Source organism: Allobosea sp. BK604, assembly GCF_004341515.1.
GTDB lineage: Bacteria > Pseudomonadota > Alphaproteobacteria > Rhizobiales > Beijerinckiaceae > Allobosea.
On the sequence record NZ_SLZF01000005.1, the window covers coordinates 286,555 to 401,105 of the forward strand.

Genomic DNA, 114,551 nt, shown 5'->3' on the forward strand with positions numbered 1-114,551 from the left:
GTGCGCCTGTCTCCCAATGGCGAAACCTATGGCGTGGACGACAGTGATCCCACCCCCTTGTTCACGGCGGCGGCGGATCTGCTGAACACGATCGGCATCGCGTTCCTGGAATTGAAGGAGGCCAGCCCGGCCGGAACCTTCGTCTCGACCGAGGTTCCGCGCCAATCACCGATGATGCGCAAGTATTTCAAGGGGCCGCTGGTGCTCAACAGCGACTATGACCTTGCGCGTGCCCAGGCGGATCTCGACTCCGGGCTCGCCGATGCGATCAGCTTCGGGCGGCCCTTCCTCGCCAATCCCGATCTGGTTCGGCGGCTGCAGGACCGCGCCCCGCTGAACCCGGCCGAAGAGAGCACGCTCTATAGCCAGGGAGCGGAGGGCTATACCGACTACCCGACGCTGCCGGACATCAGGGCCGTTGCGTGATCGGCTTCTGATCGGCCGGCCATCGGGCCGGATGCCGAGCCTCTTCCCGACACTTCAGCTTCCCCGCCATGCCGGCGGATAATCAACGGAGTTCGACATGGACTGGAATGCCAATCGCGATCATTTGCTGGCTAATGTCGGCAAGCTGCAGCAGCTTTCACCCGATACCGTGAAGGGCTACCTGACCTCGTCCGGAGCTGGCCGCAAGACGGCTCATCTGGATGAGAAGATGCGCCAGCTGATTGCGCTCGCCGTGGCCGTGACCACGCGCTGCGACGGCTGCATCTCGATCCACGGCAACGAAGCCGTGAAAGCCGGCGCTACGCGCGAGCAAGTGGCCGAAGCTCTCGGCGTCGCGGTGGCGATGAATGCGGGCGCTGCCCTCGTCTACTCGACGCGGGCGCTGGAGGCCTTCGACGACGCGACCGGGACATAGGCGTTGCCAATGGCGGACAAGCCCGATTCCCATGGGCGCAATCTTTGCGTCGACGGCGACCGGCTCTGCGCCAGCCAGCGCCGCCGCCAAAGACGTCGGGACGAACAGGACTATCTCTCGCGCCACAACCCGAATTGCTCGCTCCTTGAGATCGGGCTGCTGATCATGCTGGCCATCCTGCTCGTCGGTGCGATCGGGACCAGCATGGCCCGGCCGAACCCGCCGCCTGGCCAGGCTGCCGCGGAGGTGGCCGAAGCGAACGTTCCCTCCGACGATCGGCAGGATTTCGGCGACGCGTTCGATCGGCGTCGCTGAGCCCGCCCACCGCTCGCGCTCCCTCGTTCGCACGCGTCCCACGCGAGGGTGCGGGTCGGCGGCGCCGCCTCGAGGCGGTGCCGCCGGTCTCGTTTCCTGGGTGAGGCTTTGGATACCTCGGCCCTACTCCGCGGTTTCGTGCAGGGCACTCCTCACCGATTCCGTCATGAATTTCACGAATGCGGATATTTTCGGCAGCGGAGCCTTGCTGCGGGGCCATAACAGCCGCATGGCGCGGCTATTCTTTTCTGCGGCTGGAAGCACCTCGCGCAGAGTTCCGGCCCGGATTCGATCGGCGACCGCGAAGCAGGGCAGCGAAGCGATCCCGCACCCCGACTCCGCCAGGCGGATGAGCGGTTCCAGCGAGGTGGCTGCAAGCGCCACCGGCAAGACCATGCCTCCGGGGACGGCCGGGCCCCAGTCCCTGAGCTTGCCGGTTTCGTAAAAGCGGTGATGCAGCAAGCGGTGGCTTGTCAGATCGGACGCGGTACGCGGTTCGCCTGCCCGGGCCAGGTAGCTCGGGGCAGCGACCAGGCGCGTCGAGAAGTCGCCGAGCTTCGCATGCATGAGGCGGCTGTCGCTGACCTCGCCCGAGCGTATGACCGCGTCGAAACCGTCCTCGATGACGTCGACGAGGCGATCATTATAGTCGAGGTCGAGCTCGATCTCCGGATAGCGCGTCAGGAATTCGCCGAAGAGCGGCGTGAGCAATTCGCCGACAAATGGAACGCCGACGCGAAGCCGGCCGCGCGGAGATGCCGTGGCGTAGGCGAGCTCCGCCTCCGCCGCCTCCAGCTCGCACAAAACCCGGCGGCAGCGATCGAGAAAGATCTCGCCTTCATGGGTCAAGCGGATGGCGCGGGTCGAGCGATGGAAGAGCCGGACACCCAGCTGATCCTCGAGTTTCGCTATGGTCTTGCCGATCGCCGAGGACGACAGCCCGAATTGCTGGCCCGCGAGCTTGAAGCTCCGCAAATCCGCTGCCTGCACGAATGCCGACATGGCGCTCAAGCTGTCGATCCGAGTGCCCATGAAGTCATCCTGGTCCGCAATGTTCGGAAAAGCGGCCTGTTTATCGGTTGTACGGCCTCCATTAGTCAACGGGCATCGCCTTGAACGTCGCGCCCCTGACGAAGGAGATCTTATGCCGACGCTTTTCGACCCTATCGCGCTTGGCGCGCTGACCGCCCCAAATCGCATCATCATGGCGCCTCTGACCCGCGCCCGATCGACCCACGACCATGTGCCGACCGCGATCATGGTCGATTATTATGCGCAGCGCGCCTCGGCCGGGCTCATCACCAGCGAAGCGATCGGCATCTCCCGGCAGGGCAACGGCTTTCCCTATGCGCCGGGAATCTGGTCCGCCGAGCAGGTGGCTGCGTGGAAGCCCGTGACGCAGGCCGTGCATCACAAGGGCGGGCGGATCGTTGCCCAGCTTGGGCATACGGGCCGTGCCGGCCATTCCGCCGTCATCGGCGAGCAGCCGGTCTCGTCCAGCGCGACGGCCGCACCGGTCGATGCCTGGACCTATGACGGCCCGAAATCGCCCGAAACCGCGCGCCCACTGGCAGCCGACGAAATTCCCGGTCTCGTCGCCGATTATGCCCACGCGGCCCGCAACGCGGTCGCGGCCGGCTTCGACGGCGTCCAGATCCACGCCGCCAACGGCATGCTGATCGACCAGTTCCTGCGCAATAACAGCAATCTGCGCGGCGATGACTATGGCGGCAGCATCGCGAACCGCATGCGGCTGCTGGAGCAGGTGGCAAGGGCGGTCGCCGGGGTCGTCGGCGCGGACCGCACCTCGGTTCGCCTGTCTCCCAATGGCGAGACCTGGGGGGTGGACGACAGCGATCCGACGCCGCTGTTCACGGCCGTTGCGGACATGCTCGCCACCATCGACATCGCGTTCCTGGAGCTGCGCGAACCCGCTCCGGGCGATGTCTTCGGTGGCACCGACGTGCCGCGCCAGTCGCCGATGATCCGCCAGCACTTCAAGGGCAAGCTGATCCTCAACAGCGATTACGATCTGGTGCGCGCACAGGCGGATATCGATAGCGGGCTCGCCGATGCGATCAGCTTCGGGCGCCCCTTCCTGGCCAATCCCGATCTGGTGCAGCGTCTGCAGGACGGCGCGCCACTAAATCCGGCGAAGCGGGAGACTTCTATAGCCAGGGGCCGGAAGGCTACACCGACTATCCGGCGCTGACGGACAGGAGAGCCTTCGCCTGATTGGCGAGAGCGCCCGGCAAGCCCTGCCCCGTCCGAGCGCTGTTCGTCACCCTTCACCCATCAGCCAAGCAGACCCGTTCGAGCATCTCCCATGCTCCGGGCTTTCAGGAGCGACACATGACCGACCCTTCCAAGAACCAGCCTTCGGGCTACGTGCCCGCGAAAGTCTGGAACAAGAAAGAGGCTTATGGTGGCCAGTTCGGCAGCATGAACCAGCCGGTATCGGGCGCCAGGTTCGAGCGGGACCTGCCGGTGGGCAAGCATCCTCTCCAGCTCTATTCACAAGGCACGCCGAACGGGCAGAAAGTCACGATCCTGCTCGAGGAATTGCTGGCCGCAGGGCATGCCGGCGCCGAGTATGATGCCTGGCTGATCGACATCTTCAAAGGCGACCAGTTCGGCAGCGGCTTCGTCGGGGTGAACCCAAACTCGAAAATCCCTGCACTGGTGGACCATTCGACCGATCCGATCACGAAGGTCTTCGAAAGCGGCTCGATCCTGGTCTACCTCGCCGAGCGGTTCGGCGCCTTCCTGCCGACCGAGCCGCGCGCACGGACCGCGACCTTCAACTGGCTGATGTGGCAAATGGGGACGGCACCGTTCGTCGGCGGCGGCCTGGGTCACTTCTACGCCTACGCGCCGTTCAAGATCGAGTATGCGATCGACCGTTACGCGATGGAGACAAAGCGCCAGCTCCACGTCCTGGATACCCATCTGGCGTCGCACGAATACCTTGCCGGCGACCAGTATACGATCGCCGACATGGCGGTCTGGCCGTGGCAGCCCGGCAGCCTCTATGGCGTCTACAACGCGCATGAGTTCCTCGCCGTCGAGCAGTACACGCATCTCCTGCGCTGGTACAAAGCGATCGGATCACGCCCTGCGGTCGCTCGCGGACGGATCGTCAACCGCACGTCAGGAGCGCCCGGCGAGTTCCTGCGCGAACGCCATGATGCGGCCGATTTCGACACCTTGCGGCGATAGCTCGGCGCGGCCCTCGATCCAGTCCTTCGCCCAACTTTCCAAGCTCATTCCCCCAGCCGCCGTGTCGAGGCGTGGACCCTGACCGACCTGCTTGCGCGGGCGGGTCCTCGTCAGGCGCCGCTGCGCTTAAACCATGGAGATACCCATGAAACTGTACTTTGCCACCGGCTCCTGCGGGCTTGCTTCGCAAATCACCTTGCGCGAGGCCGGGCAGGACTTCGAGCTGATCAAGGTCGACTTCAAGACGAAGACGACCGTCGAGGGCGACTATTACCAGGTCACTTCGAAAGGCCTCGTTCCGGCGTTGAAACTGGATGACGGCGACGTCATCACCGAGGGGGTCGTGATCCTCCAGTGGATCGCGGACAAGAATCCCGAGCGCGGCCTTCTCCCGGCATTCGGAACGAAGGACCGCTACAAGGCTCTGGAATGGCTGAACTTCGTCGCGACCGACCTGCACCGGGGCTTCGCGACATTGTTCTCGCCGTTCCTCGACGCGGAGTCGAAGGCGAGGTTCGCCACAGGCAGCCTGGGGAGCCGGTTCGGATATGTCAACGACCACCTGTCCAGGAGCGACTACCTTCTGGGCAACCAATTCTCGGCCGCGGATGCCTATCTGTACAATGTCCTGACATGGGCCGGGCGGGTGAAGGTCGACCTCTCCGGTTACACGTCGATCCAGGCCTTCATGGCACGGATGGACGGCCGGCCGAGCGTTCGCGCCTCCCTGGAGGCCGAAGGCCTGTCGCCGAGCTGAGCTTTGCCGCAACCGGTCAAGATCGTGAGCCGCGCCTGGAACAGCGTGCCCTGGAACAGCGAACCTGGGACCGCGCGGCCGGTTCCCGTGGAGAATGCGATCCTCAGCCGTCTTGCTCAAACCCGCCCGGCAGGCCCGGGACGGGAGGCGAGGTCCCGAGGCGCGCGACATGGTCGGGCCAGATCGCGGGATTCACGAGATTGGACGGCTTGCGACCGCTCAAGGCGTCCAGCACGTCTGCCGCGGCCTGCATCCCGGTCCGGACGAGGCTCTCTTCCGTACCGCCGGCCGTATGCGGCGTCAGGAAGAGGCGCGGCGCGCTTCTCAACGGGTGTTCGTCCGGCAAGGGCTCGGGATCGAACACGTCCAGCGCCGCGCCCGCCAGCCCGCCGCTCTCGAGGGCTGCGATCAGGGCCGCGTCCTCGATCAATTCGCCACGCGCGACATTGACGAGGAACGAGCCCGGCTTCATCAGCCCGAGCCTGCGCGCATCGACGATGCCGCGCGTCTCGGCGGTGGCGGCGATCGCGAGGCAGACCACATCGGCCTGGGCGAACACCTCGTCGAGCGCCGCCTGGGCGATGACGCCCTCCCCGATCGGGCTGCGATTATAGCCGATCACGCGCATCCCGAAGGCCGCATGCAGCGCCTCTGCGACACCGCGGCCGATCCGCCCGCAGCCGACGATGCCGAGCGTCTTGCCGGCAAGTTCGGTCGAGGGATGGCGGTCTCGCGCCGGCCAGCCGTTGCGCGCGAAATCCAGCGCCAGCCCGTGGAAATCCCGCGCCAGCAGGATGACGCTGCCGACGGCGTGCTCGATCACCGCCTGGGTATTGGCCGAGACCAGGTTGCCGACGACGATGCCCTTCTTCGTCGCGGCCTCGACCGGGATGAAATCGAGCCCGACGCCATGCCTGATGCAGACTTTCAGGCGCGGCGCATGCTCGAAAATATCGTCCGGCAGGCGCACGCGCACGATCAGGGCGTCGGCCCCGGCGATCTCGCGCTTCAGCGTCTGCGCCGAATTGTCCGGCGACACGGCAAAGTCGCAGCGCTCGCTCAGGAAGGCCTCCGCGGCCGGATGCAAGGACGAGGTTGCGAGAACCCGGAAGCGCTGCACTGAATCGTCTCCAATCGCCGGCGATCAGTCGTTGCGACTGCGCGTCGGGTCCAGCAAGGCCCTCAGCGACTCGCCGAGCGCGTTGAAGGCAAGCGCGGTGAACAGGATGGCGAGGCCGGGCGCATACATCTGCTCGGGCGCGATCTCCATGTAGGTATAGGCCCGCGCCAGCATCTGGCCCCAGCTCGGCTGGGGCGGCTGCACGCCGAGGCCGAGGAAGCTCAGGCTCGCTTCGGCCAGCAGCGCGGTGGCGAGCAGCAGCGTGACTTGCACGATCACCGGCTGGATGGCGTTGGGCAGGATGTGCCTGAAGATGACGCGCCAGGTGCTCGAGCCGAAGGTGCGGGCCGCATCGACGAAGAGATCGCCCTTGACGATCATGGTCTGCACCCGGATCAGCCGCGCAATGCCCGGCGAAAACACGATGCCGACCGCGATCATGCTGTTGGTCAGGCCGATGCCGAGCGCGCCGGTGACCGCGATGGCGAGCACGATGCTGGGGAAGGACAGCATGGTGTCGATGATGCGTCCGACGCCGGTATCGACCCAGCCGCCGAGATAGCCGGCCAGAACGCCGATCGGCAGGCCGATCGCGAGGCCGACGGAGACGGCGAGGAAGCTGGCATAGAGCGTCATCGGCCCGCCATGGAGCAGCCGGCTGAACACGTCGCGGCCGAGATCGTCGGTGCCGAGCCAATGCGCCGCGCTGGGCGGCGCGAGGATGTCCATGCTCTGCGCGACCGGCGAATAGGGCGCGATCACGCCGGCCAGCAGCGAGAGCGAGCCGAGCAGCAGCAGGAAGCTCAGGCTGATGGCGGCGCGCCTGTCGCCCGCGAGCCAGGTGCGGAGGCGCGAGCGGCGCTTCCGGCGTGACGCTTGCTGGACGGTAGCGCTCATCGGCGGCTCATCCGCGGGTCGAGCGCCGCATAGAGCAGGTCGATCAGCAAATTGCAGGCGATCACGATCAGCACGAGCACGAAGACGACGCCCTGCACGACCGGAAAATCCTTGTTGGTGGCCGAGGCGACCACCAGCGAGCCGGTGCCGGGAATGGCGAAGACCGCCTCGATCGCCACGGTCGCGCCCAGCGTGCGGTTGAAGACCAGGCCGACCACGGTGAGCAGCGTCAGCGAGACGTTCTTCAGCCCGTGCCGCCAGAGGATCTTCGACTGCGGCAGCCCCTTCGCATGCAAGGTCCGGACATATTGCGAGGACAGCACGTCGATCAGCGCGCTGCGCAGCTGGCGCGTGATCTCGGCGATGCCGCTCAGCGCCAGCGCGCAAGCGGGCAGCGTCGCGTGGTGAAGCGCACGCAGCGGTTCCTGTGTCAGGGACGCGGCGCCGGTGGTCGGAAACCAGCCGAGGCCGAGCGCGAAAAAGCCGACGAGGATCATGCCCATCCAGAAATTCGGGACCGCGACGCCGAGAGAGGCGGTGCTGGTGACCAGCCGGTCGATCCGGCCATCGACATTGGTCGCGGCCAGGATGCCGAGCGGCACGCCGATCGCGACCGAAAGCGCCAGCGCCATGAAGACGATCAGCAGCGTGTTGGGCAGGCGCCGCAGCACTTCCTCCAGCACGGGCACGCCGGTGATCAGGGAGGTGGAGAGATCGCCGCGCACCGCTCCCGAGAGCCAGTGCAGATATTGCTGCCAAACCGGCAGGTCGAGGCCAAGCATCTGGCGGATCTGGGCAATGCGCTCGGCCGTCGCGGTCTCGCCGGCAATGACCGCCGCCGGATCGCCCGGCACCAGTTGCAGCAGGCCGAAGATCGCGAGCGTCGCCAGGACGAGCACGGGAACGACCTGCACCAGCCGGGAGCCGACGAGAAGAAGCGTCCGCATGCTCATGGCTGCCGCTCCGCGACGTTGCGGTGCGGGTGCAGCTCCGCATTCGACATCAAGTGCAGCTCCCCGGCGAAATGGCAGGCGCTCCAATGGCCGGCGCCGCTCTCACGCCAGGGCGGCTCCTGCTCGGCGCAGAGCGGCTGGACGAAGCGGCAGCGCGTGCGGAAGCGGCAGCCGGAGGGCGGCGAAACCGGGCTCGGCAATTCGCCTTCGAGCACGATGCGCTTGTTCGGGCGCAGATCGGCGGGCAGAGCCACCGGCTCGGCCGAAAGCAGCGCTTCGGTATAGGGGTGAACGGGTCGCTCGATCACGTCCTCGGTGCGGCCGAGCTCGACGATGCGGCCGAGATACATCACCGCGATCCGGTCGCTGACATGGGCGACGACGCCGAGATTATGGGTGATGAAGACATAGGTCAGGCCGAATTCCTGCTGCAGCTCGGCGAGCAGGTTGAGGATGTCGGCCTGGATCGAGACATCCAGCGCCGAGACCGCCTCGTCGCAGACGATGACCGATGGGCGCAGCGTCAGCACGCGGGCGATGCAGACGCGCTGCTTCTGGCCGCCGGAGAGCTCGTGCGGGTAGCGCCGGGCGAAATCCGGGCTGAGACCGACGCGCTCCATCAGCGCGCGCGCCCGTTCCTCGCGCTCGGCGCGCGGCAGCTCGGCCGCGACATCCATCGGCTCGCGGATGGAATCGATGATCGACATGCGCGGGTTGAGCGCGGCGTTGGGGTCCTGGAAGACGATCTGGTACTGGCGCCGATGTCGCCTGAGCTCGCGCGACGAGAGGGCGTAAGGATCGGTGCCGGCGTGGCGGATGCGCCCTGCCGACGGCTTCTCCAGGCAGACCATGGCCCGGCCCAGGGTCGTCTTGCCCGAGCCGGATTCGCCGATGACGCCGAAGGTCTCGCCCTTCATCACAGCGAGCGAAACGCCGTCGACCGCCTTCAGCACGCGGCCGCGCCCCACGGGGAAGTGGATGCCGACCTCCTCGGCCGCGATCATCGGCTGGGGCGCGGGCCCGGTCACGAGAGCACCCCCGCCAGTGCGATCTGGTCATGGCGGCAGCAGCGGACCTGCCCCGCCGGAGGGATGGCGTGCAGCGGCTGCTCGGCCTCGCATGGCGGCTCGGCAAAGCCGCAACGCGGCCGGAAGCGGCAGCCGGGCGGGATCTCGCCGCGCGCCGGCACGCGCCCGGCGATCGCCGGCAGGCGCGACTTGCGCTCCGCCAGGGCCGGCAAGGAACGCAGCAGGCCGGAGGTATAGGGGTGGCGCGGCCGGCGCAGCACGTCGTCGATCGCGCCCTGCTCGATGACCTCGCCGGCATACATGGTGACGAGGCGCGAGCAGGTCTCGGCGACGAGCCCGAGATCGTGGGTGATGAACAGCATCGCCATGCCCAGCCGCGAACAGAGATCGCCGAGCACGTCGACGATCTGGGCCTGTACGGTGACGTCGAGCGCCGTCGTCGGCTCGTCGGCGATCAGCAGGCGCGGCTCGCAGACGATGGCGATGGCGATCATCGCGCGCTGGCGCATGCCGCCGGACAGCTGGTGCGGATAGGAATCGTAGCGCAGCGTCGGCTCGGGAATGCCGACCTTGGCCAGCGCCTCGATGCCGCGCTCGCGCGCCTCCTTGCGGCTGACGGGATGGTGCGTCCGCAGCGTCTCGCTGATCTGTTCGCCGATGGTGAAGACCGGGTCGAGCGCGCTCATCGGCTCCTGGAAGATCATGCTGATCTTCGAGCCGCGCCGGCGCCTGAAATCGCGCGGCGCCATGCCGACGAGGTTCTCGCCGTCGAGCAGCACCTGTCCCGAGACCGTGCTGGTGGCGCGTGGCAGCAGGCCCATCAGGGCGAGGCCCGTGACGGTCTTGCCGCAGCCGCTCTCCCCGACCAGGCCGACGGCCTCGCCCGGCGCGATCGAGAAGGAGACCTCGCGCGTGACCTGCACCATGCCGCCGCCGGTGCGGAAGGCGATGCCGAGGTCGCGGACGTCGAGAAGGGGCTCAGCCGCAGCCATCGCGATCTCAGCGCGGCGGATGGCGGCGCACGGCGGCCTCATCGACATCGGTCCCCCAGCCGGCACGCGTCGGCACCAGCATCTCGCCGTTCTCGATGACCGGCTGGTGCGTGACGAATTCGCCCTTCCAGGGCACGTCGTCGATGTCGATCTCCATGATCCGCAGATTGGGCACGAGAGCCGCAAAATGCGCGCTGATATGGTCGGCGAGATGGCCGTAGAAATTATGCGGCGCGACGTTGACCTCATAGGCATCGGCCATCGCCGCGACCTTCACCGCCTCGAGGAAGCCGTTCCAGAGCACGTCGACGATGGCGACGTCCATCGCATAGCCTTCGAGGAAGGGCCGGTAGCTGCGGCGGGTATAGAGGGATTCGCCGCTGGCGATCGGGAACGAGGCCTCCCGGCGCAGGAGCGCCAGGCTCGGCGCATCGTAGATGTCGAGCTCCAGCCAGGCCGGCTGGAAGGGCTGAAGCGCGCGCACGAGCTGCAGATAGCCCTCGGTGCGGAAATGGAAATTGGCGTCGAGCATGATCTCGGCATCGTCGCCGGCGCCGGCCCGCAAGGCCTCCATCTGGCGGGCGAGGTCCTTGAGGACCGCCGGCTGCGGATTGAGCGCCGGGAAGCCGGGCATCGAGCCGAAGCCGGGCCGGAAATTCGCCAGCTTGCCGCCTTCCATGAACATGATGTTGGTTTTCATGGCGCGGAAGCCGCGCCGCCGCGCCTCCTCGCCCAGCTTCATCACGTCGTCGAAATCGCGCAGCGGCGGCAGGTCGTACTGCCCGCCGAAGCGCACGCGATAGCTGCCGAAATGCGACCAGTAGACCGGCAGCCGGTCACGCACCGCCCCGCCGAACAGGGCGTGCACGGGCACGCCGAGCGCCTTGCCGGCGATATCCAGCAAGGCGTTGCAGATCGCGGCCATGGCGTGCTGGTTGATGCCGGACCAGGCCGGCACCGTCTGCGTATAGAGCACCGACATGATCCATTCGGGCCGGCGCGGATCGAGACCGATGATCCGCTCGCCAAGCGCGGCGATCGTCGCGGTGAGGCCGCGCGTGCCGACATCCTCGCTGTATTCCGACCAGCCGACGATGCCCTCGTCGGTCATGATCTTCAGGAAGGAGGTCGTGCGCCAGCCGGCGGCGGCGTGAAGGCTTTCGAGGCCAGTGATCTTCATCGTGATGCTCGGCCTCAGGCCTTCAGGGAGAGAGTGTTGAGTTTCGGCTTGCCGAGCAGGTTCGGGACATAGCCGACCACATTGGGCGAATAGGCCTCGATGCCCGGGACGAAGGCGAGCTCGCCCGAGAGCGCATGCTCGAGCGAGAGCCGTTCCAGCTTCGCGAAGGCCTTCTTGCGCGTCTCGGCATCGACGGCCGATTGCGAGTCGATCTGGGCCTGCGCCATTTCGGGCGGCGGCGGCACCTTGCCGACATTGTTGAAGCCGTTCTCGCCATAGACCAGCGCGAAGGGCTGGCTCGGGTCGGGGCGGCCCGACCAGAGCGCGAGCAGCATGTCGCCCTCCCCCTGCACCGTGAAGCGCTGATACATGTCGGCGCTGGAGCCGACGGTCATGGCGCAGCGGATGCCGGACTGGCGCAGCTGCTCGATGATGATCTCGTGGCGCTGCTGCGAGGCCTGGTCGGAATAGCCGTAGAAGCGCAGATCGACGCCGTTGGCGAAGCCTGCCTCCTTGAGGAGCGCGCGCGCCTTGTCCGGATCATGCTTGTAGAAGCCGTCGACCGACGGGTCATGGGCCCAATAGCCGGGCGGCAGCATCGTCTGGGCCGGCACGCCCAGCCCCATCAGGGCGGCGCGGTTGAACCCGTCCCGATCCAGCGCCCAGTTCACCGCCTGGCGCACCCTGACGTCGTTCAGCGGCGTGCGCTTGTAGTTGAACAGCAGATGGTAGTCCGCGATCGTCGGGGTCGAGCTGACGACGACCTTGCCGGCCATCCGGTCGGCGACGAGCTTCTGCTGCGGGTTGAGGCGGAAGACGAAATGGTTCTCGCCGGCGATGACCGAGCGCAGCGCCGTGTTGACGTCGGTGATGATGCGGAAGGTCAGCCCGTCCAGATGCGGCAGGCCCTTGTTCCAGTAATCCGGATTCCTGACCATCACGACGGTGTCGTTGTCGTTCCAGCGCTCCAGCTTGAACGGGCCGGTGCCGACCGATTCCCGATCGAACTGGCGGCCCCGTTCCGCGACCGCCTTCGGCGAGGTGATCATGCCGGCGCGGTCGGCCATGATCAGCGGCAGGGCGGTGTCGGGCCGGCTGAGCTTCAGCGCGACCTTGTTCGGCGCCAGCACCTCCACCGCCTCGATCGACTGCAGCTCGCCGCGCACGGCCGAGCGCGGATCGGTGCGGGCGCGGTCGATATGGGCCTTGACCGCCTGCGCATCCATCGGCTCGCCGTCATGGAAACGCACGCCCTCACGCAGCGTGAAGGTCAGCGTCTTCGGGTCGGGAAAATCCCAGGAGGTCGCCAGGCCGGGCTTCGGCGCAAGGGTCTGCGGCTCGAAATCGACCAATGTGTCGAAGAGCGGATAGAGCAGCATGTGGTCGGAGCCGAGCCCGCCCGTGATCGGATCGAGCGTCGAGGGGTTGAACGGCGCGGCGACCCGCAGCACCCCGCCCTTGGCTGGCGCCTGGGCCAGGGCTTCGCCGGCCATAGGCAAGCGCGAGAAGCCAACAATGGCGGCCCCACCGAGCCCGGCGAGCGCCTGACGGCGTGTCAGCATGGTCGTCTCCTCGTTCCTGACGCCGCGGATCTGTGTCCGCTGGTGCTCTCGATATAATATATAATCCAGGGCTGCAAGGATAATATATAATATCGAATTCCCATCGGGCTTGTGCTAGGGATGGGTCAGGCGATGGGAGGAGATGTGTTTGACGGAGCTCATCGAGCACGAAACGATGGCGGCGCGGGTTGAACGCGCGATCAAGCGCGACATTCTCGACGGCCTGCTCTCGCCGGGAGATCGCTTGCGCGTCGCGGAGCTGAGCACCCGTTACGGTGTCAGCCATATCCCGGTCCGGGAGGCGCTGCGCCAGCTCGAAGGCGACCGCCTCGTCGTCATAGACCCGCATAAGGGCGCCGTCCTGCGCGGCGTCACGCCAAAATTCGTGCGGGACATGCATGACACCCGCGCCGCCCTGGAACTGCTTCTCGTGCGGCAGGCGGCCGAGAACGTCACCGAACAGGCAGCCGCCCGGCTGAGCGAGCTCGCCCAGGCCTATGAGGCAGCCGCCGCCCGCAACGACGCCGCGGCCATGGTGATGGGCAATATCGAGTTGCACCGCGCCATCGCGGTGCTGGCCGACAACCCCGTCGCAGCCGATATCATGGAGCAAGGCTGGGAACTGGTCGTCAGCATCCGGCGTCGCTACGGCTTCGGCCCGTCACGCGTCGCCACCATCATCGAGCAGCACAGGGCGCTCGTCGCGGCCATCGGCGCGGGCGATGCGGCAGCCGCTGTCGAGATCGCAATGAAGCATTGCTGCGATGCGCGCGACGACCTGCTGATGCGAATGAGCGAAGAGATTGCCGGCAGCGAAGATCGCGGTGTCTAGAGCGTTTCCGCGTTTCTTCGAATCGCGAAAATGCTCTACTATTTGTCTTGACGCATTTTCTTTACCCGAACCGGTATCCACTTCGCTCGAAAATGCTCTAGCGCAGCCCGCGCGTTCCTCGAGCGGCGGCCGGGACCCAAGGAACTGTCTTTGAACCGTCCCCGGGAATCTCAGCCCTGACGAAGCCTCTGACGATCTCGGCGAAATCCTCGGCATTTCCCGATAGGGGTTCGCCGCGCCTGCGGATGATGCCGTAAGGCTCGAGCGGATTGTCGAGCACGAAGGGCAGCTGGACAAGTTCGCCCCGGTCGATCGCCTCGGCGATGATCGTATGCGGCAGGACGGAAATCATGCCGGCGCGGCGCACGAGTTGCAGGGTCGCGAAGATCGACGTCGTCTCGACGAGATTGTCGAGCGATGGCAGCCCGGCCTGGGCGAAGGACCGGTCGATCACCTGGCGCATCGGGCTGGTCTGTTGCTGCAGAACCCAGGGATAGGCCTCCATCTCCGCCAGGGACACCTCGGCGCGCCCGGCAAGCGGGTGGTCGAAGGCGGCGAAGACCCAGAGATTCTCGTTCGAAAGCGGCTCGACATCGAAGATCGCGTGATGGCGCGCTTCGGTCAGCCGCCCGATCACGAGGTCGATCTCGTTCTTTTCCAGGCCGCGCAGCAACTCGTCGCTGGTCGTGGTCGACAGCCGGATCGTCATCAGCGGCCGCCTGCGCTTGAGCTCGGCGATCGCGGCGGGAAGGATGTCGGGAGCGGTCGCCATGATCGCGCCGATCGAGAGCGCGCCATAGCCGCCACGCTTGAGATTGCTCAGGCCGCGCAGGAAGCGCTCCTGGTCGGCCAGGACCTGGCCGGCATAGCTCACCACGAAATCCCCGAGCTCGGTCGGCACCAGGCCGCGCGGCTGACGGTCGAAGATGCGCACGCCGAGCATGTCCTCGACATCCTGCAGCATCTTGCTCACCGCCGGCTGCGTGACATTCATCTCCTCCGCCGCCCGGTGCAGCGTGCCGACCCGGGCAACCGTCGAGACCAGAAGCAGATGGCGGACCCGCAGGCGCCAGAACATCTGCTGCGGAAGGGAGGCAATGAAACTCATTGCGATAACTTTCTGGAACTGATCCTGTCCAATTTTTCATTATTTGATTATCGCAGCCCCAGCTAGCGTCACGACCAAGACAAGGTTCCGGCCAGGCGACCCTCGATGGTCGAAGTCCGGCACGGAAACCTGTCAGGAGGACGCCGGGGCCACCGCAAGCGCGGCATCCACGTCTCATGTTGCAACGGATGGAGCCGGTTCGCGCCGGCCCGAACGAAGGATTGTCTTCGCGTGAACCGTCTCGACCTTCAGGATCGTATCGCAGTGATCACCGGCGGCGCCCGCGGAATAGGCTTCGCCGCCGCCGAACGCATGCCCCGGTCGGGAGCAGGCGTCGTTCTCTGGGACATCGACGAGAAGCGGTTGACCGAGGCGGCGGAGAGGCTTGCCCCCCTGGGCACGGTGTCGACCTCGGTCGTCGAGCTGACCGATGAGGAATCCGTCGCGAAGGCTGCGGCCGCGGCCATCGCTGCGCATGGCAAGGTCGATATCCTCGTCAACAACGCCGGCATCACCGGCGGAAACGGCAAGCTATGGGAGCTTGATCCCGCAACCTGGCGCCGCGTTCTCGACGTCAATCTCGTCGGCCCGTACCTGACCTGCCGCGCGCTCGTGCCCGGGATGATCGAGCGCGGCTATGGCCGCATCGTCAACATCGCCTCGATCGCGGGCAAGGACGGCAATCCCAACGCCTCGCATTATTCGGCCTCGAAAGCCGGTCTGATCGGGATGACCAAGTCCCTGGCCAAGGAACTCGCCCAGGCCGGCATCCTGGTGAACTGCGTCACGCCGGCCGCGGCGAAGACCGAGATCTTCGACCAGATGAAGCAGGAGCATATCGACTTCATGCTCTCGAAAATCCCGATGAACCGGTTCCTCGGGGTCGAGGAAGCAGCGGCGATGATCGGCTGGCTGGCCTCCGAGGACTGCGCCTTCTCGACCGGGGCGGTCTTCGACCTCTCCGGCGGCCGCGCGGTCTATTGAGGATGGCCACAATGACCATGCCGACGATCAAGCATATCCGCGCCTTCACCGTGCGCGGTGGCGGGGCCGATTATCACGACCAGAAGGGCGGGCACTGGATCGACGGGCAGATCGCCACGCCGATGTCGCGCTACCCGCAATATCGTCAGACGCGCTCGTCCTTCGGCCTCAACGTGCTCGGCACCCTCGTCATCGAGGCCGAGGCCAGCGACGGCACGATCGGCTTTGCCGTCACGACGGCGGGCGAAATCGGCGCCTTCATCGTCGAGAAGCATCTGGCCCGCTTCATCGAGGGGCGAAAGGTCACCGATATCGAGGTGATCTGGGACCAGATGTATTTCGCCACCCAATATTACGGCCGCAAGGGCGTGGTGCTGAACACGATCTCGGGCGTCGACCTGGCGCTCTGGGACCTGCTGGCAAAGGTCCGTGGCGAGCCGGTCTGCGCTCTGATCGGCGGACCGGTCCGGGACGAGCTCACCTTCTATGCCACGGGCCCTCGGCCCGATCTGGCCAAGGGGCTGGGGTTCATCGGCGGGAAGATGCCGCTGAAGCACGGGCCGGCGGAGCGGGACGAGGGGCTAAAAGCCAATATCGCTGCGTTCGCGGCGATGCGGGACAAGGTCGGCCCCGATTTCTGGCTGATGCTCGACTGCTGGATGGCGCTCGACCTCAACTACGCGACGAAGCTCGCCCAGGGCACGGCCGAGCACGGCCTGAAATGGATCGAAGAGGCGCTCTCGCCCGATGATTACTGGGGTTATGCGGCGCTCAGGAAAGCAGTGCCGCAGGGTATGCTGGTGACCACCGGCGAGCACGAAGCGACCCGCTGGGGCTTCCGCATGCTGCTGGAAATGGGCTGCTGCGACATCATCCAGCCGGATGTCGGCTGGTGCGGCGGGCTGACCGAGCTCCTGAAGATCACCGCGCTCGCCGATGCGCATGGCGTGATGACCATTCCCCACGGCTCCAGCGTCTACAGCTACCATTTCGTGGCGACCCGGCAGAACAGCCCCTTCGCCGAATTCCTGATGATGGCGCCCGAGGCCGATCGGGTCGTGCCGATGTTCTACCCGCTGCTGCTCGACGAACCGCTGCCGGAGAACGGCCGGATCAGGACCTCCGCCTTGGACAAGCCTGGCTTCGGTGTCCGTCTCAACCCGGACTGCGCGCTGCACCGCCCCTATCCGCGGCCTTGAATCCGACCTGAAGGAGTGCCCGGCGATGCGGGACCTCGAGAACAAGATTGCGTTGGTGACCGGCTCATCCTCGGGCATCGGCGAAGCCGTGGCCCTGGCCTTTGCCGATTACGGCGCCCATGTCGCCGTTCACTACCGCTCGCGCCGCGACGAGGCGGAAGCGGTGGCCGCACGCATCCGCGACAAGGGTTGCAAGAGCGCGGTCTTCCAGGCCGATGTCGCCGATACCGCCCAGCTGGCGCGGCTCGCGGCGGATGTCCTCGCCGAATTCGGGCGTATCGACGTCCTCGTGAACAATGCCGGCGGCTTCGTCCGGCGCGCCCGCCTGTCCGAGGCCTCCGACGCGCTCATCGACGAAATCTTCCATGTGAACGGCCGATCGATGCTCGCCCTCAGCCGCGAGGTCGTGCCGGCGATGCGGCGCCAGGGCGGCGGCGCGATCATCAACATGACCTCGCAGGCGGCGCGGACCGGCGCCAGCCCCGGTGCCGGCCTTTACGCGTCCACCAAGGCCTATGTCTCGACCTTTACCAGGGCGCTGGCGAAGGAGCTGGTTCCTGACGGCATCAGGGTCAACGCGGTCGCGCCCGGCGTGATCGCGACGCCCATCCATGACGGGCACACCTCCCCCGAACTGCTGAAAACGCTCGAGGCGGGCATCCCGATGAAGCGCCTCGGGCGCGCCGAGGAGTGCGCCGGGGCAGTGCTGTTCCTCGCGAGCGAGGAACTCGCCAGCTACGTCACCGGCCAGGTCATCGAAGTCAACGGCGGCAGCGTCATGCCGTGACCCGGCAGCGAGCCGGCCAAAATCGACAGAAGCAAGATCGACAAGAAGAAGCCGTTTCAGGGAGGTGGACCATGACAGCGATCGTCGATGATATCGGGACGGTGCCGGCCACTCGAACGCGCGCCATCGGCGCATCGGTCGGCGGCACTGCCCTGGAATGGTTCGAGGGCTGCGCGAAACCGCTCATGAGGACTTGCGCTAGCCGCTCGGGCCAGCCGCAGAACGACCAATGGCGCAGCCATAGCGTCAAGAACCGGAGGAAACCATCGTGAACGACACCTGCATGACCAATCGGCGCCGGCTGGTCGCATCCATCGGCGCCACCGCCGTGATGAGCGTGGCTGCACCCTCGCTCCTGCGGGCGCAGAGCAAGCGCACGATCCGCCTGGCGCATCATTTGCCGATCCAGTCGGAGCAGCACGCGGCCGCCGAGAACTTCGCCCGCAAGGTGGCCGGGGCCTCCAAGGGCGCGATCACGATCCAGATCCTGCCCGCCTCGCAAATGGGCGGTCAGCGCGAGATCATCGAGTCCGTTTCGATCGGCACGCTCGACATGGGCTTTGGCGAGTCAGGTCTCTACGCCAATTACGTCCCGGAATTCGGCGTCGTCGCCCTGCCCTATCTCTATCGCGATTTCGACCACTGGAAGAAGACGGTCGACGGCGAGGTCGGGGCTTCGCTCGCGGCCTCCCTGGAGAAGACGGCCAATATCAAGATCGTCAACTGGATGGTCACGGGCTATCGCTACACCTACCTGCGCGGCAAGCCCATCACCCAGCCCGGAGATTTCAAGGGCCTCAAGGTCAGGCTTCCGGAGGCGCCGGTCTTCGTGAAGACGTTCGCGGCCTTGGGCGCGATTCCCACGCCGATCCCCGCCCCCGAAATGTATGCCGCGCTCCAGACCGGGGTCGTCGATGCCATGGAGGGCACGGCCGAGGCGGCCTATACCTTCAAGATCTACGACGTCACCAAGTATCTTTCGATGACGCGCCACATCCTGCTCGACGGCTCGTTCGCGATCAGCAATTCGCTGTTCGCGAAGCTGACCAAGCCCGAGCAGGAACTGATCCTGAAGGCGGCCCAGGACGCGGCGGTCGAGCAGCGGGCCCAGCATTTCGAGCGCGAGAAGGCCGCGCTCGCGAAGCTGACCGGCGAAGGCAAGATGCAGGTCAACGAGCCGGATCTGAAGCCCTTCGTCGACGCGCTCGCCAGCGTGCAGAACGACTTCGCCACGGCCTCGAAGGGCATGGATGTGCTTGGGCGCATCCGGAAGCTGTGACGGAGCTGCCATGATCCGCAGCGTGGTCGGCGGGCTGATCGCCGTCGTCAAGGTCGTCGCGGCCGGGAGCTTCGCCGCGATGATCCTCCTGACCCTCGTCCAGGTCGTCAACCGCTATGCGCTCGGCCTGCCGATGTTCTGGACGGAGGAGCTGATCGTCCTGCTCCTGGTCTGGTCGATGCTGCTGGGACTGCCGGTGCAGCTCTGGCAGCACGAGGAGATCGTCGTCGACGTCCTGCCGACGCCGGACCCGCGTGCCCAGCGGCTCAAGGATGGCGCCAACCTCGTCTGTTCCGTCGCCTTCTGCGCGATCCTGGCCTGGGCCGGCTACGCCTTCATGCTGCGGGGCGCGAATGTGACATCGCCGGCGCTGGGCCTCTCGCGGCTGTGGTTCTTCCTGCCCATTCCGCTCTCCGCCGCCCTCTCCGTCATCGTGCTGCTCGTTCGCCCCAGAGGCCAGAGCGTCGGAGGATTCGACTGATGCTCTGGACGCTCGTCCTCAGCTTGATGCTGTTCATCGCCATCGGCATGCCGATCGCGTTCTCCATGGGGCTTGCCGCCGTCGCCGCCCTCCTGATCGACGGCTCCGTCCCTCTGATCGTCCTGCCGCAGAAGATGTATTCGTCGCTGGATTCGTTTCCGCTGCTGGCGATTCCGCTCTTCATCCTGGCGGGTTCGGTCATGAATGTCGGCGGCATCACCGGCAGCCTGATCGGGCTGGCGCGAGGGTTGGTCGGCCATCTGCGCGGCGGTCTCGGTCACGTCACCATCGTGACGAACGTGCTGTTCTCGACGATTTCGGGATCGGCCGCGGCATCCGCCGCCGCCGTCGGCTCGATGCTGATCCCGGAGATGAAGAAGGACGGGTACCGGCCCGAGGACGCAGCGGTGATCAACGCCGCAGGCGCGATCCTGGGCCCCGTCATCCCGCCCAGCGTCGTCATGGTGATCTATGGGGCGATGACCGGCCTGTCGATCGGCACCTTGCTGCTCGCCGGAATCGGGCCGGGCATCCTGATTGCGCTGATCATGATGGCGGCCGTCTATGTCATGGCAGGCCGCAGCACGCTGAAGAGCCATAAGCGGGCCTCGCTCGGCGAAATCGCCCGTGCCGCCCGTGATGCCATCCCTGCCCTGGTGATGCCTGCGATCATCGTCGGCGGCATCATGTCCGGCCTGTTCACGGCGACGGAAGCCGGCGTCATCGCGGTGGCCTACGGCATCGCCTATGCCCTGCTGACCCGCCGCAGCACCATCGGCCAGTTGATCAGCAACCTGACCGAGGCGACGATCGTGTCGTCGAGCATCATGGTCATCCTCGGCGGCGCCGCCCTGTTCGGCTGGATCGTCGCACGCGAGGGCGTGCCGGTGATGATCGCCGACTGGCTCCAGGCCATGACGAGCCAGCCCTGGATCGTCATGGTGCTGATCCTGGGCGTGCTGCTCGTCGTCGGCATCTTCATCGAGCCGATCCCGGCCATGGTGATGCTAGTGCCGGTGCTTCAGCCGATCGCGGAAAGCTACGGCTTCGACCCCTATCACTTCGCGATGGTGGTGGTGTTCGGCGTGCTGCTGGGTTCGCTCACGCCACCTGTCGCGGTCCTCGTGCTGATCACCTGCAAGATCGCCAAGGTCGATGTGAACAAGGCCAATGGCCCGCTCCTGCCGATGTTCCTGCTGCTGGTGCTGGCGCTATTCGTCATCGCCTTCGTGCCCTGGATTTCGCTGATAGCCCCAAGGCTGCTCGGGTGAAGCGTATGTCACGGGCGTCCGGGAAACGACCTGAGTGGAGACCGGTCGATCGCGCTCTACCCATGTCCGCTTCCCGGCAAGGGGCGCCGGCTGCTCGAAATCCGAACGGCGCTCTCTCCGACCTGTCGCGGATTTAATCGACGCTCAACCGGCTCGTATCCCTCCCCTCGCTAAACGCCACGCACTTGCGCGCCCGGTCCAGTTGCCAGGCGGCGAGTGCGGGTCGCAGCAACGTCTCCCCGCGCGGCGTCTGCTTCGTACCGTCAAACCCGGACGAGCGGATACCGGGAGCGGGCGTTGTGATTGGGAGGTCGCGACGCCCGCTCTGCCGCTCCTGCGGGATGCACTCGACCCCAAGGGCACAGTTCGGGCTGCGGCGGGATTCGCCGATGAACGCCATCAACGGCGATCGAGATAATACGGCATATAGTTGCCATCAGGCCCATAGATCGTCATCGCGACGTCGCAGAGGCGATCTCCGGTCTGTTCCATCTCCTGCCGCACCCGCGACATGGCCGCGGTGACGCCGCGCTTGATCTCGTCCGGCGACAGCCCGGCAGCCTTCGGCATCTCCTCTCGCGCCCATCCGGGCTTGAGGTCGGGGCAACGCTCGAGTGCGAGCTGGGTGCGGGCGAGGCTCAGGATGACCGCCTGTGCCAACGATGAGTCCTCCGCCCTCGCGCAGGGCACCGAACCGATCAGCAGCCACGCTCCCAGCGCGACGTAAAGCCGTTTCATGGTCGCCCGGACAGCAGCTTCGTCATGCTCGGGCGTGAGCCGCCACTGCCGGTTCGTGCGGCATCGGCCGGCTGCGCCCGGCGGTCAGGAAGGAGTGGATCTGTGCGATGACGGCGGCACCTTCGCCGACGGCGGCGGCGACCCGCTTGGTCGAGCCGGCACGGACGTCCCCGACGGCAAAGACACCAGGGCAGTTGGTTTCGAGCGGCAGGCGCTCGCCCTCGCCGGCGCGCTCGCCCGTGAGGACAAAGCCGTTTCCGTCGAGCGCCACACAATCATCGAGCCAGCGCGTATGAGGATCGGCACCGATGAACAGGAAAAGGTGGCGCGACGAGCACTCCCGGAGCGCACCGGTCCGGCTGTCCCGAAACGTCGCCCCGGTCAGGCCTGTCGTCCGGTCGCCGTGCAAACCGGCGATCTCGCTGCCCATATGCAATTCGACATTGGGCAACGCGGCGATCCGGTCGATCAGGTAGCGGGACATCGTCTGCTCGAGCGGCCGGCGCACCACCAGGTGCAACTGCCGGACCTGCGGCGCGAGATAGGCCACGGCCTGGCCGGCCGAGTTTCCGCCGCCGACGAGCACGACGTCCTGGCCGGCGCAAAGCCGCGCCTCGACGGGCGATGCCCAGTAGGACACGCCGGCCCCTTCCAGATCTGCAATGTTGGGAATGGCGGGCTGCCGGTAGCGCGCTCCCGAAGCGATGACGATGGTGCGCGAGCGCGCCGTGCCACCGTTGCTGAGTTCGAGGGTGAACGGGGCTTCCGCCTCCGCGCCGTTGCAGCGGAGCAATTCGACGGTCAGCGGAATGGCGAGCTCGGCGCCGAACTTGGCCGCCTGGTTGAAGGCCCGCCCTGCGAGTGCCTGTCCGGAGATGCCGGTCGGAAAGCCGAGATAGTTTTCGATCCGGGCGGATGCGCCGGCCTGGCCGCCGAAGGCTCGGCTGTCCAGGACCAGGACGGACAACCCTTCGGACGCGCCATACACGGCAGTGGCGAGCCCGGCCGGCCCGGCCCCGATGACCGCCACGTCATAGATCGTCTTCGCGTCGAGATCCGGTGTGATGCCGAGGCAGGAGGCGGCATCCGCATTGCTCGGGCTCCTCAGCACCGTGCCGTTCGGACAGATCATCAGGGGAAGATCTTCGTGGGCGACGCCGAGCCGCTCGACCAGTTCGCGCCCCTCGTCCTCGCAGGCGGCGATGACGGTGTGGGGGTAGCCGTTGCGGGTGAGGAATCCCGACAAGCCGACGATGGCCGGATCATCCCGGCGTCCGACCAGGATGGACCCGGCGCCGCCGGTCTGCCCCGCCTCGATCAGCATGACGCGCCGGAGGATGAAGGCGCGCATGATCGTTTCCCCGACATCGGCCGATCCGATGACGAGCGCGCGCAGATGCGGCGCATCGAAGGGGACCGCGGTCGCACCGTCGTCACCCGCCACGACCGACATGAGCGCTGGACGGCCGGAAAGCTGATTGGTCTCGCCGGTGAATTGGCCGGGACCGTAGGTGGTGACCACGGCCGCCTGGCCGGCTGCGCTGCGCCTGATCGCGTCGGCCGAGCCATCGAGGATCAACCAGGACGGCGCGTTGCGGTCGCCGATCTCGTAGAGGGTTTCGCGCGGGCCGAAGCTGCGCGGCGCAGCGCTCGCGAAGCGACGCGCCGTCGCGACCTGAAGGGCGGAGAGTGTCGGAAAAACCTGCTCTCGCCGAGCATCGCCGATTGGCATGTGGTGACCTCCGCGTCGACTATGCCACGTCTCGTGCATGCTATTCTGGTGCGTGCGCCATTCGATCAGATGGGGAGCCCGATCGCAATCACGCAGGCGCGAGCTGGGACGCCTTCGGCAAGGTCAGCGCGAAGATGAAAAGGCCCAGGAGCGTGAGCCCGAAGCCCGCCCATACGGCGGATAGCAGGCCATAGCCGGCTGCGATCGTCACGCTGCCCGCCCAGGCTCCGATGGCGTTGGCGACGTTGAGCGCCGCAAGGTTCATGGCGCCCATGAGCGTGGGCGCCTCCGGCGCGAGGCCGGTCAGGCGAACCTGGATCGTCGGGATAGCGACCATCATCGTCAGGCCGACGCCGAACAGCGCCGGCATCAGGATCCAGATCTGGCCGCCGCCGGCGGCCAGCACCGCGAGCACGATCAGGGCGCTGCCGAAGCCGACGACCAATCCGCGGGCGGGATAAGCGTCCGCCAGCCTTCCGCCGATCAGGTTGCCGGCGGTCATGCCGACCCCGAACAGCGCGAGCGCGATCGGAATCCAGACCTGATCGAGCCCGGCCGTATCGGTGACGAAGGGGCCGATGAAGGTGTAGACGGCGAAGATGCTGGCGACGCCGAGCGCCGCGACGAGCATCGTGGCCCAGACGGCCGGCTTGCGCAGCGACGCGAGCTCCTGCACCACGGGCCCGCCATGCAGCGCCTCGGTTCGCGGCACCCAGGCCCAAAGGGCAAGGAAGGCCAGCGCGCCAACCCCGGCGATGGTGACATAGGTGTTTCGCCATCCCACGCTCTGGCCGAGGAACGTCGCCAGCGGCGAGCCGATGATCGTCGCGACCGTCAACCCGGTCATGACCAGGGCAAACGCCTTTCCACCATGACCGGGCCCGACGATATAGGACGCGACCACGGCGCCGGCGCCGAAATACGCCCCTTGCGGCATGCCGCTGACGAAGCGCGCCAGTGCGAACATGCCAAGATCCGAGGCGACGGCCGACAGGACGTTGCCGATGATGAACAGACCCATCAGGCAGAGCAGAAGCGTCCGCCGGTTCAGCCGTGCCGCCACCAGCGTCACCAGGGGAGCGCCGACCACCACGCCAAAGGCATAGGCCGCGATCGCGTTCGTCGCCGTGGGGATATCGATGCCGAGGCTGGCCGAGAACAGCTGGAGGATGCCCATGCTCGCGAACTCGGACGTGCCGATGCAGAAGCTGCCGAGCGCGAGGGCAAACAGCGTGAAGCCGCGCCTGTGCCGCTCCGCTTCATCCGTGCAATGCACGGTCACGGCGGCACATTGGCCGCGATAGGCCTTGTCGAGCATCAGTGCCTCCATTCGCAGTGGCTATGCGGATCGTGCCGATCGATGCGGAGCAATCCGCGCAAGCATCCTGTCGGCGGACGGAGGCACCCTCGCCTTTGGTGCGTCCTCAGCCCGGACAGGGCTGCCCGGCAGCTCCCCACTGAGCCATGTCCCTGACATGATCCTCGAAGGTTCCGGGTGGCGTTGAGCGGCCTGCCCCGGGCTCCCATGCCCTCGGGATGAATCCGCTCAGAGATGCATCATGTCTCAGATGCTCGAGCAGGCCGACGGCGTTGCGGCCGCCGTTGCGCTTGGGATCCTTGAGCTGGGCACAGATTTCGGCGCCACTCTTGCCGTACCAGATGAAGTCGACCGGTGCGAGCTGCCAGTCGATGCCTGCCTGCAGGGGCGCCGGTGCGGGGGGATTGGGCAATGTCGACGTGATATGGCATGTCGAGCACGGAACGGTCTCGGCTCCGATGCGGCTTTGTCCGCCATGGATGTTCATGCCATGCACCCGCGATTTGCTTTCGCCGGCTGGCGTCCAGATCGGAACGGCCTTCGCATCGACATGGCAATTGGCGCAGCGCGGATGCGTCACCACCGCCTCGATTCTCGTCCAGGCCTGCAGCCCGTCGGCCCGGCTGACGCTGCCCGGCGGCAACGCATCCTTCGACTCCTCCTTGGCCAGGACGAAGCCCGTCAGGGCGACGATTGACGAACTGGCCAAGGTGAGCGCGATCAGAGTTGTCCTTCTCATGGTCCGCCCTCACACGAAATCGATGAACTTGTTGAAAGGCATTTCGCGGATGCGCTTGCCGGTCGCGGCGAAGATGGCATTGGCCAGCGCCGGTGCCGCAGGTGGGACGGGCGGCTCGCCGATGCCCCTGACCGTGTAGTCGTTCTCCAGGCCGCGCACCTCGATCGCCGGGCACTGGTACATGCGCATGGCCTCGTGGTGATTGTAGTTGGTCTGCTGCACGGCCCCCTTGGAATAGGTGAGCTCGCAGTTCATGGCGTGGCCGAGGCCCCAGACGACGCCGCCCTGGACGAGATTCTCGAAATTGACGGGATCGACGATCTTGCCGACATCAGCCGCCACCCAGACCTTGTCGATCCTGATGCCCGCGTCGGTCATCGTCACCTCGACGATCTCGGCGACCGCCGTTCCGAACGACTCGACAAATGCGACCCCGCGGCCTTTTCCGTTCCCCAGCGGCCCCTTCCAGTCCGCCATCTCGCCGACGGTTTCGAGCAGCTTCCGGTAGATCGGAATCTTGCACATCCGGATGCGCGCCATGAGCGGGTCGAGCCCCGCGGCATGGATCAGCTCGTCGATGAAACTCTCGGTAAAAAACCCGTTGGCGGAGGCCCCGACGGATCGCCAGGTCGTGGACGGCGACAGCCCCTGGATTTCGAAGCTCGTCGCGCGATAGTTGGGAATATCGTAGTAGACGTTCCAGATGCCGACCGCGAGCTGGCCATCGGGGTCCTTGGTGGGCGCGCCCATCCGCTCCTGGAGTTCCTTGAACGGCGCCGTCGCGGCCACCTGCAAATCGGCCGCAACGATCTTTCCATCCTTGACACTGCCGCGATACTTGCCCATCGCGATCTGCCTGGGAATATCCTGCCGGAAATCCTCTTCCCGCGAGAAGATCAGCTTGACCGGTGTCCCGCGCATCTGGTTGGCGATCTCGGCCAGGACCCGGATATTCTCGAATTCGAGGCGATGCCCGAAGCTCCCGCCCATCCATTCGTTGTGAAAGGTCACCTGTTCCGGTTTCAGGCCGATGGCCGTCGCAGCGATATACTGCACGGATTGCGGCGTCTGATGGCCGACCCAGATCTCCATGCCCTTGTCGGTCACGATACCGATGCCGTTGAGCGGCTCCAGCGGCTGATGACCGACATAGGGCGCGCGATATTCCGCCTCGATCAGCGTCCCGTCCTTCAAGCCGGCGTCGATATTGCCGTCATTGCGCCATTGCTTGGCGAGGAATTGCGGCGTGAAGGACGCGGCCGCGGTTTTCCAGTGGTCGGCCTGCTCGGCCGGGTACTTGCTCGGCTCCCATACGCAGTCGACAGCTTCGGCGGCCTGCATCGCGTACCAGCTATTCGTCGCGATGACCGCTATACCATTCGATATCCTGAGGATCGTCTTGACCCCCGGCATCGTCCGGGCCTTGCTCGCGTCGTAGGACTTGATCGGCTGACCCTTGTTGGGGTTCAGCTTGACGGCCGCGAAGACCATGCCGTCCATCGCCCGGTCGATCCCGAACTTCATCTCGCCGGTGACTTTCGGGCGGATGTCGAGCCGCTCCATCGGCTTGCCGAGAATTCGCCATTGCGATGGATCGCGGAGCTTGTCGACTGAAACCGGCGTGATCTTCGCCGCATCCGCGGACAGCGCGACATAGGGAATTTTCGTCCCGTCCGGCAGGATCACGCTTCCGGATTGCGTGCGCAGGTTGGCGGCGGGGATGCCGGTGCGCCTGGCTGCAGCCGCCTTGAGCGTTTCGCGCGCGATCGCGCCGGCCATGCGCAGCTTGTCATAGGTATCGGGAATCGTACTGGAGCCGCCGGTCATCTGCAGACCGGCCTTTCTCAGCCATTCCAGCGCGGCCGCGCGAGCCTTCTCGGCTTCGGGACTCTGGTCCGGCGCCATGAACGGCGCAAGCTCGTGGGCAAAGCCGGTATTGAAATAGGCGGGGCTCGGTCCGGCGAAGCGAATCTCGAACTGGTGGGGTTCGAGGTCCAGCTCCTCGGCGATCATGAGAGGCTGGATGGAACCGACGCCCTGGCCCTTGTCGGCATGCTGGGCAATCAGCGTGATCTTGTCCGGGCTGATCTCGACCCAGGGATTGAAGGTGACCGATTGCGGCCCGAGATGCGCCGCCAGCGGGTTCGCCGCGGCAGCAGCTGCCGGCACCTGCTGCGCCCCGGCATATTGCCCGAAAGCCACGCCTCCGGCGACCGCGACCGACCCGAAAACGAAGCTACGGCGGGACAGGTTTGACATCTCGCCCATGTCATTTCCTCCCCATTTTCTCGGCTGCCGCATGGATCGCGACACGAATGCGCTCATAGGTTCCGCACCGACAGAGGTTTCCGGACATGACCTGGTCGATGTCCTCGTCGGTCGGCTTCGGAATGGTCTTGAGAAGCGAAATGGCCTGGATGATCTGGCCGGTCTGGCAGTAGCCGCATTGCGGCACCTGATGCTCGATCCAGGCTTCCTGCACAGGGTGCAGCTTTCCGCCTCCGACCGCCTCGATGGTGGTGATCGCCTTGCCTGCGACGTCAGCGATGCGCGCCTGGCACGAGCGAACGGCCTTTCCGTCGATCTGCACCGTACAGGCGCCGCATTGCGCTATGCCGCAGCCATATTTGGGGCTGGTGATGCCAAGTTCGTCGCGCAGAACCCAGAGCAAGGGCATCTCCGGGACGACGTCTACTTGATGCTTGATCCCATTGACGGTGAGTTCGAACATGACAACGCTTTCCCTCGGGAGACGTTACTGGGCGTGACCACGAACGGAGGCCTTCTGCGGAGCCGTGCTCTGGCTGATGGCCGCGGCTGCCGCCTCGGCGACGGCAATGTCCTGTTCGACCGACCCGGCGCTGGTGCCGACCGCGCCGACGATCTGGTCGTCGACCGTCACCGGCAGGCCGCCGCCGAAGATCACGACATTGCCGCCGTTGCTTTGCTCGATCCCGAACAGCGGCGCGCCGGGCTGCGCCAGCTCGGCGAGATAATCCGTCGCCTTGTCGAACATGCGCGCAGTCTTGGCCTTGCCGATCGCGAGCTCGATGCTTCCCGCGAGCGCCCCGTCCTGGCGCGTGAAGGCGATCAGCGCGCCGCCGGCATCGACCACCGCGATATTGTAGGGGATTCCAAGGCTGATTGCCTTGGCCTCGCCGGCCGCGAGCATCTGCTTTGCGTCTGCCAGCGTCAGTGTATCGAGCGTGCGAGGCATGCGTCCGCTTTCCCTCGATGCGATTTCCAGCCCGCAACCCGACGTGAACGCACCGAGAGGCAGTCACATATTGCCCTCAGCAACCGGGTCCGAACTGCACGAATAGTGTCGTGGCGGCCGACCTATGTCCGGGCCGAGCGGCCCCGGCCTTTCCGTCTCGCCTGGCAGCAGAGTTAGCACCGAGGCGCTCGGGGCTGCGGTTAAAAGATGTAAAATTAAAAACTACCGCGGTGACCGCCCGGGCATTTTGACCTGTGAATGGGGGCGGCGTGGACGGCAGCGGCGCCCGAGGGCTAGGATCGTAGGGCGAGCGGATGCTGGTCAGAGGCGGTGGTTTGGTGACGAACAGCAGCTCAAGCGGCGCCCGGACGGTCGCAGCCCTGGCCAAAGCTTTCCGGGCAGGGCGCTAGACCTATGACAATGACCGGGAGATCAGACGAGGTTCTGTCGTTCGGCTCTTTCGAGCTCATACCGTCGCGGCGAATCCTGCTCGAGAACGACAAGCCCGTCGGCATTCGCAGCCGCGCCTTCGACATCCTCTGTCTGCTCGTCGAATCCTCCGGGCAGATCCTGAGCAAGGACGAGCTTCTCGCGCGTGCCTGGCCGAGCACTTTCGTGGCCGAAGCGAATGTTCGCGTCCAGATCAACGAGTTGCGCCGCGTCCTCGGCGATGGACGCCATGGCCGCAGATACATCGTCAACCTGCCCAATCGTGGCTACAGCTTCATCGAGACGGTGCACCGCAGGCCGTCTCCCTCGTCCGGGGCCCCTGCTCCCGCCGTCTATCGGGGCGGCCTCGGCCCTCCTCCGGCATGGCCGGGCAGGATCATCGGGCGGGATCGATCGATCCATGCGCTCGCGAAGCTGATCCAGCAGCGGCGGATCGTGACCGTCGTCGGCACGGGGGGCGTCGGCAAGACGACGCTGGTCCTCTCCGTGATCGCGCAGATGCGCGAGGGTGCAGACAGGCCTCCCTGGCAGAAGATCATCTTCGTCGATCTCGCCTCACTCTCCGAGGGGCACGCCGTTCCCGGTGCATTCGCCTCGGCGCTCGGTGTGGTCCTGGCCGGCGGCGATCCGCTGTCGAGCATCGTGCACTACCTGCGCGAGGAGGCGTGCCTCCTCGTCATCGACAATTGCGAGCACGTGATCGACCCGGTGGTCGACATCGTCGAGGCCATTTTGCTCCAGGCGCCCAATGTTTTCATCCTGGCGACGAGCCGGGAGCCGCTGCGCGTCGCCGACGAGTGGGTCTATCGACTGCAGCCTCTCGCCGCGCCGCCGGTCACGCCGACACTCAGCCTGGATGAGGCGCTGGCCTACCCCGCTGCCGCACTGTTCGTCGAACGCGTCTGCGCCCGGAGCGGCAGCATGGCCCTCGGCGATAGGGACGGCCGCTTCGTGGCCGAGATCTGCAGGCGCCTGGACGGAATACCCCTTGCGCTGGAACTTGCGGCCGGACGGTTCGAGGCGTTCGGTGCCCGCGGGCTTGCCGTCGTGCTGGACAATGTTTTCGCGGTGCTGAGCCGCGGCGAGCGCAAGGCTCTGCCGCGGCAGCAGACTCTCCATGCGACGCTCGACTGGAGCTTCAACTTGCTCACGGCGCGCGAGCGGACGCTCCTGCGCCGGCTCGCCATCTTTTCCAACCGGTTTACCTTGGCTTTCGCCCTGGCAGTCGCAGCCTGGGACGAGCTGAGCGCCGCGGATGTGACGGAGGGCATCGCCGATCTCGTCTCGCAATCGCTGATCAGCACGGCTCCGGCCACGGAAGACCCCTGCTTCATCCTGCTGGAGACCACCCGCGCCTATGCCCGCGAGAAGCTCGCAGCCGCGCCCTGCGCGGTCGAGGTCGCCGGAAGGCACGCAAGATTGTGCCTGGACCTGCTGGCCGAGGTCGATCGGCCAGCCGACGCGGGGCGGGCCGCCGATGAGCAAAGCCTGCTGCCTGACGTACGAGCGGCCTTGAACTGGGCCTTTTCGCCGAATGGCGACCCGGAATGCGGCGTCTCGCTGACGGTCGCCGCGATTCCTCTCTGGCTGCGCCTTTCGCTGGTCAGCGAATGCCGCGAGCGCGTCGAGGAAGCGCTCGCACGACATGGCGGCGACGAGGATTCCGGCGACGAAATCGTGCTGAAGCTGCAGACCGCCCGAGGCTGGTCGCTGATGTACAATGCCGGCACGGCGCGGGAGACGGGCGACGTGTGGAAGGCCGCTCACGGTCTCGCGGAAGAGCTGGACGACAACGACTATCGGCTGCGGTCTCTGTGGGGGCTCTGGGCAGGCCATATGAAGAGCGCCGCCTTCGAGATGGCGCTCGACAGTGCGTTCCAGTTCAAGAGCGCCGCGAGGCAATCGGCGGATCCGGACGATGTCGCGATCGGTGACAGGTTGATTGGAACCTCCCTGCATTTCCTCGGCGACCAGCCCGGCGCGCGCCATCACATCGAGCAGATGCTCGACCGCTACCCGGCGCCAGGCCATCGCTCCCACATCGCCCGCTACCAGGTCGCCCCACGCATCGCCGCCCTGATGACGCTGTCCCGCGTGCTGTGGCTGCAAGGCTATGCCGGCGCGGCCACGGACACGGCCGATGCCAGCCTCGCCGAGGCGCGATCCCTCGATCACCGCCTGTCGCTCTGCTACACGCTGGCCCAGTCCGCCTGCCCGATCGCGCTGCTGAACGGCGATTTCGAGCGGGCGGAACGCCTGATCGAAGAACTGTTCGAGGAAACGGCGCGGCACCGCCTCGATATCTGGCATATCTATGCACAGGCCTATCGCGGCCATCTGCAGTTCCTGCAGGGCGAGCCCGAGCGCGGCTTGCCGCTCATGCAGCACGCGGTGGACGAGCTCCGCAGCGCGCGCTTCATGCAGCACCACGCGGCGTTCGCTCTCGGCCTGGTCGAGGCGCTCATGTCCACCGGTCAATCAAATGCAGCCAATGCGCTGCTCGACGAGCAGCTTTCGTATCTCGCGCCCGGCAGCAGCCTGTGGGTGGCGCCTGAGATCCTGCGCCTCAAGGGCGAAATGGCATTACGCCTCGGCGACCAGGTTTCGGGCGAGACGCTCCTGGATGAATCGCTGATTCTGGCCAGGGAAACTGGCCAGGTGGGGTGGCATATCCGCTCCTGCCTGCAGTCATCCGCTGCCCCGGACGACCGGCTGCGGGCGGTCCGGCAGATCGTTCCAAGAGCGCTGCTCGGCCAATTCGAAGGCGAGTTGGCGGAGGCGAAACGCCACCCGTGACCTCATCTGCTCGACTGCGGCGAGGACGGCAGAATGTCGAGACCTCGCGCATCGCTGCCTTCGCCGGCTTCGGCAACAGCCTGAAGTGCGACTACAATGCCGGCACCCGGCGAGGCCGATCCGACCGCGACGCTCGCCTTCGCCGGCGCGAACCCGTTCACGGTCTCGGGCCTGCCGATCGCCAGGAACGCGGCGCTGATCGAGGCCGGACTTGATGTCGCGATCAGCAAGAGCGCGACGCTCGGGGTGTCCTATACCGGACAGCTAGCCAAGGATGCCCAGGACCATGCCTTCAAGGCTAATCTCGCCGTCAGGTTCTGATCGCGCAGGGGCGCGGTCCGAAAGGCGGAGCGCGCAATAGCCGCGCGATAGGCGAGGCGATGGAGGATTTGAGGGAGCGGTACGAGCGGGCCGTCCTCGCGCTGCGCGACCGAGCAGCTGAGATGCATCGGTCCGGAGCTTCGGCAGAGACGGTTGCCCGCGCTCTGCATGAGGAGAGACGCCGCCTGGCCGGCATCTTCAAGGAGATGACGCCCGAGCCGTTGCGAAGCCGGATCATTGAACGAACGATCCGCGTCTACGGCGACGCCCTGGGGCCGACAATCGACTTCCTGCGAGCCAGGGGAAAAACCTGGGAGGAGATCGCAGATGGCGCCACGCGACCGGGTTCTCCGATTTCCTAGCCCGGGGGAGCCGCGATGAGAAAGCAGTCGAGAACCTGTCCCTAACCCGCTGTCATTCCAGGGCATTGCCACGCGTCAGCCGCGCAATCAACGCAGACAAATGCGCTCCGCCCGCCGCCCCGCCCGACAGGCGCCTTGGAGTATTGACGCATTGTCTTCACGCGGACCGGCTTCCACTTCGCTCGAACATGCTCTGGCCGACGCGATCAGGCGACGGCAGGCTCGCCGATCGTAACCGTCAGCTGGCCCAGCCCTTCGATCGAACCGACCAGGACATTGCCGGGCAGGACCGCGCCGACGCCATGGGGCGTTCCGGTCATGATCAGGTCGCCAGGCTCGAGCGAGAAATAGCGCGACAGCGTCGCGATGATCTCGGGCGTGCGCCAGATCATCAGCGAGAGCACCGAATCCTGGCGCGCCACGCCGTCGACCTCGAGCTTGATCGCGCCCGAGGCGGGGTGCCCCACCTGCTCGACCGGGTAGACCGGCCCGCAGGGCGAGGAATGGTCGAAGGACTTCTTCAGCTCCCAGGGAATGCGCGGGCCCTCCGGCGTATCCAGCAGTTTCCGCCGGGTCATGTCGAGGCAGATGCCGTAGCCGAAGACATGCGAGAGCGCCTCTTCCTGCGGGATGTTGTAGCCGCCTGATTTCATCGCCACCATGAGCTCGAGCTCGAAATGGAAATCGTTGGTCATCGGCGGATAGGGCACCGTTCCCCCGTCCTGTACGATCGAATCCGTAGGCTTCTGGAAGATCAGCGGAAAGTCGCGCGTCTCGTCGCCGCCCATCTCGCGGACATGGGCGACATAGTTGCGGCCCACGCAATAGATCCGCCGCACCGGAAACCGCGCCGATGAGCCGATGATCGGCAGACTGGACTGAACAGGTGCGGGCACGGCGAATTCTGCGAGCGTGGACATCGAGCGACCATGGCTGATTGACGACAATCGCCGAGCATAGGGCGAGCGCGTGGCCTGTCCAGAGGATTATGCAGATTTTCTCAAAACATCGGCCAATCTGAATTTAATTGACACGCTCCCGTGATGATGCATCGTTTCGCCAAGGCAAGAAACAAGGGGAATGGCATGAAGCGTAGGCAGTTCATGACGGGGGCTGCGGCGCTGCCCCTCGCGCTCGCGGCACCCAGGGCGCTCGCGCAGGCAACGGACGAGCTCACCATCGTCTATCCGAGCCCGGGCGGGCTGGGCTATTTCGCGGTTTATTCTGCGATCGGCGAAGGCTATTTCGCCGAGGAGAAGATCAAGATCACCCCGCGCAGCGTCAACGGCTCGGCCGCGGCGATCCAGGCCTTGCTCGCCGGCCAGGCGCAGCTCGCCCATCCGGGCCCGGGGCCGCTGATGGCGGCGCGCGAGCGCGGCCAGGACCTCGTCTACATCTATAATTACTTCACGCGCAGCCAGTTCAACCTGGTCGTGCCCGAGACCTCGTCCTTCCAGAAGCCGACCGACCTCAAGGGCAAGATCATCGGCGTCGGCACGGCTGATGGCGCCGAAGTCGCCTTCGTGCGCTCGATCTTCGACGCGGAAGGCATGAAGGAGGGGCAGGACTACAAGTTCATCACGGTCGGCGAAGGCGGCATGGCGGTGGCCGGCTTCATGCAGAAGGCGATCGACGCCTATGCCTCGGATACCGCGGGAGCGGCGACGCTGAGCCTGCGCGGCATCAAGCTGCGCTCGCTGACGCCGCCGCGCTTCCAGTCCTTCTTCGGCAACGGCTATGTCGTGACCCGCAAATACCTGGACGAGAACCGCGGCATCCTCGAGCGCTTCGGGCGCGCGCTGGTGCGCGGCAGCAAGTTCGGCCTCGACCCGGCGAACAAGGCGGCCGTCCTGAAACATGCGCGCATGGGCAATCCGCAGCAGCTCGAGAACCTGCCCTTCGCGGAAGCGCTCATGGACGTCTATTACCGCCTGACGGCGCCGCTCGATCCCGCCAAAGGCTTCGGCTACAACAATCCCGAAGCCTGGGAGATGTGGCAGAAGACCCTCCTCGCCTCGGGCGATCTCAAGAAGCCGCTCGACGATCTCGGCAGAGCCTATTCCAACGATCTCGTGGCGGCCTGGAACGTGCCGAAATGACGTTGGCCTCCGTCGCAACGGCCGGGCCTGTCGCCCGGCCGGTCTATGAGCTCAGCCGGGTCTCGAAAGTCTATGGCGAGCGGGTCGTCGCGCTGGAGAGCGTCGACCTGAGCTTGCGCGAGGGCGAATTCCATTCGGTGATCGGCTCGAGCGGTTGCGGCAAGTCCACCCTGCTCAAGATCATGGCCGGGCTGACGCCTCCGTCCAAGGGCAGGGTCATGCTGGCTGGAACGCCGGTCCTGGGCGCGCGCCCCGATATCGGCATGATGTTCCAGCAGGCGACATTGTTCCCATGGCGCACGACGCTGCAGAACATCCTGCTGCCGATCGAGGTGCGCGAAGGGCGTGCCGCGGCAGAGGCCGCGGCGGCACGCGCCAGGGGCCTGCTCGAGCTCGTCGGCCTCAAGGGTTTCGAAGCGACCTATCCCTCGCAGCTCTCCGGCGGCATGGCCCAGCGCGCCGCGATCTGCCGGATGCTGATCTCCGAGCCGAACGTGCTCCTGCTCGACGAGCCTTTCAGCGCGCTCGACGAGATCACGCGCGATTTCATGAACATGGAGCTGCAGCGCATCTGCCGCGAGCGCAACGCCTCGGCCTTCCTGGTGACGCATTCGATCGCGGAGGCGGTGATCCTGTCCGACATCGTGCATGTGATGTCGGCCCGGCCCGGCCGGATCGTCCGCAGCATCGCGATCGACCTGCCCCGCCCGCGCACGCTCGAGATGGGCACGCTGCCGCGCTTCGGAGCCTATGTCAGCGAGATCCGCGCGCTGCTCGACAAGGGAGCCTTCCTGTGAGCCAAAACCCTGTGCGGCAAGCCTCGGTGGGGCAAGTAGCCGAAACACCGTCTGCCGGGCCCGACACCGTCTGGGTGGAGAAGGTCTCGCTCACCTCCAGGGTCCCGCGCTGGATCCTGATGCTCGGGCTGCTCGCCCTGTTCCTCGGTCTGTGGCAGGGCGTCACCGCCTCAGGAATCGTCTCGCCGCTGATCCTGCCCTCACCCGCGGACACGATCCGCGACATCGGCTTCGTCGGACGCAACCTCAGCTCCGGCGACTATATGCTGCCGGCCCTGTGGGTCACGGCCAGCGAGGTCGTCTGGGGCTTCGTCCTGGCGCTCGCGATCGGCGTCTCGCTCGGCGTCCTCGTCGGCGAGACCAGCTTCGGCGAGCGAGCCGTGATGCCCTATATCGTCGCGATCGACACCATGCCGAAGCTCGCCTTCGCGCCGCTCTTCGTCGCCTGGCTCGGCTTCGGTATCATGTCGAAAGTGGCGCTCGCCGCCTTCATCTCGGTCTTCCCGATCATCGTCGGCACGGCCGCCGGCCTGCATGCGGCGGACGAGAATGCCCGCATGCTGTTCAGGAGCATCGGCGCCTCGCGGCTGCAGACGCTGGTCAAGCTCAAGATCCCCACCGGCCTGCCGCAATTCTTCACCGGCCTGAAGATCGCGGCGATCAGCGTGGTCTCGGGCGCGATCGCCGGCGAGTTCCTCGGCGGTGGGGCAGGCTTCGGCGAGCTGATCCGGGTCGCGGCGTCGCAGCTCGATACGCCCCGGGTCTTCTCGCTTATCATCTATCTCAGCCTGCTCGGGCTCGCCATGTTCGGCCTGGTTTCCTGGCTGCAATATCGGTTCGTGTTCTGGCAGCGATCGAGTAACAGCATCTCCGCGAAGACATCGCGCACGGCAGCTTGAACCAGAGAACATGTATGGCGAAGGCCGGCGAGAAAACCACGCTGTCGACGACAGTTTACCAGAAGCTGCGCGGTGACATCATCAAGGGCGAATTCCGCCCGGGCGAGAAGCTGCGGATCGAGCCGCTGGCCGGGATCTATGGCGTCGGCAGCAACGCGGTGCGCGAGGCCCTGTCGCGCCTGTCGGCGGAACGGCTGGTCGAGCGCTACGAGCAGCGCGGCTTCGCCGTGCCGGCGATTGCGCTCGACGACTGGCGGATCCTGGTGCGCACGCGCTGCTGGCTCGAGACCAAGGCGCTCGAAGAGGCCATGGCCAATCGCACGGAGAGCTGGGAAGAGGCCATTGTCCTGTCGCTCCACCGGCTGTCCCGGTTCCGCTCCGACAAGGCGGATGAGAGGGGCGGCTGGGAGGATGCGCACCGCAATTTCCATCGCGCCTTGCTGGCGAATTGCGGTTCGCCCTGGCTCCTCGAATTCTGTGACGTCCTTGCCGACCACGCGACGCGCTATGTTTTCGTTTCGCACGCTTATGGCAACAGGAAGCGGCAGGGGTTCAGCGAGCACGAAGCCCTGATGAAGGCAGTCCTGCATGGCACCGCGGAGCAGGCCTGCGCCCTGCTCACCGCTCACTACATGAAGACATTCGAGAACGTTGAGGCTCTGTTCAAGGAAGGGTTGCTCGAAGAGTTTTCCGACTCAGGCAATTGAGCAGGAACGCGCGATAGCCGTTGCCAACGGAGAGCCGTCCAGGTAGCGCGCAGCATGCGCCTAGAGTTTTCCGCGTTTCTCCGAAACGCGAGAATTCCTTCTTTATTCGACGCATTTTCTTCACGCGAACCGGTGTCACTCCGCCCGCACATGCTCCCGGGCTTCTCCCGCTCCCCATTGCGGGGAGAGCAGACGCCGCCCCAATCGGCGCAGCGCACCGCATAGCTGGACCTTGGTCCAGTATCATCGAAACTCCACTCCGGGCTCGAATACCATCGAGTACTTGCGCGTAAAGATCATGACATCAGGGGAGCTCGCATGAAGCCCTGCCGCATGACGTGCTCGATCCCTGCTTTGACGAGCCTCTGCTTGTCGGGCCGTTCAGTTGCGCGGGCGCCGTCCTCGCCACGGCACCGCGCAACACGGACGGCTATTGGGCGGGCCTGAGCCAACATCATCCCAGCTCTCATCCAGGCGGAGAGGACTGCGTTGCCATTGTCCGCACGACATGATCGCTGGATCGGGGATTGATCCGCCATGGCCCTGCCCGCGGTTCGCGCCGATCGTCCGCTCTCGCTCTACGATGTGACCGCGACATCGCGCGACCGGCGCCTGGTCTTCTGCGTCATGGCAGTCATGCTTGCAGCCTTTGCCGTGACGGCGCCCTTCGCGAGCGTGCCACTGCCGCAATTCGTCAGTTTCAACCCTTCCGTAGAGGCAATCGTTTTCGCCAACGACCTCGTCACTGCCATCCTGCTGTTCGCGCAATACCTGATCACACGGACCCGTGCCATTCTGGCCCTCGCGATCGGCTATCTCTATACTGCGGCGATCGTCATCCCCCATATCCTGACCATACCAGGGGCCTTTACCGGACTGCTCGACGCCGACCCCCAGAGCAGCGCGTGGCTCTATTACGTCTGGAATGTCGGACTGCCGCTGGCCGTGATCGCCTATACGCTCCTCGGCGATAGCGCCGCCGCGACGGGCGCCAGCAGGCGTTCGACACTGGAGCATTTCCGCGCTTTTCCGAAGCGCGAAACTTTTCCATCTATTAGTGGCGACGCATTGTCCTCGCGCGAACCGGCCTCCGCTTCGCTCGAAAATGCGCGAGCCATCATTGCCTGGAGCGTCGTGCTGGTGATCGCCGTCGTCGGCGGGCTGACCTGGTTCGCGACGGCGGGCGTGCAGCACCTTCCGCCTCTCGTCATCGACGGCAGATACACGGCAACCACCATCTACATCGCCAATCCCACGGCCATTCTGATCACGATCATCGCACTGACAATACTCTGGCTCCGCAGTCGATCAGTGCTCGATTACTGGCTCCTGCTCGTGCTGGTTTCGCTGATCCTGAACTTCATGATTGCCGCTTTCTTCGCCTCGGAACGCTACAGCCTTGGATTCTACGCCTCGCGCGGGTTCACGGTGATCACCTCCACGTCCGTGCTGGCGCTGCTGCTGAAGGAGATGACGACCCTTTACACGCGCCTCGCCCGCGCCAACGCAACGCTGGAACGCGAGCGCAACAGCAAGCTCATGACCGTGGAAGCGGCGACGGCAGCCATCGCTCATGAAGTAGCCCAGCCTCTCCTGGCGATCATGACCAATGCCGGAACCTCGCTGGCGCTGCTCGACAGGGCGCCGCCCGATCTTCCGGAAGCGAGGGAAGCGCTGGAGGACATCGTCGCGGACGCAGAACGTGCCGGCGCAGTGCTCGACGGCATTCGTGCCGTCTTCAGGCGGGTCAACCAGGATCGTGAACTGGTCGACATCAACGAGATCGCTCTGGACGCACTGCGCTCACTGCGCGGCGAGTTGACCGATCACAGCGTCGTTGCCCGGCCCGAGCTTGCGACCGAAATGCCGCTCGTCGAAGGCAACAAGGCGCAATTGCAGCTGGTCATCTTCAATCTGGTCCATAATGCGGTCGAAGCGATGCTCGACGGGGCCGATCGCATCAGAATGCTGACACTGACCACCGAGCACCGGAAGAAGCCGAACGCCATCGTGGTGGAAGTCCAGGATTCGGGCTCCGGAATCGAGCCAGGCCGAATGGAAGGGATATTCGATGCATTCGTGACGACGAAATCGCACGGCATGGGAATGGGCCTGGCCATCTGCCGCATGATCATCGAACAGCATGGCGGCAGGCTGACCGCGTTCTCGGACGGCAAGAGCGGCGCGCTCTTCCAGTTCACGGTTCCCCTCAGGGCGACCTGCGAGAACGATTTTCGTCGCTAGAGCATTTCCGTGTTTCTCCGAATCGCGAAAACTCTCTAACCTTTTGTTTTGACGTATTTTCTTCACGCGAACCGGTATCCACTTCGCTCAAAAATGCTCTAGGACCTTATCTGGTGACCCGGTACGGCTACATTACTGTTCGTTCCGCACGATGTTTGGTCCTTTGTCAGTGAGGGAGCCTGTGGCGATGAAGGTGCTTGCTTTGGTGTTGCCCTTGCTGGTCGCGGCATCCCCTGCCCTTCCTCAATCGCGCCTGGATTCCCTGACGTCGAGCTGCCAGACCGCGAGACGAGCCGTCCAGGACGGGGGCGCGGTCATTATCGGCACAGGCCGGTTCGTCTACGACCGGTTCGTCCGCGACCAAAGCTATTGCCCCTTGTCGCAAATCACTGAACCGGCCTGGCTCCCGACCGCCAACGATCCGCAATGCTTCGTCGGTTATCGCTGTCGCGATCGCGGGCCTCGCGGCGGTTCCTAGAGCATTTTCGAGCGAAGTGGATACCGGTTCGCATGAAGAAAATGCGTCAAAACAAAAGGTTAGAGAATTTTCGCGATTCGTAGAAGCGCGAAAATACTCTAGAGCATTTTCGAGCGAAGTGCGGAAGTGCTCCAAAGCACGCGCCCGAGGCAGGATTTCTGTCAGCCCAGCTCTTCCCGTCGTTTCAGCAGTTCGTCGAGCTGGTCCTGCTTCTCGTTGATCGCGCTGGCGAGATTTTCCTCTTGCGCCGAGCCCGATGCTGCTGTGGCCAGCTCGGTCAGATCTGCAACCTGCCTGCGCAAAAGCGCAATCTGATCGTCCAGCGCTTCGTGATTTCCGTTGGCCATGAAGGTCCACCTTGTCGTCGTCGCAATGTCGCCCGGTAGAGGACGCCAAACCCCCCTTGGTTGTTCCGCGAATGTGGTCCCGAAGCGCGCTGCCCGATCGCGCCGTCGAGGCCGTGCGGCCGCGATCTGCGACCTTCGTCACGATGTCCGCGCCGCCATCGGTGCATCATTGGCGATCTTCGCGGGTCTGGAGGCGACATGATCGCGATGCTTGCCGTCATGATGTTCGCAGCCGGTTTCGTCGCGGGTGACGCGTTTGGCTCCCGTCGCTGGAAGCGGGCTGCGGACGAAGCGCTCGCGCTCGCAGCGGATGCAGTCTTACGAAGGCGCCCCAGGGAAACAGCCTGAGCGCCATGCCAGGCGGGGCAGAACGCGTGCCTTCCGGGCGAAGGGCTGGGAGGCGGTTCGGTCCTTACGACCCGATGCTGGCGCGAAGCGGCTGCAGTTCGTCGAGCAGCGCCCGCGCCTCCAGAAGGTCAGGCGTATCGAAGCCCTCGCCCATCGAGGCATAGGGTGCTGCGAGGATCTCCTGCGCCTGCGCATATTGCCCCTCCGCACGCAGATGCCGCGCGAGCCGCGTGGACGCCCGGAGCGTGAGGGCGAGAGCTCCTTGCGCCCTGGCGATCTCCACAGCCTGCCGAAAGCAAAGCGCCGCGGCGGGCCGATCCGTTGCGAGCAAGAGCTCGCCCTGGAGGAGACGCAGCCGCGTGTCGGCCCAGGTTTCCGCTAGGTCCTTGGCGACGGCATCGGCCTCTGCAAGGGCGGCGCTCGCCTCGTCCTCCCGGTGGGCCTTGACGCAGAGCTCGCCGAGGATCGCAAGATAATGCGGCAGCCTCAGTCCCGCGCCGGTCGCGCGCAGATCCCGCATGCCGTCACGCAGCTGCGCGATGCCACGATCGAGATCCCCCTCCTCGGCGGAGGCCCAACCCGCCATGATCGTGGCCCAGGCAAGGTAGTAGCCGAAACCATGCTCGGCGCAGAGTGCGAAGGCGGCATCGGCATGCACGCGCACCAGCGCCGGCTCGCGGCGGAACTGGTGCAGCATCGCGGCATAGGACAGGGCGGCAACGAGACTGAACGGGTGGTCGATCCGCCGGGATAGCTCGATCGCTTCACCGACAGCCAGCAGGGCGCGGTCCGCGAAGCCGAGATGCCAATTGACATGGGACGCGTAGGCGCGGCCTTGGACATGGATGTTGACGCCCAACGCGAAAGCGTGACCGGGGTCGCCGGCACGCTCTATCTTGCCGCGCGCCGCCTCCAATTGGCTCAGGGCCAGGCCGTGCCGGCCCAGATGGAACAGGGGGAAGCCCAGCGCATGATGGGCGTCGGCCTGGCGCACGAGGTCGTCGCCCCGTTCGACCAGCGCGAGCAGCTCGGCGCCGAGCTCGCTCGAGCGGGTCAAATGACCGCGCACATGGTGGACATGGCACAGGCCGCGCAGTGCGCGGGCGCGATAGCTGTCGTGCCGGTGCCGGCGTGCGAGCTCTTCGGCCCTGGCATAGGCCGTCTCGACCTGGGGCGCCCCGAAGCCCTCGGTTGCGATCAATGGCGGTCCGAGAGCAACCTGGGCCTCGAGTTCCTGGCGCTCGCGCCTCTCGCCCGGCGGCGCGTCCCCGAGCATGGCGAGCGCTCGCGTCAGGTGTCCGATCGCCTCCTTGTTGGCCGAGCGCTGCCGCGCCAGCTGGCCGGCACGCAGCCACCAATCGACGGCCCGGTCGTGAATCCCGGCCTCCGAGAGATGACGGGCGAGGAGTTCGGGCTGGCGCTCGACGACGGCTGGAAACCGCGCTTCGAGCGCGCTGGCGATGCGCGCATGCAGCAGCACCCGCCGGCTCTTGAGGAGGGTCGCATAGGCGACATCCTGGATCAGCGCATGCTTGAAGGCATAGGTCGCGTTCGGCGGCTGGCCGCGCCGGAAGACCAGATCGGAGCCGACCAGCCTGGCGAGCGCTTCGCTGAAGGTCGGCTCCTGCAACGAGGACACCGCGGCCAGAAGATCGTGCTCGAACTCGCGGCCGATGCAGGCGCCTGTCTGGGCCAGCTCCTTGGCCGGTTCGAGCCGGTCGAGCCGGGCGAGGAGCGAGTCCTGCAAGGTCGAGGGAATGGCGAGCGCGGTCGGCGCGCCGATAAGCTCGAGGTGGTCGCCGCGGTCTCGCAACAGGCCGGATTCCAGGACCGTCCTGGTCAGCTCCTCGACAAAGAGCGGGATACCGTCCGTCTTGCTGGTGATCTGCGTCAGCACATCCGCCGGCAATGCCTTTCCGCCGACGACCCGGCCGGCGATCATCGCCACGTCGCCACGAACGAGCCGCGAGAGCGAAAAGGACGTGACGTGGGCATGACCGGTCCAGGGCGGACTGAACTCGGGCCGGAAGGTGATCACCACGAGCGCCCTCAGGCCCTGCACGCGTTCGGTCAGAAGATCCAGGAGTTCCATCGTCGAGGGATCGATCCAGTGCAGGTCCTCGAAGACGGCGAGCACCGGCTGCCGGCAAGACAGGGCTTCGAACTGCCGAAGCAGGATCTCGAAGGTGCGCTGTTTCTGGCGGCCGGGCGTCGGGTCCAGGGTGGCGCGGGGGTCCGCGACCGGCAGCGACAACAGGGCGGCCATGAGCGCCTGTGCGTCTTCGTCGAGGCGCCTTGCATAAGGGGCGAGGAAGCTCTCCAGCTTGCCGAGCTTCTCCTGCGCCCCGTCCTCGCGCGTGAAGCCCGCGGCCCTCTCGAGCTGCCCGATCACCGGGAAGAGCGCACTGTTGATGTGATAGGGCGAACAGAAATGGTTCAGCACGGCGACGGGCTCCCCGGCGAGCGCTTCGCGCAGCGCCAGGATGATCCGCGACTTGCCGATTCCAGGTTCGCCGGACAGCAGCACCACCTGCCCCTCGCCGGCCTTGGCCCAGCGCCAGCGCTCGAGAAGCAGCGTCAGTTCCGCCTCGCGCCCGACGATCGGCGCCAGCTCGCGGACATGCAGCGCCTCGAAGCGGCTCGCCGCGCGACCGGGGCCGAGCACGCGAAACGCCCGGGTCCGCGCCGCCAGTCCCTTGAGCGACGGGAACCCGAGATCCTCGACCTCGAACAACGCCCCCAGCAGCTCTCGCGTGCCCTCGCCGATCACCACCTCATTGGGCCGCGCGAGCGTTTGCAGGCGGGCGGCGAGATTCGGCGTCTCGCCGACGACCGCCTCCTCCCGGGCCGCCCCCTCGCCGACCAGGTCGCCCACGACGACCAGGCCCGTGGCGATGCCGACCCGGGCTGCGAGCGGTTCGCCGGCCGGGCTCGCCAGGCGCCCGACCGCCTCGACGGCCGCCAGGCTGGCTCGCACGGCGCGCTCGGCCTCGTCCTCGTGCGCCCTCGGCCACCCGAAATAGGCGAGCACCCCGTCGCCCATCAATTTGGCGACATGGCCTTCGAAGCGCGTGAATCCAGCGGTCACCGCGTCCTGGTAGGCGCGCAGGAGCTTGCTCATGTCCTCGGGATCGAGCCGGGTCGAGAGAGCTGTCGAGCCGACCAGGTCGACGAAGACGACCGTCAGCTGCCGCCGCTCGGCTCCGCTTCGCGCTGGCTCCGCCGGCCGGAGCGCGGCCGGCGCCAACCCGGCGGCCGGATCATGGGCCGGGCCGTCGCCGCGCAGGCTTGCGATGGCCGCCAGGAGCTTGCGGCGATGGCCGATCGAGGTGATGCCGAGGCCGAGCAGGTCCTCCGCCGTCAGCTCGGGCAGGATGTCGATGCCGATGTCGTTGTCGCGGAACGCCTGCTCGTAATGCGAGAGCTGCAAGCCGCGCAGCCAGGTACCGATGTCCCAAGTACCGATGTCCACATCGATCCTCCACCAGTCGCCCCCGGCACGTCGCGACGCATGTAGCTCGACACCGAGGGCAAGCGGCCTGGATCAGGGCTCTGAAGGCGGCGCCGCGGCCGGCGGATCACGGCCTCGGCATCAACGTCACCCTTGCACCGGTCGGGCATTCCGGGCGGAATAGGCAGCCCGGATCATACCGGCGATGGACAGCGCCGCCAATCGGCGATGAGCCATGGCCGCCCGCAACCTGTCATGCAGCCGATCCCGTCAAGCGGTGGCAGGCCGGAGCCCGCATCCGGCACGAGATTGTCCTCGGACGATGACGGCGAAAATCTCAACGTTCCGCCCCCGCAAGGACTTGCTCCCAGGCGATCTGGGCCGTCGCGCCCAAGCGCCTGAACGGCTCTGGAGGAAGCCAATTGGGGCCGCTCAGCGCGAGGCGGTCGCTCAGGAGCCGGGACTGCGACCCGCAGGCGAGTTCGGCCAGCAACCTGCCATGGATCGTGCCGCGCGTGACACCGGCGCCGCCACAGCCGACGGACGCGAATATTCCCGGTCGGACGCGCCCGAAATAGAAGGCGCCATTATGGGTCACGGCGGTCAGGCCGCCCCAGACATGCTCGAATTCGTGGCTTTTCATCTTCGGGAAGCGGTTCCGGTAGAGCCGCGCCAGCATGGCCCGGACCTCAGCGGGATCGAGCTCGCTCTCATAGGAATCGCCGCTCCTGATGAGCAGGCGTCCCATGGTCTTCCTCATCGTCGTGCCCATGCGGTGCGCCGGCAGCGCGCCCCATTCCGGCTCTTCGCCCAGGAGGTTCAGCTGGGTCTCATCGAGCTCGGGCGTGAATGCGCCGTAGGTGTAGATGCCGATCATCCGGTTGCGGACGATCCCCAGCGAGCGGGCATGCAGGTTGTTGGTGATGAAGAGCCGGTCCGCGACGAACTCGCCGCGGCTGGTCTGCACCCGGACCGGCGCATCGCCGCTGAACGCGTTCACGATGGTGTTCTCGATCAGGACGACGCCATCGGGCAGGCTGTCGGCGAGGCCCCGATGAAGCGCCGCCGGCTGGACGAGGGCCCGCGTCAGGGACTGGATGCCGTAGCGATAATAGTCGGTCCCCAGAATTCGCCGCAGTTCGTCGGATCGGTAGTCCCGCGAGGCGATGTTCCAGGCCTCGTAGCGATCGCGGGTCGCCCGAGCCGATGTCTCGCCAAGGGATGTGGCGGCGGCGGTGATCGCCGGCACGGTCTCCTGCCAGTTGCAGTCGATCGCGTGGGTCGCGACCAGCTGGCGCAGCCAGTCGAGCCCCGCCTGGACCAGCGCGATCTGCCGCGCGGCCCAATCCTCGGTGAATCCGGCGGCATTGGCGCTCGGCTCGCCGGGATTGACCAGCAGGAAGCCGGAATTGCGGCCCGAGGCCCCTTCCCCGATGGACGAGGCATCGAGCAGGAGCACCTCTTCGCCCGGAACGAGCTCGGCCAGCCGGCGCGCAGCGGCGAGGCCGGTATAGCCCGCGCCGACGATGATGGTGCGGAAGCGCCGGTCCTTCGGGACCTGTTCCCGGGCGATGCGGTGCGGGAGCAAGGCGTTCCAGCCCGAGCGTGACCTGTAGGCGGGGGCTGCGTTCGAGCTTTTCATCTCACATCACGGCGCGGTGCCGTCCCGGCTTCAGTCTGCGATCATGCGTTCGCTCGCTAGGCCCGGCACGGCCGCCAGCAGTTCGCGGGTGTAGCTCGCTTCGGGCTCCTGGAAGACGCGCTGCGCCGGACCGAGCTCGACGATCCTGCCACGCTGCATCACCGCGATCCGATCGCAGATATTGGAAGCGACGCGCAGGTCATGCGTCACGAAGATCATGGCGAAGCCGATGCGGCGCTGCAGGTCCTCGAACAGGCGCAGCACCTGGGCCTGCACGGAGACGTCGAGAGCCGAAACCGCCTCGTCCGCGACGATGATCGCAGGCTCCATGGCAAGCGCGCGGGCAATGCAGATCCGCTGGCGCTGGCCGCCGGAGAACTCGTGCGGGAAACGGTCGAGCGCGTCGCGCCTGAGCCCGACGAGCTCCATCAGATCCTCGGCGCGCGCGATGGCATCACCACGCGAAAGCCCGTGCTGGACCGGGCCTTCGATCAGGGATTGCCCGATGCGCCGGCGCGGATTGAGCGACTTGTAGGGGTCCTGGAAGACCATCTGGATATGGCGGCGCATGTCGCGCAGGGCCGCACCGGCGAGCCCCGCGATATCCTGCCCCTTGAACAGGATGCGCCCGGAATCCGGCGTCTCGAACCGCAGCAGCGTCTTCGCGAGGCTGGTCTTGCCCGAGCCGGATTCGCCGACCACGCCGAGCGTCTCGCCCGCCGCGAGCGTGAAGGACACGGCATCGAGCGCCCGCGTCTCCCGCCTGGCGCCGAAGAAGCTGGTATTCCGATAGGTCAGGGACAGTGCCTCGACCGCGATGACCGGCGTATCCGCCGCATCCGGCCGGGAGCGGTAGCGGAAACGTGGTACGGCCTCGATCAGGGCACGCGTATAGGGATGTTCCGGCGCCTTCAGCACCTTCTCGGGCGCGCCATGCTCGACGATGTCGCCCTGGCGCATCACCACGACATGATCCGCGACATCGGCCACCACGCCGAAATCATGGGTGATCATCAGGACGCCGCTATCGTGCTTGGTGAGCAATTCGCGGAAGAGCCTGAGGATCTGGGCCTGGGTGGTGACATCGAGCGCCGTCGTCGGCTCGTCGGCGATGATCAGCGCCGGCTCCAGCGCCAGCGCCATGGCGATCATGACGCGCTGGCGTTGCCCGCCGGAGAGCTGATGCGGATAGGCCCGCGCGAGCCGCTCCGGCTCCGGGAGCTGGACGTCGGCCATCAGCTCGCGCACGCGCGCCTGCCTCTGCTCCGCGCTCGTGCCGGGCCGGTGAATCTGCAGCACTTCGGCGATCTGGTCGCCGACGCGCATGACCGGGTTCAGCGCGGTCAGCGGCTCCTGGAAGATCATCGCCATTCGGCTGCCGCGCAGCTGGCAAAGCCGCTCCGGCGAGGCGACGGCGATGTCCTCGCCCTCAAGCCTGATCGTGCCTCCGGAGATGCGCAGCACCTTCTCGGGCAAGAGCCGCATCACCGCCGCGGCGGTGACCGACTTGCCGGAACCGGATTCACCGACCACGCACAGGATCTGCCGACGATGCACGTCGAACGAGACGTTGCGCACCGCATGGCTCCGGTCGAGGCCCTCCGGCAGCGCGACGCTCAGGTTCTCGATCCGCAGGATCGGTTCGCAGGTGGTCATGACGACACCTTCGCGGCGCGGGACAGCCTGGGGTCGAGCCGGTCACGCAGCCCGTCGCCGAGCAGGTTCACCGCCATCACCGTCACGGCGAGGAACAGGCCGGGCGCGATGATCGTCCATGGCGCGCGCTGGAACACCGCACGTCCCTCGGCGAGCACATTGCCCCAGCTCGGGATATCCGGCGGGAAGCCGACGCCGAGGAAGCCGAGCACGGCCTCGGCCAGGATCGCCGCGGCGAACATGTAGGTCGTCTGCACGATCAGCGGCGCGATGCAGCTCGGCAGGATATGGCGCAGCAGCACCAGCAGCGGCGGGATGCCGAGCCCTTCCGCCGCACGCACATAGGATTCCTCGCGCACGCTGAGCACGACGCTGCGCACCAGCCGCGTGACGCGCGGGATCTCGGAGAAGGTGATCGCGGCGACGATGGTGACGACGCTCGGGCCGACAAGCGAGACGAGCGCCACGGCGAAGAGGATGCCGGGGATCGCCATGATGCCATCCATGATCCGCATCACGATCGGGTCGAGCCAACGGAAATAGCCCGTCAGCAGGCCGATCGCGGTGCCGACGGCCGCGCCCGCGAGCGCCGCGAGCAGACCGACGAGCAGGGAGATGCGGCCGCCATGCAGGACCAGCGCGAAGACATCCCGGCCGAGCGCATCCGTGCCGAACCAGAACTCCTCGCCCGGTGGTCGCAGCCGCTGCCGCGGCCGGATGAGGAAGGCGTCGTCGCCGGTGATCAGCGGTGCGAACACGGCGAGCAGGACGATCGCCAGCAGCAGGATGCCGCTCAGCAGCGCGACCCGGTTCGTCAGCAGCGCCTCGACGAGGACGTTGCGCCGCGCGATGGAGGAAGCCTGTCCGGTTGCCGACATCACCGGCCTCAATAGCGAATGCGCGGATCGACGATCACATAGGCGATGTCGATCAACAGGTTCACGCCGACATAGATCAGCGCGAAGAACAGCATCAGCCCCTGCACGACCGGATAGTCGCGGGCGAGGATCGCATCGATCGTCAGTCGGCCGACGCCGGGCAGGTTGAAGACGCTTTCGGTCACCACCACGCCGCTGATCAGGAGCGCGATGCCCAGGCCGATCACGGTGATGATCGGCACAGCGGCGTTCGGCAGCGCATGGCGCCAGAGCACGCGGCGCTCGACATTGCCCTTGGCGCGGGCCGTGCGGACGAAATCCTCGCCGAGCACTTCCAGCAGGCTCGAGCGCGTGACACGCGAGATCAGCGCCATGAAGACCAGCGCCAGCGTCAGCGACGGCAGGGCGAGATGGCGCAGCGCGGCGAGCGGATCCTCGAACGGGCTGACATAGCCCTGGACCGGAAAGAGATCGGCCTTCACCGAGAGCAGCAGGATCAGGATATAGCCGATCACGAAGGCCGGCACGGAGAAGCCGACGACCGAGAGCATCATCACGGCCCGGTCGATCCAGCTGTTATGGCGCCAGGCGGCGACGGCGCCGAGCGGCACCGCGATCACCACCGTGATCAGGATCGCGCTCAGGGCCAGGACGAGCGTCGGCTCCAGCCTGTCGAAGATCAGGCTGAGCACCGGGACCTTGGAGAGAATCGAGAAGCCGAGGTCGCCGCGGGCGATGGCGGCGAGCCAGGTGAAATATTGCACGACCAGCGGCTGGTCGAGCCCCATCTGCGAGCGGATGCGCGCGAGCGCCTCCGGCCCGGCGCTCTCGCCGGCGATGATCAGCGCGGGATCGCCGGGGCTCAATCGCAAGAGCAGGAAGACGATGGTGGCGACGACGAGCATCACCGGCACCGCCATCGCGATCCTGAGTGCGATCAACCGCAGCATCAGGCTTTGCTCACGTCCCAGGCGACCATCACCGCCGATGGCACATAGTCGGAGACGGTGGCGCGGAACGCCTCATAGTCGAAATAGGTGCCGAGCGGGATGTAGAAGACCTGCTGATAGGCGCGCTTCTGCATCTCCTCGACGATCGCCTTCTGCTTGGCCGGATCGGTCTCGCGCTGGTAGCGCCCCTTGAGCGCCTCGGTCTCGGGATCGTCGACGAAGCCGGTATAGGCCGCCTTGCCGCGCGCATCGAAATTCAGGTTGCCGAGCGGCGAGATCAGGTCGATCCGGTCGAAGACCGCGTGCGCGAGGTTCCAGCCGCCCTCGGCGACGGGCTCGGGCTTGGCACGGCGTGCCAGGAAGGCGCTCCATTCCATGGTCTGGATCTCGGAGGGGATGCCGATCTGGCGGAGCAGCTGCTGGGTCAGCGGCGCGAGAGGCGCGAAGGAGGCGACATCGCCGGGCGTGATGATGACGACCTTCTCGCCCTTGTAGCCAGCCTCCTGCAGCAGCGCCTTGGCCTTGGCGAGATTGGGCTTGCCGGTATCGGGAAAGCCGATAGCGGTCTCCAGCGGCGTGCCGCAGCCGAAGAAGGCCGGGCAGATCTGATAGGATTCGGGATCGCCGATCGAGGCGTCCATGTAGTCCTGCTGGGTGACGACCGCCTGAACGGCCTGCCGGACCTTGAGATTGTCGAAGGGCGGCTGGGCCCAGTTGAAGCGGATGGTCGAGGCGCTCGGCCCGGCCTTGCGCCGGACCACGACATCCTTGTTGCCCTGGAGCAGGGAGCGCTGGTCGGCGTTCAGGCTTTCCAGCAGGTCGATCTCGCCCTTGGCCAGCGCGTTGATCGCGGTCTGGCGGCTCGGGAACCAGACCACTTCGACACGGTCGACCTTGACGACCTTGCCGCCGGCCAGGCCACTCGCCGGCTCGCTGCGCGGGACGTATTTCTCGTTGCGCTCATAGGCCCAGCTGACGCCGGGGCGGAACTCGGCGGGCAGGAAGCGGAACGGCCCGGAGCCGACCACCTCCTCCAGCACCTTGTCGGCCGGGAGGTCGGCGATGCGCTTGGGCATGACGTAGAGCGGGATCGAGCTCGGCCGCGCGAAGGCCTCGAACATCGGGCCGAACGGCTCCTTCAGCGAGATGCGGAACGACTTGTCGTCGAGCGCCTCCATCCCCGTCGTGACGGCGGCGAGGCGCAGGCCGATGACATCCTTCTTCGCCCAGCGCGCGATCGAGGCGATGCAGTCGGCCGCGGTGACCGGCTGCCCGTCATGGAAAGCCAGGCCGTCACGCAAAGTGAAGGTGTAGGCCAGCTTGTCGGGGCTGATCGACCATTCCTTCACCATCTGCGGTTGCGGCCGGTACTGCGCATCGACCGCGAACAGCGTGTCATAGACCATGAAGGCATGGTTGCGGGTGATGTAGGCGTTGGTGACGACCGGGTCGAGCACGCGCAGGGCCGCGTGCGGCGCCAGCCGCAACGTCTTCTTTCCCTGCGCCCGCGCGGGATTCATCGTGGCGAAAAGTGCGCCGGCGGACAGCGCCAGGGCCTCGCGTCGGTTGATCAGCATTGGTTCCGTTCCCTTTGTCGAGCGGGTTGCGTGCCCGCTTCGTCGATGAATTGCGTTTTCGTCAGTAGATCCGGCCCCTGCGGGGGTCTGGCCAGAAGGAGGTGCCCGCCCGCGCGGCGCCGCCGCCGGCCCCCATCGGCACGCCATCGGCGCGCCAGCAGGCCGCGCCCGTCATGGCGCCGTCCGGCCCGAAGCCGATGATCCCCATGCCGCCGGCGACATGGTCGACCGGCGCGACCTTGTGGCCGAGCCCGACCAGCGCCGTGCGTACCGCCTCCGGCACGCCGCGCTCGATCTCGGCTTCCTGCCCCCAGGTGAAGACGCGGGGCGCCTCCGCCGCCTCCTGCGGGCTCATGCCGTGATCGACGAGATTGAGGACCGCCTGCATCGCCGAGGCCGGGATGCGGTGCGCGCCGGGCAGGCCGAGCGCGAAGAGCGGGTTGCCGTCGCGCTTGCCGATCAGCGCGGTGATGCCGCTGGTGATGCGCTTGCCGGGCTGGAGCGAGAGCGCCTTCCCCGGGTGAGGATCGAACAGGTACATGTAGTTGTTCGGGATGATCCCGGTGCCGGGCACCATGATCCGCGCCCCGAACAGGCTGTTGATCGTCTGGGTCGAGGTGACGATATTGCCCTCGCCATCGGCGATCGTGACATGGGTGGTGTTGGCCGATTCATTGGAGAGGATGCGGGCCTCGAAGGCGCCGGCGCGGCCGCGGTCGATCTCCGGCCGGCGTAGCGCGGCATAGTCCCTGGAGATCAGCCGGGCGGTCGGCACATCCACGAAATCGGGATCGGCCGTGACGGCGCGCCGGTCGGCGGCGGCGATCTTCAGCGCCTCCAGCACGAGATGCAGCGTCTCGGCCGTGCCGAAGCCGAGCTGCCCGATATCATAGGCCTCGAGCAGGTTGAGGATCTGCAGCGTCTGGACGCCGCCCGAGCAGGGCGGCGGCGGCCCGACGATCTCGACGCCGCGATAAAGGCCGCGCACGGGCTCGCGCTCGATCGTCCTGTAGGCGGCGAGGTCCTCGAGCCGCAGGAAGGAGCCGGCCTCTTCAAGGTAGCTGGCGATGCGCCTGCCGAGCGCGCCGCCATAGACGGCTCCCGGGCCCTCGGCCGCGATCTGCCCGAGCGTTCCGGCATAGTCCTTCTGGACCAGCAGATCGCCGGCCGCCAGCGGCTCGCCGCCCGGCAGGAACACCGCCGCGATCGCCGCATCGAGCGCGAGATCGGGCGCGATCTCGCGAATGCAGGTCGCGAGATAGGGCGAGAGCCGGAAGCCGCGCTCGGCATGGCGGATCGCCGGCTCGATCAGGTCGCGCAGCGGCAGGCGGCCGAAGCGCTCCGCCGCCTCGCACCAGGCCTTGAGCGTGCCGGGCACCGCGATGGCTTTGGGGCCGACGCGGTTGGCCCGGCCCCTGGTCTCCATATAGTCGGGCCATTCGTCCGAGATCGGCGTGTAGCTGTCCGGGCGTGCCGCCGCCGGCGCAGTCGAGAGCCCGTCCAGCACGAGCTCGCGGCCATCGGCCAGACGGATCAGCGCCGCGCCGCCGCCGAGGATGCCGACCATCATCGGCTCGACCACGGTCAGCGTGAACAGGGCCGAGACTGCCGCGTCGACGGCATTGCCGCCGGCGGCCAGCATTTCGACGGCAGCAGCGGAGGCCAGGGGGTGGTTCGTCACCGCCATGCCACGATGCGCGGCGACTGCCGTCTTCTCGCAGGTGAAAGGGCTTCCCGCCCGGTCGCGCCAATTCATCGCTGCCAACCCGATTTCGCTGGTCAGTGATTATCGGCCCGGACAGTCAAATCAGTCCAATACGCGGTCTGCGCATTTTTGATAATTTGAGATTATTAGACGGGGTTGGCGGCGGAGGCGCTCCTGCGGGCATGGGCGGCGAAGGCGCGCGCCACCGGCGAGGGCTCGTTGCGGCGATAGGCGACGGCGAGCTCGGCCAGCACGGGCGAGCCCGCGATAGCGCGATAGCGCAGCCCGGGGACCTGGATGCTCTGCAGCGACTGGGGCACCAGCGCCACGCCGAGGCCGACGGCGACCATGCTGGCGATGGTGACGAAATCACGCCCCTGCGGGCCGAGCCGCGGGAAGAAGCCGGCGGCCCGGCAGGCGGAGGTCGTGTGCTCGTGGAAGCTGACACCGGCGGGATGACGCGGCGTGATGAAGATATCGCCGTTGAGGGCCGAGAGCGGCACGCGTTCCTGCCCCGCGAGCGCATGGCTTTCCGGCAGGGCCAGCATGATCTCCTCGAAGAGGATCGGCGTCGAGACGATGCCGAGCGGCAGCGGCACCGGCGGCCGGATGAAGCCGATATCGAGCTTGCCCTGGTCGAGCTGGTCGAGCTGCGGCAGCATCTCCATCTCGGAAATATGGAGCTCGACCTCGGGATAGGCCGTACGGAACTGGCCGATCATCGTCGTCAGCGCGCCGGTATAGGCAGCCGAGCCGACATAGCCGATTGCGATGCGGCCGAGCTCGCCGCGCCCGGCGCGGCGCGCCACGAGGAGCGCCGTCTCGGTCTGCTGCAGGGCCTTGCGGGCCTCCTCGACGAAGAGCTCCCCGGCCAGGGTCAGCTTCACCGAGCGGCGCGTGCGGTCGAAGAGCTGCGTGCCGACGATCTCCTCGAGATTGCGGATCTGCTGGCTCAGCCCGGGCTGGGCGATCCGCAGCCTCTCGGCCGCGCGGCCGTAGTTCAGCTCCTCGGCGGTCGCCAGGAAATAGCGCAGATGCCGCAATTCGAGCATCGCGCTGCTGGGGCGGCGGCCTGGCACCATGATGTCCTCCACCTCTTAAGAAGTCTGAATTCTTGAAATCTCCGGATTGGCATATTGGACTGATCTAACGAGGCTCAGCAATATCGGTGCGACCGACCGGCCCTTCGCCTACACTGCCGGTCCTGCTCGCGAGTTGCGCATGAACGCCTCCTCACCGCCGCCGCGCGGTCTCCCTCACAGCGCCCATTGGGGCAGCTTCTTCGCGCATCGCGACGGCGAGCGCCTGGTGGTGACGCCGCATCCGGACGATCCCTCGCCCTCCCCGATCCTGGGCAACCTCACCGACGTGCTCGACCACAAGGCCCGCATCCGGCGCCCGATGGTCCGTCGCGGCTGGCTCGAGGCAGGCCCCTGCCCGCGCGAGCGCGACTTCCGGGACGATCTCGTCGCGGTCGGCTGGGACGAGGTGCTGGACCGGCTCGCCGCCGAGATCGGCCGCGTCCACGAGAGCTTCGGCCCGCAGGCGATCTATGGCGGCTCCTATGGCTGGGCGAGCGCCGGGCGCTTCCATCACGCCCAGAGCCAGATCCACCGCTTCCTGAACCTGGCCTGCGGCGGCTATGTCCGTTCGGTCAACAGCTACAGCGCGGGCGCCTCCTCGGTCATCCTCCCGCATGTCGTGGGGCCGTTCGAAGCCCTGTCGCGGCGCAACGTCACCTGGGAACAGGTCGCCGAGCACAGCGACTTCGTGCTCGCCTTCGGCGGCATGCCCCTGAAGAATTCGATGGTCGCCAGCGGCGGCGTCACCCGGCATGTCGAACCTGACGCGATGACGCGCGCCGCCGCCCGCGGCTGCGAGTTCTGGTCGGTCAGCCCGCTGCGCGACGACATGCCGGCGGAAGCGCGCCCGCATTGGCTGCCGATCCGGCCCGGCACTGATGTCGCGCTGATGCTCGCGCTCGCGCACACGCTTGTCGCGGAAGGGTTGCACGACCGCGCTTTCCTGGATCGCTACTGCGTCGGCTTTGACGCCTTCGCCGGCTATCTGGCGGGCACGTCCGATGGTACCGTCAAGGATGCCGGCTGGGCGGCCGCGCTCACCGGCATCGATGCCGCCACGATCCGCGCCATCGCCCGCAAGCTGACCGCCGGGCGCAGCCTGATCACCGTCGCCCATGCCCTCCAGCGCGCGCAATATGGCGAGCAGCCGGTCTGGATGGCCGCGGTCCTGGCCGCGATGGTCGGCCAGATCGGCCTGCCCGGCGGCGGCTATAATTACGCGCTCGGCGCGATGGGGCACACCGGGCGCCGCGTCAATGCGGTGCCGATCCCAACCATGCCGCAGGGTCGCAACGGCGTGAGGACCTTCATTCCGGTGGCACGCATCGCCGACATGCTGCTGAACCCGGGAGCGCCCTTCGACTATAATGGCGAGACGCTGGCCTATCCGGAGATCCGCCTGGTCTACTGGGCCGGCGGCAATCCCTTCCATCACCACCAGGACCTGAACCGCCTGCGCCGCGCCTTCTCGCGGGTCGACACGATCATCTGCCAGGACAGCGCCTGGACGCCGATGGCGCGCTTCGCCGATATCGTGCTGCCCGCCACCATGTCGCTGGAGCGCGACGATATCGGCGCCGCCGCCACCGACCCGCGGCTGATCGCGATGAAGCGGATCGCGGAGCCCGTCGGCGAGGCACGCGACGATTTCGAGATCTTCCGGGGCTTGGCGCAGCGCATGGGCTGCGAGCCGAGCTTCACGGAGGGACGCATGCCGGCGGAATGGCTGGAGCATCTCTACGAGCCGACCCGCAGCGCGCTCGCGGCGCAGGGCCTGCCGGCGCCGTCCTTCGGCGAGTTCTGGGAGCGTGGCGAGATTCCGCTGCCCTCGGCGCCGGATGATGGCGGCCTGCTGCGCGCCTTCCGCGAGGATCCCGACCGCACGCCCCTGCCGACCCCGAGCGGCCGGATCGAGATCGTCTCGGCGACGATCGGCAGCTTCGGCTACGACGACTGCCCGGAGCATCCGGCCTGGCTGCCGGCGACCGAGCAGCCGGATGCCGACGCGCCGCTGACCCTGATCGCCAACCAGCCGGCGACGAGGCTGCACAGCCAGCTCGATTTCGGCTCCTACAGCCAATCGGCCAAGCGGCGCGGCCGCGAGGTGGTGCGGCTCAATCCGCAGGATGCCGCGGCGCGCGGAATCGCCGATGGCGACCTGGTCCGGCTGTTCAATGCCCGCGGCGCCTGCCTGGCCGCCGCCCGGACCAGCGAGGGCGTGATGCCCGGCGTCGTGAATCTCTCGACCGGCGCCTGGTATGATCCGCTGGAGGACGGCAGCGGCCAGCCGCTCTGCGGCCATGGCAATCCCAATGTCGTGACGCGCGATGTCGGCACCTCAAGGCTGGCGCAGGGTTGCTGCGGGCAGGTCACCACGGTTCAGTGCGCGCGCTTCGACGGCGAGCCGCCTCCAATACGCGCCTATGATCCGCCCGGCGATGCGGATCGCACCCGATGACGGGACCGCTGACCGGCATCCGGGTGCTCGATATGACCTCGGTCCTCATGGGCCCCTATGCGACCTCGATCCTCGGCGACATGGGCGCCGACATCATCAAGCTGGAAGCGCCGGAGGGCGACCTCATCCGTCAGGTCGGGCCTAGCCGCAGCGGGACCATGGGCGGCATGTTCATGCATGCCAACCGTTCCAAGCGCAGCATCGCGGTCGATCTCAAGAAGCCGGCGGGCCGGGACATCGCGCTGAAGCTCGCCGCGACGGCAGATGTGCTCGTCTACAATCTGCGGCCGCAGGCGATGGAGCGGCTCGGGCTGGGCTACGAGGCCGTGGCGAAGGCGCGCGCCGACATCATCTATGTCGGCACCTTCGGCTTCGGGCAGGATGGCCCCTATGCGGCCAAGCCCGCCTATGACGACCTCGTCCAGGGCCTGTGCGCCGTGCCTTCCCTCGTCGCCGAGGCCGGCGACGGGACGCCCCGCTATGCGCCGATCAACATCGCCGACCGCGTGGTCGGGCTGCACGCGCTCGCCGCCATCCTCGCTGCCTTGCGCCATCGCGACCGGACCGGCGCGGGGCAGCGCATCGACGTTCCGATGTTCGAGACGATGGCCAGCTTCGTGCTCGGCGATCATCTCGGCGGCCTGAGCTACGAGCCGCCGCTCGACGATGGCGGCTATGCGCGCCTGCTGGCGCCGGAGCGCCGGCCCTTCCGGACCTCCGACGGGTTCCTCTGCGCGGTGATCTATACCGACCGCCACTGGCAGCGCTTCATCGAGATCTCCGGGCGCGAGGCGTGGCGCGGCGATCCACGCTTCGCCAGCCATGCCAGCCGCACGCGCCATATGGCGGGCATCATGGAAAGCGTCGCCGAAATCTTCCTCGGCCGTTCGACGGCGGAATGGGAGAGCCTGCTCGGCGCGGCCGATATTCCGCATGCGCGGATGCACACGCTCGCCTCGCTGCTGGAAGACCCGCATCTGGCCGAGGTCGGCTTCTTTCCGGTGTCCTCGCATCCTTCGGAAGGAGAGATCCGGACGATGCGGGTGCCCTCGCGCTGGAGCGCCAGCCAGCCCGAGCCGGCAAGGCCTGCGCCTCGCCTCGGCGCGGATAGCCGCGAGGTGCTGGGCGAAGCGGGCTATTCCCGCGACGAGATCCGCCGATTGATCGCGGCCGGTGCCGTGACCGCCGCCGACTGCCAGGACTGACCGGCAGAGGTTCAGCCTCCAGGGCTGACCATGGCGCAAGCCATCGCCGGCGAAGCGCCGTCGTCAGGCCATAAACAGCAGCGATGGCCCGGTCACCCGGCACCGCTCTCCCCGGCTGCGAACGTCTGCTTCGGGAAAAGCGCCAACGTCGCATGTGATGCGCGGCGAAATGGCGGTTGACTCAAAAACTGAACCGTGTTCCAAAAAGAACAAGGTTCAGGAAAATCGCATGGCTGCATCGCTTCTCGATCGCGCGTTGAACACGCTGGAACTGATGTCGACCAGGCTCGGCGGCGTCAGCGTCACCCTGGTCGCCGAGGAAGTCGGGCTCCCCAAGAGCGGCGCCCATCGGTTGCTCGCCGACCTGATCCGCCTGGGCTATGTCAGGCAGGATCCGGAAAGCGAGCGCTACCACCTCACCACGCGCCTGATCTCGATCGGCCTCGCCTATCTCTCCGCGAGCGGCATCACCGATATCTCCCAGCCGATCCTCGATCGCCTCGCCAATGAGAGCGGCGAGCTCGTCCGCATGACCGTAGTCGACGGCGACCACCTGACCTGGGTCGCGAAGGCGCAGGGCGCCCGCTCCGGCCTGCGCTACGATCCCGAGATGGGTGGGCATCCCGTCCTGTTCTGCACCGCGACCGGACAAGCCTGGCTCGCGAGCTTCAATGACGACGAGGCCATCGCCCGCGTCGTGAAGCAGGGTTTCGGCAAGCTCGACGAGCACGGGCCGAACGCGCCGCGCACGATCTCTGCCCTGGCCGAGGCTCTCGGACGAGCCCGCGCCAAGGGCTATGCCCATGTCGACCAGGCCGCCGAAGCGGGCACCTCGGCGCTCTCGGCGGCCATTCTCCATCCGCGGACAGGCGTGGCCATCGGCACCGTCAGCATCGCCGGCCCCTCCTCCCGGTTGACGCCGGACCACGCGGCACGGCTCGCCACGCCGCTGCTCGCAGCCGCCAGGGAACTGTCGGCGGCGAGTGCCGGCTCCGAGCTTTTCACCGACAAGGCCGCCGCTCACGCGGCCGGCTGAACGAAGCCCTCAAGAGGACGATTGCGATGACCGTTCTGACGGCGCCGACGCGCGCGCCCGCTCCGCTCCGAAAAGCCGTGCTGGCACGCCCCTTCAAGGGTGTGATCTCGGCCCCGTTCATGCCGATGCACGGCGATGGCGAGATCGACTGGGCCTCGCTGCGCCGCTACATGGACTGGATCGCCGGCCAGTACCCGAGCGCGATCGCCGTCAACATGGATGCGGCCGAGGCGCCGGCGCTGAGCAATGCCGAGCGCGTCGAGGTCATGCGGGTCTGCGCCGAGGTCGTTGCGGGGCGCGTCCCGCTGATCTGCGGCCTGATCGGCGGCTCGACCGACCAGATGATCGCGCATGGCCGCGATCTCGTCGCGGCCGGGGCCGAGGGCTTCTGCGTCTTCCCGCCCTTCCCCGTCTTCATGGGCGCGCCGATCCCGCCCGAGATGATCCGGCGCTTCCACGCCGACATCGCCGATGCGCTCGGCCTGCCACTGATCGCCTTCCAGTTCCCGCGTGGCTGGGGGCCGGATTATTCCGGCGAGATGCTCGATGCGCTCGCCTCGATCCCGCAGGTGATCGCCATCAAGGAATCCTCCTTCGATGCCAACCAGACCATCCAGTCGGTGCAGAGCGTCAAGGCCCTGCCCGATCCGATCGGCATCCTCACCGGCAGCGATACCTTCATCTACGAGGCGATCCTGATGGGCTGCGACGGCGCGCTGATCGGCTTTGCCGGCACGGCCGTGGCCGAGCTCATGGCGATGAACGAGGCGGCGCAAAACGGCGACGCGCAGAGGGGCCGCGAGATCTGGGAGCGGCTGGCGCCGATCGCCCGCTATTGCTGGCGAGCGCCGATCCGCGATTTCCGTCCGCGCATGAAGGAGATCCTGAGATTGCAGGGGCTGATCGCCGACGGCGCCGTCCGCCGGCCCCAGCTCGGCATTTCCGAGGCCGAAAAGCGCGAGCTCGCGCGCCTGGCGCAAGCGGCCGGCCTCATCTGACGACACGGCCGATCTGAACGAAAAAGCGTCCGGACGCCGATCCGGACCGGAGGGAGGACATCATGTTCGAGACGCATATCACCCGACGCGGGCTGGTCGGCGGCGCAGCGACGCTCGCTGCCGCCTCGACCCTGCCGGCGCCGTTCGTTCGCGCCCAGGCGCAGCGCCGCCTCGTCTTCTGGCACAGCTATTCCCAGAAGGAGCGCTCCGACGCGATGCGGCAGATCGCCGATCGCTTCGAGAAGGCCAATCCGGGCGTCAAGGTCGATATCGAGATCGTGCCCTGGCCGGCCTTCCCGCAGAAATGGCCGGCGGCGATGGCGGCCGGCACCTTGCCGGATGTCACGATCCTGCTGGCCGAGAATGCCGTGCCGATGGCGCTCGCCGGCGCGCTCAACCCGATGGACGACGTGGTCAAGGCGCTGGGCGGGGCCGAGGCCTTCAAGGGCGATATCGCCAGGACGACCGGCCTGTTCCGCGGCCAGCATGTCTCCGTCCCCCACTACGTCCATAACCGGTTGCTCGTCTATCGGAAGGACCGCCTGGCCGAAGCCGGCATGCAGCCGCCGGTGACCTGGGACGATGCGCTGAAGGTCGCGATCGCGACCACCAAGGCCCCCGACCATTTCGGCTGGATCCCGAAGCTGGCCAAGGGCGACACGGGCGGGGGCTTCCTGCTCTGGATGATGGCGCGCTCGGCCAACGGCTCCTTCTTCGACAAGGACGGCAAGGTCAGCTTCGACAGCGCGCCGGTGAAGGACGCGACCGCCTTCATCGTCGAGCTGGCGCGCAAGGCCGGCGGCCCGGGCGTCACCGACTACAAGATCAACGACAATTTCAGCCTGGTGAACAGCGGCAAGACCAGCCTGGCGGAGGATTCCGCCGCGATCGTCGCCGGCGCCGCCAAGGATGCGCCAGCCGTCGCCGAGCAGCTCGACGCGACCTTCATGCCGAGGCGCAAGCGTGTCGGGAACCTGCTCGGCGGCATCTCGGTCGCACTGCCGAAAGGCAAGAACCCAGCCGATGGCAAGGAATTCGCCAGGTTCCTCTTCGCGGAAGAGAACTATACGCCCTTCCTCCTGACGATCCCGCTCTTCATGTTCCCGAGCCTGAAGCGTGCGGAAGGACCGTCCTTCTTCGACAATCCGACGATCAAGCGCTTCCGCAACGTCGTCGACGTCACCTTGAAAGGGCTCGAAGACACCAGCCTCGCCGGCATGGAGCACGGGCTCAATCCCTATGCCGGGCCGGTGATGAACAGCTACGCGGTCGAGGACATGTTCCAGCGCATCCTGCTGCGCAACGAGCCGATCGACCAGGCTGTCGGCACGACGGCGAAGCAGATCGAGAAGGTCGTCGGCGACGTGCGCACCCGCTTCGACAGGGGCTGATCGGGTATGTCGGCTCTGGCGGCCAAGGCCGATCCGCATCAACCGGCGCGCGCACCGGGCCGCCGGCTCGTCGCCTGGCTCGACGAGCGGCTCGCGATCCTGTTCCTGATCCCGGGCCTCGCCTGTCTCTCGGCCGTCATCCTCTATCCCGTCGCCTATAACGCGGTCGTCGGCTTCACCAATGCCAGCCTGATGTTTCCAGGCTGGCGCTTCGTCGGCACCGCCAATTTCGAGGCGACGCTGGCCGATCCGCTGTTCTGGCGCGCGACGCTGAACACCCTGGTCTGGACCGCCTGCTCCGTCGCCGGGCAGCTGCTGCTCGGCCTCGTCGCCGCGCTCGCGCTGGAACAGGTCACGGTCGGGCGTACCACACTTCGGCTCGCGCTGATCGTGCCCTGGGCCTTCCCCTCGATCGTGATGGCCTTTGCCTGGCGCTACATGCTCGACCCGCTCTACGGCGTGCTGAACTTCCTGCTGATGCAGGTCGGACTGATCGACGCGCCCCAGCAATGGCTGGGGTCCCCCGATCTGGCGATGCCGACCGTGATCGTCATGAACATCTGGTTCGGCTTTCCCTTCATGATGGTCGCGATCGTCGCGGGCTTGCAGACCATCCCGCAGGAACTCTACGAGGCCGCCGATATCGACGGCGCCGGCGCCTGGCAGAAATTCTGGTATGTCACCTTGCCGGCGCTCTGGCAGGTCATTGCCACCGTCGTGATCCTGCGCACGATCTGGGTCTTCAACAATTTCGACTTCGTCTTCCTGACCACCGGCGGCGGACCGATCGACGCCACCACGACCCTGCCTGTCTACGCCTACAATGCCGGCTGGCAGCAATATGACCTCGGCCGCATGGCGGCGGTGGCGCTGGTCATGATGGTGATCCTCGGCTTCATCCTCGCCGTCTATTTCCGCCTGCTCCGCCTGCAGAAGAAGACCGGGGAGGCATGAGCATGCGCAGCCGGAACTGGACCCTCGCCGCCTATGCCGCCTGCGCGCTCTTCGCCGTCTTCGCGCTGGCGCCGCTGCTCTGGATGATCTTCTCGTCGCTGAAGCCCTATGAAGAGCTCTACAACTTCCCACCCACCTTCGGCATTTCGAGTCTCGGGCTGCATTATTACGAGAAGGTGCTGCTCTCCTCGCCCTTCCCGCAATTCCTCGCCAACAGCCTGATCGTCTCCATCGTCTCGACGCTGATCAGCGTGCTGTTCGCGGCGATGGCCGGCTGGTCGCTGGCGCGGGCGCGCTTCCGCGGCCAGTGGCTGATCCTCAATACGGTGCTGCTGGCCTATCTCTTCCCGCAGGCCCTGATCGTGCTGCCGCTGTTCACCGCGATCGCCAAGATCGGCCTCGCCAACACCTATCTCGGCCTGATCCTGGCCTATGTCACCTTCACCTTCCCGTTCTCGACCTGGATGTTGACCGCCTATTTCGCCAAGGTGCCGATCGAGATCGAGGAAGCCGGGCGCATGGACGGCGCCAGCAACCTGACGATCTTCTGCCGTCTCGTGCTGCCTCTGGCGGCGCCCGGCATCGTCACGGTCGCGATCTTCTCCTTCATCAACGCCTGGAACGAATTCCTCTACGGGCTCGTCATCCTCGGCGGCGGAGAAAAGCGCACGCTGCCGGTCGGCCTCTATAATTTCGTCGGTGGCGAGTTCGCCCAATGGGGTGAGATGATGGCTGCGACCAGCCTGACCATGCTGCCCACGCTGCTGCTGTTCCTCTTCATCCAGCGTCGCCTCGTCGGAGGCCTGACCGCCGGTGCCGTCAAGAGCTGAGCCAGATGCCCAAGAGCCCGACGTCCAAGAGCCAGATGCCTAAGCCGAACCTCGTCTTCGCGATGAACCCGGACGTGACGCCGGACCTGATCACGCCGGAATTGCGGGAGCGTCTCTCCTGCTCCTGTACGCTCGCCAACCGGGAGCCGCTGCGCGACTACGAGACGGCGGAGGCGCGGCGCCTGCTGGTTGAGGCCGAGATTCTCTTCACTGGCTGGGGCGCGGCGCGGATCGATGCACCGGTTCTGGCGATCGCGCCGCGACTGCGCCTGATCGCCCATGCCGGCAGCGCGGTGAAGCCGGTCGCGGGCCGGGAGGTCTGGCAGGCGGGCATCGCCGTCACGGCCGCCGCCATGGCGAACGCCCTGCCGGTTGCCGAATACGCCCTGGCGATGATCCTGCTCGCCAACAAGCGGGCCTTTCCCGTGCGCGAGCGCTTCCGTGCCGAGCGGAAGCTCTGGCAACCGCAATGGCTCGCTCCCGGCGAGCCCGGCAATTACGGCGCTGTCGTCGGCATCGTCGGCGCGTCGCGCATCGGGCGGCGGCTGCTCGCGCTGCTCAAGCCGTTCGACCTGACCATCCTGGTCTGCGATCCCTACCTGACGGAGGATGAGGCGCGCGCGCTCGGAGTCGAGAAGGCCACCCTGGCGGAGCTGATGGCCCGCTCGGACGTCGCCAGCCTGCACGCGCCCTCGCTGCCCGAAACCACCGGAATGATCGGCCGCGCCGAGCTCGCCGCGATGCGCGACGGGGCGACGCTGATCAACACGGCGCGCGGCGCACTGGTCGACCACCTCGCGCTGACGGAGGAGCTCGTTTCGGGCCGCCTCAATGCGATCCTCGACGTAACCGAGCCGGAGCCGCTGCCGCCTGATTCACCGCTCTACGCCTTGCCCAATGTCGTGCTCACCCCGCATATCGCCGGCGCGGCCGGCTACGAGACACGGCGCATGGCCGAGCTGCTGGCTGACGAGATCGAGCGGTTCGTCGCCGGCCAGCCGCTGCTGCATGTGGTGACGGCCGAGATGTTGCCGCGGGTCGCCTGAGCCATGCGCCTGCTGCTCCACACCATGGCGACGCCCGAGCTCGATCCGATCGAGGCGCTCGACCTCGCCAAGGACCTGACGCTCGATGGGCTCGATCTCATCTGCCAGGCCGGCTATCGCTGCGCGATCGCACCCGATGCCCCGCTCGAAACCGCGCGAGAGCTGCGCACCGAGGCGGAGAGGCGCGGCCTCGTCATCGCTGCGCTCACGCCCTATGAGAAACGCTTCAACAGCCTGCTCGCCAGCGAACGCGAAGCGGCCGTCGCGAGCCTGATCCACGCGGTCGATCTGGCGGAAGCGCTGGGTGCGGCCAGCGTGCGCGTCTTCGGCGGCGCGGAGGTGCCCGATGATGAATGGGGCAGCGCGACCGGCCGGCTCGTCGAGAGCCTGAAGCGCGTTGCGCCCTATGCCGCGGAGCGCCGGATCGGCCTGAACATCGAGAACCATGACGGCACCATGGCCGACACGGCGACCCGAACCTACGAGATCCGGCGGCGTGTCGGGGAGAGCAATGTCGGGATCGTCTACGACCCCGCAAACCTGATCCGCGACGGGAAAGAGGGTTTTCCGGAGAGCTTTGACATCCAGGCCGACGCGATCCGGCTCGTCCACGTCAAGGACTACAGCTTCGTGCCCGGATCGCTGCGCCGCGGCGTCGACGAGAACAGCCGCCGGTCCGTGCCGGTGGGGCGCGGCGACGTGCCGTGGAGGGAGATCTTCAAGGCGCTCGGGGCGCAGGGCTACGATGGCGATATCACGTTCGAATACGAGATGCGCTGGGTGCCGGAGCAATTGCCGCCGACCCGCATCGGCGTCGCCGAATCGCGCGACTTTGTGCGCCGTGCTCTGCTCGACGCTGCAAAGGGCAGTGTCCGTCGGGAGATTTAGCGGGGTCGACAGTCGCGGATGCCGCAGCCGATATCCGGTTTCGGGCAGCCGCCCGATCTCCGCATCTGGCGCTTCCCGCCAGCACGCTCAACTCATCAGACAAAGCAAACCTCAGGCCGTGTGAGCTGGCGCACAGTGTTGGTGCGACATGCGTCCTAGTCTCTTGCCGGGGTGGCTCGATTGCTGACCTGGGTCGAGCATTCGCAGGATTTTTACTGATCATTTTGACGACAAGTCATCGTCTTGTTTGTATTCTGGCAGCCGGCTGCCATGATCTGTGGACCAAGATCTGAGGACAGTGTGCGTAGAGGTCGAGGCCTCCCGTGACGCGCTTGATCAAACTCGCGGATTGGACCGGCGACAAGCGCGGCAATGTCGTGTTCATTCACGGCCTTGGCGGCCATCCCTATGAGACATGGCGACATGCCGATCCCGATTCCGCGTTCTGGCCGAACTGGCTGGCGGAAGACGTCAAAGGCCTGGCCGTCTATTCCCTCGGCTATGTCTCGCCGCCGACCAATTGGGTCGGGACAGCGATGCCGCTGCTCGACGAAGCCGCTCACGCCCTGCGGGTGCTGCTGAGCAGCGCAGAGCTGAAGACAGGCCCGATCACCTTCGTCTGCCACAGCCTCGGCGGGCTGATCGCCAAGAACATCATCCGCTCCGCGCGGGAACAAAGCGACAGCCCCGAGATCGCGGATTTCTATGCCCGTGTCCGGCAGGTCGTGTTCATCGCCACGCCCCATACCGGCGCCGGCAAGGCGACGCTTCTTGAATGGCTGAGCTGGTTGACCTGGCCGACCGCATCGGCTCGCAATCTGGTCGCGAACAATCCGGGACTGCGGGACCTCAATTTCGGCTATCGCAAGCTGGCCGAGCTGCGGGCGCACGAGTTGGTCCATCTCGTCTATTACGAGATGCTGGACACGCTCGTCGGCGGCATCGTCGCGCCGGCATCGGCCGATCCGGGGCTGCCGAACTGCCGCCCGACCCCGATCCGCGAGGACCACATCACGATCGCCAAGCCCGGGCATCGCGACGACCTCGTCTATGCGGAAACCAGGGCCCTGGTCGCCAAGCTCGCCCCGGAACCGGCCGATCCGGGAACGCTGCGGACATATGCGCCCGAGCCATTCCGGATGGAATGGTCCTGGAAACACCTTGTTCCCAAGGCTCTCCGCCTGGCGGTGCTCGCGCTTCTCGTGGCGGGAGCGTGGATCGGCGTGCCCTGGCTGCGTTCCACCTATGCCGGCATTCAGGACAGCCAGCGCAAGATCGCGGACACGCAGGCTGCGACCAAGGATATCAGCGAGAAGATCGGCGCGCATTTGCAGGCGGTGGCCGCGGACACGGCGGCGAGGGAGCGCGTCCCGGTCGAGACCTTGCAGGCAATCCTGGCCGAAATGGGCGATGGCGCCAGGACGAGCGATACAGCCGAGATCACCCGGAAGCTGACGGCGAAGGCCGTCGAGTTCAAGGGTCTGAATGAACGGCTGAAGCAGCTCACCGACGCCGATCCGGAGGTGTCCCGCCTGAGGGCCTCCGCTGCCGACGAGTTGGCCAGGGGGCGTTTCGCCAAAGCCGATGCCGACCTTGCGGCAGCCGAAGCGCGCGATCTGACGGTCACCGAGAATCTGGAGGCGCTGACCCGGAAGAAACGTCTTTCCGCGGCCGAGAGCCGGGCGGAGCGAGGCTCCGCGGCCAAGCTTCGCGCCAACCCGGATGCCTATCGCGAAGCGGCGGACCATTATGCCGAGGCCGCGCGGATCGCCGGGACGGCCGATGCCGGCGCCGCGCGTGACTATACGCAGCGACAGGCGATGACGCTGTACGATCTTGGCTCCGAATTCGGCCTGAACGCGGCGCTGCTCGAAGCCATCGCGCTTTACCGCACGCTGCTGAAGAGCGTCAGTCGCAGCCAGGAGCCGCTCGACTGGGCGATGACGCAGAGCAGTCTCGGCAACGCCCTCTGGGCGCTCGGGCAGCGTGAAGGCGATACGGCACGGCTCGAGGAGGCGGTGACGGCCTATCGCGCGGCGCTCGTGGAGCGCAGGCGCGAGCGCGTGCCGCTCGAGTGGGCGATCACGCAGAACAATCTCGGCAACGCCCTCCAGGCGCTCGGGCAGCGCGAGAGCGGGACGGCGCGGCTCGATGAGGCCGTGGCGGCCTACCGCGCGGCGCTGGAGGAGCGGACGCGCGACCGCGCGCCGCTCGATTGGGCGATGACCCAGAGCAATCTCGGCAACGCCCTATGGACGCGGGGGCAGCGCGAGAGCGGGACGGCGCGGCTCGAGGAGGCCGTGCTGGCCTACCGCGCCGCGCTCGAGGAGCGGACACGCGAGCGCGTGCCGCTCGACTGGGCGCTGACGCAGAACAATCTCGGCCTCGTGCTCTGGACGCTCGGGGAGCGCGAGGGCGGGACGGCGCGGCTCCAGGAAGCGCTGAGCGCCTATCACGCGGCGTTCGAGGAAATGCCGCGTGAGCGCATGCCGCTGATCTGGTCCGGTGCCCAGGCCAATCTCGGCTTCGTGCTGATGACGCTCGGGCAGCGCGAGGGCGGGACCGCGCGGCTCGAGGCTGCGGCAGCTGCTTTCCGTGCGGCGCTCGAGGAACGGACGCGCGAGCGCGTGCCGCTGCTCTGGGCGGGCACCCACGCCACGCTCGGCAGCGTGCTCTGGATGCTCGGGCAGCGTGAGAGCGGGACGGCGCGGCTCGAGGAAGCGGTGAGCGCCTACCGCACCGCGCTTCAGGAAGTGACGCGTGAGCGCGTGCCGCTCGACTGGGCCACGCTGCAGACCAATCTCGGCAGCGCCCTGATGACGCTCGGGCAACGCGAGAGCGGGACGGCGCGGCTCGAGGAGGCGGTGACGGCCTGTCGCGCGGCGCTCGAGGAATTGACGCGCGAGCGCGCGCCTCTCCTCTGGGCGACGACACAGAACAACCTGGCCAACGCGCTGCTGTCGCTCGGACAGCGTGAAAGCGGGACGGCGCGGCTCGCAGAGGCGGTGGCGGCCTACCGTGCCGCACTCGAGGAGTGGACGCGCGCGAGCGTGCCGCTCGACTGGGCGAAGACGCAGACCAATCTTGGCAACGCGCTGATCGCACTCGGGCAGCGTGAGAGCGGATCGGCACGGCTCGATGAGGCGGCAACGGCCTATCGCGCGGCGCTCGAGGAATTGACGCGCGAGCGCGTGCCGCTGCTCTGGGCTGCCGCGCAGCACAACCTTGGCAATGCCCTGCAGGGGCTCGGGGACCGTGAGAGTGGGACGGCACGGCTCGAGGAGGCGGCGGCGGCCTATCGCTCGGCGCTCGAGGAACGGACGCGCGAGCGCGTGCCGCTGGAATGGGCGATGACACGGAACAACCTGGGCAATGCGCTGTCACGGCTCGCGCAGCGCGAGCGGGGGACGGCGCGGCTCGCGGAAGCGGTGGCGAGCTATCGGGCGGCGCTGGAGGAATGGACGCGCGAGCGCGTGCCACTCGACTGGGCGACGACACAAAACAACCTGGGCAATGCGCTTTCAAGGCTCGGGCAACGCGAGGGCGGGACGGCGCGCTTCGAGGAGGCCGTGGCGGTCTATCGCGCGGCACTCGAGGAGCGGATGCGCGAGCGCGTGCCGCTCGACTGGGCGATGACGCAGAATAATCTCGGCTTCACGCTCTCCCTGCTCGGGGAACGTGAGAGCGGGACGGCGCGGCTCGAGGAGGCGGTGGCGACGCAGCGCGCGGCGCTCGAGGAGCGGACGCGCGAGCGCACGCCGCTCGGCTGGGCGACGACGCAGGACAGCCTCGGCTACGCGCTCTCGGCGCTCGGACAGCGTGAGGTCGGGACGGAGCGGCTGGAGGAAGCGGTGACGGCCTACCGCGCGGCGCTCGAGGAACTGACGCGCGAGCGCGCGCCGCTCGGATGGGCGACCAGCTTCGGCAATCTGGGCGTCGCGCTGCGGCATATCGCGGAACGCCGCAACGACCCCGTCCTGGCGAAGCAGGCCGTCAGCCAGCTCGAGGCTGCCGTCGAGGTGCTCAGGCAATCAGGGGATGGCCCTGACATCGACATCTACGGGGGTGAGCTTGTCGGAGCCCGCGCTGTCGTGACGAGGCTGGACGGACGTCCCTAGCTGCCATGCATGATCTTTGTCTGTCGTCACGGCTTTCGGTGCTTCTCCACTTCCCGCTTGACCATGTCGTAGAGGGGCCTCGGTCCGAACTCCGCCAGTGGCTGACCGTTCACGAAGAATGTCGGCGTCTGCTTCACCTCCAGCGTCTTCACATCGGCCATGTCCTTCTGAAGCAGTTCGTCGAGCTCGGGCAGTGCCGCGTCACGCTTGCCCTGCCCGATATCCAGTCCGGCTTCCCCGGCACGGCGCCAGGCGATCTCCAGATCGGGCTTGTCGTGGTCGGCCCATTCCGGCTGGAACTGCAGCAGCGCGTTCAGGACCGGCTCGAGCTTGCCCTGCCGCCGGGCGGCCTCGAGGATCTTGACCGCCATGTTCGAGCCCTCGTGAAACGCCGTGTAGCGAATGACGAGCCGGACATCGTTCGGAAAGAGCCCGAGGATCTGCTTCAGCGGCGGATAGAAGGCCCGGCAGGCCTCGCATGACGGATCGAAGAACTCGACGATCGTCACGGGCGCGTCGGGTGGCCCGATCATCGGTGAATGATCGCGCACCAGCGCTTCGGCCGTGGTCGCGGCGAGGGCCTGGGCGCGCCGGACCTGTTCGTTCCGGTAGTAGACCGTCGAGCCGGAAAACAGCGTCAAGGCCAGGATCGCCGTCAGGATGACGGTGGCGCGGCGGTTCATGGCGCGTTCCTCTTGATCGAGACGACGAGCAGGACCGCGATGGCGGAGAAGGCAGCCAGCGACAGATAGGGCAGCGGCAGCCCGCCGAGGATGGTCATCTCCGCGCTGGCGCAGGAAGGCCCCTGCGCACAGGGCTGGATGTCCTCCGGAATGAAACCGGCATAGAGCAGGCTATGAAACCCGGCGACCAGCCAGCCGCCGGCGGCCAACGGAACGGCATAGACCCAGGCCCTGCTGTCGCTCCTGAAGCAGGCAATCGCGAGCATGATCGCGAGGGGGAACATGAAGGCGCGCTGGTGCCAGCACAGGCCGCAAGGCGCCTGGCCCACGACCTCGCCGATGAAGAGCGCTCCCAGGCTCGCCCCGAGGGCAACGAGCCAGGCCAGGAAGAGGTAGCGCCAGCCATCGCTGTCGCCGGTCTCGGTTGTGAGGGTTGCCATGGTCTGACCGCTCCTTTCATTCAGACGAGCGAAGGGGTTGAAAAGCGCGATGCCGGCGCGAGCGGGGGACGATGCGCCGATGATGGGTGGAGCTCCGCGCGATCGTCCTCATTTGAGAACCATCCTGATCTTGGCGAGCGCCGGCGCTTCGTCCTCGTGATAGTCGATCATCGTGCGGAAGCTGCCATCGGCTGCCATCACGTAGACCGAGGACGAATGGTCCATGGTGTAACCGGACTCCGTCGGGACCTTCTTGGCGTAGGCCTTGTAGGCCTTGACGGCGGCCTCGACCTGCTCGGTCGAACCGGTCAGCCCGACGATCCGCCTGTCGAATGACTGGAGATAGAGGGCGAGCTGCCGGGGCGTGTCCCGCTCCGGATCGACGCTGATGAACAGCACCTGCAGCTTGTCGGCGTCCCTGCCCAGCTTCGCCAGACGGTTGCTGGCTTCGAACAGGGTTGTCGGGCAGACTTCGGGACAATGGGTGAAGCCGAAGAAGACCAGCATCGGCTTGCCACGGAAGTCGGCATCGGTGACCGCCTGGCCGCGATGGTCGACGAGGCCAAAGGATCTGCCGATCGGCGCTCCGGCAGCCTGCCCCATGCCCTTCAGGGCACGCGCGCCATCGACCTGCCACCAGCCGAGAAGCAACGCCGCAGCAAGGAAGCCGACGAGAGCGACAGCGCCCCAGGCGGCATGGCGAATGAGCTTGAGAACCCGCATCGGCCCCTCAACGCCCTTCATGCCGTGGATCGGCGCCCGACGGCGCAATGACGAGCGCGGCGGCAAGCGCGCGCGCAAATTTCGGTTTCATGGACACTGGACCCTGGAGACGTGGACATCTGCCGCGAAGCCGCGGCGTTTGCGGGACCGTCAGCCCAGGGAGGGAGGTGCGCGTGACCCATGCGCCCGGCCGGGGCGTGCGCTCGGCGCATCCGGACAGGCGTCATCGTAGCTTACGGCGATGAAGCGCGCCGGATACCGGACCTGCTGCGGGTCCGCCGGGGGCGCTGCAAGGAGCGTCGTCGCAGCCGACATCCCCCAGACGCAGCAGGTATTGGTGCCCTCGACATGGGACGGCACTGTGTCACCGGCGGCTCCGCCCCCGCACATCACGGCGGTCCCGAAGGTGCCCGAACCGAGCCCCGTGGCAGCATGGGCTGCACCGGAAACGCCGGCGGCGACGAGTTGGAGCAGCAGCACATAGGCGAATGTCACGGCTATGAGGCCGCGCCAGATTCCGCTGCTGAACCGTCCCGGGATCATGCGACATCAGTAGTTCAGCCGGAGCCTGGGGCGCAATGCTCGGAGATCTCCCGGTACCTGAGCAGTTTTGTCGCAAGCGCGTTTTGCTCTTGAACCTCCAGTCACTTCAGCTTGTATCGAAGAGCGCGTGCCCGGGCGTTGGTCCGGGCCCATCCCTCTCGCCGACATGCGACAGGTCCCCTGGCGGACCGGGTCGCGCAGTCTCGAACCGGAAGCGCCTGATGCAAGATCGAGCCCGCCGCCTGGTCGCCGTCATCGCGATCGCCGCCGCGACCCTGGCAATCGATCAGGCAAGCAAATGGCTGATCCTCGAGGTGGTGATGGATCCGCCTCGGACGATTTTCATAGCGCCGTTCTTCAATCTGCGCCTCGGTTTCAATACGGGCATCAGCTTCGGCATGTTCGGCGACCTGCTGCAGCGCTGGCCCGAGCTGCTCGCCCTCTTCAAGCTCACCGTCGCCGCGGCATTCCTGCTCTGGGCGAGCGTCACGCCAGATCATTCCGAGAGGCTCGGCCTCGCGCTGATCGCCGGCGGCGCGCTGGGCAATGCGCTTGACCGCTGGCGCCAGGGCGCCGTCACCGACTTTCTCGACATCCATTGGGGCGATTGGCATTGGCCGACCTTCAATGGCGCCGATATCGCGATCAGCCTCGGCGTCGCCGCCATGCTGTTTGCCAGCCTGCCCCGACGCCGCGACGAGCGAGCGTCGCCCGCGAAGCAACCCTGCCCGGAGCAGGCCGAATGATCAGCCCCTGGCTCGGACGATGTGTCGAGGCCCTGAGCAATGCGCAGCGCGTCGAATTTTCCTCGGCAAGCGCGGCCGGACCGGTATGTGGAAGGCCGTTAACGCCATGTCAGGCCCGTTCGCGCACCCTCTCCTTCATGCAAATCCGTCCGACCCGTTCCTTTGTTAGATTGGCTGCCGCGCTCGCGCTCGGCGCCTCCGTCCTGTCCGGCTGCGTCGTCGGCGAGGGCGACACGCGCCACCTGCAGCCGCTGCCAGCCAAGCTGGTCGCGCAGATGTCCGCCAAGGGCATGACCCAGGCCGACCCGATCTTCGTGCGGATCTACAAGAAGGAGAGCGAGCTCGAAGTCTGGAAACGCGATCGCAGCGGCAGCTACGCCCTGCTGAAGACCTATCCGATGTGCCGCTGGTCCGGACAGCTCGGCCCGAAGAAGCAGGAGGGCGACCGGCAGGCGCCCGAAGGCTTCTATACCGTCACGGCGGATCTGATGAATCCGCGCTCCCAGTTCTATCTCTCGTTCAATCTCGGCTATCCGAACACGCTCGAGCGCTCCCTGGGCTATTCCGGCTCCGCGCTGATGGTCCATGGCGCCTGCACCTCGGCCGGCTGCTTCGCCATGACCGATGACGGCGTCACCGAAATCTTCGGCCTGGCGCGCGAGGCCTTCGCATCCGGACAGGCCAGCTTCCAGGTCCAGGCCCTGCCCTTCCGCATGACGCCCGAAAACATGGCGCGCTATCGCGGCAACGCGAATATCGCCTATTGGCGCAATCTGAAGGAAGGCGTCGACCATTTCGACGCGACGCGGCAGCCGCCCAGGCTCGCCGCCTGTGGCGGGCGTTACGTCTTCAACGTCAATGGCGACACCAGTTCCTTCGATCCGGCCGGTCCCTGTCCGGCCTATGAGGTCGAGCCGGCGGTCCAGAGCCTGGTGAGTGCGCGGAACGCCCGCGACGAGGCGCGCGTGGCCGAATTCGTCTCCGCCGGCGTCCCCGCCACCAGCTTCGCCTATGCCGATGGCGGCATGCATCCGCGCTTCCGCAATCTCCTCAGGACGATGGGGCCCGAGCGCATGCAGGCCATGGTCTCCGGAAAGATCGCGATCAGTCGGCCTGAAGCGGCCTTGAAGGACCCGTTCGATGGCGATGCCCCTGCCGAGCCGGCGACCACCGGCTCGCTCGGCACCGACTGAATCCGGCTAAAGAACCGAGTCGGCGCTTGCCGTCGATCCGGGATGCCCCGTTCTACCACCTGCCCGAGAGCCTTACCCAGGGTTTGGACCGGATTGCCCTGCAGGGGACAACGCGATCTCCAGCCGGGTGAGGCCCGCCCGCTAAAGCACGCGCCAACCTGATGGCGCGGCGATCAGGTCGGATCACGCGTTCTCTATCAATCGTTTAGCGCCGGATCCGATCAGATTGATTCAACCCGATCGGATCCCGCTCTGTAGCCGCTGCCCCACCAGAACACCCTTCGTGACGGCTCGTGGGCTGGAATGCCTCTTGCTTCCAGCACGCCGGCTTGACTCCCGCAAACGCCTATTTCAATAAGGTGATTGAATAGGTCGTATGAACGGGATCGGCATGACTGAGAGCCAGCCGGCTGCCACGGCAGATCGCATTCTCGATGTGGCTGAGGAGATGTTCGCCGAGCAGGGCTATCGCGCCGTCTCGGTGCGCTCGATCACCCGCGCCTGCGACGCGAATATCGCCGCCGTGCATTATCATTTCGGCTCGAAGCAGATCCTGCTCGAGGAGATCTTCGCCCGGCGCTCGGGCGCCATCAACGCGGCACGCCTGAAGCTGCTGGACGATTGCGCCGAGCAGCCCGGCCGCGCGCCGGTGCTGGAGCAGGTGCTCGAGGCCTACCTGCGCCCGTCCTTCGCCCAACCCTCGGATGACGAGGGCGCGCGCCGCTTCATGCGGCTGCGCTCCGTGGTCGCGCATGAGCAGGCCGAGCTGTCGAAGAACCTGATCGCCAAGCACTTCAACGCCACGAGCCAGCGCTTCATCGCGGCAATCGCGGCCGCAACGCCGCATCTCTCGGCCAACGACGTCTTCTGGCGCTTCCACTTCCTGCTCGGCGCGCATTACTACACGCTGTCGAACCCGGGCCGCATCCAGGCGCTTTCGGGTGATCAGTGCGATCCGGCCGATCTCGAAGCCGCGCTGGCCGAGATGGTCACCTTCGCCGCCGCCGGCTTCCGCGCCCCGCCCTGCGACCGGTCGCAGCTCAGCTTTACCCCCATCACCAGCCAATCCGCCTGAGCGACCCAGCTCGCGAGGAGCCTGTTTCCATGCCTCTATCTCTCGTCGATCGCGTCACCTCCCTGAAGCCGTCAGCCACGGTCGAGATGACCGAGCGGGTGCGCGCAGCGCGCGCGTCCGGCCGGCGTATCCTGGCGCTCTCGAGCGGCGATCCGAGCATCGACACCGATCCGCGCATCATCGACGCGGCCGAGCGCGCGATGCGCGGAGGCGCGACGCATTACGGTCCGGCGGCTGGCCTGCCAGCCCTGCGGGAAGCCATCGCCCAACGCGAACAGGCGCGCTCCGGCACCGCCTACGACCCTGCCGACATCATCGTCACGCCCGGCGGCAAGTTCGCGCTGCTCACCGCCCTGATGGCGACGGTCGAGGCCGGCGACGAGGTGCTCGTCCCCGAGCCGGGCTGGGTCAGCTACGGCCCCTGCGTGCGGCTCTGCGGCGGCACGCCCGTGCCGCTGGCGTTGCTCGATCGGCTCGATCTGGAGACGCTGGAGCGCGCGGTCACGCCGCGTACCAAGGCCGTCATCATCAACTCGCCGGTGAACCCGACCGGCCGCGTGCTGAGCGCCGAGGAGATTTCCGGCCTGGTCGATCTCGCCGTCCGGCACGACATCTGGATCATCTTCGACCAGGTCTATTGCGACCTGCTGCATGATGGCCGCTTCCCGAGCCCGCAGGCGCTGCCGGGCGGCCGCGAGCGCACCTTCGTCGTCGACAGCTTCTCCAAGACCTTCGGCATGACCGGCTGGCGGCTCGGCGCGCTGATGATGCCCGCCGGACTCTCCAAGGCCGTGCTCAAGTTCATGCAGCATTCGGTCTATTGCGTGCCGGACTTCATCCAGCTCGCCGGCATCACCGCGCTCTCGCTCTATGACGAGGTCGTGCCGCAATACCGGGCGACCTTCCGCCGTCGTCTGGAGACCGCCGTGGCCGGCCTTTCGAAGATCGAGGGCATCACCACGAGCATGCCGTCCGCGACCTTCTATCTCTTCCCGTCGATCGCGGCCGACGATGTCGCCGTCGCCAAGCGCTGGCTCGACGAGATCGACGTCTCGTCCCTGCCCGGCTCCTTCTTCGGCGCGCCCGGCAAGGGCCATCTGCGCCTGTCTCTGACCTGCCCCGACGCCGATCTCGAGGAAGCCCTCGAGCGCATCGCCCGCGTCGGCCTGGCGGCTTGACCACAGCAAACAACCAAAACCAGGGGAACCAAAGGCCATGATCAATCGCAGGGAATTCAGCCTCGCCGCGGCCGTCGTCGCGGCGGCGGCGCTAGCGCCGCTCGGCGTCGCGCAGGCGCAGACCGACAGCATGAGCAAGATCAAGGAGCGCGGCACGATCAGGGCCGGCGTGAAATACGACACCCCGCCCTTCGGCTTCCTCGACGACAAGAACGAGCCGGCCGGGTTCGACCTCGATATCGTCCGCAAGATCGGCGAGAAGCTCGGCGTCAAGGTCGAGTTCGTGAAGGTGACCTCCCCGACCCGCGTGCCGCTGCTGGTCAGCGGCAATGTCGATATCGTCGCGGCGTCGATGACCCATACCCGCGAGCGCGACAAGGCGATCGATTTCAGCATCACCTACTATACCGGCGGCCAGTCGCTGATGGTCGCGAGCGACAGCAAGGTCACCGGCCTGAAGGATCTCGACGGCAAGGAGGTCGCGGTCCAGCAGGGCACGACGCTGGAGAAGAACATCGCCGCCGCGGCGCCCAAGGCCAAGATCACCGCCTTCAAGGACTATAACAGCGCCTGGCTGGCGCTGGCCCAGGGCCGCGTCGAGGCGCTGACCGGCAGCCTCAACATCCTGCAGGGCTTCCTGAAGGACAATCCGAAGTTCAAGATCGTCGGCGAATTGTTCAGCGTCGAGCCCTTCGGCATCGGCATCCGCCAGGGCGACGCCGAACTGCGCGACGCCGTGAACTTCGCCCTCCAGGACCTGTGGACCTCCGGCGAATACGCCGCGCTCTACCGCAAATGGTTCAACGCGGACCCGACCTATCCCATCGAAACCTGGCCGTGAAAGCGGAATTCGGCGGGCCGAAAGGCCCGCCGGCACAAAAGGTCTGACCGGTGAATTACACCCTGCAGTTCGGCCCGATCTGGGACAACCGGGCGCTCATCCTGGACGGGTTCGTGACCACGATCCTGCTCTCGGCGGCCGCGCTCGTGCTCGCCATCGTCATCGGCACCCTGGTCGGCACGGCCGCGACGGCGCAGGCCCGGTCGCTGCGCGTGCTCTCCATCGCCTATGTCGAGTCGATGCGGAACATCCCGCTGCTGATCCATATGTATTTCTGGTATAACGGCCTGTCTTTCCTGAAGATTCCGGCGTTCTGGTGCGGCGTCCTCGGCCTCGCGCTCTATTCGGGCGCCTATGTCGCCGAGATCGTCCGCTCCGGCATCGGCAGCGTGCCGCGCGGCCAGCGCCAGGCGGCGCTCGCCAGCGGCCTCACCAACGCGCAGGCCATGCTCTTCGTGGTCTATCCGCAGGCGCTCCGCGCCATCATCCCCTCGCTCGCCAGCGTGTTCTCGCAGCTGATCAAGGATTCCTCGCTCGCTTCGGTGATCGCGGTCGCCGACATCACCTACCAGGCGAGCGCGATCGAGGGGCAGACCTTCCGTACCTTCGAGATCTACATCACCGTCTGCCTGCTCTATCTCGCGCTGGTGACCGTGGTCAGCCAGACGCTGACCATCCTGTCCGGCACGCGCGACGGCCTCGCCCGGAGGGTCGCCGATGCCTGAGGTCATCCTCAAGAACCTGCCCTTCATGCTGCAGGGGCTGGCGACCAGCCTGCAGATCTCGGCGATGGTCGCGCTCGGCGGCACGCTGCTCGGGCTGATCGTCGCGGTGATCCTCTACAGCCGCGTGCCGGTGCTCTCAGTCGTCTCGCGCGTCTATATCGAGTTCATCCGCGGCACGCCGCTGCTGGTCGTGCTCTTCATCGCCTTCTTCGGCCTGCCGGCCCTGTTCGGCTACCAGACCACCGCCTACAAGGCGACGGTCGTCGCCTTCATCCTGTTCATCGGCGCCTATCTCGCCGAGGACATCCGCAGCGGCCTGATGACGGTGAAGCCGACGCTGACGCAGGCCGCGCTCGCGACCGGGCTGACGCAGGGCCAGGCGCTGCGCTTCGTCGTCGTGCCGCTCGCCGTGCGCCGCATCATCCCGACGCTGTTCAACCAATATGTCCGGCTCTTCAAGTTCACCTCGGTGGCCTCGGTCATCGGCGTCGCGGAGTTCACCGGCAACGCCATGCTCGTCAACGCCCGCGAGTTCCAGCCGGTGACGATCCTCGCCTTCGTCGCCCTCACCTATCTGGTGATCTGCCTGATCCTCTCCGGGATCGGCCGCTGGCTCTATGCGCGGCTGGCGGTGAGCTGATGGCGGCTTCTCTCAAGGTCAACGCAATGGACAAGCCCACCATCGTCATCGACGACGTCTCCAAGGCCTATGGTGCGACGCAGGTGCTGCGCCATTGCAGCACGAGGATCGCCAAGGGCGAGGTCGTGGTCGTCTGCGGGCCCTCGGGCTCGGGCAAGAGCACGCTGATCAAATGCATCAACGGGCTGGAGCCGTTCCAGTCCGGCAGCATCACGGTCGAGGGCGTCGAGGTCGGCTCGCCCCGGACCAACCTGCCGAAGCTGCGCATGCGGATTGGCATGGTCTTCCAGCATTTCGAGCTCTACCCGCACATGACGGCGCTGGAGAACATCATGCTGGCGCAGGTCCGCGCCCTGAAGCGTTCGCGCGCCGAGGCGGAAGCCCGCGCCCGCAGCCTGCTCAAGCGTGTCGGGCTCGAGGCCAAGGCCAATGCGAAGCCGGCGAACCTGTCCGGCGGCCAGCAGCAGCGCGTCGCCATCGCCCGCGCGCTCGCACTCGACCCGCAGGTCATGCTGTTCGACGAGCCGACCTCCGCGCTCGATCCCGAGATGATCAGCGAGGTGCTCGACGTGATGATCGAGCTCGCCGGCGAGGGCATGACGATGGCGGTGGTGACGCATGAGATGGGCTTCGCCAGGCGCGTCGCCGACCGTGTCATCTTCATGGACCAGGGCTGCATCGTCGAGGACGCGGCCAAGGAGCAGTTCTTCGCGGCCCCGGCGAGCGAGCGCGCCCGCGAATTCCTGTCGAAGATCCTGGCGCATTGAGTTCCTGGCGCACTGAGTTCCTGGCGCACTGAGAATTCGGCCCACAGAGAAGAGTTCGGCGCCGGGTGGCGACCGCAACGCAAGGGAGGTTCACGATGCAAATCCCCGTCAGATGCATGCTGATGCGCGGCGGCACGTCCAAGGGCGCCTATTTCCTGGCTGAGGACCTGCCCTCCGACCCGGCCGCCCGTGACCGGTTGCTGCTCAGCATCTTCGGCTCGCCCGATGCGCGCCAGGTGGACGGCGTCGGCGGCGCCCATCCGCTGACCAGCAAGACCGCGATCGTCTCGCGCTCCGCCCTGCCCGATTGCGACATCGACTTCCTGTTCGGCCAGGTCGGCATCGCCCAGCCGGTCGTCGACACCACGCCGAATTGCGGCAACATCCTTTCCGGCGTCGGCCCCTTCGCGATCGAGCGCGGCCTGATCAAGCCGACGGGCGACCAGACCCGCGTCCGCGTCCGCACCATCAACACCGGCACCATCGCCGAGCTGCTGATCGAGACGCCGAACGGCAAGGTCAACTATGCCGGCGACGCCCGCATCGACGGCGTGCCCGGCACCGCCGCGCCGGTGACCATCGACTTCCTCGATGCCGCCGGCTCCGTCTGCGGCTCGCTGCTGCCGACCGGCAATGTCGTCGACCATGTCGCGGGCGTCGACGTCACCCTGATCGACAACGGCATGCCGGTCATCGTGCTCGCCGCCTCGGCAGTCGGTCGCACCGGCTATGAAAGCCGCGAGGCACTCGACGCCGACAAGGAGCTGAAGGCGCGGCTGGAGGAAATCCGCCTCGCCTGCGGCCCGCTGATGAATCTCGGCGATGTCAGCAAGAAGGTCGTGCCGAAGCTCTCGCTGGTCGCGCCGCCACAGCAGCCGGGCGGCCATGTCTCGACCCGCAACTTCATCCCGCATGAATGCCACGCCTCGATCGGCGTCTTCGCGGCGGTGACGGTCGCCACCGCCTGCGTGCTGCCGGGCTCGCCCGCGGCCGCCGTCGCCAAGGTGCCGGAGGGCCGGATCAAGACGCTCTCGGTCGAGCATCCGACCGGCGAGTTCAGCGTCCGCATCGAGGTCGGCGGCACGGCTGAAAAGCCGGTCGTCGAGCGCGCCGGGCTGCTGCGCACCGCCCGCGTCCTCTTCGACGGCACGACCTACGCCAAGGCCGACGCCGCCTGATCCCTTCCAAGCTTCAACATCGAAAGTCCAAGTTATGACTGCTTCTCAAAAGACCGGACTCGTGGTCACCGCCCATCCGGGGGATTTCGTCTGGCGAGCCGGCGGCGCCATCGCGCTGCACACCGCCAAGGGCTATCGCATCAAGATCGCCTGCCTCTCCTATGGCGAGCGCGGCGAGAGCCAGTTCGCCTGGAAGAAGGCCGGTGTCAGCATGGCCGAGGTCAAGGAGCAGCGCCGCGACGAGGCGCAGCGCGCCGCCGAACTGCTCGGCGCCGAGATCGAGTTCTTCGACGCGGGTGACTATCCGCTGCGCGGCACCGAAGAGATCCTCGACCGGCTGGTCGACATCAATCACGAGCTGAAGCCGTCCTTCGTGCTGACGCACGCCCTGGCCGACCCCTATAATATCGACCATCCCGAGGCGACGCGGCTCGCCCAGGAGGCGCGCATCATCGCCCAGGCCATGGGCCACAAGCCCGATCCGAACCGCGCCTATTCGGCCCCGCCGGTCTTCCTGTTCGAGCCGCACCAGCCCGAGCAGTGCGATTATAAACCTAACGTCATCCTCAACATCGACGATGTCTGGGAGAAGAAGCGCGCCGCCTTCGAGATCCTGGCCGCGCAGAAGCATCTCTGGGAATACTACACCCGCGTCGCGTTGAACCGCGGCATGCAGGGCGGCCGCAACTCCGGCCGATCGATGACCTATGGCGAGGCCTATCAGCGCCTCTTCCCGATGGTTCTGGAGGAACTCGCGTGAAAAACATCGTCGTCCGCAACATTCCCCGCGCCGAGGCCGGGGTCATCGCAGACCTCGCCGATTGCGGCGTCTCGGCCAGCCATGAAGCGATGGGCCGCTTCGGCCTGCTGAAGCCCTACATGCGCCCGGCCTGGGCCGGCGCCGCCATTGCCGGCAGCGCCGTGACCGTGCTCGCGCAGCCCGGCGACAACTGGATGCTGCATGTCGCGGTCGAGCAGTGCCAGCCCGGCGACGTGCTCGTCGTCGCCGTCACCACCGACAATACCGACGGCATGTTCGGCGACCTGCTCGCGACCTCGCTGATGGCGCGCGGCGTCGTCGGCATCGTCATCGATGCCGGCGTGCGCGACGTGAAGGCGCTGCACGAGATGGGCTTCCCGGCCTGGTCGCGCGCGATCTCGTCGAAGGGCACGGTCAAGGCGACGCTGGGCGCGGTCAACGTCCCGGTTGTCTGTGCCGGCGCGGCGGTCAGCCCGGGCGACGTCATCGTCGCCGATGATGACGGCGTGCTGGTCGTGCCGCGGCGCGAGGCCGCCGATGTCGCGGCCAAGGCCAAGGCGCGCAAGGCCAACGAGGACGAGAAGCGCCAGCGCCTCGCCTCCGGCGAGCTTGGCCTCGACATGTACAAGATGCGCGAGGAACTGGCGCGGCAGGGGCTGGTCTATGTCGACCACGCCGATGAGGCGGGCTAGCCTGTTCGACAGGCGCGACTTGGGGGAACGCTTGACCGCCCAGAAGCCGACATTGGCGAGGTCGGCTATGGGCGGCCCGCTGCTCCAGCTCTGCCGCCTCTCGTCCTGAGCTAGAGCATTTTCGAGCGAAGTGGATGCCGGTTCGCGTGAAGAAAATGCGTCAAAACAAATAGATAGAGCATTTTCGCGATTCGAAGAAACGCGGAAATGCTCTAGCCGGCCGCGGCCTCGCGTGCCGCGGCCCGGACCGCCTCGAGGGTCCGGTCGACGACCTCGGCATCATGTTCCGAGGAGACGAACCAGGCGCCGCGCTCCAGCACGCGCACGCCGCGCTTGAGCAGCTCATGGGCGAAGCGGGCGTAAGCCGCCTTGTCGGAGCGCGCCACGTCGCGATAGTTCCGCGCAGGGGCGTCGAGCCCGAAGGCGACGTGGAAGACCAGCGGGAAGCCGGCAACCTGCGCCGTGATGCCGGCCTCCGACAGGATGGCGCGGATGCCGTCCTGCAGGCGCTGGCCCTGGGCCGAACTGCGCTCGTAATGCTCTGCTGTCAGCGCTGTCTGCGTCGCGACCATCGCGGCCATCGCGACCGGCTGGGCGTTGAAAGTGCCGCCATGCAGGACGCCATCGGCAAAGAGGTCGAGGAGCTCCGCACGCCCGGCGATGGCAGCGACCGGAAAGCCGTTCGCGATCGCCTTCGCCATGATGGTGAGGTCCGGCGTCACCCCGAAGAGCTCCTGCGCCCCGCCCCGTGCCAGGCGAAACCCGGTGATGACCTCGTCGAAGATCAGCAAGGCGCCGTGCTTGCGGCAGGCCGCGAGCGCGCCCTCGAGATAGCCGGGAGCGGGCGCGATCGCACCCTGGTTGCACATGGCCGGTTCCATCAGAACCGCCGCGACATCGCCCCTGGCGAGCCGCGCTTCCAGCGCCGCGAGATCGTTCCAGCCGAGGATCGAGAGCCCCTCGCCCGCCGCCGGATCCTGGCCCCGGCTGCCGATCACGGGCGTCGGCGCGTCCTCGGGCCCGGCCGCGTTCAGCCCCGGTGCGGTCGACCACAGGATGTTGTCGAACCAGCCGTGATAATGCCCCTCGAACTTGACGATGATGCGCCGGCCGGTGGCGGCGCGCGCCAGCCGCATCGCCGCCTGCGCCACCTCCGACCCGGACGAGCCGAAGCGCAGCCGTTCCGCCGAGGGAATGCGCTCGCAGATCAGCCGCGCGGCCTCGTACTCGATCGGCGCCTGGCCGGCGAAGAGGATGCCTTTCTGCACCTGCTGCTGCACCGCCGCGATCACCGGCGCCGGCGAATGGCCGAGCACGGTCGCCCCCATTCCGCAGTAGTAGTCGATGATCCGGTTGCCATCGGCATCGATGAGATAGGCGCCTTCGCCGCGCTCGAAGACGAGCGGCCCGGGCGCCATGCCGAGGCGGAAATTGCTGTTCACGCCGCCGGCGACGAAGCGCGCATTCTCCGCGACCTGCCGGGCCGATTCCTCGAAGCGCAGCGTCCCCGCCTGCTGGATGCCATCGTCTGCCACTTGCGTCGCCTCCGCTGCTGTTTCCCCGGACCTCACCAGAGCGACCTCACCGTGTAAAGGAACGCGAGTTTCGCCTTGCGGAATTTGGCTGCGCTCGCTATCGGCCTGACTATCGTGTCCGACCAGGGGAGCGGCCGTGCCGAAGACACCAGACAATCCCTATGTCGTGCAGCCGGTGATGAAGGCGCTGAAGGTGCTGGAATTCGTCGCGCGCCGCGGCCACGAGGTCGCGCTCACCGCGGTCAGCAAGGAGCTGCGGATTCCGAAGACGACGACGTTCCGCTATCTGCAGACCCTGACGGCAGCCGGCTTCCTCGACCATAACCGCGCCAGCGACCGCTATAATCTCGGGCCGCAGTTGCGCGCCATCGCCCGGGCCGATGCCAGCGTCAGCAAGATCCGCGAGCTCGCCCGGCCGGCGATGATCGAGCTGATGCACGAGTTCAACGAGACGGTGAACCTGGCCGTGAAGGGCAACGGCACCATCATCTATATCGACCTGGTCGAGGCCAACCGCTCGCTCCGGATGCAGGCCCGGATTGGCGACAGCCATCCGATGCACTCGACGGCGCTCGGCAAGGCGATCCTCGCCTTCCTGCCCGAGGCGGAACGCCAGCGCCAGCTCGACCTGCCGCTGACCGAGCGCACCGGCCGCACGCTGCTCGAGCGCGAGGAGATCGAGCGCCAGCTGCGACAGGTCGCCCGCGCCGGCTATGCCACGGAGATGGGCGAGAACGAGGATGGCGCCATGTGCGTCGGCGTGCCGATCCTGGACGAGGACGGCCATCCGGTCGCGGCGCTCTCGATTTCGGCGCCGCTGATGCGCATGCCGCATTCCCTGGCGGCCAAGGCCGGCACGCGGCTGCGCGAGATCGCGGCCGGCATCTCGGCGCAGCTCGGCTCGCAGCCGCCGCCCGGCGCGGGCTGAGGCGGCGCTCACCGGTATTCGATCCGCGGGTCGATCCAGGCATAGAGCAGGTCGACCGCGAGGTTGATCAGCATATACGCGACGAGGATCACCAGGATGCAGCCCTGGATCAGCGGGTAGTCGCGGGTGCTGATCGCCTGGATCAGCAGGCGTCCGAGGCCCGGATAGGTGAAGACCGCCTCGGTCACGACGGCGCCGCCGATGAAATTCGCCATCATCAGCCCGACGATGGTGACGAAGGGCAGCAGCGCGTTGCGCATGATGTGCAGGCCGACGATGCGCTTCTCCGGCACGCCCTTGGCGCGGGCGGTGCGGACATAGTCGGCCCGCGCCTCGCCGATCAGCGACGCCCGCAGGAAGCGCCCGAGCACGCCGGAGACATAGACCCCGAGCGTGATCGCCGGCAGGGCGAGGCTGCGCAGCGCCTCGAGTGGCGCCTCCCAGAGCGGGACATAGCGCGAGGCCGAGGGCAGCCAGCGCAGCTCGACCGCGAAGAGCAGGATCAGCAGGATGCCGAGCCAGAAGGTCGGCACGCCGAGCGCCAGCGCGCTCCAGCCGCTGAGCAGCCGGTCGAGCCAGGATTGCGGCCTGACCGCGCTGGCGACCGCGACCGGGATGCCGATGGCGAGCGCGACCAGGATGGCCGCGAGGGCGAGCTGCAGCGTCGCCGGCAACCGCTCGCCGATCAGTTGCACGACCGACTGGCGGCTATGCAGCGACAGGCCGAAATCGCCGGTGACGGCGCGGCCGAGCCAGTCGGCATATTGCACGACCATGGGCCGGTCGAGCCCGTAGCGCTGGACCGCCGCCGCGATCTCCTCCGGCGAGGCATTCTCGCCGGCGATCACGGCCACCGGCCCGCCGGGCACGGCATAGACCATGGCGAAGATGGCGAAGGAGGCGATCAGCAGCACGGGCAGCATCTGGGCGAGCCGGCGCAGGGCATAGCCGGTCATCGCCTGTCCCCTGCCGTCTCGCCGGGCGTGGCCGCCTCGTCATGGTCGAGCAGCGCGGTCAGGGCCCGCCCGATCGTGTCGAGCGAGAGGATGGTCAGCGTCAGCACCAGGCCGGGCAGTACCGCATAGCTCGGCGCCTCGTAGAGATAGGATTTGCCGGTGCGCAGCATCTCGCCCCAGCTCGGCGTCGGCGGCGGCACGCCGACCCCGAGGAAGGCGAGCGCCGCCTCGAGCAGGATGGCGATCGAGGCGAGTACGATCGCCTGGACGACGAGCGGGCTCATGATGTTGGGCAGGAGCGTCCGGAACATGATGTAGCCCGGGCCACCGCCGAAGCTGCGCACCGCCATGACGAAATCGAGCTGGCGCCGCGCCATGACCTGGGCCCGGGCGATGCGGGCGAAGCCGGGGATGCCGGCGATGCCGACGGCGATCAGGGCCGCGCCCTGGCTGCGCCCGAGCACGGCGATCAGGGCCATGGCAAACAGGATGTTCGGCAGCGCGAGCAGCACGTCGATGCAGCGCATCAGCAGCGAGTCGCGCCAGTCGCCGTAGAAGCCGGCGACGAGTCCGATCGGCACACCGACGAGCGCCGCGATGCAGACCGCGCCGAGCGCCGTGACCAGCGAGGTCCGCGCGCCGTAGACCACCCGCGCCAGGATGTCCCGCCCGAGCTCGTCGGTGCCGAACCAGCTCTCGGCCGAAGGCGGCATCAGCGCATCCGCGACACTCTGCGTCAGCGGGTCGAGCGGCAGGAAATCGGCGATGGCCGCGACCAGCGCGACCAGCGCGAGGAAGGCGAGGCTCAGCGCGGCGCCGCGCCGGGCGAGCAGCCGGCGCAGCAGGTGGAGGAACGAGACCAGGCCGTCCCGCATCAGCCGGCGCTGGACCGGGGCCGCGGCGTCGGACCAGAGCATTTCCGCGCTTCTCTGAATCGCGAAAATTCTCTATCTACTTGCGTTGACGCATTTTCTTCACGCGAACCGGTATCCACTTCGCTCGAAAATGCTCCGGGCCGCATCACTTGAACCCGATCGTGCGCGCGACGAAGAGGTTGTCGATGTCGAGCGTCACGCCGCCGATTTTCTGGGAGGCGACGATCAGCCCGACATCGTAGGAATTGGTCGCGATGGCGAAGGCCTCGTCGACGAGCACGCGGTTGAGATTGTCATAGGTCGCCTTGACCTCAGCCTCGCCGCCTGCCGCTCCATCCACTCTCGCGATGGCGGCGACATAGTCGGGATGCGGATGCGGATCCTTGAGGACCGGGTTCTGCGAGGTGCGGTAGATCGAGTTGGTGGCGACGCGCGACGGGAATTTCTGGACGTTGCCGACCGCACCGAAGGTCGCGGCGAAATCGCCGCCGAGCAGCGCCGTGACGTATTCGGCGCCCTGGCGCATATCGAGCTCGATCGGGATGCCGGCCTTGGCGAGAGAACCCTGCAGGATCTGGCTGATCGCGACCGAGGGCTCGTCGCTACCGTTCACCAGCAGCTTCCAGCCCTTCACTTCGTCGGCGGAGAGGCCGGAGGCGGCGATCAGCTTCTTCGCCTTGTCGGGGTCGAAGGCATAGGTCTTGGTGTAGGCGGCGTCGAAAGCCGGGCTCGCCGGCGCCCAGGGCAGCGCCACCACCTGCCCCATCCCGGCATAGCCGACGCGCAGGATGGCGGCACGGTCCATCAGGTAGTTGAAGGCCTGGCGGAAGGACTTGTTGCGGAACGGTCCGCGCGTCGAGTTGATGCGGAAGACCTGCACGAGTTGGCCGGGGCCGGCGAAGACCTGATAGCCGGCGGCCTTGAGCCTGACCGCGCTGCGCGAGGAGCCGTTATAGACGATATCGACGGCGCCCGATTCCAGCGCCGCGGTCGCCGCCGCATCCTCGCTGAACACGGTGAAGACGAGGTCCTGCGCGATCGGCTGCTTCTCGCGCCAATATTTCGGGTTGGCCTTGAGCGTGAGGCTCTGGCCCACGGCCCGGTTGACCAGCGTATAGGGGCCGGTGCCGGCCGGAACGGTCTCGACCGTGTCGATGCCCTTCGGATCGATCGGGATCAGGAATTGCAGCAGGTCGAGGATCTGCCGGTCCGGCACCGGCGCCTTGAAGTTGATCGTGACCGTGCGCTCGTCCGGCGCCGACCAGTCCTTGACGACCGACATGGTCGAGAACACGTTCTTGCCGCGCTTGGGATCGGCGCCCTTCTGCAGGGTCGCGAGCACGGAATCGGCCTTGAACGGCGTGCCGCTATGGAAGGTCACGCCGTCGCGCAGCTTCAGCGTGACCGAGCTCTTGTCGGGTGCGATCGCCCATTCCGTCGCCAGGCTCGGCTCCGGCTTCCCCTCCGGCGTGTATTCGATCAGGCTGTCATAGAGGTTCTTGATGACGTGGAAATTGACCGTGGAGAGCTGCTGCGGATCGTAATTCGCCAGCTCGCTCAGCACGGCGACGCGCAGCGTCCCGCCCTTGAGCTGCTGGGCCGCGGCCGGCAGCGCCGCCGCCAGGGGGGCCGCTGCCGCGAGGGCAAGGCCGGTCATGCAGAAGTGACGTCGCGACAGCGTGGTCATGGCTTTCCCCTCTCGTTTTAGTTCTAACTGGCTCTCAACCCGTCCCCGCTCCCGGCTGGGACGAATGCGCCCGCCAGTCGCTTATTGTCTCCAGAGGATAGACCGGGCGCGGAATCCGCCGCCACGGTAAGGTGAACACGTCAGACTGCCCCGGCCCGCGCGTATCGGCGCGGATGACCTGCGAGGTGATCGGCGCGAAATACTGGAAGTTCGAAGCGGTCTTGAGCACGGCCATCTTATAGCCCGCAAGATCGATGCCGAAGGCTTCGTAGACGCCCGGCACATTGCCGGCGACGCCGCGCAGCTCGCTGATCAGCAGGGTCACCGGTCCGACATCGAAGACCACGACCCGGCCCATATCGACCTCGGCCTGGTGGTTGAAGGCGAGCGGGATGGCGCCGCCGCCAATGCGCCGCACGGTCCCCGTCACCGTCAGCGGCGCGAAGAAGGCCGGGGCGGCATCACCGCCGAGCGGCAGCGTGACCTCGGTCCCCTCGCCCGCCGCGATCAGCACCTGCACCGCCTGCGGCGAGATCAGCGGAATCAGCGCGCGGCCCTTGGTGCCGAGCCGCAGGATCGCTTCCAGGATCAGGTTGCTGTCGCCGGCCGCCCCGCCGAAGACGGTGTCGCCGGTATCGCTCAGCACCACCATCCCGCGCGCGGCCGCATCGGCCTTGTGCACGGCCTCGTCGACCGTGACCGCCTCGCGGACCTGGAAATCGTCGCGCATCGACCAGGCGAGATCGGCGAGCTCGTCCGCCAGAGCCTCGGCCAGCGCCTGGTCGCCATCGGTGACGACGATCGTCGACCAGCCGCCCTCGGCGACGTCGAGCCAGGGCTGCATCGGATAGTTCGAGGCCTGCAGCACACGCCGGTCGGCCTCCAGCGCCCGGGCCCGGTCGAACCAGCGCTTCATCGGCCCTTTCGAGGTCAGGAACTGCTCCTGATGCGACAGCAGCGGAATCTTGCGCCAGGCCATCACCGGCCGCGCCTTCTCCGTGAGGATGCGCAGCAGCACCTCGGTGCCGATCTTGCCGGTGTCGAACACGTCATGCGGCTGGGTGCGGTGGCCGACGATGGCCGTGCAATTGGCCATGATCTTCTGCGTGACATTGGCGTGGTGATCGAGCCCGAGCAGGATCGGCACGTCCGGCCCGAGGATCTGCCGGCAGAGTTCCGCCTGCTCGCCCTCGACATCGTCGATGCCCTCGGCGGCGCAGGCGCCGTGCAGTTGCAGCACGAGCCCATCGATCGGCCCGATAGTCTCCAGTCCGGCCCGGATCTTGACCTGGAAATAGTCGAAGGCCTCGCGCGAGATGCGCCCGCCCGCCACCGCCCAGGCCCGGATGATCGGGATGGTCTCGATATCCAGGCCGGATTCGCGGATCGCCGCGTAATGCCCGCCGATCTGGCCGATCTCGCCGAAATGGCGGGCGATCTCCGCACCCTCGTGGATGCCGAAGGCTTCGAAATCGGCGAGCGTCGTCAGCACCGGATTGAAGTCGTTCGTCTCCTGGGCGATGTGGATCAGAGCCAGACGCAAGGCGACCTCCCCCAAAGCGGCTCCGCCCGGCTTCGGGCGAAGCGAATTCTAGCCTCGCGCAGGCGGCGACCGCCTCGGTTCCCGGCGCAGCCGGAACAGCAGCCCGCAATCGTCACCAGCGTGGTTCGGTCAAAAGCGTAGTTGTCGCAATGATTTCACGTCAAGGATTGAACGTTCCGCCAGAAGGAACCGATGTCGAATGACGGGTGGTCGCGTCGAGCGGAGAGTCCGTCACCAGCAGGTGCATTCTGTCAGCGCGGGCGAGAGCCAGGCGACCGGCCTCCTCGCCTTGCCTATCTCGGGGTCTTCGCGATTGGACCAAAGCTCGTCCGGCACGTCGTAAGCGTGAGGAAGGGCAGCAAGACCGCGACGCGTGCCTGAACGAGGTCGGCTTCCGGACCGAGGTCCACGACAAGGCTTTCGGGATGAGGTTGCCGTGCCATTTTTCCGTGCAGACAATGCCGGGCGATTCGTTGAGACCAAACCTATGCCGACACTCGATCTTCGTTTTCCTGGCGTATTGAACTCCAGGGAGATGCTCGTCGCCGAAGCGATCCACGCTCGTGCCTGGCACGCCATCGGCGACGATCTTGGCCTCGTCGGAGACGAAGCCGAGCAAGCGAAAGCGAGACTGGGTGGCATCGTTGTCCGGCTGCTGGCCAATGGCCCCCGGTCAATGGGGGATCTCACCACCGCCGCCATCCAAACCTTCCGGGAGGCGAACCCGACTGGCGTGACGGGTCGCTAGAGCATTTCCGCGTTTCTTCGAATCGCGAAAATTCTCTATCTACTTGTTTTGACGCATTTTCTTCACGCGAACCGGTATCCACTTCGCTCGAAAATGCTCTAGCGCATCCGCCCGAAAAGTGGAGAGCGCGCGCCGCGGCATCCACTAAAAAGGATTACCCCGCTCTGCATGGAAGCGACGCGGAACCATGTCTGGTCTCGCGCATTTTCGGCTTGCGCGAAGGCGCCCGAGACCATCGCGCGGCTGGCCCCCATCCCGGATCAGGCCAGCCTCCCGTCTCAACTCAAGCAAGCCGACGCTCGCCGCGGGCGGATCGCCCGTGATCGCGACGTTGGAGGGAAATTTGCGCGCCAGCATAACCCAGGCGAAGGACCAACGGAGGCAGTGATGTCTGCGAGAAAGCTACCCGTCATCAATCTTACGTCGGACGCTGAACTCCGCCTGGCGCTCATGCGCGCTCGCGAGCTCGAGAAGGCCCGGATCGGTTCCTCGGAATGGCTGGAATGGGTGAGCTTGCAGCGGGCAATCGCCGAATTCATGGGTCAGCGACGCGCTCCTGGCACGGGCGAGCCTGATTGATCGGATATCGCATCCGGTCCGATGATCCAGCTTCTTGTTTTCGCATGGGCTTCTCCGAAAACCGCAATCCACTTTTCGGGCCGATGCGTTAAGGCCGCCGGAATGTCTGCTCATGGGCAAGCTTCCGGCCGTGACACGACCGTCCCATCTGCCGGCCAGTAGCGGCAGGAGACGCCGTGCCCCGCCGCCACCTCGTGCCATTCGGGCGCCCCTCCGTGGTCGATGCCGTGGATACAGGAGCCGCCATCGCCGTCGAGGAAGCGCAGATCCGGCGGGGGCTGGCGCAGCCGCTCGCGCTGCAGCGCGGGGTCGGGCGTCGGCACGGCATCGAGCAGCAGCCGCGTATAGGGATGGGCGGGGCTGTCATAGACCTGCGCGGCGCTGCCCATCTCGACGATGCGGCCGCGGAACATGACGGCGACGCGATGCGCCACCTCACGCACGATGGCGAGGTCATGCGCGATGAAGAGATAGGACAGGCCGAGCCGCTCCTGCAGCGATTGCAGCAGCGCGACGATCTGCGCCTGGGTGCGCACGTCCAGCGCCGAGACCGGCTCGTCGCAGACGACGAAATCGGGATTGACCGCGAGCGCCCGGGCGATGACGACGCGCTGGCGCTGGCCGCCGGAGAATTCATGCGGGTAGCGACGCAGCATCGCCGGATCGAGATTGACCAGCTCCAGCAGTTCCGCGACCCGCTCGCCGATGCGATTGGCCGGCACGGCGTGGTGGACCAGCAGCGGCTCGGAGAGGATCTGGCCGATCGTCATGCGCGGATGCAGGCTGGAATAGGGATTCTGCAGCACGAACTGCATGTGCCGCCGCATCCGGCGCAACTGGCTGGGGCGCATCGTCGTCAGCTCCTGCCCGAGCAGCCGGACCGAGCCCTCATGCGCCTTCTGAAGCTGCAGGATGGCGCGCCCCGCCGTCGTCTTGCCGGAGCCCGACTGACCGACGAGACCGAGCGTCTGTCCGGGCGCGATATCGAAGGAGAGACGCTCCACCGCCCTGACCGCGGCGCCGCCGCGCCGCCCCGGAAACAGCACGGAGAGATCGCGCACCTGCAGCAGCGGTGTCGTGCCATCGGCCTTGCCGCGCGGCGCGCTCATCGCACCGTCCCGGCGCCATGCAGGCGCGGCACCGCGTCGAGCAGGGCCCGCGTATAGGCATGACGCGGCTGCGCGAAGACCTCGTCGACCGGCCCGCTCTCGACGATCTCGCCGCGATACATCACGTTGACCCGGTCGACCATGCCGGCGACCACGCCGAAATCATGGGTGATCAGCATCAGCGCCATGCCGCGCTCTTCCCGGAGCCGCAGCAGCAGCCGCAGGATCTGGGCCTGCACGGTCACGTCGAGCGCCGTGGTCGGCTCGTCGGCGATCAGCAGGTCCGGTTCGCAGGAGATCGCGATGGCGATCAGGATGCGCTGACGCTGGCCGCCCGAGAACTGGTGCGGATGATCGTCGATGCGCCCTGCCGGGTCGGGAATGCCGACGAGGTCGAGCAGCGCGATGCTGCGCTCGCGCGCCGCCCGCCCCGAGAGCCCGAAATGATGGCGCAGCATGTCGCCCATCTGGGCGCCGATGCTCATCACCGGGTTGAGCGAGGTCATCGGATCCTGGAAGACCATGGCGATGCGCCGGCCGCGCAGGTCCCGCATCCGCTCCTCCTCAAGCGTCAGCAGATCCAGCCCCCGATAGGCAACTGAGCCGCCGAGCGCGATCGCGGCCCCTTCCGGCGCCAGCCGCATCAGCGCCTTGGCGGTGACGCTCTTGCCGCAGCCGGATTCGCCGACGAAGCCGACCGCCTCGTCCACGCCGATGTCGAAGGAGATGCCGCGCACGGCCTCGATCACATCGCGGCGCGTCGTCACCGTCGCGGTCAGGTCGCGTACCTCCAGCAAGCGGCCAGTCATCGCACGCTCCCGACGTCGAGAACCTCGCGCAAGCCGTTGGCGATGATGATGAAGGTCAGCGTCGCGTAGACGATCGCGGCGGCCGGGCCGATCACCGTCAGCGGCGCGAGCTCCATGAACTGGCGCGCTTCCGAGAGCATGCCGCCCCAGTTCGGATCGGGCGGCGGCGGCCCCAGCCCGAGGAAGGACAGCGCCGTCACCGTGAAGATGGTCTGCGACAGCGTCAGGCTGGTCGCGACGAGGATCGGCGAGATCACGATCGGCAGGATGTGGCGCAGCACCAGCCGCAGCTCGCTCATGCCGACGCTGCGCGCCGCCTCGACATGGTCCCATTGCTTGACGCTGAGCACCGGCGCCCGCACCACCCGCGCCATGGCCGGCGTGTAGACGATGGCGATGGTCAGGATCAGGTTCGGCACGGTCGGCCCGAGCGCCGCGACAACCGCGATCGCGAGCAGCAGCACCGGGAAGGCGAAGACGACATCGAGCAGGCGCATGATGACCTCGTCGACGAGCCCGCCGAGATAGCCCGCCGCCAGGCCGAGGACGAGCCCGGCCACCAGCGCGGCGAAGACGGCGCTCACCGTGATCAGCAGGGTCGTGCGCCCGCCGACGATCAGGCGGCTCAGCACGTCGCGGCCGATCGAATCCGTGCCGAGCCAATGGGCCGCGCTCGCCGGCGCGAGCGAATCCGGCGAGGTCAGCGAGGCATCATAGGGCGCGACCAGCGGCGCGAAGACGGTGACGATCAGCAGCGCCGCCAGCATGGCGAGCCCCAGGCCGAGCAGCAGCCAGCCCTGGCCGAGCCCTGCCCCCATGCGCGCGCTGCGCGGAGCCAGCGCCGCGCCCGCCACGCTGTCCGGCGCGGCGCCGCTCACATCTGCACCCGCGCATCGATCCGCGCATAGGCGATGTCGATGGCCGTGTTGACCAGGACGACGATGCCGGCGGCGACGAGCACGATCGCCTGGATAACCGGATAGTCGCGGCTGTTGATCGACTCGAAGAGATATTGCCCCATGCCCGGAATGGCGAAGATGGTCTCGACCAGGATGCTGCCGCCGAGGAGCGCCGCGATCTTGAGCCCGGCCGCGGTGATCACCGGCGTCAGCGCGTTGCGCATCAGGTAGTCGCGCAGGATCGCGCTGGGCTTCAGCCCCTTGGCGCGGGCGACCATGACGAAATCCTGGCTGGCGACCTCGAGCACCGCGGCGCGCGTGTTCTCGGCGATCGTCACGGAGACGGCGAGCGCCAGCGCGAAGGCCGGCAGCAGCAGGCTGCCGAGACAGGCGAGCGGGTCCTCGAGGAAGGGCGTGTAGCCCAGCACCGTGATCCCGGGGAAATAGAGCCCGAACAGCAGCACGATCAGCGTCGCGACGACATAGTTCGGCACCGCCAGCATCAGCCCGTTCCAGAGCCGGACCAGCCAGTCGGTCGCGCCGCGCAGCCGGGCCGCGGCAAGCCCGGTCGCGCCCCCCATCACCGCGGCGATGAGCGCGGCGAGGAGGGTGAGCTGGACCGTGACGGCAAGCCGGTTCAGCAGCTCGCCGAGCACCGGCCGGCGGGTGACGAAGGAGGTGCCGAGATCGCCGGTCAGCGCGTGCCCGAGCCAGGCCAGGTACTGCGCCAGCAGCGGCTGGTCGAGGCCGAGATCGCGGCGGATCGTGGCCAGCACCTCCGGCGCCACGCTCTGCGAGCCGGCAGCCGCGATGGCGAAATCACCGGGGATGGCGCGCATCAGCAGGAAGGCGACGAGCGAGACGCCGAGCAGGATCGCCGCCATCCAGGCGAGGCGCCCGAGGACGAAGCGCATCATCGGCGCGGCTCCGCCATCAGGCGGCCGGCCCGGCCTACTTCTTCAGCCATGTGGTGCGCACGAAGGAGCGGATATTCGCGGCCAGCGGCACATAGCCCTGGACATAGTTCCACCAGATCTCCCAGCGCAGCGGATACTGGTAGATCTGGATGACATAGGCGTTCTCGGCGATGCGCTTCTGGATCTCGAGGTTCTTCGCCGCGCGCCTGGAGGTGTCGAGCTCGGCCCGCGCCTCCAGGATCATCCGGTCGAGCTCGGGATCGTTCGAGCCCATCGCCTTGCCGAAGCCGCTATCCGACTTGACGTATTGGAAGATCGCGTCGGAATCCGGCGTCCAGGACAGCGCGACCGAGAGCAGGGTCGGCCAGGTGCCGTTCGCCCACATGCTGAGCAGGGGCGCGGTCTCCATCGGCACCAGCTTCACGGTGATGCCCGCCGCCTGCCATTGCTGCTGCAGGATCTGGGCGCAGGCGACGTCGAGCGGGTTGGCCGCGACGATGATGTAGTCGCCGAGATCGATGCCGTTGGGATAGCCGGCCTCGGCGAGCAGGGCCTTCGCCGCCGCGACATCATGCTTGTAATAGGGCAGCTCGCCGCTGCCGTCATAGCCGCCGACCTGGCTTTCCGGGATCATCGCGCCGATCTTGCCGGAGCCGCCCAGCACCGTGTCGAGGCAGGCCTTGCGGTCGCTGGCGAGGCTGAGCGCGCGACGCACCTTCACGTCGTTCAGCGGCTTCGCCTTCATGTTCAGCCAGATCGGGAAGGTGCGCGAGGTCTGGCCGGGCGCGGAGACCAGGTTGGGCGCCGTGCGCGCGATCGCGGCCGCCACCTTGGGGTCCTTCAGCCAAGTCATGTCGATGGCGCGCGAGCGCAGCGCCGAGGTCAGCGTCGCCTGGTCCTTGTAGAACTTGAAAACCACCTTTGCGAGATGAGGCTCGCTCTTCTCGTAATAGCCGGCATGGCGCGTCAGCGAGAATTGCTGGTTCGGCTGGTAGCTCTCGAAGGCGAAGGGGCCGGTGCCGACCGGCTGCGTGTTCAGGTTGTCGACCCCGGCCGGCACGATGGCGCCGTTGGGATTGGTCGCGAGATTGCTCAGGAAGGCGGCGTCGGTGGTGCCGAGCTGGAACCGGACGGTGAAGGGATCGACCACGCTGACCGACTCGACGCTGGAATAGAGCGCCCTCAGCCGGCTGCCCGTCGCCGGGTTCATGATCCGGTCAAAGGTGTGCTTGACGTCCTCGGCGCTGAAATCCTTGCCGTTGTGGAACTTCACGCCCTGCCTGAGCTTGAAGACATAAGTCTTTGGATCGGGCTGCTCGTAGCCTGTCGCCAGATCGGGCTCGACCTGCATCTGCGCGGTCCAGCGCAGCAGGCCTGTATAGAGCAGGCTGGTGAAATCGAAGGAGGAGAAGGCGTTCACCGTGACCGGGTCGAGCCCGATCGGGTCGGCATCGGCGCCGATGGTCAGCGTCCCGCCCGCCACCGGGGTCTGGGCCTGCGCCTGTGCCAGCGTGCTCCACAGGCCCGGCGTCGCCAGGGCCGCGCCGCCCGCCGTCAGCAGCTGCAACAGGCCGCGCCGCGACGGCTCGTACGGGGCGCCGTCCTCCTCGCCCGCCATCGGGACTGATGGTGTTGTCACGAACGATCCTCCCACCGTAACGCGTGCCGGCCTGATCCTCGCAGCGGGCGGTCCCCCTGCGCCAAGCCTCATGTGTCAAGCCTCGTGTGCCAAAGCCTCGTGTGCCCCAGCGGCCGATGGCGCCGGCCTGCCCGTCTCGTCGGCCTGAGCCGATGGCGGGCTTTCCCTCTCTGGAATTCAGGCTAGGAACGGCCGGAATTCACGTCAAGGATCAGAGGTTCCGTTGGAAGAAACAGCGGCTGGCTGAGACCGTCAGAAGAAGGTCCTGATCGCCCCGGTCACCCGATAATCGTCATCGACCAGCATCAGCACGGCCCATTTGTCGAAGGTCGTGCAGGGATGGCCGATGCCGAAGGCGACCATGTCACCGACCTGCAGCGGGCTGGCCTCCGGCGTGCCGAGATGGCAGTGCTGGTCATTGAGCGCCAGCACGGCATGCCCCGCCGGCATCGGCTCCGGCCGCGCCATCGCGCCGCCCGGCCGGAACCAGCGCAGCGGCACCGGCAGCCCCGAATCGAAGCTGATATCGCGCTTGCCGACGGTGAGCAGGCTGCGGCCGCGCTCGGGCCGCGACTGGACGAAGGCCCAGACCTCGAGCGCCGGCGCGAGCCCGCCCGGCGGCAGGCTGAGGCTGCTCTCCAGCCGGATCCGCTGGAACGCCTCGGCATAGACGGTGGAATCATGGGTCAGGTAACAACCCGAGCGGAGCACCTTGATCACCGGCCGGGTGAAGGCGGCGGCGTTGAACGCCTCGCCGGCCCGGTCGAACAGCGAGGTCCCGCCCGCGCTCAGCACCATCGGCTCCGGCCCGAGCAGGCCTTCGCCCTCCGCAGCCGTCGCGGTGGCCACGACCTCGCCCAGCAGCCTGTCCGCGCCGGCGGTATCGCTGAACAGCCCCTCGAAACACTCGAAGCCAGCGAGCTGCAGCCCCGGCGCGGCGGCGACGGCGCGGGCGACGGCCAGCGCCTCCTCCCGGCTGCGCGCGCCGGTGCGCCCGCCCATGAAGCCGATCTCGACCAGGATGCGCAGCGGATTATTCTTGCCGCCATGCCCCTTCGCGGCCTCCGCCAGCAACGCGACCCCGGCCAGGCTGTCGGCGAGGCAGTAGAGCTCGAAGCCGGGTTCCTGCAGCGCCGCGAAACAGGCGGCGATCTCCTGCCGCCCGACCGGCTGGTTGGCGAGGACGACGCGCTTCACGCCGAAGCGCCTGGCGACGGCGAGCTGCTGCATCGTCGCGACCGTGATCGCCCAGGCGCCGTCGGCGATCTGCAGGTCGAAGAGCTGCGGCGCCATCGTCGTCTTGCCATGCGGCGCAATCAGCAGGCCGTTGGCGGCGGTGAAGGCGCTCATCCAGGCGCTGTTGGCCTCGAGCACGCTCTGGCGGATGACTGCGAGCGGCAGCGGCATGTCGCCGCCGAGCACGTTCCAGCCCTGGCGGCCGACATCGCCCAGCCGCAGCGCCGCATCCGGCGGCAGGCCCTTGGTCAGGCCGTCGAGGCGCTGATCCTCGATCGCGCCAAGTGAGAGGCGCGGCAGGAGGGTGGCGGAAGCAGCTACAGCCATGGATTCGGATCCAGCGGGGAAAAGGGGCGCCTGACCTTCGTATAGGGGATCTTGCGCGCATCCGGCAGATAGGGCCCGCCGCTATCGAGATAGAGCACGCTCGCGGCGATCGGCGCGAAGGCGGCGTGGAAATGGTTCGAGGACTTCACCACGACCAGCGTCTTGGCAGAAAGATCGATGCCGAGATCGGTGAAGACCGGCGGGCTGAAGGTCTGCGCCCGTGTCGAGGCCAGCACGATGTCGAGCAGGCCGATCCGGATCGCCGCGGCCGGGCCGAGCGAGACCCAGCTCTGCTCGAACGGGATCAGCAGGTCCCCGGTCGTTCCGACGATCCGGACCAGCGCGTCGATCGGCGTGCCGGAGGACGGCGCCGCCTTGCCGGCGAAGCGCAGCGGAATCTCGGCGCCGATTCCGGCGGCACGGCAGAGGCCGACCGCGACCGGATCCCAGATCGCGCCGATCGCCGCCGGCACTTCGGGGTGGCGCAGCAGCGCCTCGACCATCACCGAGGAATCGCCGGCGACGCCGCCGCCCGGATTGTCCCAGCGATCGGCAAGCACCACCGGCTTTCCCGGCTCGGCCAGTGCGAGCGCCGCGGCGATGCCCTCCTCCGGCTTGTAATGCTTCGGGGAGGCGCCCTGCCCCCAGCGCAGTATCTCGAGCCCGAGCTCCCTCGCCAGCGCGGCAGCCTTCTCCCCGTCGCCATCGCCGATGACCAGCACCTTCGTCCCGACATCGGCGACATCCGCCGCCTGGAACCCGTGCGCGATGGAGATGCTGAGGATGCCGTCGCGCCCCTCCAGCGCCTTGATGCGGTCGACGAAGCTGCGGCCCGGCTCGCGGCTGGTCATGAAGGCGGCAAGCCCGCGACAGTCGAAGACGGCGCTGACCGGCTTGACCTGCCGGCGCGCGGTCATGAGGCAAAGCTCGAGCAGATCCTCGGCGCGCGCCAGGAAATCCGTGTGCGGGAATTCCTTGAAGGCGACGATGATGTCAGCATTCTCGACCATCTCCGCGCTGAGATGGCAGTGCATGTCGAGCTCGGCGCCGACGACGCAATCCGGCCCGGCGAGCGTGCGGACGCGCGCGATCAGGTCGCCCTCGCAATCGTCATAGCCGCGCGCCACCATCGCCCCGTGCAGGCCGAGCAGCACGATGTCGACCGGCAGCGCCGCCGCGAGCTGCCCGAGGATCTCGTCGCGGAGGCTCTCATAGCCGTCTTGCGAGACGAGCCCCGCCGGTTCGGCCCAGGTCGCCGTGCCTTCGATCAGCTCGTAGCCCTCGCTGGCCGCCCGGCGCCGCGCCGCGACGGTCGGCGCCGAGCACAGGGTCGGCGTCTCCGGATGGGTGCCCGGCGGGCAGTAGAAGCCGCTCTCGAAGGCGCTGCGATCGACGAAGAGCGGCGCGAAGGTGTTGGTTTCCGTCGCCAGCGACGCAGTGAAGATGCGCATCCGCATGCAGTCCCGACCAGCGGCGGCAGCGCAGGGGCGTGCCGACCAGCGCCATGAAACCGGGAGTTGGCCGGGGCTGTCAAAGCGCCCGCGTTTCTTCCGGCGGAACAATGCCGGCTTGCCTCGGAACGACGCAACGGCCGAGATGCAGACGCTTCATGATTGGGGAGCTTTCAAGTCCATGCCGCAGCCCCGCCGGATCCTGCTGGGATCGCTGTTCCACGAGACGCATAGCTTCGTCGACGAGATCACGCGGCTGGCCGACTTCACGATCCGCCGCGACGAGGCGCTCCTGGGCCGGCGCGGCGACGGCTCGACCATCGACGGCTTCCTCGAGGTGGCGGAGGCGGAATTCTGGCAGGTCGTCCCGACGGTCGACTACACGGCCTTGCCAGCGGGAACGGTCGATCACGCCGTCTTCGCGCAGTTCCTGTCCGAATTCGATGCCGGGCTGCGGGCGGCGCTCGCCGCAGGCGGCCTCGACGGCATCTGGCTTGCCCTGCACGGCGCCATGGTCACGACCGAATGCCCCGACCCGGAAGGCGCCCTGCTTGCCCGGATCCGCGCGGTGCCCGGCTGCGAGACGCTGCCGGTCTTCGGCGTGTTCGACCTGCATGCCAATTTCACCGCGGCGATGGCCGGGCATGCCAACGCCCTCGTCGCCTATCGCGAGAACCCGCACACTGATGCCCGCGAAGCCGCGGTGCGGTCCGCCCGGCTGCTGGCGCGGAGCCTGAAGGACGGCGTGCTGCCGCGGATGCTCTCGGCCAACGCACCGGTGATCTGGCCGCCGACCGGCACCGGCACGGCCGACCGGCCGATGCGCGATCTCGAGGCGCTGGCCCGCCGGATCGAGCAGGACAACCCCGCGATCTGGGCCGCGAATGTCGTCGGCGGCTATTCCTTCTCGGACGTGGCCGAGGCCGGCGTCGCCTTCGCCGTCGCCTTCACCGGGCCGGAGGCCGAGGCGCAGGACGCGCTGGCCCGCCTGGTCGAGACCGCCGTCGCGCAGCGCCAGCTCGGCCTTCCCGCCGAATGGGACATCGACGACGCCGTCACCGAGATCCTGCGTTCGCCGGGCGGCCCTTATCTCATCGTCGAGCCGGCCGATAATATTGGCGGCGGCGCGCCGGGAGACGGCACCTCGGTGCTGCGGGCCTTCCTGCGCCATGGCGTCACGAATTGCGCGGTCGCCATTGCCGATGCCACTGCCGTCGCCGCCATGGCCGGCGCGCGGCCGGGCGAGGCTCGCACGCTCTCGATCGGCGGCAAGGGCAGCGCCATCGCCGAGGGGCCGGTCGAGATCGAGGCGAGCTTCGTCGCCGCCAGCGATGGTGAGTTCGCGCTGGAGGATCTCAACAGCCACCTCGCCGCCTCGCAGGGCTCGCGCTTCAGCATGGGGCCGAGCGTCGTGGTCGAGGCCGCCGGCGTCACGATCCTGCTGACCAGCCGCAAGACCCCGCCCTTCGACCTCGGCCAGTTCCGCTCGCAGGGCATCCACCCGGAGAGGCTGAAGGCGATCGGCGTCAAGGCCGCGGTCGCGCATCGGCGCGCCTATGACAAGATCGCCAAGGGCAGCTACACGGTCGCGACGCCCGGCCCCTGCACCAGCATGATCGCCGGGCTGCCCTATACGCGGTTACGCAGGCCGGTCTTTCCGATCGATGTCGAGCGGTAGGGACGGCGCCCGGAAACTCACGCTCCAACAAGAGCTTGGCTGCCAGGCCTCATAGTCCGATTCAGGCTGGCTGCACCGTCCGTGCCCGCCGCGCGAGCGGTTCGGTCGCCGTCGCGCCGTTTCGTCAGCCGTTCCACGGCGCCCACCGCCGTTCGCGCCGAGCTGCCCGCGACGCTCTGGTTCCGGCTGGTGCGTGAGGCCCGGCTCATGGCCGTGTGTGACCAGGAATCCGCGACAACACCACTTCAGGGCTTCCAGTGCTCGTCCGAGGGCGGAGGGTCGTTCAGGACGCAGCTATAGACGGCGCTCTCGTCGAAGGGGTAGCGCGCCTCCATATCGGGCGTCAGCGTCAGGCCCAGGCCGGGCGCGGTGGGGCGCAGCAGGCGGCCGTGTTCGATGCGCCCCTGATCGCCGATCATCTCGCGGCCGAGCGGGAAGTCGAGCATCGGGAACTCGACCAATGCGCCGCCGCCGGCAAAGGCGGCGTGGTAATTCGCCAGGATCGCCGCCGCTCCGCCCCAGGCATGGACCACGACGTCGATAGTGAGCTCGTCGGCGGCGGCGAAGATCTCCATCACCGCACTGATGCCACCGATCACGGAGGCGTCGGGCTGGACGAAGGCATAGGCGCCGGCGCGCATGCGCTCGATCATCTCCTTCGGTGTCGTGATGATCTCGCCGCCGCAGACGGGCACGTCGATGCGCCGGCGCAGCTCGCGGAACGCCTCGGGACTGTCGGGGCCAACAGCCTCTTCGACGAACAGCATGCGCTGGTCCGTCCTGGCGTGCACGGCCTCGACGAAGGCGACGACATCGTCCACGGGCTGCGGCGGATCGGCCAGGTTCTGGCACATGTCGACGCCGACGCGAATGCCGCGCCTGGCTGCTTCCTCCAGCACCCAGACGGTGCGCCAGACATCATGCTTGAGCGAGCGGATCTTGTAGATGCCGATGCCCTTCCCGCTCAGGAGATCGAGCTCCCGGTCGAACTGGTGCCTGGCATCGCAGCAGCCGCCACTGCCATAGATCTGGATCGACTCGCACTTCGCGCCGCCGAGCAGCTCATGGACCGGCACGCCGAGGCTCTTGCCCTTGGCGTCCTGGAGGGCGGCCTCGAACGCGCTGATGACATGGCGCGCCGCGCCCTGGAGCGACCAGTAATCGCAGAGGGAGCGCAGATCCCTGACCCGCCGCGCAATGTCGAAGCCATCCTTGCCCAGCATCAGCGGCGTGCAGAGATCGACGATCGATTTAAAGACCAGTGGCGCGAAGACGGCGAGATAGCCCTCTCCGAGGCCGGTCACGCCATTGTCCAGCGTCACCTCGACCATGCCGATCGTGCGCTTCGGTCCGTTCGGGAAGCAGCACCTGATCTCGCGCTCATCGGCATCGGCATAGGGCGAGCTCAGCAGGACGCAGCGAACTCCGGTGATCTCAGGCATCGAACTCCCTCGCTTCGGCGGTGGCCAGGGCATGGCCGGGTTCAGCGCGCATCCATGATCTCGGGCATCATGCGCCGGGCGATCGGCCTCAGCCGCTCGGCCTCGGCGCCGTCGATCCAGCGATAGGGCCGGCGCAGGCGTGGGCCGACGGGCGCCCAGTCGCCGATGGCGGCGAGCAGCTTGTCGAGCGCAGCGTTGGAGTAGCCCTGGTCGCGTCGGAACGGCAGGATGTGCTCGTCCATGAAAGCGCAGATGCGCCGCTCGATCTCGCGGGCCCCGGCGAGATCGGTCCGCATCATGTCGGTCCATGACTGCGCGCCGCGAGGGTTGAGGCAGGCGACGTTGGAGAAGGCCCCGGCCGCGACGCCGGCCTGGACCCCGGTCGCGAGATGGTGCCCCGGCAGGTAGAGCGCCCAATCATCGAGATGCGCCCTGGCCTGCGCATACCAATCCGCATCGCCATCGGCGAGCTTGATGCCGACGACCTGCGGCACCTGCTTCAGCACGGCGGCCAGCGTCGCCGGCGACAGGACACGCTTCGCATGCGGCGGATTGTAGAGCACGAGCGGGATGTCGCCCGTGAGCTCGGCGGCCATTTGCAGGAAGTCCACGGCCTCGGGATCGGTGACCGGCCACCAATCCGGCAGGATCACCTGGATGCCATCAGGCGCATGCGCGACGGCGCGGCGCAGGCGATCGAGCGCCACGCTAGGATCGGGCTGGCAGGCGCCGATGACGAAGGGCGTCTTCGCACGGCTGCAGCGCTCGGCCAGGACGCGCTGGATCGCGTCGAACTCGGCCTCGGTCTGGTTGTGGCACTCGCCGGCCGTGCCGTTCGAATAGATGCCGTCGACCCTGGCGGCGATCAGGATGTCGATCTCGTCGGCCAGCCGGGACAGGTCGATCGCCCCATCGGGCTCGATCGGCAGCAGCAGGGTCGCCCAGTTGCCGCGCAGCTTGCCCCATCGGCCTGCCCGGCCGAGCTTCCCGCCCATGGTCGTTTCCCCGTGTCGCCGTCTTGTTGACTTCAGGGATATCCTACAAGTAAATATCATTCAACAGACGAAGGGCATCGGCCGGCGCTCCCTGGCGCATCACCCATGCCAATGACGAGGTCGAAGGCCGTGAACCGGACGATCAGGCCCCTGGTGAAGCCGCAATCGCTGCACGTCTCCGTGCTCGAAAGCGTCAAGGCCTATATCGACGAGAGCGGCTTGCCGCCGGGCAGCCAGCTTCCGCCGGAGAACGACCTCGCCCAGCAACTCGGCGTCAGCCGCAACTCGGTGCGCGAGGCGGTCAAGGCGCTGGAATCGGTCGGCATCCTCGAGACCAGGCGCGGCATCGGCATCTTCGTCAGCGACTTCTCCTTCGCGCCGCTGCTCGACAACCTCGCCTTCGGCCTGCGCGGCCGGCTCGATGATTTCGAGGAGCTGCTGACCATTCGCCGTGCGCTCGAAGGGGCGCTGATCGGCCGGACGGTGGAGGTGATCGGCGCGGACGACATCGCCGAACTGCGCGCCATCACCGGCGAGATGAAGGCCCGGGTCGATGCCGGCGAAAGCTTCCTGGAGGAGGATCGGCGCTTCCACCGCACGCTGTTCCGCTGCCAGAACAACCAACTCCTGCTGAAGCTGCTCGACATCTTCTGGCAGGCCTTCGTCAAGGCCTCGGATTTCATCAATCTCGACAATCGCGACCCCGTCGCGACCTGGCGCGATCACCACGAGATCGTCGAAGCGGTCGCGAAACGCGACGCCGAGACGGCGCGCCAGCGCCTCGACCACCACTATCACGGCATCTCGAAAATAATCGCAGCCAACAAGGCGGCGAGCTGATGGGAGGTTACCATGGCCATGAGGACGTATCGTAAGGCGCTGATCTGCGCAGCTTTTCTGGCCGGCACGATGATGACGCCGGCCTTCGCCCAGACCAAGACGATCACCGGCGGCTTCGATGTCGGCCCGGGCGGCCTGCAGGGCAATTTCAACCCGATGACGGCGCCCGCCGGCTACACCTGGCTCAGCACCTATTTCGAGCCGCTCGTCACCTATGATGCCGGCCTGACCAAGCTCGTGCCGGCGCTGGCGGCGAGCTGGGAGATCAGCGACGACAAGCTGAGCTATACCTTCAAGCTGGCGGACGAGACCTGGCATGACGGCCAGAAATTCAGCGCGGCCGACGTCAAGTTCACCATCGAGCTCAACAAGAACCCGAAGACCGCGAGCCTGCTCTCCGCGCGCCTGGCGGCCGTCGACAGCGTCGAGGTCAAGGACCCGCGCACCGTCGTCGTCAAGCTCTCCAGGCCCGACAACGCCCTGATCGTCAGCCTGACCAAGATGATGATCCTGCCGGCGCATGCGCTCGCGGGGATCGCACCGGAGGACATGGCGAAGAACGCGATGTGGTCGACCAAGCCGATCGGCACCGGCCCGTTCAAATTCGTGCGCTACGAGACCGACCGCTTCGTCGAGCTCGCCGCCAACGAGAGCTATCGCGGCGGCAGGCCCAAGGTCGACCGGCTGATCAACCGCTACTTCGCCAACGCGGCCGCGGCGATCTCGGCGCTGCGGGCCGGCGAGATCCAGTTCACCTATATCGAGTCCGACGACGTCCCGACCTTCAAGGGCAACAAGGACTACACGATCATCGAGGGCGCTTCCTACGTCGCCAACTATATCGGCTTCAACAACCAGGTGCCGCTCTGGAACGACATCCGGGTCCGCCAGGCGGTGATGCATGCGATCGACCGCAACGCGATCATCGACAGCCTCTACAAGGGCTCGGCCAAGAAGGCCGATTGCGGCTATGTCGAAGGCAGCCTGATCCCGAAGGGTCTCGACGAATACGCCTACGATCCGGCCAAGGCGACGAAGCTGCTCAAGGATGCCGGCTGGGACAAGATCAACGGCGCCAAGCCGATCTCCTGGATCACCTATTACAACAACCCGCTGACCGCCAATGTCATGGCCGCGATCCAGTCCATGCTCGCCCAGGTCGGCATCAACGTCGTGCCGCGCGCGCTCGATCCCGCGGGCTATAACGGCATCGTCATGTCCCGGACCTCGAATCCGGCCGATTTCCCGCTGGTCTATGCCGGCCTGCAGAACGGGCCCGATCCGGGAACGCTGAATCTCGGGCTGAACGAGAGCCAGATCCCGCCGGTCGGGCAGAACTTCCTGCAGATCAAGATCCCCGAGCTCAACGCCGCGCTGAACGCGGCCGTCGCCGAGACCGACCAGGCCAAGGCGACGACGAAATACCAGGACGTTTGCGCCGTCATGAACAAGACCCTGCCCTGGGGCACGATGTGGGTCGCCAATCGCTACGGCGTCGCCTCGGTCAAGCTCAAGGACTTCGTCTGGACGCCGGCGCCGGGCGGAGGCCCGTTCGCGGCGACGCCGGAGAAATGGTCGATCGCGCCCTGAGCCGGCGGGAGGGCGCCGGACGCCCTCCCCGTCCCCTCGACGACGGACGGACCCATGCTTGGCTTCTATGTGAAACGGCTCGCCGCCGGACTGATGATGCTGATTGCGCTCAGCATCATGGTGTTCGTGCTGCTGCGTCTGACACCCGGCGACCCGGTCGACGCCTATCTCAATCCGCTGGCACCGCTGAGCCAGGTCGAGATGGACGCGCTGCGCCAGCGGCTCGGCCTCGACCAGCCCTGGCCGGTGCAATATCTCGCCTGGCTCAGCGCGGCGCTGAGCGGCGATCTCGGCTATTCGATCGATCGGGCCGGCGTGCGTGTGCTGCCGCTGCTGATCGAGCGCACCGGACCGACGCTGCTGCTGATGCTGACCGGCCTTGCCATGGCGATCGTGCTGGGCATCACGGCCGGCGTCGCCGGTGCGGTGAAGCGCAACTCCGCCATCGACGTCGGGCTCGGCGTGCTCGCCTTCATCGCGATCTCGACCCCCGCCTTCCTCAGCGCCCTGCTCGGCCTCTACGTCTTTGCGGTGGTGTTGCGCTGGGCCCCTTCGGGCGGGATGCTGACGCCGGGCGCAGCTTTCTCGCTCTCCGATCTGCTGGCCCACCTCATCCTGCCTGCTTCGCTGCTCGCCATCGGCTATTCCGCGCTCTTCATGCGCTACATGCGCTCCTCGATGATCGAGGTGCTGAACCAGGACTATCTGCGCACGGCGCGGGCGAAGGGCGTCGACGAGTTTGCGGTGGTCGTCAGTCACGCCCTGCGCAACGCCATCCTGCCGGTGATCACCCTGATCGGCTCGACCATCGGCGTCGCGATCGGCGGCGCGATCTTCATCGAAAGCGTCTTCGACTGGCCGGGCATGGGGCTCCTGATGGTCAAGGCGGTCGAGACCCGCGACTACCCGGTCATCATGGGCGCGACGCTGCTGGTCGGCACCGGCGTCATTCTGGTCAACCTCCTGACCGACCTGGCCTATTCGGTGGTCGATCCGCGTATCCGGGTGGACGGATGATAGTGGATGCTCCCATCGCCGCGAGCGCTCCGCCCTTGCGAGGCCAGGGCCGAAGCCCGCTGCAGCGCGCGCTTGGGCGGTTTTTCCGCAATGGCGCGGCGATCGCAGGACTGCTCATCCTGGTCCCCGTGCTGCTCGCCGTGCTGACCTACCCGCTCTGGTGGCGCTATGCCCCCAACAGCATCGATCTGCGGGCGCTGAACTCCGGGCCGACGGCGGCCCATTGGCTCGGCACCGATGGTGTCGGCCGCGACACGCTGGCCCGCCTGCTGCAGGGCGGGCGGATTTCGCTGCTGATCGCGTCGGTCTCGGTCGCGATCTCGCTTTTCGTCGGTTTCGTCGTCGGCGCGCTCGCCGCCTTCGGCGGGCGCGCCGTCGATGGCGTGATCATGCGCTTCGTCGATCTCGCCATGACGCTGCCCCCGGTCATCCTGCTGCTGGTGCTCGCCTCAATCACCGGGACCGGCATCCTGCCGACGATCTTCGTGATCTCGCTGCTGTCCTGGCCGGTGCTGTCGCGCATGGTGCGGGCGCGCCTCCTGGAGTTGCGCGAACGCGATTTCGTCGTCGCCTCGCGCGGCTTCGGCGCCGGGCTCGGGCACCTGCTCTTCCGCCATGCGCTGCCGAACTCGCTCGATATCCTGGTGGTCTACGCTTCCCTGCAATTCGCCAATGCGATCCTGCTCGAGGCCGGCCTGTCCTTCCTCGGCATGGGCATCGTCCCGCCCGAGGCGAGCTGGGGCAACATGCTGAGGGCGGCGCGCTCGACCGTCGTGCTGGAACTGCACCCGATGCAGTGGATGCCGGCGGGCGCCGCGCTCGTGGCGACCGTGCTCGCCATCAACTTCATCGGAGACGGCCTGCGCGACGCCTTCGATCCCCGCACAGACCTCAAGTGATCCAAGCAGAGGAAGTCTCGTTTCATGACACGTTTCCACGGAGTGGTCCCCCCGGTCGTCACCCCTCTCACAACGGATTTCCGGGTCGACTACCCGTCCTTCACCCGCGTCATCGAGCATCTGCTCGCTGGTGGCGTCGACGGGCTCTTCGTGCTCGGGTCGACCAGCGAAGTCGTCTTCCACGGCGATGACGAGCGCCGGAAGATCATCGAGCACGCGGTCAAGATCAACAATGGGCGCGTGCCCATCTTCGCCGGCGTGATCGACCCGACGACCGACCGCGTCATCCGGCACGCCAAGGTCGCCCAATCGGCCGGCGCCGACGCGCTGGTGGTGACCGCGCCCTTCTACACCCGCACCAACCAGGCCGAGACCATCGACCATTTCCGCTATGTGCGCGAGGCGGTCGACCGCCCTGTGATCGCCTATGACATCCCCGTTTGCGTCCACATCAAGCTGGAGCGCAAGACGACCGTCACGCTGGCCCGGGAAGGTACCGTGGCGGGCCTGAAGGATTCCAGCGGTGACGACGGCAATTTCCGCTTCGTCAGGCAGGATTTGGCCGACAGGCCGGATTTCTTCGCGATGACCGGGTCCGAGATCGTGGTCGACAACGCCGCGCTGATGGGCGCCCAAGGCGTCGTTCCCGGCCTCGCCAATGTCGATCCCGCGGGCTACGTCAATCTCTGGCGGCTGACCCAGGCCGGGAAGTGGGACGAGGCGCGCAAGGAGCAGGAACGGCTTTGCCGCCTGTTCGAGATGGTCTGGATCTCGCTCGGCCGCACCAGCGCAGGCTCCGCCGGCGTCGGTGCCTTCAAGACGGCGATGCAGCTTCTCGGCATCATCGACAGCAACACGATGGCCCGCCCGCAACGCTCCCTCAACGCCGAAGAAGCGGGGGCGATCAAGGTGATTCTCAAGGATACCGGGCTTCTCGGTTGATCCAGGACACGCGCGACCATTGCAATCGCCAGCGGCACGGGTGCTGGAGAATTTTCGCGATTCGGAGACACGCGGAAGTGCTCCAGCCGCCGAGCGCGGGTAGCCGTCATGGACCGGTTGGCCGGGATTTACGCCGGGTTGCGGCGAGCGCGGCGAAGCTCGGTGGCGGTGTGCCAGACGACGGCTCCGAAGATGATCGCGCCACCCACCATGGTCGCGAGTGGCGGTTGTTCTGAAAACAGCAGCCAGACCCATAGCGGCGTCATGACGATTTCAACCGTGCCGATCAGGGCTGCCTCGGCTGGCGGGAGATGCCTCGCCCCGATGATGAACAGCACCAGCGCGACCGAGAAATTGGTACCGCCGAAGGCCGCCAGGACGATCCAGTTATGGGCATCGAGCGAACCCGGCGAGCTGAACGGCACGAACAGCACGAAGGTCAGCAGCGCGCTGATCATGATCGACGGCATGGTCGGAAGCTTCGGATCCAGCCTCGGAAGGACGATGACGCCCGCGAAGGTCGCGGTCATCAAAAGCGCCAGCAGATCGCCGAGGACGGTCCCGCCTCCGATCGACGCGGAGATGATGATCGCCACGCCGATCAGGCAGACGAGCCCCGTCAGCATCGTGCGCGGCACGATCGGCTCCTTCAGGAGCAGCCGGCCGAGCACGGCTGCGATGAAGGGGGCCGTCGCGTAGATGACCGCGACATTGGCCACGCTTGTCGTGAAATAGGCGCCGAGGAAGGCAGCCTGGCTGATCGTCTGGCAGGCGATCATGGCCAGGCCGGCCGGAGCGAATGCGGCCCGCCATTCGCGCGTGGTCCTTGCCGCGCCGAACATGAGCATCGGCACGATCAGGAACAGCGCGGCAAAGAGCGAGCGCCAGGCGATCGCAGTCCAGGCATCCGTCGTCAGCAGGCGGGAATAGATGCCGCTCGCACTCCAGGCGACGGTGGCGGCCAGCACGAAGAGTGCGCCGCGGGCATGTTGGTCAGGCTGGGTGGTCAAGTCACGCTCGAACGGGCTTTGCAGTGGGCACTTAGATCGATTCCCCGGTCGCAGGCCAACGGGATAACCTGCGCAGAACCTAAGAGCGGACATTGTCAGGCCCCGTCAGGGGCCGCGGACCTCACCCGTCCGCAAACGGGATTGCCCGCCAGAGCTACCTCGATGCGCTTCTGACCCCTGATACACCCAAAGCCGCGGTTCCGCTTGCGGGCGCCAAAGCGGCGGGAGATGGGGGCCTAACGTCCGCTACCCGCCCCCGGGCGAGGCAGTGGTCGATGGGCTCTGAGAGGCCATAGGCATTACCGCGCGCGCGGCCAACACCTTGCGGCGGTTGGCCGATCGGCCGAATGGTGAAGGCGTTGCGCAGGGAGTGACGATCACGTGCCGAAGCTACTCTATTGCCGGCGATGCCGGCAGGACATCCCCATGCTCGACGAAGACGAATGGGAGGACATCCATCCGCTGCTCACGAGGTGGGTTGAAGACGTCAAGGAATACCGCAGTCGGCACCCCGACGCCGATCTTCAGGAAGCTCGGCGGCACGTTCATGACCCTGGCGTCTTGCAGCGATATTTCGAGCTTACGGGCTTCCGGGAAACAAATATCAACGCAATCTGGCATCATCGGGCGAGCTACTTTGGTCCCCCATGCCCTTCCTGCGGAAAGCCCTTTCGTACCCCGATGGCCCGATTTTGCGCGGAATGCCCGGATTGATCACCGTGCTTCCGCAGGTTCAACATGCGCCGCCTTCTGCCGGCATGCGCAGCGCTCCGTAGGCCCGCTTCCGGCCAAGGCGCCGGAGCCCGTTCCGTATCCCCGCCCCGGCCGCCTTGTCCGGCCGGGTGACCAACAGGTTTGGGGGGCACAAGTCTGGTGTGCCTCTCTGGCCGGCTTGCCGCTGCGCCAGGAGCGGAATTTGAATTGCGGCCCGGAACCGGACCTCCCGGGCAAAGCAAACGGAAGTCAGTCCAACCGCCATATCGGCGATCTGCAGAGCGGCGTGTCCGAACCGGATCTCTTTGGGGCTGCGGCCCCGCGCGATCAGAACCTCACCGCGAGGTTGGCCTTGAAGGCGTGGTCCTGGGCGTCCTGGGCGAGCTGTCCGGTATAGGACACGCCCAAGGTCGCGCTCTTGCTGATCGCGACATCCAAGCCGGCCTCGATCAGCGCGGCGTTCCTGGCGATCGGCAGGCCCGAGACCGTGAACGGGTTCGCGCCGGCGAAGGCGAGCGTCGCCTGCGGGTCGACATCGCCGAAGGCATGGCGCCAGGCGAGGCCGCCGCGCAGGGTCAGGTCCATGCCCGAGAGCGCGAAGGAGGTCGAGGCCCTCAGTCCGAGCGTCGAATAGCCCACGCTGGTATCGTCGCTGCGGCCCGACAGCGCCGCGATGCCACCGGTCTCGTTGAAACCGTCGGTGTGGAGGTTGACATAGGCCAGCCCGGCGAAGGGCTCGAGCGCGACCTGCCCGACATCGAAGCGATAGCCGAGCTCGCCGAAGACCTGGGCCGTGCCGGCATTGTAGTCGCTCTTCAGGCTGTTGCCGAAGCCGGCGAAGGCGACCGTGCGGCTGGTCTCGACATCATGCCAGGTGTAGCTCGCACCGGCTCGGAGCCCGAGCGCGCCCCACTGTCCGCCGCCGTAGAGGCCGATATGGTAATTGTCGCTCTCGCCCGAAGAGAGCCTTCCCTTGGCGTCGAACTCCGAGCGGCTATAGCCGGCGAGCAGGCCGAAGCGCATCGTGTCGAACGCGGCGACATCGGCGCCGATGAGGAAACCGCCGGTCGAGCGCGTCAGCTTCTGGGCATTGCGATCGCTGTCGGTCCGACCCCATGAGCCGTAGCCCTGGCCCCAGACGGCGAAGCGTTCGGTGGCGAGCCGGGGCAGCGGCCCCTTCACGGCGGGCGCAAGATCGGCGGTGAAGCCATAGTTCATGGTCGCCATCGGCGCCGCGCCGACCGAGCCGAAGGCCGAGCGCAACCGGTCGATCGCGGCCGAGCGCAGCAGCGAGCTTTCCTCGACGAGCGCCGTCCTGGCCGAGGCATGGATCTCGCCGGAGAGCAGGTCGAAGGCGCTCCGGGCCGAGGCCGCATCGAGCATCAGCAGGCTGTTATAGAGCGCCAGCGTCCCGCCGACCTGCGGCAAGCTGTTGAGCCCGACCGCCGTGGCGTATTGGTTCGGCGTCTGCGCCACCGTCTGGAACACCGCGGGCGGCGTGACAGGCGGAGCGACGGGAGGCGTGCCCGGATCGGTCGGGGTGCCGGGATTGCTGCCCTTGACCTGAATGCTCAGGCCAACCTCGCCCGAGCTCGTGTCGAGCGCGAGATCGAGGAAAGCCGAATTGGTCGTCACGCCGGCGAAGCTGCCGACGACCCCGCCGGCCGCGGTCAGGATCGTATAGTGCTGGCCGTTGGTATAGCTCGTCTGCGGATCGAGCGCGGCGATCGTGACATTGCTGCCCGTCACCGTCGCCGATCCGGTGACGATGATACGGTCCGAGCTGCCATCGCCGGCGATCTCGACCGCATAGGTCGAGCCCGGGGCCAGCAGGAGGTTGCCGTTGATCGTGATCGTGCCGATCGAATTGCCCGGCGCGATCGTGCCGCCGGCAAGCACGGTGGTCGCGCCGAGCGCGCCATTGCCGCCGAGCGAAGCGCCGGAGAGCACCGTGATGGCCGAGCCGGCGAGCGAGCCATTGACCGAGAGCTTGCCCGCCGCAACCGTGGTCTGGCCGGTGAGGCCACTGGTGCCGGTCAGGTTGAGGTTGCCGGCGCCGGTCTTGGTGAAGCTGCCGCTTCCGTTGATCGCGTTGGCGAAGCCGGCGTCGACGGGCTGGTCGATGATGAGCGCCGCATTGTCCAGGATCGCGCCGCTGCCGAAGCTCGTCGCGGAGCCGATCAGCGTGCCGGCAGCGATCGTGGTCCCGCCGGCATAGCTGTTGGCGCCTGTCAGGGTCAGCGTGCCCGCGCCGAGCTTGGCGAGCGAGCCGGCGCCCGAGATCGCACCGGCGAAGCTGACCGCATCCGAGCGGTTGAAGGCGAGCGTGCCGTTATTGACGACATCGCCGGTGATCGAGCCGGTCGTGCCGCCGGCGCCGAGCTGCAGCGTGCCGGCGCTGATCGTGGTGCCGCCGCCATAGCTGTTCGTCCCGGTCAGCACGAGCGTGCCCGTGCCCTGCTTGTCGAGGCTGCCTGTCCCCGAGACGGCGCCGTCCAGCCGCAGTTGCGTGCCACCGGCCACGTCGAAGCCGCCGGCCGCGGCCAGCGTCACGGCGCGAGCCGTCGTGAAACTCGCCGTCGTCGCCAGCGTGCCGCCGTTGAAGGTCAGCCCGCCGGCGAGTGCGCCGAGATTGGCATCGGCCGAGACCTGGAGCGTGCCGGCATTGATCGCGGTGCCGCCGGCATAGGTGTTGACCGCGCCCAGCACGATCGTGCCGGCGCCGGTCTTGGTCACGCCGCCCGCGCCCGCGATCACGGCATCGATCGTCGCGCTCAGGCCGGGATCGATGCGCAGCTCCGCGCCGGCACCCCCGACCAGCAGGGCGCCCGGCCCGCTCAGCACGTAACCGTCCGTGGCGAATTGCAGGCCGGCGATCTGCTGGTCGCTCGCGATCGTCACTGTGCCGCCAGCCGGGCCGGCGAAGACGGCCGTCAGGCTGTTCCAGCTGTCGCGCGCCGTGCCCGTCGCGTTGGTCCAGTTCGTATCCGCCGCGTTCCAGGTGCCGCTGCCGCCATGGACCGTGCCATCCGGCGTGGTGGTGGCGCCGTTCCAGAACTGCAGGCCGTCGCGGCTGGCGACGAGATTGACCTGGTTCAGCGTCGCCGTCTCGACGCTGAAACTATAGCCCGCCGGCACGATGCCCATGTCGAGGCCGTTATTGATCAGGGCCGCACCGTAATCGAACAGGCGGTAGGTTCCGGCGGAGAAGCCGGGCTGTGGCGCGATGTTGATGATGCCGTCGAGGGTCAGGTTGCCGTTGACCGAGACGAGATCGTTGACGCCGCCGCCGACCACGCCCGGTGTGCCGAGCTCGTAATCCAAATGGGAGGATGAGTTCAGGACCAGCGATCCGAGCGTCAGAGTGCCCGGGCTCGCGCCCGGCGCGAGGCGCGCGCCATCGGCGAGCGTCACCGCGCCCGCGATGCTGCCGGTACCGGCCAGCATGGCACCGGACGCCACGCTCACCGCCGTGTTGTCCAAGGTGCCGGTGACCCGAAGCGTGCCGCCCGACACCGTGGTCGCGCCGGTATAGCTGTTCGCGCCGGTCAGGATCGTCGTGCCGCTGCTGGTCGACAGCGAGGCGGTGCCCGACACATTCGAGATCGCGCCGCCGGCGGAACTGATCGCGCCGCTCAACGTGCCGTTGGTCAGCGTGCCGCCGGCGAGGCTGATGCTGTTGATCGTTTGCGCGAGGCCGCCGAGATCGAGCGTGCCGCCGGAGCCGATCGAGGTCGCGCTGCCCGGGCTGAAGGCGTTGCCGGCGCTGGCGAGCAGCGTGCCGCCGAGAATGGACGTGGTCCCGGTATAGGCGTTCGTTCCGGTCAGGGTCGTGGTGCCGGCGGTGACCGTGAGCGAGGCGGTTCCCGACAGATCCGATATGGCGCCGCCGGCGGAACTGACCGCGCCGCTCAGCACGCCATTGGTCAACGTGCCGCCAGCGAGACCGACGCTGGCGATCGTCTGCGCGAAACCGCCGAGGTCGAGCACGCCGCCGGCGCCAACCGACGTCGCGCTGGCAGCGCTCATGGCATTGGCGGCGCCGGCCAAGAGCGTGCCACCGGACACGGAGGTCGCCCCGGTATAGCCATTGGTCCCGCCGAGCGTCGTCGTGCCGGCGGTGATCGTGAGCGAGGCAGTGCCCGACAGGTCCGATATGGCGCCGCCCGTAGAGCTGATTGCACCCGTCAGCACGCCATTGGTCAGCGTGCCCCCGGCGAGGCTGACGGCGTTGATCGTTTGCGCGAGGCCGCCGAGGTCGAGCGTGCCGCCGCCAAGCGACGTCGCGCTGGCGGCACTCATGGCATTGGCGACGCCGGCCAGCAGCGTGCCGCCGGAAACGGAGGTCGCCCCGGTGTAGCCATTGGTCCCGCTGAGCGTCGTCGTGCCGGCGGTGATCGTGAGCGAGGCGGCGCCGGACAGGTTCGCTATCGCACCGCCCGTAGAGCTGATCGCACCGGTCAGCGCGCCGTCGGTGAGCGCGCCGCCGGAGAGGCTGACGGCGTTGATCGTTTGCGCGAGGCCGCCGAGATCGAGCGTCGCGCCAGGGCTGACCGATGTCGCGCTGGCGGCGCTCATGGCGTTGGCGGCGCCAGCCAGCAGCGCGCCGCCCAAAACGGACGTGGCTCCGGTATAGGCGTTGGTCCCGGTCAGGGTCGTCGTGCCGGCCGTGGTCGTGAGCAGGGCGGCGCCCGACAATCCCGATATCGCGCCGCCCGTGGAGCTGATCGCACCGGTCAGCGCGCCGTCGGTGAGCGTGCCGCCGGAGAGGCTGATGCTGTTGATCGTCTGCGCGAAGCCGCCGAGATCGAGCGTGCCGCCGAGGGCGATCGATGTGGCGCTGCCGGCACTGAAGGCATCGGCAGCGCCGCCGAGCAGCGTACCGCCGGACACGGATGTCGCCCCGGTATAGCTATTGGTGCCGCTGAGCGTCGTCGTGCCGGCGGTGGTCGTGAGCGCGGCGGGGCCGGACAGGCCCGATATCGCACCGCCCGCGGAGTTGATCGACCCCGTCAGCGTGCCATTGGTCAGGGTGCCGCCGGTAAGGGAGATGCTGCCGACCGTCTGCGCGAAGCCGCCGAGATTGAGCGTGCCGCCGGTCGAGATCGTGATCGGGCCGGCCGCGCCGAGCAGGTCATCGACGAGCGTGGTGACGGTGCCGCCGCTGATCAGGGTCTGGCTCGCGGCGAGCGCTCCGAGCAGCGAGAGCGTTCCGGTTCCCGTCTTGGTGAAGCTGCCCGATCCGGCGATGCCAGAGAGGGCGAGGCTTGCATCGGCCTGGATGGTTCCGCCGCTCGCCCCCAGCGTGATGAGACGCGCGGTGGTGATGGGAGACGTGGTGCGCAATGTCCCGCCGTTCAGCGTCAAGGCGTTGGCCACCAGGCCGAGGCTGGCGTCGGACGCGATCGAGAGCGTGCCGGCATTGATCGTCCAGGCGGGCGTCAGGAGCGACGAGCCCGTCAGGGTCCAGGTGCTGCTGCCCTCCTTGGTCAGGGAGGTGATGCCGGTAAAGCTGCCGCCGCCGGCATTGACGGTGGAGACGTCGAAAATCCCCGCGCTCGCCCCGCCGAGCGCAAGCGTGGTCGTGCCGGCGCCGACGACATTGCCGGTGATATCGTAACCGCCTTCGAGGGTGAGGCGGTTGCCCGTGCCGGAGAAGGTGATCGCGTTGGCGGGAACGCCGCCACCGCCGCCCAGCCCACCGCTGACAGTGCCAGCC

The 114,551-nt window shown here is 67.2% G+C and carries 100 protein-coding genes (2 of these 100 only partly in view); 54 read left to right on the forward strand and 46 right to left on the reverse strand.

All coding sequences use genetic code 11. The annotated features are described in order from the left end of the window. From EV560_RS17250 to EV560_RS17260, 3 genes are all read left to right on the forward strand, one after another. Positions 1 to 426, forward strand: partial view of an alkene reductase gene (locus EV560_RS17250; protein ID WP_131857019.1) — the 3' end only. It extends 666 nt beyond the left edge of the window; only the last 426 of its 1,092 coding nucleotides appear in the window; the start codon falls outside the window, past its left edge; the stop codon is at positions 424 to 426. Between the two features lie 97 nt (positions 427 to 523). Then, positions 524 to 862, forward strand: a complete 339-nt coding sequence (locus EV560_RS17255) for a carboxymuconolactone decarboxylase family protein (RefSeq protein ID WP_131857020.1) — start codon at positions 524 to 526, stop codon at positions 860 to 862. A gap of 9 nt (positions 863 to 871) precedes the next feature. Then, positions 872 to 1,177: a hypothetical protein gene (locus EV560_RS17260; RefSeq protein WP_131857021.1), complete on the forward strand. Its 306-nt coding sequence runs from the start codon at positions 872 to 874 to the stop codon at positions 1,175 to 1,177. Positions 1,178 to 1,300: 123 nt separating this feature from the next. Here EV560_RS17260 and EV560_RS17265 read toward each other — a convergent pair whose 3' ends face one another. After that, complete coding sequence (locus tag EV560_RS17265; RefSeq protein ID WP_348982240.1) at positions 1,301 to 2,179, reverse strand: LysR family transcriptional regulator; 879 nt, start codon at positions 2,177 to 2,179, stop codon at positions 1,301 to 1,303. Between EV560_RS17265 and EV560_RS17270 the strand changes: the two genes are divergently transcribed. From EV560_RS17270 to gstA, 3 genes are all read left to right on the forward strand, one after another. After that, positions 2,178 to 3,389 carry an alkene reductase gene (locus EV560_RS17270; protein WP_248312095.1) on the forward strand — a complete coding sequence of 404 codons (1,212 nt, stop codon included), beginning with the start codon at positions 2,178 to 2,180 and terminating at the stop codon, positions 3,387 to 3,389. The genes EV560_RS17265 and EV560_RS17270 overlap by 2 nt on opposite strands. A 140-nt stretch (positions 3,390 to 3,529) precedes the next feature. After that, complete coding sequence (yghU, locus tag EV560_RS17275; protein WP_131857270.1) at positions 3,530 to 4,396, forward strand: glutathione-dependent disulfide-bond oxidoreductase; 867 nt, start codon at positions 3,530 to 3,532, stop codon at positions 4,394 to 4,396. Between the two features lie 145 nt (positions 4,397 to 4,541). Beyond that, positions 4,542 to 5,153 carry a glutathione transferase GstA gene (gstA, locus tag EV560_RS17280; protein WP_131857022.1) on the forward strand — a complete coding sequence of 204 codons (612 nt, stop codon included), beginning with the start codon at positions 4,542 to 4,544 and terminating at the stop codon, positions 5,151 to 5,153. A 103-nt stretch (positions 5,154 to 5,256) separates the two neighbouring features. Here gstA and EV560_RS17285 read toward each other — a convergent pair whose 3' ends face one another. Genes EV560_RS17285 through EV560_RS17315 form a run of 7 tightly spaced genes read right to left on the reverse strand, consistent with a single transcriptional unit; the run spans position 5,257 to position 12,885 of the window. Then, the gene (locus EV560_RS17285; protein WP_165923513.1) at positions 5,257 to 6,273 is read right to left on the reverse strand and encodes an NAD(P)-dependent oxidoreductase; all 1,017 of its coding nucleotides are present in this window, start codon (positions 6,271 to 6,273) and stop codon (positions 5,257 to 5,259) included. Between the two features lie 24 nt (positions 6,274 to 6,297). Next, a complete protein-coding gene (locus EV560_RS17290) occupies positions 6,298 to 7,170 on the reverse strand; it encodes an ABC transporter permease (RefSeq protein ID WP_131857024.1) in 873 nt (290 codons plus the stop codon). Next, a complete protein-coding gene (locus tag EV560_RS17295; protein WP_207908050.1) occupies positions 7,167 to 8,123 on the reverse strand; it encodes an ABC transporter permease in 957 nt (318 codons plus the stop codon). Before EV560_RS17295 ends, EV560_RS17290 begins: the two co-directional genes overlap by 4 nt. Then, a complete protein-coding gene (locus EV560_RS17300) occupies positions 8,120 to 9,127 on the reverse strand; it encodes an ABC transporter ATP-binding protein (protein ID WP_131857272.1) in 1,008 nt (335 codons plus the stop codon). Before EV560_RS17300 ends, EV560_RS17295 begins: the two co-directional genes overlap by 4 nt. Before the next feature lie 20 nt (positions 9,128 to 9,147). Beyond that, positions 9,148 to 10,143, reverse strand: coding sequence for an ABC transporter ATP-binding protein (locus EV560_RS17305; protein WP_131857025.1), 996 nt, complete (start codon positions 10,141 to 10,143; stop codon positions 9,148 to 9,150). A 7-nt stretch (positions 10,144 to 10,150) separates the two neighbouring features. Beyond that, the gene (locus EV560_RS17310; RefSeq protein WP_131857026.1) at positions 10,151 to 11,323 is read right to left on the reverse strand and encodes a mandelate racemase/muconate lactonizing enzyme family protein; all 1,173 of its coding nucleotides are present in this window, start codon (positions 11,321 to 11,323) and stop codon (positions 10,151 to 10,153) included. A 14-nt stretch (positions 11,324 to 11,337) separates the two neighbouring features. Continuing rightward, positions 11,338 to 12,885: an ABC transporter substrate-binding protein gene (locus EV560_RS17315; protein WP_131857027.1), complete on the reverse strand. Its 1,548-nt coding sequence runs from the start codon at positions 12,883 to 12,885 to the stop codon at positions 11,338 to 11,340. Between the two features lie 148 nt (positions 12,886 to 13,033). Here EV560_RS17315 and EV560_RS17320 point away from each other — a divergent pair, with 148 nt between their 5' ends. Next, entirely contained in the window at positions 13,034 to 13,717 is a 684-nt protein-coding gene (locus EV560_RS17320; RefSeq protein WP_165923514.1) for a GntR family transcriptional regulator, read from the forward strand. 97 nt (positions 13,718 to 13,814) lie between these two features. Here the strand turns inward: EV560_RS17320 and EV560_RS17325 are convergent, their stop codons facing one another. After that, positions 13,815 to 14,825 carry a LysR family transcriptional regulator gene (locus EV560_RS17325; RefSeq protein WP_131857029.1) on the reverse strand — a complete coding sequence of 337 codons (1,011 nt, stop codon included), beginning with the start codon at positions 14,823 to 14,825 and terminating at the stop codon, positions 13,815 to 13,817. 231 nt (positions 14,826 to 15,056) lie between these two features. Between EV560_RS17325 and EV560_RS17330 the strand changes: the two genes are divergently transcribed. The 7 genes from EV560_RS17330 (at position 15,057) to EV560_RS17360 (ending at position 20,826) form a co-directional block, all read left to right on the forward strand. Continuing rightward, positions 15,057 to 15,809: an SDR family NAD(P)-dependent oxidoreductase gene (locus EV560_RS17330; RefSeq protein WP_131857030.1), complete on the forward strand. Its 753-nt coding sequence runs from the start codon at positions 15,057 to 15,059 to the stop codon at positions 15,807 to 15,809. Between the two features lie 11 nt (positions 15,810 to 15,820). Next, positions 15,821 to 17,008, forward strand: coding sequence for an L-rhamnonate dehydratase (gene rhmD, locus EV560_RS17335; protein WP_131857031.1), 1,188 nt, complete (start codon positions 15,821 to 15,823; stop codon positions 17,006 to 17,008). 25 nt (positions 17,009 to 17,033) lie between these two features. Further along, complete coding sequence (locus EV560_RS17340) at positions 17,034 to 17,795, forward strand: SDR family NAD(P)-dependent oxidoreductase (RefSeq protein ID WP_131857032.1); 762 nt, start codon at positions 17,034 to 17,036, stop codon at positions 17,793 to 17,795. A gap of 71 nt (positions 17,796 to 17,866) precedes the next feature. After that, positions 17,867 to 18,067, forward strand: coding sequence for a hypothetical protein (locus EV560_RS17345; protein ID WP_131857033.1), 201 nt, complete (start codon positions 17,867 to 17,869; stop codon positions 18,065 to 18,067). Beyond that, complete coding sequence (locus EV560_RS17350; RefSeq protein ID WP_131857034.1) at positions 18,064 to 19,074, forward strand: TRAP transporter substrate-binding protein; 1,011 nt, start codon at positions 18,064 to 18,066, stop codon at positions 19,072 to 19,074. The genes EV560_RS17345 and EV560_RS17350 overlap by 4 nt, the downstream gene beginning before the upstream one ends. A 10-nt stretch (positions 19,075 to 19,084) precedes the next feature. Beyond that, complete coding sequence (locus tag EV560_RS17355; RefSeq protein ID WP_165923515.1) at positions 19,085 to 19,555, forward strand: TRAP transporter small permease; 471 nt, start codon at positions 19,085 to 19,087, stop codon at positions 19,553 to 19,555. Continuing rightward, entirely contained in the window at positions 19,555 to 20,826 is a 1,272-nt protein-coding gene (locus EV560_RS17360; RefSeq protein WP_131857036.1) for a TRAP transporter large permease, read from the forward strand. The genes EV560_RS17355 and EV560_RS17360 overlap by 1 nt, the downstream gene beginning before the upstream one ends. A gap of 399 nt (positions 20,827 to 21,225) precedes the next feature. On the opposite strand, the gene EV560_RS17365 is transcribed toward EV560_RS17360, so the two are convergent. From EV560_RS17365 to EV560_RS17395, 7 genes are all read right to left on the reverse strand, one after another. Continuing rightward, a complete protein-coding gene (locus tag EV560_RS17365; protein WP_131857037.1) occupies positions 21,226 to 21,564 on the reverse strand; it encodes a hypothetical protein in 339 nt (112 codons plus the stop codon). 22 nt (positions 21,565 to 21,586) lie between these two features. Beyond that, positions 21,587 to 23,296 (reverse strand): FAD-dependent oxidoreductase, encoded by a 1,710-nt coding sequence (locus tag EV560_RS17370; protein ID WP_131857038.1) that lies wholly within the window; start codon positions 23,294 to 23,296, stop codon positions 21,587 to 21,589. An 88-nt stretch (positions 23,297 to 23,384) separates the two neighbouring features. After that, positions 23,385 to 24,614 (reverse strand): MFS transporter, encoded by a 1,230-nt coding sequence (locus EV560_RS17375; RefSeq protein WP_131857039.1) that lies wholly within the window; start codon positions 24,612 to 24,614, stop codon positions 23,385 to 23,387. A 106-nt stretch (positions 24,615 to 24,720) separates the two neighbouring features. Then, the gene (locus EV560_RS17380; protein WP_131857040.1) at positions 24,721 to 25,353 is read right to left on the reverse strand and encodes a hypothetical protein; all 633 of its coding nucleotides are present in this window, start codon (positions 25,351 to 25,353) and stop codon (positions 24,721 to 24,723) included. Between the two features lie 9 nt (positions 25,354 to 25,362). Beyond that, positions 25,363 to 27,621: a xanthine dehydrogenase family protein molybdopterin-binding subunit gene (locus tag EV560_RS17385; RefSeq protein WP_131857041.1), complete on the reverse strand. Its 2,259-nt coding sequence runs from the start codon at positions 27,619 to 27,621 to the stop codon at positions 25,363 to 25,365. Between the two features lies 1 nt (position 27,622). After that, positions 27,623 to 28,084, reverse strand: a complete 462-nt coding sequence (locus EV560_RS17390) for a (2Fe-2S)-binding protein (RefSeq protein ID WP_131857042.1) — start codon at positions 28,082 to 28,084, stop codon at positions 27,623 to 27,625. A 24-nt stretch (positions 28,085 to 28,108) separates the two neighbouring features. Further along, the gene (locus EV560_RS17395; protein WP_131857043.1) at positions 28,109 to 28,570 is read right to left on the reverse strand and encodes a GlcG/HbpS family heme-binding protein; all 462 of its coding nucleotides are present in this window, start codon (positions 28,568 to 28,570) and stop codon (positions 28,109 to 28,111) included. A gap of 420 nt (positions 28,571 to 28,990) precedes the next feature. Here EV560_RS17395 and EV560_RS17400 point away from each other — a divergent pair, with 420 nt between their 5' ends. From EV560_RS17400 to EV560_RS17410, 3 genes are all read left to right on the forward strand, one after another. Continuing rightward, the gene (locus EV560_RS17400; protein WP_165923516.1) at positions 28,991 to 31,816 is read left to right on the forward strand and encodes a winged helix-turn-helix domain-containing protein; all 2,826 of its coding nucleotides are present in this window, start codon (positions 28,991 to 28,993) and stop codon (positions 31,814 to 31,816) included. Between the two features lie 96 nt (positions 31,817 to 31,912). After that, complete coding sequence (locus EV560_RS17405) at positions 31,913 to 32,137, forward strand: autotransporter domain-containing protein (RefSeq protein ID WP_131857045.1); 225 nt, start codon at positions 31,913 to 31,915, stop codon at positions 32,135 to 32,137. A gap of 59 nt (positions 32,138 to 32,196) precedes the next feature. After that, complete coding sequence (locus EV560_RS17410; protein ID WP_131857046.1) at positions 32,197 to 32,499, forward strand: cell wall-binding protein; 303 nt, start codon at positions 32,197 to 32,199, stop codon at positions 32,497 to 32,499. A 206-nt stretch (positions 32,500 to 32,705) separates the two neighbouring features. On the opposite strand, the gene EV560_RS17415 is transcribed toward EV560_RS17410, so the two are convergent. Further along, a complete protein-coding gene (locus EV560_RS17415) occupies positions 32,706 to 33,419 on the reverse strand; it encodes a fumarylacetoacetate hydrolase family protein (RefSeq protein WP_131857047.1) in 714 nt (237 codons plus the stop codon). A gap of 165 nt (positions 33,420 to 33,584) precedes the next feature. Here EV560_RS17415 and EV560_RS17420 point away from each other — a divergent pair, with 165 nt between their 5' ends. The 6 genes from EV560_RS17420 (at position 33,585) to EV560_RS17445 (ending at position 39,723) form a co-directional block, all read left to right on the forward strand. Further along, positions 33,585 to 34,598 (forward strand): ABC transporter substrate-binding protein, encoded by a 1,014-nt coding sequence (locus tag EV560_RS17420; RefSeq protein ID WP_131857048.1) that lies wholly within the window; start codon positions 33,585 to 33,587, stop codon positions 34,596 to 34,598. After that, the gene (locus EV560_RS17425) at positions 34,595 to 35,395 is read left to right on the forward strand and encodes an ABC transporter ATP-binding protein (RefSeq protein WP_131857049.1); all 801 of its coding nucleotides are present in this window, start codon (positions 34,595 to 34,597) and stop codon (positions 35,393 to 35,395) included. The genes EV560_RS17420 and EV560_RS17425 overlap by 4 nt, the downstream gene beginning before the upstream one ends. Then, complete coding sequence (locus EV560_RS17430) at positions 35,392 to 36,294, forward strand: ABC transporter permease (RefSeq protein WP_248312096.1); 903 nt, start codon at positions 35,392 to 35,394, stop codon at positions 36,292 to 36,294. Before EV560_RS17425 ends, EV560_RS17430 begins: the two co-directional genes overlap by 4 nt. 14 nt (positions 36,295 to 36,308) lie before the next feature. Next, positions 36,309 to 37,001 (forward strand): GntR family transcriptional regulator, encoded by a 693-nt coding sequence (locus tag EV560_RS17435; RefSeq protein WP_131857050.1) that lies wholly within the window; start codon positions 36,309 to 36,311, stop codon positions 36,999 to 37,001. Positions 37,002 to 37,538: 537 nt separating this feature from the next. Further along, positions 37,539 to 39,245 (forward strand): MASE4 domain-containing protein, encoded by a 1,707-nt coding sequence (locus EV560_RS17440; protein ID WP_131857051.1) that lies wholly within the window; start codon positions 37,539 to 37,541, stop codon positions 39,243 to 39,245. Between the two features lie 187 nt (positions 39,246 to 39,432). After that, positions 39,433 to 39,723, forward strand: coding sequence for a hypothetical protein (locus EV560_RS17445; RefSeq protein ID WP_131857052.1), 291 nt, complete (start codon positions 39,433 to 39,435; stop codon positions 39,721 to 39,723). Between the two features lie 161 nt (positions 39,724 to 39,884). Here the strand turns inward: EV560_RS17445 and EV560_RS17450 are convergent, their stop codons facing one another. Continuing rightward, complete coding sequence (locus tag EV560_RS17450; protein WP_131857053.1) at positions 39,885 to 40,070, reverse strand: hypothetical protein; 186 nt, start codon at positions 40,068 to 40,070, stop codon at positions 39,885 to 39,887. 198 nt (positions 40,071 to 40,268) lie between these two features. Between EV560_RS17450 and EV560_RS35810 the strand changes: the two genes are divergently transcribed. Then, positions 40,269 to 40,418, forward strand: coding sequence for a hypothetical protein (locus tag EV560_RS35810; protein ID WP_165923517.1), 150 nt, complete (start codon positions 40,269 to 40,271; stop codon positions 40,416 to 40,418). Positions 40,419 to 40,482: 64 nt separating this feature from the next. Here the strand turns inward: EV560_RS35810 and EV560_RS17455 are convergent, their stop codons facing one another. The 8 genes from EV560_RS17455 to EV560_RS17490 all read right to left on the reverse strand — a co-directional run bounded on the left by EV560_RS17455 (position 40,483) and on the right by EV560_RS17490 (position 53,359). Next, positions 40,483 to 43,890, reverse strand: a complete 3,408-nt coding sequence (locus EV560_RS17455) for an AAA family ATPase (protein ID WP_248312097.1) — start codon at positions 43,888 to 43,890, stop codon at positions 40,483 to 40,485. 316 nt (positions 43,891 to 44,206) lie between these two features. Next, positions 44,207 to 45,511, reverse strand: a complete 1,305-nt coding sequence (locus tag EV560_RS17460; protein ID WP_131857055.1) for an NAD(P)/FAD-dependent oxidoreductase — start codon at positions 45,509 to 45,511, stop codon at positions 44,207 to 44,209. Between the two features lie 30 nt (positions 45,512 to 45,541). Further along, positions 45,542 to 47,167 carry a dipeptide ABC transporter ATP-binding protein gene (locus EV560_RS17465; protein WP_131857056.1) on the reverse strand — a complete coding sequence of 542 codons (1,626 nt, stop codon included), beginning with the start codon at positions 47,165 to 47,167 and terminating at the stop codon, positions 45,542 to 45,544. Further along, positions 47,164 to 48,045 carry an ABC transporter permease gene (locus EV560_RS17470; RefSeq protein WP_131857057.1) on the reverse strand — a complete coding sequence of 294 codons (882 nt, stop codon included), beginning with the start codon at positions 48,043 to 48,045 and terminating at the stop codon, positions 47,164 to 47,166. The genes EV560_RS17465 and EV560_RS17470 overlap by 4 nt, the downstream gene beginning before the upstream one ends. Positions 48,046 to 48,053: 8 nt before the next feature. Then, complete coding sequence (locus EV560_RS17475) at positions 48,054 to 48,995, reverse strand: ABC transporter permease (RefSeq protein ID WP_131857058.1); 942 nt, start codon at positions 48,993 to 48,995, stop codon at positions 48,054 to 48,056. Continuing rightward, positions 48,995 to 50,572 (reverse strand): ABC transporter substrate-binding protein, encoded by a 1,578-nt coding sequence (locus EV560_RS17480; RefSeq protein ID WP_131857059.1) that lies wholly within the window; start codon positions 50,570 to 50,572, stop codon positions 48,995 to 48,997. Before EV560_RS17480 ends, EV560_RS17475 begins: the two co-directional genes overlap by 1 nt. 61 nt (positions 50,573 to 50,633) lie before the next feature. Continuing rightward, positions 50,634 to 52,328 (reverse strand): gamma-glutamyltransferase, encoded by a 1,695-nt coding sequence (gene ggt, locus EV560_RS17485; RefSeq protein ID WP_248312098.1) that lies wholly within the window; start codon positions 52,326 to 52,328, stop codon positions 50,634 to 50,636. Positions 52,329 to 52,423: 95 nt separating this feature from the next. Beyond that, positions 52,424 to 53,359, reverse strand: a complete 936-nt coding sequence (locus EV560_RS17490) for a LysR substrate-binding domain-containing protein (RefSeq protein ID WP_131857060.1) — start codon at positions 53,357 to 53,359, stop codon at positions 52,424 to 52,426. Between the two features lie 139 nt (positions 53,360 to 53,498). On the opposite strand from EV560_RS17490, the gene EV560_RS17495 reads away from it, so the two are divergent. From EV560_RS17495 to EV560_RS17540, 10 genes are all read left to right on the forward strand, one after another. Beyond that, entirely contained in the window at positions 53,499 to 55,817 is a 2,319-nt protein-coding gene (locus EV560_RS17495; RefSeq protein ID WP_131857061.1) for a molybdopterin guanine dinucleotide-containing S/N-oxide reductase, read from the forward strand. Beyond that, positions 55,814 to 57,022: a CaiB/BaiF CoA transferase family protein gene (locus tag EV560_RS17500; RefSeq protein ID WP_131857062.1), complete on the forward strand. Its 1,209-nt coding sequence runs from the start codon at positions 55,814 to 55,816 to the stop codon at positions 57,020 to 57,022. Before EV560_RS17495 ends, EV560_RS17500 begins: the two co-directional genes overlap by 4 nt. Positions 57,023 to 57,251: 229 nt before the next feature. Continuing rightward, on the forward strand, positions 57,252 to 58,058 hold the full coding sequence (locus tag EV560_RS17505) for an IclR family transcriptional regulator (protein ID WP_131857063.1): 807 nt from the start codon (positions 57,252 to 57,254) through the stop codon (positions 58,056 to 58,058). Between the two features lie 26 nt (positions 58,059 to 58,084). After that, a complete protein-coding gene (locus EV560_RS17510; RefSeq protein WP_131857064.1) occupies positions 58,085 to 59,056 on the forward strand; it encodes a dihydrodipicolinate synthase family protein in 972 nt (323 codons plus the stop codon). Positions 59,057 to 59,118: 62 nt separating this feature from the next. Continuing rightward, positions 59,119 to 60,447 (forward strand): ABC transporter substrate-binding protein, encoded by a 1,329-nt coding sequence (locus EV560_RS17515; protein ID WP_131857065.1) that lies wholly within the window; start codon positions 59,119 to 59,121, stop codon positions 60,445 to 60,447. 6 nt (positions 60,448 to 60,453) lie between these two features. After that, complete coding sequence (locus tag EV560_RS17520; protein ID WP_131857066.1) at positions 60,454 to 61,401, forward strand: carbohydrate ABC transporter permease; 948 nt, start codon at positions 60,454 to 60,456, stop codon at positions 61,399 to 61,401. Beyond that, positions 61,398 to 62,231 (forward strand): carbohydrate ABC transporter permease, encoded by an 834-nt coding sequence (locus EV560_RS17525; RefSeq protein WP_131857067.1) that lies wholly within the window; start codon positions 61,398 to 61,400, stop codon positions 62,229 to 62,231. The genes EV560_RS17520 and EV560_RS17525 overlap by 4 nt, the downstream gene beginning before the upstream one ends. A gap of 35 nt (positions 62,232 to 62,266) precedes the next feature. After that, on the forward strand, positions 62,267 to 63,277 hold the full coding sequence (locus tag EV560_RS17530; RefSeq protein ID WP_131857275.1) for a hydroxyacid dehydrogenase: 1,011 nt from the start codon (positions 62,267 to 62,269) through the stop codon (positions 63,275 to 63,277). Between the two features lie 3 nt (positions 63,278 to 63,280). Further along, positions 63,281 to 64,165 (forward strand): sugar phosphate isomerase/epimerase family protein, encoded by an 885-nt coding sequence (locus EV560_RS17535; protein WP_131857068.1) that lies wholly within the window; start codon positions 63,281 to 63,283, stop codon positions 64,163 to 64,165. A 323-nt stretch (positions 64,166 to 64,488) separates the two neighbouring features. Then, positions 64,489 to 68,283, forward strand: a complete 3,795-nt coding sequence (locus tag EV560_RS17540; protein ID WP_131857069.1) for a tetratricopeptide repeat protein — start codon at positions 64,489 to 64,491, stop codon at positions 68,281 to 68,283. Between the two features lie 26 nt (positions 68,284 to 68,309). Here EV560_RS17540 and EV560_RS17545 read toward each other — a convergent pair whose 3' ends face one another. From EV560_RS17545 to EV560_RS17560, 4 genes are all read right to left on the reverse strand, one after another. Then, positions 68,310 to 68,966: a DsbA family protein gene (locus tag EV560_RS17545; protein ID WP_131857070.1), complete on the reverse strand. Its 657-nt coding sequence runs from the start codon at positions 68,964 to 68,966 to the stop codon at positions 68,310 to 68,312. Next, positions 68,963 to 69,406: a disulfide bond formation protein B gene (locus EV560_RS17550; protein ID WP_131857071.1), complete on the reverse strand. Its 444-nt coding sequence runs from the start codon at positions 69,404 to 69,406 to the stop codon at positions 68,963 to 68,965. Before EV560_RS17550 ends, EV560_RS17545 begins: the two co-directional genes overlap by 4 nt. Before the next feature lie 108 nt (positions 69,407 to 69,514). After that, entirely contained in the window at positions 69,515 to 70,129 is a 615-nt protein-coding gene (locus EV560_RS17555) for an SCO family protein (protein ID WP_131857072.1), read from the reverse strand. 150 nt (positions 70,130 to 70,279) lie between these two features. Further along, positions 70,280 to 70,672, reverse strand: coding sequence for a hypothetical protein (locus tag EV560_RS17560; RefSeq protein ID WP_131857073.1), 393 nt, complete (start codon positions 70,670 to 70,672; stop codon positions 70,280 to 70,282). Positions 70,673 to 70,707: 35 nt separating this feature from the next. Here EV560_RS17560 and lspA point away from each other — a divergent pair, with 35 nt between their 5' ends. From lspA to EV560_RS17615, 11 genes are all read left to right on the forward strand, one after another. After that, the gene (gene lspA, locus EV560_RS17565; RefSeq protein ID WP_248312099.1) at positions 70,708 to 71,418 is read left to right on the forward strand and encodes a signal peptidase II; all 711 of its coding nucleotides are present in this window, start codon (positions 70,708 to 70,710) and stop codon (positions 71,416 to 71,418) included. A 137-nt stretch (positions 71,419 to 71,555) separates the two neighbouring features. Beyond that, positions 71,556 to 72,611, forward strand: a complete 1,056-nt coding sequence (locus EV560_RS17570) for a L,D-transpeptidase family protein (RefSeq protein WP_131857276.1) — start codon at positions 71,556 to 71,558, stop codon at positions 72,609 to 72,611. Between the two features lie 391 nt (positions 72,612 to 73,002). Then, positions 73,003 to 73,686, forward strand: coding sequence for a TetR/AcrR family transcriptional regulator (locus EV560_RS17575; protein WP_165923518.1), 684 nt, complete (start codon positions 73,003 to 73,005; stop codon positions 73,684 to 73,686). 29 nt (positions 73,687 to 73,715) lie between these two features. Then, a complete protein-coding gene (locus tag EV560_RS17580) occupies positions 73,716 to 74,864 on the forward strand; it encodes a pyridoxal phosphate-dependent aminotransferase (RefSeq protein WP_131857076.1) in 1,149 nt (382 codons plus the stop codon). 37 nt (positions 74,865 to 74,901) lie between these two features. Next, positions 74,902 to 75,705 (forward strand): transporter substrate-binding domain-containing protein, encoded by an 804-nt coding sequence (locus tag EV560_RS17585; RefSeq protein WP_131857077.1) that lies wholly within the window; start codon positions 74,902 to 74,904, stop codon positions 75,703 to 75,705. A 50-nt stretch (positions 75,706 to 75,755) separates the two neighbouring features. Continuing rightward, on the forward strand, positions 75,756 to 76,430 hold the full coding sequence (locus tag EV560_RS17590) for an amino acid ABC transporter permease (protein ID WP_131857078.1): 675 nt from the start codon (positions 75,756 to 75,758) through the stop codon (positions 76,428 to 76,430). Then, the gene (locus EV560_RS17595) at positions 76,423 to 77,070 is read left to right on the forward strand and encodes an amino acid ABC transporter permease (protein ID WP_131857079.1); all 648 of its coding nucleotides are present in this window, start codon (positions 76,423 to 76,425) and stop codon (positions 77,068 to 77,070) included. Before EV560_RS17590 ends, EV560_RS17595 begins: the two co-directional genes overlap by 8 nt. Beyond that, positions 77,070 to 77,837 carry an amino acid ABC transporter ATP-binding protein gene (locus tag EV560_RS17600; protein WP_131857080.1) on the forward strand — a complete coding sequence of 256 codons (768 nt, stop codon included), beginning with the start codon at positions 77,070 to 77,072 and terminating at the stop codon, positions 77,835 to 77,837. Before EV560_RS17595 ends, EV560_RS17600 begins: the two co-directional genes overlap by 1 nt. A 95-nt stretch (positions 77,838 to 77,932) precedes the next feature. Next, positions 77,933 to 79,015: a 4-oxalomesaconate tautomerase gene (locus EV560_RS17605; protein ID WP_131857081.1), complete on the forward strand. Its 1,083-nt coding sequence runs from the start codon at positions 77,933 to 77,935 to the stop codon at positions 79,013 to 79,015. A gap of 34 nt (positions 79,016 to 79,049) precedes the next feature. Beyond that, positions 79,050 to 79,775 carry a PIG-L deacetylase family protein gene (locus tag EV560_RS17610; RefSeq protein WP_131857082.1) on the forward strand — a complete coding sequence of 242 codons (726 nt, stop codon included), beginning with the start codon at positions 79,050 to 79,052 and terminating at the stop codon, positions 79,773 to 79,775. Next, on the forward strand, positions 79,772 to 80,467 hold the full coding sequence (locus EV560_RS17615) for a 4-carboxy-4-hydroxy-2-oxoadipate aldolase/oxaloacetate decarboxylase (RefSeq protein ID WP_131857083.1): 696 nt from the start codon (positions 79,772 to 79,774) through the stop codon (positions 80,465 to 80,467). The genes EV560_RS17610 and EV560_RS17615 overlap by 4 nt, the downstream gene beginning before the upstream one ends. Positions 80,468 to 80,679: 212 nt before the next feature. Here EV560_RS17615 and EV560_RS17620 read toward each other — a convergent pair whose 3' ends face one another. Further along, the gene (locus EV560_RS17620; protein WP_248312100.1) at positions 80,680 to 82,002 is read right to left on the reverse strand and encodes an aspartate aminotransferase family protein; all 1,323 of its coding nucleotides are present in this window, start codon (positions 82,000 to 82,002) and stop codon (positions 80,680 to 80,682) included. 136 nt (positions 82,003 to 82,138) lie between these two features. On the opposite strand from EV560_RS17620, the gene EV560_RS17625 reads away from it, so the two are divergent. Beyond that, positions 82,139 to 82,930 carry an IclR family transcriptional regulator gene (locus EV560_RS17625; RefSeq protein ID WP_248312101.1) on the forward strand — a complete coding sequence of 264 codons (792 nt, stop codon included), beginning with the start codon at positions 82,139 to 82,141 and terminating at the stop codon, positions 82,928 to 82,930. An 8-nt stretch (positions 82,931 to 82,938) separates the two neighbouring features. On the opposite strand, the gene EV560_RS17630 is transcribed toward EV560_RS17625, so the two are convergent. The 4 genes from EV560_RS17630 to EV560_RS17645 all read right to left on the reverse strand — a co-directional run bounded on the left by EV560_RS17630 (position 82,939) and on the right by EV560_RS17645 (position 87,991). Beyond that, positions 82,939 to 83,886: an ABC transporter permease gene (locus EV560_RS17630; protein WP_131857084.1), complete on the reverse strand. Its 948-nt coding sequence runs from the start codon at positions 83,884 to 83,886 to the stop codon at positions 82,939 to 82,941. Next, entirely contained in the window at positions 83,883 to 84,803 is a 921-nt protein-coding gene (locus EV560_RS17635) for an ABC transporter permease (protein ID WP_248312102.1), read from the reverse strand. The genes EV560_RS17630 and EV560_RS17635 overlap by 4 nt, the downstream gene beginning before the upstream one ends. Before the next feature lie 103 nt (positions 84,804 to 84,906). Beyond that, the gene (locus tag EV560_RS17640) at positions 84,907 to 86,448 is read right to left on the reverse strand and encodes an ABC transporter substrate-binding protein (RefSeq protein ID WP_131857085.1); all 1,542 of its coding nucleotides are present in this window, start codon (positions 86,446 to 86,448) and stop codon (positions 84,907 to 84,909) included. A 34-nt stretch (positions 86,449 to 86,482) separates the two neighbouring features. Next, a complete protein-coding gene (locus tag EV560_RS17645) occupies positions 86,483 to 87,991 on the reverse strand; it encodes a M81 family metallopeptidase (RefSeq protein ID WP_131857086.1) in 1,509 nt (502 codons plus the stop codon). A 487-nt stretch (positions 87,992 to 88,478) separates the two neighbouring features. Here EV560_RS17645 and EV560_RS17650 point away from each other — a divergent pair, with 487 nt between their 5' ends. After that, positions 88,479 to 88,739, forward strand: coding sequence for a hypothetical protein (locus tag EV560_RS17650; protein WP_131857087.1), 261 nt, complete (start codon positions 88,479 to 88,481; stop codon positions 88,737 to 88,739). Positions 88,740 to 89,428: 689 nt separating this feature from the next. Here the strand turns inward: EV560_RS17650 and EV560_RS17660 are convergent. From EV560_RS17660 to EV560_RS17690, 7 genes are all read right to left on the reverse strand, one after another. Continuing rightward, a complete protein-coding gene (locus EV560_RS17660) occupies positions 89,429 to 90,427 on the reverse strand; it encodes an ABC transporter ATP-binding protein (protein ID WP_131857089.1) in 999 nt (332 codons plus the stop codon). Further along, a complete protein-coding gene (locus EV560_RS17665; RefSeq protein ID WP_131857090.1) occupies positions 90,424 to 91,236 on the reverse strand; it encodes an ABC transporter ATP-binding protein in 813 nt (270 codons plus the stop codon). Before EV560_RS17665 ends, EV560_RS17660 begins: the two co-directional genes overlap by 4 nt. Next, positions 91,233 to 92,114: an ABC transporter permease gene (locus tag EV560_RS17670; protein ID WP_248312103.1), complete on the reverse strand. Its 882-nt coding sequence runs from the start codon at positions 92,112 to 92,114 to the stop codon at positions 91,233 to 91,235. The genes EV560_RS17665 and EV560_RS17670 overlap by 4 nt, the downstream gene beginning before the upstream one ends. Then, the gene (locus tag EV560_RS17675; RefSeq protein WP_131857091.1) at positions 92,111 to 93,052 is read right to left on the reverse strand and encodes an ABC transporter permease; all 942 of its coding nucleotides are present in this window, start codon (positions 93,050 to 93,052) and stop codon (positions 92,111 to 92,113) included. The genes EV560_RS17670 and EV560_RS17675 overlap by 4 nt, the downstream gene beginning before the upstream one ends. A 34-nt stretch (positions 93,053 to 93,086) precedes the next feature. Further along, positions 93,087 to 94,691 carry an ABC transporter substrate-binding protein gene (locus tag EV560_RS17680; RefSeq protein WP_248312104.1) on the reverse strand — a complete coding sequence of 535 codons (1,605 nt, stop codon included), beginning with the start codon at positions 94,689 to 94,691 and terminating at the stop codon, positions 93,087 to 93,089. Positions 94,692 to 94,943: 252 nt separating this feature from the next. Then, positions 94,944 to 96,254 (reverse strand): alanine racemase, encoded by a 1,311-nt coding sequence (locus EV560_RS17685; RefSeq protein WP_131857092.1) that lies wholly within the window; start codon positions 96,252 to 96,254, stop codon positions 94,944 to 94,946. Further along, positions 96,245 to 97,705: a M81 family metallopeptidase gene (locus EV560_RS17690; protein ID WP_131857093.1), complete on the reverse strand. Its 1,461-nt coding sequence runs from the start codon at positions 97,703 to 97,705 to the stop codon at positions 96,245 to 96,247. The genes EV560_RS17685 and EV560_RS17690 overlap by 10 nt, the downstream gene beginning before the upstream one ends. Before the next feature lie 181 nt (positions 97,706 to 97,886). Between EV560_RS17690 and EV560_RS17695 the strand changes: the two genes are divergently transcribed. Beyond that, positions 97,887 to 99,383, forward strand: coding sequence for a M81 family metallopeptidase (locus tag EV560_RS17695; protein WP_131857094.1), 1,497 nt, complete (start codon positions 97,887 to 97,889; stop codon positions 99,381 to 99,383). Between the two features lie 245 nt (positions 99,384 to 99,628). Here the strand turns inward: EV560_RS17695 and EV560_RS17700 are convergent, their stop codons facing one another. Beyond that, the gene (locus tag EV560_RS17700; protein WP_165923519.1) at positions 99,629 to 100,825 is read right to left on the reverse strand and encodes a mandelate racemase/muconate lactonizing enzyme family protein; all 1,197 of its coding nucleotides are present in this window, start codon (positions 100,823 to 100,825) and stop codon (positions 99,629 to 99,631) included. A gap of 41 nt (positions 100,826 to 100,866) precedes the next feature. Continuing rightward, positions 100,867 to 101,820 (reverse strand): dihydrodipicolinate synthase family protein, encoded by a 954-nt coding sequence (locus tag EV560_RS17705; RefSeq protein WP_131857096.1) that lies wholly within the window; start codon positions 101,818 to 101,820, stop codon positions 100,867 to 100,869. A 129-nt stretch (positions 101,821 to 101,949) separates the two neighbouring features. Between EV560_RS17705 and EV560_RS17710 the strand changes: the two genes are divergently transcribed. From EV560_RS17710 to EV560_RS17730, 5 genes are read left to right on the forward strand one after another with little or no spacing between them, the layout of a single operon-like run. Then, positions 101,950 to 102,660, forward strand: coding sequence for a FadR/GntR family transcriptional regulator (locus EV560_RS17710; protein ID WP_248312105.1), 711 nt, complete (start codon positions 101,950 to 101,952; stop codon positions 102,658 to 102,660). Between the two features lie 12 nt (positions 102,661 to 102,672). Continuing rightward, a complete protein-coding gene (locus EV560_RS17715; protein WP_465247018.1) occupies positions 102,673 to 104,250 on the forward strand; it encodes an ABC transporter substrate-binding protein in 1,578 nt (525 codons plus the stop codon). A gap of 54 nt (positions 104,251 to 104,304) precedes the next feature. Then, positions 104,305 to 105,267, forward strand: a complete 963-nt coding sequence (locus tag EV560_RS17720) for an ABC transporter permease (RefSeq protein WP_131857097.1) — start codon at positions 104,305 to 104,307, stop codon at positions 105,265 to 105,267. Between the two features lie 2 nt (positions 105,268 to 105,269). Beyond that, entirely contained in the window at positions 105,270 to 106,166 is an 897-nt protein-coding gene (locus tag EV560_RS17725; protein WP_465247019.1) for an ABC transporter permease, read from the forward strand. Between the two features lie 24 nt (positions 106,167 to 106,190). Then, positions 106,191 to 107,108 (forward strand): dihydrodipicolinate synthase family protein, encoded by a 918-nt coding sequence (locus EV560_RS17730; protein ID WP_131857099.1) that lies wholly within the window; start codon positions 106,191 to 106,193, stop codon positions 107,106 to 107,108. 128 nt (positions 107,109 to 107,236) lie between these two features. Here EV560_RS17730 and EV560_RS17735 read toward each other — a convergent pair whose 3' ends face one another. Next, positions 107,237 to 108,211, reverse strand: coding sequence for a DMT family transporter (locus EV560_RS17735; protein ID WP_131857100.1), 975 nt, complete (start codon positions 108,209 to 108,211; stop codon positions 107,237 to 107,239). 333 nt (positions 108,212 to 108,544) lie between these two features. Here EV560_RS17735 and EV560_RS17740 point away from each other — a divergent pair, with 333 nt between their 5' ends. After that, on the forward strand, positions 108,545 to 108,832 hold the full coding sequence (locus EV560_RS17740) for a hypothetical protein (protein WP_131857101.1): 288 nt from the start codon (positions 108,545 to 108,547) through the stop codon (positions 108,830 to 108,832). Between the two features lie 327 nt (positions 108,833 to 109,159). Here EV560_RS17740 and EV560_RS17745 read toward each other — a convergent pair whose 3' ends face one another. Next, positions 109,160 to 114,551 carry the 3' portion of an autotransporter domain-containing protein gene (locus EV560_RS17745; protein WP_165923520.1) on the reverse strand. 1,214 nt of this gene lie beyond the right edge of the window, so 5,392 of the gene's 6,606 nt are visible here — the last part of the coding sequence; its start codon lies off the right edge, out of view; it ends in the stop codon at positions 109,160 to 109,162.

What these genes read in the sequence shown, in the direction of transcription:
- EV560_RS17460 (WP_131857055.1), bottom strand. Translation starts at nt 45,511, where the DNA reads ATGAAAAGCTCGAACGCAGCCCCCGCCTACAGGTCACGCTCGGGCTGG.
- EV560_RS17375 (WP_131857039.1), bottom strand. Translation starts at nt 24,614, where the DNA reads ATGCTCGACAAGGCCTATCGCGGCCAATGTGCCGCCGTGACCGTGCAT.
- EV560_RS17630 (WP_131857084.1), bottom strand. Translation starts at nt 83,886, where the DNA reads ATGACCGGCTATGCCCTGCGCCGGCTCGCCCAGATGCTGCCCGTGCTG.
- EV560_RS17380 (WP_131857040.1), bottom strand. Translation starts at nt 25,353, where the DNA reads ATGAGAAGGACAACTCTGATCGCGCTCACCTTGGCCAGTTCGTCAATC.
- EV560_RS17705 (WP_131857096.1), bottom strand. Translation starts at nt 101,820, where the DNA reads ATGGGCGGGAAGCTCGGCCGGGCAGGCCGATGGGGCAAGCTGCGCGGC.
- EV560_RS17570 (WP_131857276.1), top strand. Translation starts at nt 71,556, where the DNA reads ATGCAAATCCGTCCGACCCGTTCCTTTGTTAGATTGGCTGCCGCGCTC.
- EV560_RS17695 (WP_131857094.1), top strand. Translation starts at nt 97,887, where the DNA reads ATGCCGCAGCCCCGCCGGATCCTGCTGGGATCGCTGTTCCACGAGACG.
- EV560_RS17300 (WP_131857272.1), bottom strand. Translation starts at nt 9,127, where the DNA reads ATGATCGCGGCCGAGGAGGTCGGCATCCACTTCCCCGTGGGGCGCGGC.
- EV560_RS17675 (WP_131857091.1), bottom strand. Translation starts at nt 93,052, where the DNA reads ATGATGCGCTTCGTCCTCGGGCGCCTCGCCTGGATGGCGGCGATCCTG.
- EV560_RS17325 (WP_131857029.1), bottom strand. Translation starts at nt 14,825, where the DNA reads ATGAGTTTCATTGCCTCCCTTCCGCAGCAGATGTTCTGGCGCCTGCGG.
- EV560_RS17370 (WP_131857038.1), bottom strand. Translation starts at nt 23,296, where the DNA reads ATGCCAATCGGCGATGCTCGGCGAGAGCAGGTTTTTCCGACACTCTCC.
- EV560_RS17500 (WP_131857062.1), top strand. Translation starts at nt 55,814, where the DNA reads ATGACGGGACCGCTGACCGGCATCCGGGTGCTCGATATGACCTCGGTC.
- EV560_RS17255 (WP_131857020.1), top strand. Translation starts at nt 524, where the DNA reads ATGGACTGGAATGCCAATCGCGATCATTTGCTGGCTAATGTCGGCAAG.
- EV560_RS17510 (WP_131857064.1), top strand. Translation starts at nt 58,085, where the DNA reads ATGACCGTTCTGACGGCGCCGACGCGCGCGCCCGCTCCGCTCCGAAAA.
- EV560_RS17365 (WP_131857037.1), bottom strand. Translation starts at nt 21,564, where the DNA reads ATGAAACGGCTTTACGTCGCGCTGGGAGCGTGGCTGCTGATCGGTTCG.
- ggt (WP_248312098.1), bottom strand. Translation starts at nt 52,328, where the DNA reads ATGAATTGGCGCGACCGGGCGGGAAGCCCTTTCACCTGCGAGAAGACG.
- EV560_RS17270 (WP_248312095.1), top strand. Translation starts at nt 2,178, where the DNA reads ATGGCGCTCAAGCTGTCGATCCGAGTGCCCATGAAGTCATCCTGGTCC.
- EV560_RS17435 (WP_131857050.1), top strand. Translation starts at nt 36,309, where the DNA reads ATGGCGAAGGCCGGCGAGAAAACCACGCTGTCGACGACAGTTTACCAG.
- EV560_RS17465 (WP_131857056.1), bottom strand. Translation starts at nt 47,167, where the DNA reads ATGACCACCTGCGAACCGATCCTGCGGATCGAGAACCTGAGCGTCGCG.
- EV560_RS17690 (WP_131857093.1), bottom strand. Translation starts at nt 97,705, where the DNA reads ATGCGCATCTTCACTGCGTCGCTGGCGACGGAAACCAACACCTTCGCG.
- EV560_RS17520 (WP_131857066.1), top strand. Translation starts at nt 60,454, where the DNA reads ATGTCGGCTCTGGCGGCCAAGGCCGATCCGCATCAACCGGCGCGCGCA.
- lspA (WP_248312099.1), top strand. Translation starts at nt 70,708, where the DNA reads ATGCTCGGAGATCTCCCGGTACCTGAGCAGTTTTGTCGCAAGCGCGTT.
- EV560_RS17450 (WP_131857053.1), bottom strand. Translation starts at nt 40,070, where the DNA reads ATGGCCAACGGAAATCACGAAGCGCTGGACGATCAGATTGCGCTTTTG.
- EV560_RS17340 (WP_131857032.1), top strand. Translation starts at nt 17,034, where the DNA reads ATGCGGGACCTCGAGAACAAGATTGCGTTGGTGACCGGCTCATCCTCG.
- EV560_RS17475 (WP_131857058.1), bottom strand. Translation starts at nt 48,995, where the DNA reads ATGCTGCGGTTGATCGCACTCAGGATCGCGATGGCGGTGCCGGTGATG.
- EV560_RS17385 (WP_131857041.1), bottom strand. Translation starts at nt 27,621, where the DNA reads ATGGGCGAGATGTCAAACCTGTCCCGCCGTAGCTTCGTTTTCGGGTCG.
- EV560_RS17390 (WP_131857042.1), bottom strand. Translation starts at nt 28,084, where the DNA reads ATGTTCGAACTCACCGTCAATGGGATCAAGCATCAAGTAGACGTCGTC.
- yghU (WP_131857270.1), top strand. Translation starts at nt 3,530, where the DNA reads ATGACCGACCCTTCCAAGAACCAGCCTTCGGGCTACGTGCCCGCGAAA.
- EV560_RS17405 (WP_131857045.1), top strand. Translation starts at nt 31,913, where the DNA reads ATGCCGGCACCCGGCGAGGCCGATCCGACCGCGACGCTCGCCTTCGCC.
- EV560_RS17420 (WP_131857048.1), top strand. Translation starts at nt 33,585, where the DNA reads ATGAAGCGTAGGCAGTTCATGACGGGGGCTGCGGCGCTGCCCCTCGCG.
- EV560_RS17490 (WP_131857060.1), bottom strand. Translation starts at nt 53,359, where the DNA reads ATGGTGCCAGGCCGCCGCCCCAGCAGCGCGATGCTCGAATTGCGGCAT.
- EV560_RS17740 (WP_131857101.1), top strand. Translation starts at nt 108,545, where the DNA reads ATGCTCGACGAAGACGAATGGGAGGACATCCATCCGCTGCTCACGAGG.
- EV560_RS17715 (WP_465247018.1), top strand. Translation starts at nt 102,673, where the DNA reads ATGGCCATGAGGACGTATCGTAAGGCGCTGATCTGCGCAGCTTTTCTG.
- EV560_RS17505 (WP_131857063.1), top strand. Translation starts at nt 57,252, where the DNA reads ATGGCTGCATCGCTTCTCGATCGCGCGTTGAACACGCTGGAACTGATG.
- EV560_RS17400 (WP_165923516.1), top strand. Translation starts at nt 28,991, where the DNA reads ATGACCGGGAGATCAGACGAGGTTCTGTCGTTCGGCTCTTTCGAGCTC.
- EV560_RS17260 (WP_131857021.1), top strand. Translation starts at nt 872, where the DNA reads ATGGCGGACAAGCCCGATTCCCATGGGCGCAATCTTTGCGTCGACGGC.
- EV560_RS17530 (WP_131857275.1), top strand. Translation starts at nt 62,267, where the DNA reads ATGCCTAAGCCGAACCTCGTCTTCGCGATGAACCCGGACGTGACGCCG.
- EV560_RS17700 (WP_165923519.1), bottom strand. Translation starts at nt 100,825, where the DNA reads ATGCCTGAGATCACCGGAGTTCGCTGCGTCCTGCTGAGCTCGCCCTAT.
- EV560_RS17310 (WP_131857026.1), bottom strand. Translation starts at nt 11,323, where the DNA reads ATGAAGATCACTGGCCTCGAAAGCCTTCACGCCGCCGCCGGCTGGCGC.
- EV560_RS17580 (WP_131857076.1), top strand. Translation starts at nt 73,716, where the DNA reads ATGCCTCTATCTCTCGTCGATCGCGTCACCTCCCTGAAGCCGTCAGCC.
- EV560_RS17650 (WP_131857087.1), top strand. Translation starts at nt 88,479, where the DNA reads ATGCCGACACTCGATCTTCGTTTTCCTGGCGTATTGAACTCCAGGGAG.
- gstA (WP_131857022.1), top strand. Translation starts at nt 4,542, where the DNA reads ATGAAACTGTACTTTGCCACCGGCTCCTGCGGGCTTGCTTCGCAAATC.
- EV560_RS17720 (WP_131857097.1), top strand. Translation starts at nt 104,305, where the DNA reads ATGCTTGGCTTCTATGTGAAACGGCTCGCCGCCGGACTGATGATGCTG.
- EV560_RS35810 (WP_165923517.1), top strand. Translation starts at nt 40,269, where the DNA reads ATGATCGCGATGCTTGCCGTCATGATGTTCGCAGCCGGTTTCGTCGCG.
- EV560_RS17685 (WP_131857092.1), bottom strand. Translation starts at nt 96,254, where the DNA reads ATGGCTGTAGCTGCTTCCGCCACCCTCCTGCCGCGCCTCTCACTTGGC.
- EV560_RS17585 (WP_131857077.1), top strand. Translation starts at nt 74,902, where the DNA reads ATGATCAATCGCAGGGAATTCAGCCTCGCCGCGGCCGTCGTCGCGGCG.
- EV560_RS17295 (WP_207908050.1), bottom strand. Translation starts at nt 8,123, where the DNA reads ATGAGCATGCGGACGCTTCTTCTCGTCGGCTCCCGGCTGGTGCAGGTC.
- EV560_RS17495 (WP_131857061.1), top strand. Translation starts at nt 53,499, where the DNA reads ATGAACGCCTCCTCACCGCCGCCGCGCGGTCTCCCTCACAGCGCCCAT.
- EV560_RS17600 (WP_131857080.1), top strand. Translation starts at nt 77,070, where the DNA reads ATGGCGGCTTCTCTCAAGGTCAACGCAATGGACAAGCCCACCATCGTC.
- EV560_RS17315 (WP_131857027.1), bottom strand. Translation starts at nt 12,885, where the DNA reads ATGCTGACACGCCGTCAGGCGCTCGCCGGGCTCGGTGGGGCCGCCATT.
- EV560_RS17730 (WP_131857099.1), top strand. Translation starts at nt 106,191, where the DNA reads ATGACACGTTTCCACGGAGTGGTCCCCCCGGTCGTCACCCCTCTCACA.
- EV560_RS17305 (WP_131857025.1), bottom strand. Translation starts at nt 10,143, where the DNA reads ATGGCTGCGGCTGAGCCCCTTCTCGACGTCCGCGACCTCGGCATCGCC.
- EV560_RS17265 (WP_348982240.1), bottom strand. Translation starts at nt 2,179, where the DNA reads ATGTCGGCATTCGTGCAGGCAGCGGATTTGCGGAGCTTCAAGCTCGCG.
- EV560_RS17735 (WP_131857100.1), bottom strand. Translation starts at nt 108,211, where the DNA reads ATGTCCGCTCTTAGGTTCTGCGCAGGTTATCCCGTTGGCCTGCGACCG.
- EV560_RS17665 (WP_131857090.1), bottom strand. Translation starts at nt 91,236, where the DNA reads ATGACTGGCCGCTTGCTGGAGGTACGCGACCTGACCGCGACGGTGACG.
- EV560_RS17640 (WP_131857085.1), bottom strand. Translation starts at nt 86,448, where the DNA reads ATGACCACGCTGTCGCGACGTCACTTCTGCATGACCGGCCTTGCCCTC.
- EV560_RS17440 (WP_131857051.1), top strand. Translation starts at nt 37,539, where the DNA reads ATGGCCCTGCCCGCGGTTCGCGCCGATCGTCCGCTCTCGCTCTACGAT.
- EV560_RS17605 (WP_131857081.1), top strand. Translation starts at nt 77,933, where the DNA reads ATGCAAATCCCCGTCAGATGCATGCTGATGCGCGGCGGCACGTCCAAG.
- EV560_RS17545 (WP_131857070.1), bottom strand. Translation starts at nt 68,966, where the DNA reads ATGAACCGCCGCGCCACCGTCATCCTGACGGCGATCCTGGCCTTGACG.
- EV560_RS17515 (WP_131857065.1), top strand. Translation starts at nt 59,119, where the DNA reads ATGTTCGAGACGCATATCACCCGACGCGGGCTGGTCGGCGGCGCAGCG.
- EV560_RS17425 (WP_131857049.1), top strand. Translation starts at nt 34,595, where the DNA reads ATGACGTTGGCCTCCGTCGCAACGGCCGGGCCTGTCGCCCGGCCGGTC.
- EV560_RS17290 (WP_131857024.1), bottom strand. Translation starts at nt 7,170, where the DNA reads ATGAGCGCTACCGTCCAGCAAGCGTCACGCCGGAAGCGCCGCTCGCGC.
- EV560_RS17575 (WP_165923518.1), top strand. Translation starts at nt 73,003, where the DNA reads ATGACTGAGAGCCAGCCGGCTGCCACGGCAGATCGCATTCTCGATGTG.
- EV560_RS17555 (WP_131857072.1), bottom strand. Translation starts at nt 70,129, where the DNA reads ATGCGGGTTCTCAAGCTCATTCGCCATGCCGCCTGGGGCGCTGTCGCT.
- EV560_RS17610 (WP_131857082.1), top strand. Translation starts at nt 79,050, where the DNA reads ATGACTGCTTCTCAAAAGACCGGACTCGTGGTCACCGCCCATCCGGGG.
- EV560_RS17525 (WP_131857067.1), top strand. Translation starts at nt 61,398, where the DNA reads ATGAGCATGCGCAGCCGGAACTGGACCCTCGCCGCCTATGCCGCCTGC.
- rhmD (WP_131857031.1), top strand. Translation starts at nt 15,821, where the DNA reads ATGACCATGCCGACGATCAAGCATATCCGCGCCTTCACCGTGCGCGGT.
- EV560_RS17595 (WP_131857079.1), top strand. Translation starts at nt 76,423, where the DNA reads ATGCCTGAGGTCATCCTCAAGAACCTGCCCTTCATGCTGCAGGGGCTG.
- EV560_RS17415 (WP_131857047.1), bottom strand. Translation starts at nt 33,419, where the DNA reads ATGTCCACGCTCGCAGAATTCGCCGTGCCCGCACCTGTTCAGTCCAGT.
- EV560_RS17480 (WP_131857059.1), bottom strand. Translation starts at nt 50,572, where the DNA reads ATGCTGATCAACCGACGCGAGGCCCTGGCGCTGTCCGCCGGCGCACTT.
- EV560_RS17445 (WP_131857052.1), top strand. Translation starts at nt 39,433, where the DNA reads ATGAAGGTGCTTGCTTTGGTGTTGCCCTTGCTGGTCGCGGCATCCCCT.
- EV560_RS17635 (WP_248312102.1), bottom strand. Translation starts at nt 84,803, where the DNA reads ATGCTCTGGTCCGACGCCGCGGCCCCGGTCCAGCGCCGGCTGATGCGG.
- EV560_RS17470 (WP_131857057.1), bottom strand. Translation starts at nt 48,045, where the DNA reads ATGTCGGCAACCGGACAGGCTTCCTCCATCGCGCGGCGCAACGTCCTC.
- EV560_RS17550 (WP_131857071.1), bottom strand. Translation starts at nt 69,406, where the DNA reads ATGGCAACCCTCACAACCGAGACCGGCGACAGCGATGGCTGGCGCTAC.
- EV560_RS17560 (WP_131857073.1), bottom strand. Translation starts at nt 70,672, where the DNA reads ATGATCCCGGGACGGTTCAGCAGCGGAATCTGGCGCGGCCTCATAGCC.
- EV560_RS17660 (WP_131857089.1), bottom strand. Translation starts at nt 90,427, where the DNA reads ATGAGCGCGCCGCGCGGCAAGGCCGATGGCACGACACCGCTGCTGCAG.
- EV560_RS17355 (WP_165923515.1), top strand. Translation starts at nt 19,085, where the DNA reads ATGATCCGCAGCGTGGTCGGCGGGCTGATCGCCGTCGTCAAGGTCGTC.
- EV560_RS17535 (WP_131857068.1), top strand. Translation starts at nt 63,281, where the DNA reads ATGCGCCTGCTGCTCCACACCATGGCGACGCCCGAGCTCGATCCGATC.
- EV560_RS17395 (WP_131857043.1), bottom strand. Translation starts at nt 28,570, where the DNA reads ATGCCTCGCACGCTCGATACACTGACGCTGGCAGACGCAAAGCAGATG.
- EV560_RS17410 (WP_131857046.1), top strand. Translation starts at nt 32,197, where the DNA reads ATGGAGGATTTGAGGGAGCGGTACGAGCGGGCCGTCCTCGCGCTGCGC.
- EV560_RS17345 (WP_131857033.1), top strand. Translation starts at nt 17,867, where the DNA reads ATGACAGCGATCGTCGATGATATCGGGACGGTGCCGGCCACTCGAACG.
- EV560_RS17360 (WP_131857036.1), top strand. Translation starts at nt 19,555, where the DNA reads ATGCTCTGGACGCTCGTCCTCAGCTTGATGCTGTTCATCGCCATCGGC.